This is a genomic window from Nitratireductor luteus, from assembly GCF_026162365.1.
Classification (GTDB): domain Bacteria; phylum Pseudomonadota; class Alphaproteobacteria; order Rhizobiales; family Rhizobiaceae; genus Chelativorans; species Chelativorans luteus.
In genome coordinates, this window is record NZ_JAOANW010000008.1 from 1 (window position 1) to 115,343 (window position 115,343).

A 115,343-nucleotide genomic window follows, 5' to 3' on the forward strand; every position below is an offset into this window, starting at 1 on the left:
GGAGACATTGCCACCGATCACCACCGCCGCTCTCCCGCGGCGCAGGCCGCGCGCGGCTCCAAACGCACGCCCGTCTGATCGGCCGCCGAACGCGTCAGAATAAACGGGCGGTGAGAGAAGTGGGCTAATCCTTCGCGGCATCCGAAATGCGGAACTGCACCGAGCGGGTGCCGTTCCAGTAGTTGGCCGAAAGCGAACCGGCCAAGTGGATGGAAGCGCCGCGATTGTCGAACAGGAACTTGCCGAGATCGCTTTCGGCCGCGCGAAAGGCGATGGCCTGGAGCCTGCCGCCCGACTGCGAGCGGAGCTCGGCCCGCACGTGTCCGTTACCGACCACCCTGGCATCGGCCAGCCGGTGCCTGGGCAGCGCCAGCATGGGAGCCGGATGACCGGCGCCGAAGGGCCCCGCCGCCTCCAGCCGGTCGAGCAGGTCGAAATTCGCGCCCTCGGCCGATAGCGCCGCATCGATCTGCAGGCTTTCCGCGTCCCTCAGACCGGCGATGGCCGTCGCGGCCTTTTCCTCGAAGAAGGCCCGCAACCGGCCGAGTTTTTCCCGCTCGACGGTGATGCCGGCCGCCATGGCGTGCCCGCCGCCCTTCACGAGCAGCCCCTCGTCCACCGCAGCGCGCACCAGCTTGCCGAGGTCGAAACCGGGTATCGACCGGCCGGAGCCTGCGCCCTTTCCGTTCAGATCGAAGGCGATGGCGAACGTCGGCCTACGCGCATGATCCTTCAGCCGCGACGCGATCAGGCCGACGATCCCCGGATGCCAGTTGTCGGACGCCGTCACCAGTATGGCGGGGCCTCCACCGGCAAGTTCGGCATCGGCTTCCGCGCGAGCCTCGGCCAGCATGGCGGTCTCCATTTCCTGACGCTCCCGGTTGAGCCGGTCGAGTGTCTCGGCGATCGCTTCTGCCTCACTCGTCTCCGTGCAGGCGAGAAGATTGCTGCCGAGCGCCGCATTGCCGATGCGCCCGCCGGCATTGATACGCGGGCCGATCAGGAAGCCGAGGTGATAAGGGTTGAGCGGCTCACCGATGCGCGAGATGCGCGCCAGCGCCGAAAGGCCGGGCGAGTTCATCTGCCGCGCCGCCAGCATGCCCTTGACCACGAAGGCGCGGTTGACGCCGATGAGCGGCACGACATCGCATACCGTGGCCAGCGCGACGAGGTCGAGCATGCCGAGAAGATCGAAAGGCGCGGTGGCCGGCATCTTCTCGCGCAGCAGCCGGCTCGCGCGCACCAGCGTCAGGAACACGACGCCGGCGGCGCACAGATGCCCCTGCCCGGAAAGGTCGTCCTCGCGGTTGGGATTGACCACGGCCACGCCTTCCGGCAGCGCGCCGCCCACCTGGTGATGGTCGAGAACGACCACGTCCGCGCCCGCCGCGCGGCCCGCCGCGATCGCTTCCGCGCTGTTCGTCCCGCAATCGACGGTGACGATCAGCGAGGCCCTGCCCGCCAGCTCCCGCATCGCATCCGGATTGGGTCCGTAGCCTTCGAAAATGCGGTCGGGAATATAGATTTCGCTGGCAACGCCGTAGTGGGTGAGGAAGCGCTTCATCATCGCCGAGGAGACCGCGCCGTCGACGTCGTAATCGCCGAAAATGGCGACGCGCTCGCCGCTCGCCGCCGCCGCGGCGATCCGTTCCGATGCCGGTCCCATGTCGGTCAGGGTCATCGGGTCGGGCAGGAGATCGCGAATGGCGGGCAGCAGGAAGCGCTGCGCATCGTCGGGCGCGACGCCGCGCCCGGCCAGAACGCGGCAGACGATGTCCGGCAGGCCGTGGCTCTGTGCCATGGCAAGGGCCATGTTCTCGCCGCGCGCATCCAGCCGGTGCACCCAGCCAATGCCGCGTGCGGACTGCCGCACGTCGAGGAAGTACCGCTTGTCGCCCGTCACATCATGCATGAAGGCGGGTTTGGTCGTTATTTGCAGTCAACGCAAGCCCGATGGTCAGAACTTGTCGAGATCCTGGTGCTCCGCCTTTATCTCACGCACGGTGCGCGAGGAGGAGCGCATGACGATCGTATGAGTCTGGATCGAATCCCGTCCGAACTTCACGCCTGCGAGCAGGTTTCCATCCGTCACGCCGGTGGCGGCGAACAGCACGTCGCCCTTGGCCATCTCGTCCATGCGATAGACCTTGGCGGGATCGGAAATGCCCATTTTGGCCGCGCGCGCTATTTTTTCCTCGGTATTGAGCTGCAGGCGGCCCTGCATCTGGCCGCCGATGCACCGCAGCGCCGCCGCCGCCAGAACACCCTCGGGCGCGCCGCCAATGCCGAGATAGATGTCAATGCCGGTCTCGTCCGGATCGGTCGTGTGGATCACGCCCGCCACGTCGCCGTCGCCGATCAGCCGGATGGCGGCTCCCGTCGCACGCACCTCCTCGATCAGGCGCGCATGGCGCGGCCGGTCGAGGATGCAGGCGGTGATTTCGGAAACCGGAACGCCCTTGGCCTTGGCCAGGTTCTCGATATTCTCCACCGCCGGTGCGTCCAGGTCGACGATGCCTTCGGGATAGCCCGGCCCCACGGCGATCTTCTCCATGTAGACGTCCGGCGCGTAAAGCAGGCTGCCACGCTCGGCAATCGCGATGACCGCCAGCGAATTGGGCAGGTTCTTGGCGCAGATCGTCGTGCCTTCCAGCGGGTCGAGCGCGATGTCCACCTCCGGCCCCTCACCCGCGCCCACTTCCTCGCCGATATAGAGCATCGGCGCCTCGTCGCGCTCGCCCTCGCCGATCACCACCGTGCCCTTGATGGGCAGCCGGTTGAGCTCGGAGCGCATGGCGTCCACGGCAACCTGGTCCGCCGCCTTCTCGTCGCCGCGGCCCCGGAGCCGCGCGGCCGCCACGGCGGCCCTCTCGGTCACGCGCACAAGCTCCAGCGTCAGAATGCGGTCGAGACCGGCTTGCGGATTTTTCGGCATGAAGGTCATCCCTGTTCTCCAGATTGGGCCGGTTTTCCAGACGGGCCCGCGTCCGCGGCGCGGACGGAATTGAGCTCGGCCCTTGTGGCAAACGGAGGTTCGCGCCGCAAGAGCCCTGCGTGTTCACCTAGCAACATGAATCGATTGAATAAATATGACAGCGCGAGAGGAATGCCAGCTCTCGTGTCGTATCGTGGGGGGTTCAACCCCTCATCGCCTTCTCGAGCACCTCGAATATGCGTTGATCGCCGGACTGGGCGACGTTGAAGCGCAGGTAGCTGTTGGCTGTCCGGGAAAGGCTAAACGCATTGCCGGGTGCCAGCACGATATTGGCCGCAAGGGCATGGCGGGCGATTTCGGCCGCATCGATGCCGTCGGGCAGCCTGCACCAGAGGAACATGCCGGCTTGCGGCTCGATCCACGGCGTGATCCCGATTGCCGCCAATCGGCCGGTCACGTCGATCATGGCGCGCGAAAGGCGCAGCCGCAGCGCTTCCATGTGCTTGCGATAACTCCCGTCCCTGAGAAGCGTCAGCACCAGCTCCGCGGCAAACCGTCCACCGCCGAAAGAGGTGGCGATCTTGAGATCGGTGAGGCCCTCGATCCAGTCCGGGGGCGCGGCGATGAAGCCGCAACGCACCGATGCCGAAAGCGTCTTCGAGAAGCTGCCGATATGGACGACCCGGTCCAGACCGTCGAACGCGGCCAGGCGCGGTGCGGGCGTATGTTCGAAATCGGCAAAGATGTCGTCCTCGATGATCGTCAGCCCCGACTGGTCGGCGAGCTTCAGCAGGCGATGCGCGACAACGGGGGAAAGGGTCGCGCCGGTGGGATTATGTAGCGCCGAGTTGGTGATGTAGAGGCGCGGCCGGTGTTCGCTCAGCGCCCGCGCGAACAGATCGATGTCAGGCCCCGAGGGCGTATAGGGGACCCCCACGATGTTCGCCCGGTGCGCGCGCAGCAGCGCATGGAAATTGAAATAGCAGGGGTCGTCGACCAGAACCGTGTCTCCGGGCTCGAGCAGGAAGCGGCAGAGAAGGTCGATGGCCTGCGTACCCGATTCGGTCAGGACGATCTGGTCGGGCGAGGCCTCGATGCCATGCTCGCCCATACGCCGCGCCAGAAGCTGGCGCAGCGGGGCGAGCCCCAGTGGCGTGCCGTAGTCGGTCAGCGCCGCATCGTCGGCGCGCGCCAGCGTCCGCAGCGCGCGGCGCAGACCGCCCTCCGGCATCCACGAGGCCGGCAGCCAGCCGCAGCCGGGTTTCAGCACCTGCCCGCCCGCATCCAGAGACTGGCGCGACACCCAAAGCGGATCGATCTCCCGGTCGAGCCTGGGGCCGACATCGGCCAGCGACAACGGCGCCAGCGGGCTGGAAACATAAAAGCCGGAGCCCGGCCGCGACCGGATCGTGCCCTCCGCCACCAGTCTTTCATAGGCTTCGACGACGGTGGATGTGGAAACCTGCATGGTTCTAGCAAAGGAGCGGATGGACGGCAGCTTCGCGCCCGGCGTCAGGCTGCGCGCAGCAATGCGCTGGCGGATTCTCGCCATGACCGCGCCGACCAGCGTTGCCTCATTCCCGTCGATGCCGGTGCGATCGTCCATCTGTAATGCTTCAGTACCCATAACAGTTTTGACGAACTGTACTGGATTGTATCTGGCAACGCCATCCGCAGCCGCCGATAACAGCCGAAAACGACACGGGATTCATGAATTGGACAAGACGGCGAGCGGCTGGATCAACGGGTTCCTGGGCATACTGATATTCAGCGGGTCGCTGCCGGCGACGCGAGTGGCGGTGATGGAGTTCGATCCCGTCTTCCTGACGGCCGCGCGCGCGGCCATCGCCGGACTGCTGGGTCTCGCGCTCCTGACGGCGTTTCGCGAGAAGCGCCCGGAGCGCGGCGACCTGCTGTCACTGGCCATCGTGGCGCTCGGCGTCGTGGTGGGCTTTCCGCTGCTCACGGCGCTGGCGCTCGAATATATCACGTCCGCTCATTCCATCGTCTTCATCGGCCTGCTGCCGTTGGCGACGGCGATTTTCGGCGTGCTGCGCGGTGGCGAGCGTCCTCAGCCGGCCTTCTGGTTGTTCTCTTGCCTCGGCAGCGCGCTCGTTGCCGGCTTCGCGGCGACGCAGGGCCTTTCCGTCTCGCCCATCGGAGACCTCCTGATGCTGGCAGCGATCGTCGTATGCGGGCTGGGCTATGCGGAAGGTGGGAAACTGTCGCGCAAGCTCGGCGGCTGGCAGGTAATTTCCTGGGCGCTCGTCCTGTCGCTGCCGATCATGCTGGCGCTGACCTTCGTCACCATGCCGCTATCGCTGAGGGGCATAGGCGACGCCGCCTGGGTGGGGTTCACCTATGTCTCGCTGTTCAGCATGCTCATCGGCTTTGTGTTCTGGTATCGCGGGCTGGCGCAGGGCGGCATCGCCGCCGTCGGGCAGCTGCAGCTCCTTCAGCCCTTCTTCGGCCTCGCGCTGGCCGCTGGCCTGCTGCGCGAGCAGGTGAGCGCGAGCATGCTCGTGGTGACGATTGCCGTCGTGCTGTGCGTGGCGGGGGCCAAGAAGTTCGCGAGATAGCGGGGCACGCGGCCCCGCCCCTTACGCCGCCCGCTCGATGCGGATCACCTGTGCCTTGTCCACCAGATGCCCGTCCTTGACGATGCCGTCGACGGCCTTGCGAACGGCGGCCTCTGTCGTCTCGTGAGTGACGAGGATCACGGTCTTGTGGGCGTCTTCGGTAGCGTCGCCGTGTTGGACGATGGACTCCAGCGAAATGTCGTTGTCGGCCATGCGCTTGGCGATTGCGGCGAAAACGCCGGCGCGGTCGTGCACCGTCAACCGGATGAAATAGCCGCCCTCGTGGGAGCGCATGCGCGCGCGCTTGTAGGGCACGAGCTCTCTGGCCGGCCGGCCGAAGACCGGTCCGTGCTGGAAGCCAGGGCGGCTCTTGGCGATGTCGGCCACGTCGCCGATGACCGCCGATGCGGTCGCATCGCCGCCCGCGCCGGGACCTGTCAGAAGCAGCTCGCCCAGATAATCCGTCTCGACGGCCACGGCATTGGTGACACCGTGCACCTGCGCGATGACCGAGCTTACCGGAACCATGGTCGGATGCACCCGCTGCTCGATGCCGCTCTCCGTCTTCTGCGCCACGCCCAGGAGCTTGATGCGGTAGCCGAGCTCGGCGGCAGCACGAATATCGGCCTGGGTGATATTGGAGATACCTTCGAGATAGATGTCGTCCGCTGAAATCCTGCAGCCGAAAGCGAGGCTGGTGAGGATCGACAGCTTGTGCGCGGTATCCTGGCCTTCGATGTCGAAGGTCGGGTCTGCCTCCGCATAACCAAGACGCTGCGCATCCGCGAGGCAATCCTCGAAGCTGATGCCCTCGGCCTCCATGCGGGTGAGGATGTAGTTGCAGGTGCCATTCATGATGCCGAAGACGCGGGTGACGCTGTTGCCTGCCATGGCCTCGCGCATCGTCTTGATGATCGGGATGCCACCGGCCACCGCCGCCTCGTAATTGAGGAGCACGCCCTTTTTCTCGGCGATCGTCGCCAGTTGGACGCCATGCCTTGAAAGCAGCGCCTTGTTGGCCGTCACCACGTGACGGCCGGCCTCGAGCGCCGCCTTGACGGAGGAAAGTGCCGGGCCGTCCTCGCCGCCGATCAACTCGACGAAGACGTCGATGTCGCCGGCCCTGGCCAGGGCCACCGGATCGTCGAACCATTGCGCATTGCCCAGATCGATGCCGCGGTCGCGGTTGCGGTCGCGCGCCGAAACGCCGACGACCGTGATCTCGCGCCCGCATTGCCGCGTGAGCTCGGCAGCCTTGTCCTGCAACATCCGCACCATGCTGGCGCCCACTGTGCCCAATCCGGCAATTCCTATGCGCAAGGCTTCGGCCATAACGGGATAACCCCTCCGATCATTCCTGGAAGTGACTGTTGAAATTCTAGCTTCGTCCTGATGCACGATGTCCGAAAAGTCCGCAACTTTCCGGCATCGCGCTATCTGCGCGCGCTCAGCGGCACGACGTTGTCGGCGTTCTGCGCGGCGGATGCAAGGAAGCGCTTGATGCTGCGGGCAGCCTGGCGGATGCGATGCTCGTTTTCCACAAGCGCGATGCGCACATAATCATCGCCGTGCTCGCCGAAGCCGATGCCGGGCGCCACCGCCACGTCCGCCTGCTCGACCAGGAGCTTGGAGAATTCGAGCGACCCCATGGCCTTGAACGGCTCGGGGATCGGCGCCCAGGCGAACATGGTGGCCGGCGGCGGCGGGACGTGCCAGCCGGCCCTGCCGAAGGAATCCACCAGCACGTCGCGGCGGCGGCGATAGACCGAGCGCACCTCGTCGATCTCCGCCCCGTCCGAGTTGAGCCCCGCGGTCGCGGCAACCTGGATGGGCGTGAACGCGCCGTAGTCGAGATAGGACTTCACCCGCGAAAGCGCGGAGATCAGCCTTTCATTGCCGACAGCGAAGCCCATGCGCCAGCCGGGCATGGAAAAGGTCTTCGACATGGAGGTGAACTCGACCGTCACGTCCATCGCGCCCGGAACCTGGAGCACGGAAGGCGGCGGCGCGCCCTCGAAATAGATCTCCGCATAGGCAAGGTCGGAAAGGATGATGATGTCGTTCTTGCGGGCGAAGGCCACCACATCCTTGTAGAAATCGAGCGTCGCCACACAGGCCGTCGGGTTCGACGGGTAGTTGAGGATCAGCGCCAGCGGCTTGGGAATGGAATGGCGTACGGCCCGCTCCAGCGCCGGGATGAAGCCTTCATCGGGCTCGGCCTGCATGGAGCGGATAACGCCGCCCGACATGATGAAGCCGAAGGCGTGGATCGGATAGGTCGGGTTGGGGCAAAGCACCACGTCGCCCGGCGCCGTGATCGCCTGCGCCATGTTGGCGAAACCTTCCTTCGAGCCCAGCGTGGCCACGATCTGGCTCTCGGGATCGAGCTTCACGCCAAAGCGCCGCGCGTAGTAGGCGGCCTGGGCGCGGCGCAGGCCGGGAATGCCCCTCGACGAGGAGTAGCGGTGCGTGCGCGGGTCGCGCACGACCTCGCAAAGCTTGTCGACGATGGATTTCGGCGTCGGAAGGTCGGGATTGCCCATGCCGAGGTCGATGATGTCGGCGCCGCGCGAGCGAGCGCTGGCCTTGAGCCGGTTCACCTGCTCGAAGACATAGGGCGGCAGCCTGCGGACCTTGTGAAACTCTTCCATAGCCCTGTTCCATATAGCATTTTGCAGTCAGGTGGACCCACCTGACGTCCGCATAAATGCGGAAAACAAAGAGATAGAGCGTCCTTTATGCGTCCGAATGGACGCATGGCGCTCTAGTGAGAGATCGCCGCTCTATATACCCGTTCGCGATACCGGTCGATAGAAGAAGGCGGCGAACGATCTGCCCTATTCCGTCGCCTCGATCTCGCGCTGCGCTTCATCGCCATGCTGTAGGGCGAGCCGCCGCAGCCGCTCGCGCTCGGAGGCCGCCTGTCCGGCAGAAGCAGCGCTGCCCTGGCGAGCCCGCGCCGCCGCTAGATCGTCGGTGAGCGCGGCGCGGTCTTCGTCGCTGAGTTGCTCGAAAGCCGGCTCGGCACGTATATTGAGATTGGGGTAGCCGTCGGGCTGTGTCGGTTGGGCGGCGGCGGGCGGTGGCAGGACTGCCGCGGTAGGTTGCGGGGCGATCTCATCGAGCGCCATGGTCGAGCAGGAACCGGACGCGGCCAGAAAACCGGCGCCGAATGCGGCGCGGATTGCGATTATGCAATAATTCCGGCGCGGTCTCGCGATTTTCATATTGTTTTCCTGGTCAACGCTTTAGGTTTTCATAGGAAGGAAAGACTCTTTCCGCCGCAGTATGTCAATATAGCGCAACTGGGAGGCAGCGCGATCTATGGTCGACACGAAGAGCGAAAATCGCCGCACGGACGGTCCGCCGGATGTCGAGTCCTACATGGTGAAGAACCCGGAGCAATTCGCGCGCAACATGGCAAGGGCACTGGAAGAAGCCGGCAAGGCCGCCGCCCAGTGGACCCGCGCCCGCGAAAGCGGCGAGGCGGAGGATCCCGCCGCCGAACCGGCGACCGACATGGTGCGCACCTTCTCCAAGCTCACCGAATATTGGCTCTCGGACCCCTCCCGCGCGCTGGAAGCCCAGACCCGCCTTTTCGGCGCCTATATGGGCATCTGGGCCAATGCCATCCGCAAGCTGAGCGGCGAAGATGCCGTTTCGAGCGGCATCGAGCCTGAGCAGGGCGACAAGCGCTTTGAGGACCCGGATTGGGCGCGCCACGCCTTTTTCGATTTCCTGAAACAGACCTATCTGGTGACGACCCGCTGGGCCGCCGATCTGGTGGACGATGCGGAAGGGCTCGACGAGCAGTCGCGGCACAAGGCCCGCTTCTATGTGCGGCAGATCAGCGACGCCCTGTCGCCCAGCAACTTTATCATGACCAATCCGCAGCTCCTGCGCGAGACCATGGAAACCGACGGCGAGAACCTGGTGCGCGGCATGCGTATGCTGGCCGAGGACATCGCCGCCGGCAAAGGCGAATTGCGCCTGCGGCAGGCCGACTATTCGAAATTCGAGGTGGGCAGGAACCTCGCCACCACTCCCGGCAAGGTAGTCGCCAGAAACGAGCTCGCCGAGATCATCCAATATGCGCCCGCCACGAAAGAGGTGCTGCGCCGCCCGCTGCTGATCGTGCCGCCCTGGATCAACAAGTTCTATATCCTCGACCTCAACGAGAAGCGCTCCTTCATCCGCTGGGCGGTCGAACAGGGGCACACGGTCTTCGTCATCTCCTGGGTCAACCCGGACGTAAGGCATGGCACCAAGGACTGGGACGACTATATCAATGAAGGCATCGGCTTTGCCCTCGACACGATCGCCGAGCGCACCGACGAGCACCAGGCCAATGCTATCGGCTATTGCGTCGGCGGCACGCTGCTGGCAGCCGCCCTTGCCCTGATGGCACGGGAGGACGACGACCGCATCGCCACCGCCACCTTCTTCACGACGCAGGTGGATTTCACCCACGCCGGCGATCTCAAGGTTTTCGTCGACGAGGAGCAGGTCAAGGCGGTCGACGAGGCCATGAAGCAGAAGGGTTATCTCGAAGGCAGCCGCATGGCGACCGCCTTCAACATGCTCCGCGCCCGCGATCTCATCTGGCCCTATGTCGTCAACAACTACCTGCGCGGCCGCGACCCCCTGCCCTTCGACCTGCTCTACTGGAACGCCGATTCGACCCGCATGGCCGCCGCCAACCATTCCTACTATCTGCGCAACTGCTATCTGGAGAACAATCTGGCGCGGGGCCGGGCCAAGCTGCGCGGAAAGCGCATCAGCCTCCAGGACATAAAGATACCCGTCTACAACCTTGCCACCATCGAGGACCATATCGCGCCGGCCAAGTCCGTCTTCACCGGCTCCAGCCTGTTCGGCGGACCGGTCGAATTCACGCTCGCCGGCTCCGGTCATATTGCCGGAGTGGTTAACCCGCCGGAACTGAACAAGTATCAGTATTGGACCGGGGATCTGAAAGCAGCATCGCTGGAGGAATGGCTGGAAAAGGCGGTCCCGACGCCCGGCTCCTGGTGGGTTCACTGGCAGGTGTGGATCGAAAAGCAGAACGACGAGCGCGTGTCTGCCCGCAGATTCGAGCGCGGGAAAAACTTTCTGGGCGAGGCCCCCGGCGACTATGTGCGCGTGCGAATCTAGCCCTTGATCGAGGCGGATATTTTTCGAGGGTAACCGTTTTTCCCCATTGCGTGTTGCAGCCGGCGCACATTTTCGTTACCAGTCATACCAGTGTTCGCGTTGCTTCGGGGACTGCCAGCCGCTTTGCGACCTGTGGATATTGCGCAGGAACGCCGCAGGCAAATCGAGCAAGCGGGCATTGCCGAGGGGCGGACAGCCGCACCGCGGCGTAATCGCATTGCGACGATTGCGGAATTTTTCCCGCAGAACCGGCTGCCGAGAAGGGCTGCTTTTTGGCTTTTGACACCGTTGTTGGAACCCGAAAATCCGGGGCTGAAAGTGTGGTGAGGGGGCGCTCCTTGGGGGCGGTTCTGGCCATGATCATGCTCGCGTCCTGCTCGGCGTCTTCCGACCCGGTGGCGCAACTCGGCCTTGCGCCCGCCGAACAACAGACGGCGGCAGCGGACGGCGAAGCAGATGGCGGCGTATCGCTCTTCCAATCGGCCTCTGGCGACCAGGAAATCGCTGCACTGCCTACGCCGCGTCCGGGATCACAGACTGAACCCGAGGACGAGAACGAATCGCAGTCCGCCGAAGCTGCAGAAGAGCCCGCGCAGGTAGAGATCGCGCAGGCCGCAGCCGATCCCCGGCAGGCGGTCGCCGAAAAGCCGGCCCAGCCGGAAACCGCGCAGCCGGTGGAGCAAGCGGCAGCCGAAGACGCCCTCCCCCCGCAGGAAGCGACCGAGACAACCGCAGCCGATGCCGCGCTCGAAAAGAAGCGCGGCTTCCTCTCCGCCTTCTTCTCCCCGCGTCAGCCTGCCGAATCAGAGCAGCCGACGCCGGTGAGCGAAGACAAGCCGATCGCGTCCGAGAAGAAGGAAGAAGCTGAGGAAACGAAGCCGCTCATCACGCTCGCATCGGCAAGCGCAACGTCTTCGCCCTTCCTCGCCAGCGCCGATCCCCTGCCGGGCGTGCGCCAGGGCGATAACCTTTTCGAGATCAAGCGCAAGTCCGACATAGACGACGACAGCGACCTGGACCTTTACGAGGAAGAAGGCTCTTACCAGGTCGCCTCCGCCGCCGGCCTCGCGCGGCTGGCGCCGAACGGCCTGCTGACCCAGCGCGAAAGCGTCGATGTTTCCTGCCTCAAGCCGGCACTGCTTCGCACGGTGCAGACAATCGAGCGGCATTACGGCAAGAAGGTCGTCGTCACCTCCGGCTACCGCAGCCCCAGCCACAACAGACGCGTGCGCGGTGCCCGCAATTCGCTGCACATGTACTGCGCGGCGGTCGATATCCAGATACCGGGCGTTTCCAAATGGGAACTGGCGAAATTCGCCCGCTCCATGCCCGGCCGCGGCGGCGTGGGCACCTATTGCCACACCAAATCCGTGCATGTCGACATCGGCCCCGAGCGCGACTGGAACTGGCGCTGCCGCCGCAAACGCTGATCCACGAAGGCCCCGGAAAAAACTGTCATGCGGCAAAGAAGACGGGTTGCCGGAATGATCGAAGCTCTCTATAACCCGCCTCGTCTTGAGCGCGCCCATCGTCTAGCGGTCTAGGACGCCGCCCTTTCACGGCGGAAACACGGGTTCGAGTCCCGTTGGGCGTACCATTTCGCTTATCTGCACAAATGTTTTCAATACATTATCGGTACTTTTGCCTAACCGCTTATCTGGGTTAGGCAATTTGAGATCGAATGCACCGGCCATTTTTGCCATTGCGGTCTGTGACAAACGCTTTTGCTCCGCAGCCTTAGTATAGGTCAATATCTCCTCTATCTTCGTATGGCCGGTGACGGCCATGATCTCATGCGCGCTGGCGCCCGCGTCTGCAAGCCTGCGGCAGGCGGCCTTGCGCAGGCCGTGGGGTGAGGCCTGTGCTTCGATCCCGGCATCACGCGCCGCCTCGCTTATAAAGCCGGTGAATGCCTTCTCGGAACGCGGCTGGCCATAGGCAGTAATGATAAAGGTCGGGTCGGTAAGCGGCCTCTCCTTTAGGAAGCGCCATAGCTCATCATGGATCGGAATGCTCAAGTCCACGCCGGTCTTGCCGGCCACGATCTCGATTCGGTCATCGGCAATATGCCGCCAGCCGATCCGGACGGCATCCGATCGCCGCAGCCCCGTGTAAAGCAGGATTTCCATGGCCAGTCGCTGCGGTGTCCCGTCACCCCAGTGGGCACGGAAGGAGGCAATGTCAGCCTCGCTCCACGTGCGATAGCCGACCGTCTTTTTGCGGATGCGCATTGCCTCCTTAACTGGATTGCCGGTGACGAGGCCGACCGCTCTCGCGAACTCAAACAATTGGTGCAGACGTTTGCGGAGATGAACTGCCGATCCAGGCGACATGCTGGCAAGAACGCGATTGACGTCTTGCGTCCGCATCCCGGCCAGCGGCAGGTGACCGTAGTCATTCCGGAACCGCTCCAGCGTATTCCGGTACGTCGATTGTGTAATAGATGCCAGTGACTTGAATTCTGCACTTACATAGTAGGCAGCGATGGCCGCCGAAACCGATCGAGTCGGCGCCCCTGAAACCTTGGCAACCGCCTCGCCCTCCATCGCCTTGTGGTAGGCAATCCAGAACGGCTCAGAGTACAGCGGGCCAGGCAGGGGCACCTGCGGCCGACCAGGGCGGCGTAAATAAATTCGCAGCTTGCCGTGTCGATCTTCGTAGGCATTCACGTATTTTGGTTTGCGGTGCCCGACCAATGCGCGTCCCATGCATTTAGCTCATTATCGTTACCGGCTTCGATCAACTTACCGTCAAAAATCGCGTCCAGGTCGTGCCGATCGTAAATTTGCACTCCAAACAAGTCCTTTGGCGCTGGAATCCGTCCCGCCGCCCGCTCCTTATCGAACTGCGAAGGCGAAATGCCGAGATAGGCTGCAGCGGAAGCCCGCCTCAACCCACGCGGCCAGCGCTCACACGTTTGCATCACGCATTCTCCCTTCCAACTCCTGGTGCGCAGTGCAAGGCATCAACGTCATCAGGGCCGGCCGCCTCGTCCATAACTTCGATCGCCCGTCCAGCTCCCGATCCCCTTGCCTATCCGGCGAGGCTTCGAGCCGGGTGAAGCCCCAAGCCAGAAGCGGTAGTCCGCGCGACCTCAGGATCATGCTGGATCCAATCCTCGCGTGCCGCATGTTCCTCGCAAAGCCGGAACTGGTCCTCGATGGAAGCTTCCCGCTGGTTGTCCGATGAATAGCGGGCGTAGAACGCGGCGCGGTGCATTGGAGCTTTCTCCCTATCCTTCTTCCCTGCCCTTCGGACCGTGGCCCTCTGCCTCCTCCGCCGGGCACCTATTATCGTTTGCCGCCTGCAAGGCCTCGAAGTGCTCGCGGGCGATCTGACGGCCGATCAGCCGGGCGATGCTTAGAACCACCCGGTCCGCCCGCTGCCAGGGTGCAATATCGGCGTCCTCGACATTGGCCTGTTTCGGCCCGCAATTGTCGTTGGCCGGCTGGCCAATGTCTTCCCGTTCGAACTTGGCTTCGTCTTCCATGCCGTTCTCCAACACGATGTGTGTTTAGGCAGGAAACACCGGCAACCGGCGGCTTCAAAGCAGAATCTTCATCGTGTCGTTCTGGCGGGTACATAAAGGTGCATAGGGCGTTGAATGTTCTGGGAAGCTCTCATCGCCAATGCCGCTTCCTCTCCTCTTAGCGGGCGAATCGGCCACCGCTCGCCCTCACGCGTGGAGCGCCAGCGCGCCCACCAATCCCTTGTCCGCTTCCCAAGCCCTTGCCGGGCCGGAACCAGCCGGTCCAGGCTGGTGCGATGTGCGCCACCGCGAAACGGCTGCGGCCTTGACGGGGCCGGTTCCCGTTCCGGCTTGCTCCTTGCAGGAAGACAAGGCCGTTTTCCCGAAACCCAGTGGGAACGAGGATGCATTGCGACTACGAGATCCGTCCATGACCGGCAGACAGCTTGACGAACACTTCAAACCAGAAACGGAAGTCTGCCTCCCGTCCGGCATAGCGGGCGGTGAAGGCGGCCGATGCGGCAGCAGTGGCTGCGGCGGGACCATAAAGATCACGCGCCGCCGCGGCCGCCTCCTCAGGATCGGCAATATCCCAGAGCGTCAGTGCGGCATCGAGGGCGTCAGGCTTTTGGCGGGCCATGGCCTTCAACTCCCGTCCGGAGCCTTCCAGACCCGGAAGCAGCAGCCGTCCCTATGGCGACGCTGATACGGTCCCTTGCGGTCACCGCCCGGCATGAAAGTTCCCGGCTGCAGCGCCTGCCCGATGCGCACGACATCAACCAATGCCGAGCGCACCTGCGGCCAGGGGAAGTCCGAGCAGTCCTCCCAGCTCTCGCCCTCACGCAGGATGGCATCGAGCTTGCCAGCCACGCCAGAAAGCGAGGTGGCCGGCGTGTGGGTCAGAGCATCGAACGTGTTCTGCTCGCGGTCGGATGCTTCCTGCTCTTCCCGCTTGGCGGCGGAATAGCCGATCTGAGCATCGGCTTCGTCCCAGCGCGCCTGATGGGCGGCAAGATCGGCCTCGGCCTTGGAACGGATATCGGCCAGCGCGGGGTCGTCGCCAAACAGCTCCTCGATGTCCCCGAGCCAGGAGACGGTGACGGTCACGTCTTCGTCCGGCAGATGGACCTGCGCTTGAGGGAAGCCGACGCGGCCGACCAACTTTGTTTCCAAACGCTGTTGCTTGCGGCACAGGGCGGCCGTGTGGAGATAGGTGGTCTTCCATTCACGCCAGAGCGAAAGCGCCGGGTCGAAAGAAGGGTTGCCGGCCAGTGTGCCGGCAATCGCCGCCCCACCCTGCAACGGCCACACGGCCATTGTCGCTATCGTCCCCGTCAGCAAACGCCTGCGGGTGACGGAAGACAAAGTCGTGGTATCGTCCGAATCATCCATGATCCGAGCTCCTTACAGCTTGGGATGTGGTCAGGTCGCACTGGGTGTTGTGAGCACCTTGTGCGGCCGCGCGTTTAAAGCATGAATGATTATGTCACTTTTTGTGACGTTAGCAAGAAGAAATGTCATGAAAAAGGACATTTACCCAGAGCAGATACGAGCCGCTCGTGCATTGATTAATTGGTCACGAGAGGACTTGGCTAACGCATCCGGGGTGACGGTTCGAACACTCGCGAGAATTGAAGGCGCCCAAACTGTACCGCGGCAGACAACCCTTGGGGCGTTGTCTGCCGCGCTGGAAGCCGCTGGTGTCGAGTTTACACCGGAAAATGGCGGCGGCCCAGGTGTGAGACTTGCCAAAAGGCCCGATCGTGCGTGAGCAGTCGCCCCACCTGTCCCTACGCCGACTCCTCACCAAACGAGGCGGCGAAGAATCTTGATAGCCACGAGGCGCTGGATCGTTTGATCTTGCAGCTCACGTGCAGCCGGGGGCTAGAAATCCTCCTGCAAGTCCCTGGTGCCGGATGTCTCGTGTGACGCTTCACCGGTCATCTACCATACGCGCGGGACTGTAGATGGAGAGCGTACCCGTCCGACGGGAGATCGTGGTCGCTTTTTTCGAGGCGATGCGCCTATAACTATCTTAACGGTCCCCGTCGTTCAGGATGGGGCTCACTGTTCCCAGAACCTGCCTTTAATTCATACGGCGGACCAGCGGACAAGAACGACTGGCTTGCGGAACTCGGATTAGCCGCCAGCGCTTGCTTTCTGCTCCTTGGTTGGCTTGGCGTCACGCTCGAAATTGACGATCTCGACCGGGATGAAGCGGAGCACGACCGCTCCGAACTTGCAGTGGTTGCGCAAATGCTCCTGCATCAGCTTCAGCTCGTATTGCGCCATGAACGGCAGGCTCGCGCGGGTCGGTTGGGGCTTCTTGTTGTCGAACAGTAGCCAGACGCAGACCTGATAATCGCTGCCGACCACTTCGCGGATGTCGGCTTTGATATGCGCTAGATAGTCGGCCTTAGTCGGGGTCGGTGCGCTCGCGACATAGTTCAGGATTTCCGACAGGAACACCGGATCGTGGAGGAAGCTGTCGCAGTAAAAGCGGGTCTGAGCGAACAGATAGCTGATCGATGACGACCCTTTGTACGGCTTGCAATTGATGATCCGCATCGTGCCATCGTCGGTCAGATCGAGAATGTCACAAAATTCCTTATTCTGCCGGCTCGACCCGATCCGCAGCTTAGCCTGGTCGAAACGGATGCTCTGCGGGCGCAACACGCATGCTTGAGTATTGAACACCGCTTCGCGATTCTTGCGCGCGGTCTGGTCGGCAATCGAGATGCCGGCATAAAGCGGCTCGCACACTTCCTCGCGCACTTGGTTGGTGACGAAGTCGGTCACGGATTGATAGAAATTTCCCTCAACCTGGCGCCAGGTCCCGCCGCTCAGGATGAAATGGCTGTCGTCGAGCTTATGCTCGAAGAGCATGCAGTCGTAGAGCGACCACCATTTGTACGAGAGGACGCGGTCTTCCTGATGTGAATAAGCGTAGATGCGCCGGGTGCGGAGCGTCTTGATAGTGACCTTGTCAAGATTCAGTGCGCGCGCCAGCTGCCCGACATCAAGAAAGGCGTAGATGCGATTGTCGCGCTTAGGATTGTCGGAATAGCTGAAGCTATAATCGTCGTCGGCGATAAGCTCGGGGATCCACAGCTGGACAGGCTCGAGCTCTTTTGAACGTAAAGTGTCGATCAGTGCCTGATCGAGCAACTTGATCTGATCGTCATCGGCGGGCTTGAAGTTGCGGTAATTGGGGAAGAGGCTGGCAAAATCCTCGCTGTCATAAGCCGCAGCGAAACCGCGACACTGCTCGATCAGCCGGTCCCAGCTAAGCTTTTCGGTGCCGATAATCTTGATCGTGAGATGATCGCGGCCCTGCAGCGTGACCAGCGGATTGCCTTTGAGGTGCGCGGCAATGGACTTGAGATCCTCGGATTCGCTGAGGCCGAACACGAAGCTTTGCGACGGGCGCGCGACCTGTCGATCGATATGCGTAGGGGTTAGCGAGTGGCTCTGCGTCCGCGTTTGGCGAATTTCCTCGTTGCCACATAGATTCATCGCTGTCCGGATGCCGAAATCGGTCTGGATCTCCTTCCGCTGGATTAGAGACCCAGCGCTGCGGCCAAAGGTAGCGATGAATAGCTGACCATCGAGCGCTATAGCGAGAATGCCATTGGCGCTGTGACTCCAGGCGGCGAAGCTTTTCTGGTCCGTCGCGGCAATCTGGACATTGATGAAGTCGAGCCAAGGCGGATTGGCTTTTTTGGCGGAGGTCTCGAAATAGATGAACCGGCAGACCGCATCGTTAACTTCGAATTGATGCTCGCTGCTCTGGTGCCGCTTCACCAGCGTGTCGAAATCGATCACACTTTCAAAGGGCTTCCCTTCCTTCGCCAGATAAAGCGAGATCTGGCCCAACTCCTTTTCGCCGTCCTCATCCGCCATCTTGCCACCCCCCAGAAGAGGTTAGCCCCGATATACTCAAAGGCAAGCATGAATTAATTGAACTTCGTCGGCACAACTATTGCCTACACGCGCCCAGGCGAGACGACTCATTTGGCAGCTGTTCAGGAAGGTCAGCTATTTTTGCCTCGTTCGACTGAAAGCAGATGCCAGTCCGCTAACGGCCCCTCCTGAGACGGCATCGGTATAGCTACAGCCGAGTTGCGCGCCTGGGTGGATAAGTTTTGTGGAATGGGGTTTGGCCGCGTTGACGGCTGCGACCAGGAATGTTGCCATTGCATACGAGGCGCAACGGCAGTCGGCGATAGATGATTGGCATCGAAGAACAGTTGCGCGAGAAGCTGCGCAAGGTGGAAGCGCTCTATCTCGGCGCAGGAACAACCGGTGAGCGGGAGGCGGCCGGGGCCGCGAGCGAACGGCTGAAGGCCAGGCTGGCGGAGATCCACCGTCAGGATCCGCCGGTGGAGATGCAATTCTCGATGCCCGATCCATGGGCGATTCGGCTCTTTGTGGCCTTGTGCCGGCGCTATGGCATCCGGCCCTATCGCTATCCACGGCAGCGGCACACAACGATCATGGTGCGCGCGCCGCGGCGATTTTTCGACACGGTGATCTGGCGGCAGTTTTCCGAACTGCACTCGGACCTGTGGCTTCACTTCGAGGCGACGACCGAGCGGCTGATCCGCGAGGCGGTACATACGGATACGAGCGACGCCGAGACGATGGTGACGCCGACCGGCAGCGGCTGAGGCTTAGGCGGCCTTCCCGAGGCTGTAGCCACAACCTTCCAGTTCGAGGCCAGTGGTTCCCCGATCCGGCGGCTATGATAAATGCGACGCCGCTACATTCCGATGCCGATTCCACGCTGCCGCCCAAAGGTCCATTCGATGCCGCCGGTGGTTCGAACGCGGGCGCTGATGGTCTGGCCGATGCGCTTTTCCAGCATCGGCTCCCAAGGCACGAGATGGAGCTGGTGCCCGTTGTCGAGCATGGCGTAGCGGCCACTGGCGAGATTGGCGGCACCGACGAGCTTGCCGCGTGCTTCGTCGCCGATTTCCATGGCTGTGAAGATGCGGTCCCTGGCGTTGGCCATTTCGCGGCCCACGCGCGCCACTTCCTGTCGTTCCAGCGTGCGGTGCATGCCGCGCGGGAAGGTGATGACGCCGCTTGTCGCATCCCGTGTGGCGATGTCTATCTCGACCAGTCTGAAGGCGCGTTTGTCGAGCGCTTGGGTAACCTCCCGGCCAAAGCCCCTGGGCGCAAGCGTGGTCCGGTCGGGTGAGACAAGCTCGCGGTCGAGCCAAGTGGCGCCGTCACTGCCGATCTGCGCTTCGAGGTCGACAGCCGAAAGCGTGCGCAGGGTGAAGTCCTTGCCCCTGTTGCGGGTGTCATAGGCAATGCCACGTTCGGGCAGGTCGGACGGCACCTTCCAATGATCGGCATCGATGCGTTCGACGTGCCCTGCCCGGCGCAGCGCTTCAAGGCGACGGACATGGGACCGGATGAAGGCGTCGGGATCGCCGCCGATGCGCTCGATCTTTGCGCGCGCCAGTTCCAGGTGACGGCCTGGCCGGTAGACGCCGGTGCCGTCTGTGGCATCGCGGATGTTGATGTCGGCGGGTCTGGGCTCGGTCTTGGCCTGGACCGGCTCCAGGGCGACGATGTGACCTATGCCGATGTCATTGAGCCTTGCCGCATCAGCCATCTCCACATAATGGACGCGGCCATCGACCCCGTCGATGACGACATGCAGCCGGTCGCTCATCTCGTCACCGGCCAGCCCCTTGGCCAGCACGCGGCCGATGATCGGCTCCCGGATGCCTTTCCCGTGCATTTCAAAGCAGCCGGGCGAGCGCTCTTCGGCGAGGTCGTGTGCTGTCAGTGCCCGGTGCATGGTCTTGATGATGTCGTTGCGCATGCCGAGGTCCTTCAACGTCTCCTCGGCGTTGTCGGACAGCGACCATTGTCCGGTGTCGATTTCTTCGGCCAGTCCCATGCGCTCCAGCTTGCGCACCCGGTCGATCAGCAGATAGCGGTTGGCGCGGATGGTGAAGCTGTCGCTGGCATTGGGATTGAGATCGATCAGGTCGTGGTCCCGTTGCTCGGCGATCAGCATCCGGTCGAGCCGGGTCAGCCGGTCGGCGTCGACTTCCCTGGCCAGCTTTTGGGCAACCTCCAACTCGCTCTGCGGTCCGAGTTCCAGCGTCAGCCGTTCCGATGCCCGGTGGCGAATGCCATGGGCGATGTAGTCGCCGGCGATGTTGAGGATCTTGCCGTCATCGGTGACGCCGCGCACCAGGATATGGGTGTGCGGGTGGCCGGTGTTGTGGTGGTCGATCGCTACCCAGTCGAGCCGGGTGTCGAGGTCGTCTTCCATTTGCCGCATCAGGTCACGGGTAAAGCCGCGCAGGTCATTGAGCTCGGCGGCGTCTTCCGGTGCGACGATGAAGCGGAACTGATGTCGGTCCGCGCGCCCGCGTTCGATGAAGGCCTTGCCGTCGGCCTCGTCTAGATAGGCGGAATAGACGCGGCCCTTCTCGCCGTCCCGGGTTACGCCGTCGCGTTCGAGATAGCGCAGATGCGCATCGACCGCCTTGGCGCTGGTGACGAAGCTGCGGCCGCCACGCCCAACATTGAGCTTCACCACACGGGCCTTCACAACTACCCTGCGCGAGCGAAAGCGCATCCCGCCTTCATAGCGCTTCCAGCCGGCGTTCTCCCTGGGAAACGATGCTGCCAATTTGGCGCCGCGGCCGCGGGCGTTGAAGCGGCCGCTCCCCCTTCCGGCGGACCTGCCGATGCGACGCGGATCGCCGCCGGCCTTGCGCACCGCCATTTCCACCTGGCGGCGGAAGGAGTTTCCGCCCGACGTGCCGCCGCCGCCCCGGCTGCGCGGTGGTCCCGGCCGGACGCGGAAGATGTCATCGAACTCGTCTGCCATGAGAGCTGACATGGACCGATGATTCCGGGCGTTCAAGGGCGAAAACCGCGCGATCGCATAGGGGCGGACATAAACGTAAGGAGGGCGTAGCTGCCTGATTGAACCTCTCAACGGCACCATGCCAGGCCATTGAAGCCACGATAAAATCCGACCCGCTGGCACCAGCCTGCTTCATGATGGTGCCGCAATGGCACCATGTCAAAGTTAAAAAAACAATGTGCAGACAATGACTTAACGACCAACGGGAGGGCAAACGCGAGTTCGCTTTATCTTGCCCTCCGCCTTTTCCGTCCTTTCCGCACCTCCTGCCGGTAATCCAGCCAGGCGCGAACCTGCCTGACTGCACACCGAAACGGTCACCGCCGCGCGCGGGAACGCCGTCCTCATGGCGTTCCTCCGTCGTTCGCGCGGGCCACGAAAATACTGCCGCCCTGCGCCTCCATATCGGCGGAATCGCGCACCGGAACTGCAACACGGGCGTCGCCGGATTGCGCCTCGAACCGCAGCGCGGCGGCAGCCCGCATGGCGGTCGAGCGCATGACGGACAGCGGTGCCTCGCGCCGGTCGGGCGGCGGTGGCGGTGCCGATGATGGCGGTCTGGATGCAGCCACGCCGCCGAGAATCGGCGCGAGCGCGGCGACATAGACGCGCGTCTCGGCGTCGGATTTCTTCGCAGGGATTAGCACCACTTCGGCGTCGACGACGAGCGTGCGGATGCGGCCGGAATATCCGGTCTTGGTCTTCTGGAATGCGCCGATACTAGCCATGAGAATCTCCCTCGGTTGCGGGGTGGTGAAAAGTGTCAGTGCGTCGGCGCGGGCCTGCCCGGCCAGGGAGGGAGGGCGGAGCCCGCACGGCCCCTGCTCCAATTTGCTTGTTGACAGCAAATAGCACTATTTGCTATTTAAAAGCATAATCAAGCCAGGAGACACCCATGTCCAGAACCATCGCCATCTCGACCGACGTTTTTGCCGCCATTTGGGCGCAACGCCAGGAAGGAGAGGAAGCAGAAGATACGATCCTGCGTCGCGTGCTGGGATGTGGCACAGCAGAGAAGCACGGTGCAGCCGAGTCGACCCCTGCGGACGGGGGTGTTCACGACACGCGAAACGGCGTGCATTTCCCGGAAGGTTTTCGCGCCATTCGCACCTACAAGCGCAAGGAATATGCGGCGGTGGCGACCGCTGGCGTCTGGGTGCGCGAGGATACGGGGGCGCGCTATCCGACGCTCAATCAACTGAACGATACGATTGCCGCCGGGCCGGAAAATATCTGGAACGGCAACTGGAAGTATCGCGGTAGTGACGGAAGCTTGTGCTCCATCAATGATTTGCGGCGCTAGGGCCGTGCCGAAATCAGTGGGCGGCTCCGCTTTGGTAACGGAGCCGTTATAGCACGATGCTTACTCAGGGTTCGAGATCTTCAGCGGCGGCAAGCCATCCTGCGCGGCCTGCGCTGAACTGAAATGCCTGGGACTCGGTAAACACAAGGGATGCAGCCGGGTTCTGAATGACGCGGATTATGGGCCGATATGTGGCGGCATCTTCGACAACGACGAGCAGGAAATTGCCCCCGTGATGGTTCGCCGCCTCGAATTCTAGCGCCGTGAGGGTAACACTGGCCCCCCGGCCGGCGAAGCTCTTGACCTCAACCACAAACGCCTGTCCGTCCTTCCGCACCCATAGGTCGAACCCGTAACCGCGCCTCTGATTGTAGTAAACGACTTCCCAGCCCGCCGCCGCGAAGACCTTGCCGATAAGCAGCTCGGAATCGGCTCCGCTATTGGCCTGCGGTGCAGCCGGAGGGGAAAGAAGTTCTTCGGGTGCTTCGGCGTCGGGGATTCGCAGAACAGTCGGTGCGCGCTGCGCTGGCGCCGGTCTGGTCCGTGCGGGCCGTTGCCGTGGACGACCGGTGACGTCTTCTTCCGCCTCGGCTTCCTCGGTCACAGTGCTGGCCAAAGCGCGGGTCAGGAGAAGTTCGTTTTCAACCCGAACAGCGCGCTCGCCTAGGGAGAACAGGGAGAAGGTGTGGCGGGCCACGTCCCGCCAATTGTTGTAAGGCTTACGCGGATTGTTGCCTGCGCCGTCCGGTATCCTGTCTTCTACCAGCTGCCGCAAGGCCTGCTTCTGCGGCCCGGCAAGAAGCCTGAACGCAGCAATGCGCGCAACGGCGGGATCAACCTCGACTTCCGTTCGGATGCGTGAGACGAACAGATCGAACTCGTCAACATCTACATACCGGCGGAGCGGGCCAATACGTCGAGGATGGCCTGATAGGGTCTTATGTTGAAGGCGGCATACTCATCCGCCCGTCCCCGCGAATACCAGGGAACACGGCAGAACCGGATGCCAGCAAGTTGATTCTCCAGAACCTCGACTGTGTCCGTCGCGGTCGCGAGCGCTATTCCTGCCGGTGTCAGGCGGATGTCCTGCCAGCGGCGGGCATCGATCCGCTCGATCAGCCGCAGCGGTGTATCCATCGCCAGAAAGTAGTGCCTGTTGATAACGACGGCGGGGACCGGCGTGTCGATTTCAAGGTTGCGGGCAAGGTTTCGATAGTGGCCCGGCGTGAGCGTGAGGGCATGAGCGGCACCGGCATCATGCAGGTAGGAGGCGATCTGCTGTAGCCGGACGGCGCTCAGATGGACGCGGGTCAGGAGCCACCATCCCCTGTCGCCACGATCTCCCTCATCCAGCCGTGCCGTCAGCGCGTCTCTTAACTCTCCAAACGTCATAATCCCCCAAAGGGCCGAAAAGGACCCTACCCGATTCTTTTTCTTGAATTTTCCAGCCGAGTCTGCCCCCTTGGAGGGGGAAATGAAGAGGTATTATGGCCCGTCGGCAAAGCTATACTAGAGTCGTTCGCTCGAATTTTCAGAGTCCTGACCATGTCAAGGGCATGGGAGATAGGGTTTTTCGGGGATTCCAGTGTCTAAATAAGGATTGTATAAACTTTATATTCGTGCGCGAAGACAGCCTGGACGCTGACTTCTCCGTCAATTGCGAAGCGTGCGGCTTCGTACATGCCGCTGGCGAAACGGTCAGCCTTTATGACTATGAACTGCTGCGTGACGATGAAAAAATTGAAGATGGCGCGTTTCAAATATTGCACGACGATCACCTCAAAGACGCGCAACGCTACAAATATTGTATCGTCTGCGGCACTCTAAAGCCCCTCGAACAATTCGATCGCCACAGCGCCCGCGCCAGCGGGCGTCAGGGGGAGTGCACGCTGTGCAAACAGGTTTACAACAGCATCAAAAACCAGACGCGCCTGGTCGAACAACACCGGGAAGCCAGCCAAAAGCGCCGTCTCTATACCCAGTTCGAGCAACCGTCGAAGCTGGATATCAGAGCGATCTATGACCGTTTTGGTTGCCGATGCTTCAAGTGCGGCGTCGATCTCGCTAGCGATCTGGAGGCCGGAGCGTTGCAGAAGCTAGGCAATCTCGACCACACGCTCCCAGTGTTTTATCTCTGGCCGCTGACCACCAATAACGCCACCCTGCTCTGCCGCAATCACAACGGTGAGAAAGCCGAGAAGTGGCCAGGAGCTTATTATGAGGATGCGGAACTAAGACGCCTGTCGGCGCTCACCGGCATCGAGTACCGGCTGATGGCAGGCACGCCGAATTTCAACCCGGAGGCTCTGGAATGGCTGGGGAAGCCGGAATTTGTGGAAAGCCTGTTCGAGAAGTTTGCGCGCTACCCGCATGAACTGCTTCGGTTGCGTAACCGCATCCTGGCCGCAACAGGTTTCGATTTTCTCGACAGCTCCGCCCGGATTTCCCCCGATTGGCGCAAGAACGCCGATGCCCTGAGAGGCGCTACCGCCGCCGGAACAGAAGATACTGATGGTGCGTAACGGTGCCCTTATCGCGTATACCGTGACTTTCACAGTGCTCAACGCTCTCGGCGAATGAATCGACAAGGTCAAGATGCCTGCCGCCAACTGCGGCAAGGGCGCCTGCCATATCGCATTTCGCACTCTTTCCCAGATGGACTGCAAAGTATCCACGCGGCTTCAATCGCTCTGCACCTTGGGAAAATATGGCATCGTAGATGGCGAAGCTCCGCTTCTGTCTCTCATCGACGAACGTTGCTGGCTTTTCAGAAAAATCATCGGCCTCCCAACCGGCAAACCATAGACGCATCCAATTGGCGGTATGAAACCGGGTGCTGTCAAAGAAGGGTGGCGACGTAATGATGGCGTCAAGGTCGGCGACTTCGTCCGGCCATGTGCCCGTGGCGTCCTGAAAGTATGACTTGCCCTTCGGCAGGTTTTCTCCCGCTGCTTCGCGGAGTGCGCGATCCACCTTGTTCTGTACCCGATCGATGACGCCGCGATACTCAAATTCCCCCGTCGGTGCGAAGGGCGTGATCGGGTGAGAGCGGCGGCTCAGGGCATAAGGGCGATTGCCATGAAGCACATGCAGGAGGGCAGAGAAAACAAGCGCCTCCGAGCCGGTCAAGGGCGGGTTCTTGATGAAGAACTCCCGCGCTGCGACGATCTCCTTAAGTGTTTCGGGATGAAAATAGGCCGGCAAAGGACCGTTGAAGCGAATACGGTTCAGGGAATCGAGATCAACAGACTTGGTCCGCCGCTTGCCGATATAGAGCTGGAGCGCCTCTATGACATTCTCGACAGCGCTGCAATTAACAGGTTCGAGTTTCGCACGGGATATAGCGATGGCAGCCGGGCTAATGTCAAAGCCGAAAGCGGTGTGTCCTTGCAGACGAGCCTCGAACGGGATCGATCCCACACCTGAGAACGGGTCGAGGGTGCGCCCACCTTCATTGGGCAACAGCGCGCGCGTCAATGTGTGCGCTATCGATGCTTTCAGTTTGCCTTGGTAGGAACATAGAGAATGCCAGGGATGCCCCCAATTCCTTTTCGCCATGACGCCGCGTTGATGGGGAAGCGTCTCTCGAAACAGGTTCCACCTTTCGATACGGTGATCGGCTCGCATGCTGCTGGCTGCGCTGGCTCCGCCGACCGTCTTAACTGTCTTGGTCGTCCCGACCTGTAGCGGGCGAAACACTTGAAGGGTCTGCGAAAGCTTGCTGCCGCCCCGCGACTGACGTTCCCGCAACACGACCAGTTCGGAACGGTTGAATCCGTTTTCAGCCATAAGATCGCAGATAATGTCGTGCGTAGGCACCCCGATATCACCGTAGCATGAGTCACCCAGATCGATGGCAACCACTGTGTCCTTGTGTGATACCGCTTTGAAGTTCTGGAGGACGACGGCCATTTCCCGGAAATAGGCTTCGACCATCATGGGGATACGCTGATCGTAGGCATCTTCCTCCAGCGCTTCGATCGTTTCGATCAGCGAAGAGGGCAACGCTCCCATTCCGTTGCCGCGTGACTTTCCAACCGTTACGTCGTTGATTCCAGATGTAATTGCGGCGTCGCGGTAGGTTCGCAGCTGATTTTTGACGCTGAGCTGTCGCAAGAACCATAGCTCCAGCTTTGTATTCCGAAAGTAGTTCGTGCCGTTCAGATAGGGCGGACTCGTGATGATAGCGTCCACGGGAGCCGATAGATTTGCCGAAAGCTGACGCGCATCGGCCCCGATAAATTGAACCGTCCCGCTAGCGGCCTCAGCATCGATAAGATCACTGGCGATAATGCGCAAACTCTCCTGGAGCGCGGATACGAAGCATGGCCTCTCTCGGGAGAGCTCCCGCGTTGTCCTGAACCGGAGGTCACCTCTTCGAATCATCAACGAGCCGGGCACGAGGCTGCGCAGAACCGCGACCGTGAACAGTACGCCGAGCGCCGGATTGTCGACAGAGAGCTTGTCGGCTACCGTACGCGCGCGGAGGATTTGATTGAAGGATGTGTCGTCGAACGACGGTCGACCTGAGAAGGCGGCTTCGTAGGCGTTCCGTAACGTGACATCTGGAAGCTCGCTCTTGAGCGTGCGCAGTAGATCGTCGTGAATCTCAAGCAGCCGTTTGGACAGGTCTTGGCGTTTGCGTGAGGACATTGCCAGGGCTGACGCTTTCGCGCTGATAACAAACTGGCAAACCGGATTGACCTCCGCGTAGAGCCCCTTACGGCCACGCAAGGCCGACACGAGGGCGGTCGTCCCTGATCCACAGAAAGGATCGAGGATTGTCTTTGCGGTCACGGCAAACTCTGAGATGATCGATCCGACAAAGTCAGGAGAGTATCCTTCGAGATAGGGGAACCAGTCATGCAGCGGACTGCCCTTGCCGCCGCGAAAAGTCGCCTGCAAGGCTGTCCGCCTGTCAGCACCTTTTTCGTGAACGTAGCCGTTGGCGCTCTTGGCGATCAAAGCACGGACATAGGTCGCCACCGGACTTTGCGCGTGCGTGGCCGCCTGTTCGAGCTCGGCGAAAAGCTCATAACCGATGATTCGTCGGACAGTGTAGCTGCTCAAGCGCTCGACATACCCGTAGAGAGCCGCGTCGCTTTCTGGAAATGAGATAGTTAGACCCGACTTCCGCTCTCCGGACGAAGGATAATCTCTAAAATATACAGTCTTTGTAAGCTGCATTCTTCACCTATACTTGAAGAGTGTAACTACCATATTTGGAGAGTCGCGGCAATCGGGATTGTTCTGGCAGGCGAAAAATTTCTGCCGCCGGCTGCAAGGCAGCTATCCGGGAGGGGTTATCTCTTGGCGGCGGCTAGCTTCACCCCATAGTCGCGCTCGATCATGTCTACGATTTTCACGAGCGCCCGGAAAATGCTCAACTCGTTGCTGCCAAACTGATACCAGCCGGTGACCAGCACTTCCGAGGCGAGGTCGGCAGGAACCATCTTGTACTTACGGGTATCTTCCCCGTCGAGGAACTTGACCGGGTATCGAAAGGCGCGCCCTTCGCCCTCCCATGTCCCGCCCGGCCCGTAATTCTGGATATTGCCGTTGTAGCATTCCCCGCCGATAATCCGCTCCATCTTGATCAGAAGATCGCTGACCGGACCGATCTTCGCGCGCATCTCCTGAACGTAGAGATACCCTTTCACCCCGTTGACGACATGGTCGCGCTGACTGCCATAATCGCCCTCGTGTTTCTGCGCCGCCTCGTCCTTCAGCATCAGGATCAGGGCATCCGGCACGCTCTCAAACTGACCCGCGCGCAATTCACCGAACGCGGCCACCTCATCCTCAACCATCGACAACCGTTCTTCCCAGCTATCCGCCAGCTCTGCGGCGCTATCCATGATCTCCTGCCTGACAGCGGCGGCAGCGCCGAAATCCAGCGCCTGCAATTTTCTGTAAGCCTCGATCTCGGAATCGACGGCTTCCTTGACCATATCCTTGTCATCATCCCAATATTCTTTGGCAGCCGCGCGAATAGCGGCCATGATCTCTTTGGGAATGTCTAATTTCTTCATGCTTGGCCCCTCATCTATGACGCTACCTCACCACGCTCGCGGCCTGCTGGCCATAGGTCATCGCGCGATGGATCGTCACCCGCATGGGGCGAAGCGCCCGGCGGTTCGGCGCGCTGCGTAGAGCCTGGCCTAAAGGAGCGCACCGAGGCGGCGAAAAAGGGATGATTGTTTGCACAACTCGCCCCTGTCTGCAGTGCCCGTGCAGGGGTGACCAACAGATGAATTGAGATACGGCTTGCGTGGTGCGCGCCTCAGGGGCACCAAGATGCGATCAAACGCTCCACATCCGCCGGTGAAAGTGGAAGGCGGTATTATGGTGAAGGCCTGCACCTCTGGCTATTTTGGAGGCTGTTGAGGGCTATAGCGTAGACGTAGTTCTCATTTTCATCGTCTGCGGCCGCCGGAACCTAGTATCCCTCGCCGCGGGCCGTGCGGGAAGGCCATGGAAAGGGAAGCCTAGGCCGTGTGGACTCTTGGGGATTCCCAAGGGTGAGCAAATCAGATTCAAGGCTGTCTTTTGGAGGCAGCCATGGGGCTTCTGGATCGCCTGATCCTTCGCGACGAGCAGTGGGAGCGGATGTCGGCTCATATCATCGGCGATGAGCGCACGCGCGGGTCGTCGGGCCGCGACAACCGCATGTTCGTGGAAGCGGTGTTGTGGATCGTGCGTACGGGTTCGCCCTGGCGCGATCTTCCCGATGCGTTCGGCGAATGGAACAGCGTCTTTCGCCGCTTCAGCCGCTGGAGCCATAAGGGCATCTGGTGGCGCCTCTTCGAGGCGTTGTCGGACGATCCCGACTTCGAGTATCTGATCGTGGATTCCACGATCATCCGCGCCCACCAACACGCCGCCGGCGCAAAAAAGGGGCTCAAGATCAGGCCCTTGGCCGTTCCCGCGGGGGCCTGAGCACCAAGATCCACATGGCCGTGCGCGGGCTGGGTTGTCCTGTTCGCTTCGCCCTCACGGCAGGCCAAAAAGGCGATGCGCCGCAAGCCGACACCCTGATCGCGGGCCAGCCCGCCGACTTCGTCATGGCCGATACCGCCTATGACAGTGATCGCCTGCGCAACGCCATTGCCGACAAAGGCGCCGTCGCCGTAATCCCCAACAACCCGTCCCGCGCCAAAAAGCACCCCTTGGACAAACACCTCTACGCACAACGGCATCTGATCGAATGCTGCTTCTCCAAGCTCAAGCAGTTCCGGCGCGTCGCTACACGCTTCGAGAAAACGGCCCGAAACTATCTCGCCGTTGTCACAATCGCCGCTACAATCTTATGGATCAGATAACTGTCCACACGTCCTAGCAGACGACGCCATATAACGAACCATGAGGGCACACGATATGAAGTTCTCGCATGTCAGTATGGTCGCGCGCGATGCTGATGGGCTTGCCGAGTTCTATAAGAGGATATTCGGTTGTGAAGACCGTAGACCGCGCAAGACCATGTCGGGCGAGAAAGCCTCACGGGGCAACGGTTTGCCGAACGCCGAAATTTACTCAGCTTGGCTAACACTACCAGGCGTAGATGGCCCCTTCCTGGAGATCCTTGAGTATAACAATACCCATGATCGCCCAACTCCGTTAGTCAATGAACCAGGTTACGGGCACATATCTTTCGAGGTGGAGAACATTCAAACCACGTTCGCTGCAGTGGTTCGGGCGGGAGGAAAGCCGCTGGGCGAGATCACTGATTTTGGAACCGCCGACACCCCAAGCCTTGTGGTCTATATGCGCGATCCTGAAGGTAACGTGGTGGAACTCGAGCAGCGCTCGGGCGAGATCTAGTCAAATAGATTGCGGTCGCCTGCCCCGGAGTATGGCAAACCGCCTGCTCGGACGGAATGCGGTCCCGTCATTGATGCCAATTTTCGGTAGGGTGCCAATTAAAGCCCTGGCGGCAGGAACTACGAATGATACTCTTTTATACACGGAACTCCCCCTATGCACGGACCGCCCGGATTGCGCTCCGCGAGTGGGGCCTTTTGGAGGCTGTAGAGGAGCGCGCCGCCGCCAACCGTGAACCCGATAATCCGGTACTGCAATTCAGCCCGGTTGGTCGGGTTCCAACCTTGGTTCATGCCGACCTCGTCATTACCGAAGCACGAAGCGTGTTCGCTTACATCAAAGCGTTCGCCGGAGCAGGATACGCCGAGCGCCCTACCCCGTTCGACTGGGCAACCGTTGCAGAGGAAGGGCAAATTGTCGGCTTTCTCGAAGGAATCGCGTCTTGGGTACGTGAAAACCGTCGCGCAATGGAGGGGCAGTCCGACTTCCTTCTGAACGTTGAACGGGATCGCATGCTCCGCTGCCTTAATTACCTCGACGCCCTCGCGACCAACCGGCCGTCAGTGAATTCAGGGGTGCAGCACTGGCGTCCGCCCTGGATCTGATGGACGAGCATCACTTCTGCCCCGGCTGGAAGTCGAAGAACAAGGCGCCGGCCGCTTGGTTTGGACACCAACTCGACAGCCACTCTATGCGAGAGACGGCACCTGGCGTGTGGAGGGCCGCGAAACCCAGCGAGTAAGCGCTCGGCATCCACCCGCAAGCTTCCGCTCACCAGCCTGACCTAAGGGAAAACTAAAGAACGACCCTGAACGGCCGTAAGCAATGAGCGTGACAAAAGGCTTGATTGAGCCCGATCCGGTCATTGCCGCCGCTCCTGCCTCGGCGGGTCGAGTTCCTCATGCAATCTATCGACGTCGCTCGACAATTCGTCGCGCTCGTTGCGCAGATCGAGAAGTTCCTCGAGCAACTCGTCGCGCGACCATCCGTCATACTCCTGCCGCAACTCATCGAGTTGCTCCGCACGATGAGCCTCGCGCGGCTTCAAGGGATTCCTTATCATCTCGTCGATCCGATCTGCGGTCGTATCCGCCGAAGCCGGCACAACGGCGATGTAGCCGACGACACACAGCGGTGCCACGATCAGGCCAGCAAACCAGCTTTTCATTAGGGGATTGTCCCGATCCGAGATTTTGACGGTCTATAGAAGAGTCCGCGCGATCTAGCAAAGGACTCCACGGAGTCGAGTTTTGCGAACACTGGCGGGATGGCATGGTTGATCGTCCATTCTACCAGTTTTTCATCGGACATGGACAGGTCGAACCATTCCTTCTCTTCGGGCTTCCACACGACGTTTCTTGGCAAGAGTCCTTTCAGCCGCGGCGCTTCTTCAGCGATGGTGCACCAAATCTTCGCGCCAGTGCCAGTGATTGCCGGATTGTTGCGCGCCAACTTTTCGAGGCGTCCCAGCAAAGACGCGAAGAGGAACCAGGCCCAGCGACGGGAACCAATTTCGTCGCCGTGAGCGGCGTCCAAACGCTCGGCGACGAGCGGTATGAACTGTTCAACGGCTACTTCCTCGCCCCGACTTTTGCCTGCCGACCACATCGCAGAGAGAAGCGGAACAAGATTCTCATAGGCTACCAAGACGTGTGCCCGAGTGGCTGGGTCCATTGTCTCGAACAGTTCGGCAACGACTCGAGCATATGTCGAATCATCGAATGCGAGCATTGCCACGAACTGATTTTCCGGTTTCTTCTTTTTGAACAGTCCGAACATTTCTTGCCCCTCAACGATTCAGCCAAGCAGACCTTACCACGGACGGTGTTTTTCTGAGTATGGCCGCGCTGGCGACTTCTTCCTCCCGTTCCGGAATTTCGGATACGATTGAACTATGGGGCGGCTAGGTTCCATTGTCGATTTTCCCTCCCAAAACCTGACAGTTCGCAGGCCAGGAAATTGAAGGAAGGTCAGGGCCATTGAGCTAGCCTGCCAGATCAAGATCAATGCTGATCGGGCAATGGTCGCTCAGACCGCGACCATTCTGGGCGGCATCAATATCGTCTCGAGTGTATCGGCGTTCCCAGTAGGAGCCTTCGGCAAAGCCGCCCGCGAGCGCGGTATCAAGGACGATCCAGTCGATTGGCTGGGTACCCCGGCCCTTCCTGGTGGGACATAGCCGCGTCACCGTTTGGGGATGTGGGACGACCCAAGGCTCATCAATCGGGTCATCTGGGCCGACGCCGTTCATGACCTCCCACAAAGTCCCTTCGAAATTCAACTGGCGAAAGCGACGGTTGAAATCGCCTGCAATGATGAACGGGATACCGCTGTCACGTTTGACGTTGATCCAGTCCGCGAGGAGCGGAGCCTGTTTCCAAAGAGTTTGGCAATCATCATCAGAAGACGTGTGGATGTCTTTGTTCGTCGGGCAGGACGATTTCAGATGGACGGACAGGAACCAAAACTGCTGACCATCCACTTCCAGCAATGCGCCGGTGCCTGCCCGTGCAGGACGGCCGTCGCTGTGTAGTGTAGTACCGAAAGCTCCGGAAACGGGTCGTGCTGCACAATGGTAACGCCACTGTCTTTGCGAATCGCGATCGCGGTGTAGACGTCTCCATCCCCTTCCGGGGCATCATCGTTCTGCCAGCGGGCGGACATAACGACATCATAAGTGTCCGCCGGAAAAAGCCGCTCAAGCGCTGCCCAAGTGCCGATTTCCTGCAGCGCGATAACGTCGGCCGGGGTTCCGTCGCGGCTGAACTGGTCACGATACTTTTCGAGCAAGGCGAAGTCCTGTGAGGTGCGCTTCGCGCTTGGAATACCGTCGAAGCTTCGCAGGTTGAAGCCTTCCTGATGGTGCAGGTCTTGAATGTTCCAGGAGCCGATCCTGAGCGTATCTGCAGCCGCGGAAGCGGACATGCTGATCGCCGCAGAGAGTGCAAGAAGCGTTATGAGGCGCATCGACTTACCCCCCAAGCGATGGTCGCGGTGTAGAAAAAGCCCGTTTCTCCCAGGTCTTGGCTAAGAATACCCAGATGGACGAATTCTCCGCAAGACGCAGGAAATAGTAGCTCTAGCACCTTCGAAAGGTCCGCTACTACCGCACCCTGCTCGTTCCGTTGAGCGAGACGAATGACTTTCTTCCACCCTCTGCGGTCGTACGACATGCATTGTCCGCACCTCTGCATCATAGTTCTTCGGGACCCGGCCACCCATATCGTCACGTGGTGCCGGGTGATCCGGCCGTCTTCGACGGTGAGGCGCAATGCGAACGGACCCTCGAAGGTTTTTCCTGTCGCGCGCACGGTCCCCGACACGCGCCCCATCAGGATGGCGTCGGTGCCGTCGACGAGGAAGGTGTCAACGGAGGCGCGCGCATCCTCGGGCACGGTGTGCTCCATCAATTCCGTGAACTGGCCAGCGCATTCGGCGGCGGTGGACCGCGGACGGATCCAGGCGGCGGCGGGGTTCTCAACAAGCAACCAATCGACCTCGTCGGCGAAGAGCGCGACGAGCCGCCCTGTGTCCCCGTCTAGTCGAGCGGCAAGGAATTCCTGCACGACAGCCCGGGTGGCCTCGGCGACAGAACTCACATTGGTGGCGGTGGACTTGTGGCTGCGATGTGTTTGATCTTGCCAGAGAAGGGGAAAGCGATCGATTACTTCAGGGGTAATGAGTGACCAGCGATGACAGGTCACCCCCCTTCTTCGGCGGAGGTCCCGGTGGAACGACGAAGGATTGACGTGTAACACGCACCGACTTGACGGCAACGCTGGTGACTGGTTTCCACCAGGGCCGGCCTTTCGCCGAACCATTATGCGCATCCACGTACCGACGTTTCCAGAGCGGGTATATTTTCGGCCTGACCGGGGCCGGAAGCTGACCGTCCGGTCGGCACATCACCACCCGGAGAGCTGCGGGCTTCTGGACGAACGCTAGTGGATTGATTCCAACGTTTGGAACCCTCGGTTTCGTGCAGCGATGATGTCATCGGGATCGGCCTTCCAGATGAATGGTTGCGGGTTCTCGGCATTGTATTCACGGACGAAGCGGTTGATGGCGGCCTGAAGATCGACAACGGAATGGAAGACGCCGTGCTTGAGCCTGCGTCGGGTAAGTTTGGCGAAGAAGCCCTCGACGGCATTGAGCCACGAGCACGAGGTCGGCGTGAAGTGGAAGGTCCAGCGCGGGTGACGGGCGAGCCAGGCGCGGACTTTGTCCTTCTTGTGTGCCGCGTAGTTGTCGAGGATGACGTGGATGGCCTTGTCCGCCGGCACTTCGCGCTCGATGCGGTTGAGGAAGCGGATGAACTCCTGATGGCGGTGGCGCTGCATGTTCTGTCCGATGACCGTACCGTCGAGCACGTTGAGGGCGGCAAACAGCGTTGTCGTGCCGTGCCGTTTGTAATCGTGCGTCATCGTGCCGGCGCGGCCCTTCTTCATCGGCAGGCCGGGCTGGGTGCGGTCGAGTGCCTGGATCTGCGACTTCTCATCGACCGACAGCACCACTGCATGAGCCGGCGGATCAACATACAAGCCGACGATATCTATGAGCTTGTCGGCGAAGGCCGGGTCGTTCGAGAGCTTGAACTGACGCCAGCGATGCGGGCTGAGGCCGTGGGCCTTCCAGATACCCTGCACCGTCGACGCCGCGACGCCGGCAACCTTGGCCATCGCGCGCAGCGTCCAGTGGGTCGCCTCATGCGGCGGCGGAGCCTGCGTCAGGCGGAGGATCTCGGCGACGCGCGCTGGCGGGACCGGCGCTTTGCCGGGCGGACGGGACCTGTCGCGAAGCAGGCCATCGACGCCTTCGTGCATGAACCGCTCCTGCCAGCGCCAGACACAGGTCTTGGACTTGCCGGTCTCGGCCATGATTGTCGAGGTGCCCAGACCGCCGCCGCTCAGAAGGACAATGCGAGCCCGCCAGACGTGTTTTTGCGGACTCCCAGGGGCCGCGACGATCGCTTGCAAGCGCCGACGGTCGCTGGCCGAAATGGTAAAGGAGATGCCATTGCGCATCCATCAGTCTCGCACGCCACACCACAAAACGGAATCCCAAAACGGACTCTTTTGATCCGATCAATCCACTAGATTCCACACGTGACGGGCCGCAGACTCGAAGCAGCGTTCGATTTGTGATTCGTTCTTCGACCCATCCTCGACGTAGGAGTCAGCGGATTAACCCCGCCACACTGGAGGTGCTTTTCCGATCACGATGATGGTATAGGTGGGCGGGGGGATCTTCTAGGCCAGATGCTATCCAGGATTAGGTTGTTACAGATCGGCGACGTGCATTTGCCGACCGCCGCGACCGCTAAGCGCAATATCGATCAGAAGGACAGCACCTTCTCGGTCGAGCTGCGCAACGTCATCTCTTCGATGCCAACCAAAGTGGTCTTCAAGCAGATACACAAGCTTCTCGAAGAAGGCGGGGTGGACGCACTGCTGTTTATGGGCGACTTCACCGATCGCGGCGGCCTCGACAACTATGATCGGACGGTGGCCTTCCTGGCGAACTCGCTCCAGATAGGCGGGGGGCGAAATCATGCCGACGTCCAAGTTGGCATTGTCCCCGGCAACCACGACATCAATCGCGATCTTGCCAAACAGCCAGGCGTCGTAACGAAGTTCGCTCCGCTGAACGAATATCTGCTCAAATATCGCATGCCGGTATTGCCGGTCGAGCGGACCATCTCGATGACCGTCGGGGGCAGCCACGGTCGTCTCGACATCAATCTCATGAACAGCTGCTGGGGTTGCGGCTCGTCTGAATACATTCCGAGCGAGTTTCGCGACAATATCAGAAAGGCAATTGAGGCGTCGATCTCGAAGGGTGGCACGGCGGCGCTACAAGCCTATTATAATCGCCAGTTCGATACACCCGCCTTCTCGAACGAAAGCATCGAGGATATCGTTCAGCGAACGGTGAGGGTTGATCGTAACGCGCTAATGCTGATCGCCGCCCACCACAATCTGTTACCCCAGCGGCTTACACGCCTTGCGCCTTATACCGAGCTAGTTAATTCGGGTGCGCTTCGGGCATCGTTGCTCCAGGCGCGACGGCCGATCGTCTACTTGCATGGCCATATCCATGAGGATCCGATTGAAATCGTGTCAGCACCTGCCGGTGAGCTAGTAATCTGCATTTCGGCGCCTGCTATCCACGATGGCTTTAACCTTCTTGAGTTCAACTTCACTCGCGGTGGTTTGCCGCTTTCGTGCCATGTCAACCCGTGGCGCTTCAATGGCGCTGGCATCCTTCATCGTAGCTCGGCAAGCTCGATCCCGCTGCTGGGAAGGCGCCGCCGCTCGCATGACGCGAGCCTCGCGAAACTTTACGCCCATCTTCTTGCCACTGGTGAAAGCTATTGGAGCGATCTGGTCAGCTTCGCCAAGAGTTTCTTTCCAACCGAGGTCGACGACAACCTGCGCGAGGCGCTCGAGCTTCTTGTCGCTGACGATTCCGTTGTCGTCGAAAATTACGAGCTGAATCCAACGAACTGGATTGTCCGAGCGAAAATATGACGAATTCTGATCTTAACCCCTTTCGCCCGACAAGATGGGAGCATCATCGTGTGGGGCGCCCGCTCATCTGGTTCACGACAACGCACGACGATCTGACCGGCGACAAGTCGGTATATGTTTATGGCGGCCGCGGTGTCGGCAAGACCTCGTTGCTCCGCGGGATCTGCTGGGAAGATCTGTGTCACAATGAGTCGCTGCGAATTCAGCGCAAGCTGTCCGACTTCCAGCATATTGGGGTCTACATCCGGTTCCCGGATCATATTTCCGCGTCGATGTCCCATAGAGCATGGGAGGCGATGTTCCCGCAGTCGCCCGACCCCATCCTGCTTTTTCACCGTTTCTTCTCGCTGGCCATCGAACTCACCTGTATCGAGCGCACGCTTGATGCCTGCCACGCTCTCCGAATGGCGGGCGCGGTCACATATCAGCCGAGCCAGGAACTGCGCATAGTCGAGGATCTGGTCCGCGAGTATCCAGAACACGCGACCTTTGCCGGGGAAGCTCCGCGGACCTTTGCCGAACTGGCCAGAACGGCACGGACAATCGTGCGGCGCATGAATGCCGCATGCGGTGAAGGTGCGGTAGCGGGTTTCCTGAGCCAGCTCCCGTCGCGCGAGCCATACCAACTGCTGTCTTTCCTGGTCGAACGGCTGGGAGAGACAGTCCAGATGGTGACACAGTTCGAGCCGCGCCAAGTTAGCTTCAAATTTTGTCTCGACGATTGCGAGGCGCTGAGCCCCGTTCAGCGTAAGAGCCTCAATACGCTGGTACGCTTGAGCCGGGCGCCGGTGTCCTGGGTGATAAGTTCGGTTGGCGCGGTGCTCGACGATAGCGATACGTTTATCGAAGCGCAGCCGCTCACAGATGCGGATCGCAAGGTCCTGCTTCTGGACAATCGCGACACGGCTGACTTCCGCTCGCTTTGCCAGTCGGTAGTGAGCCTGCGCCTGCTATTTTCGCTTCCCGACGATCTGCGCCAAGTGCACACGCCCGATGATGTTTCGGGCTTCTTCGATCTGAACCAGCGCCTGGGCACGCGTGACGTGAACGATATGATGTGGCAGCTCGTGCGCCGGTCGCATCGTCCCCTTGCGGGACAAGTGCGATTGGCGGCCGAGCGGCTGTATCACGCGATCCGCAAGACCGACCCCAAGTCGGCGCGAAAATTCGACGTCAAGGCCGGTCGGCTGCCATACTACGAAGCATACTTGCTGCTTCACTGGCGCGGGCGGGAGGACGCCTTTACGCCGACGTTCAACGAAAGCGACATCGGGCGCCTCGATGGCTACGGCACGATCTATGCCGATCAAGCGTTTAATGCATGGCTGCGGCGCAAGCAGCAGAATGCGCTGCTCCACCTCGCAGCTAGCTTACGCAGTCGCCGGATTCCGCTTGGGGGGTCGAACGTGATCGTCGCGCTCGCTGACAGCTCGATCCGCGACTTCCTCGAGATCATGGGGGAAATCTACGAGCAGTATGTCACCAATCATAAGTTCAATCGCTCTGATCCGGTGAGTCTAGTTCGATTTGCGACCTCGCGCACGCCCATTTCCTGGCAGATCCAGAATGACGGTATCTATGCGGCAAGCGAAAGTTACTATTTAGGAATGGCTGCACGCCCTGACATCGATTCCGACGTCGTCGCGCGATTGGTAAGCGGGCTCGGCAGCTTTACCGCATTTCTACAGAGCAACCCCGGCGACCCGCGTGTTTTTGGCGCCGCGGAACGGGGCATATTCCTCATCGACTATCCGTCGGCAACCTCGCCACAGGTCAATGAAGAAGGCATGTATGTCAGCGCCGCGATTCGCCAAGCGGTCCTTGCCGGCTATCTGCGGATGGTCGAGACGCCAAGGGCGCTTCGCGCGGTGCAAGCGGACCAGGTCTCGAAGCCCATCGCTTTTCGGCTACATCGGCGTTTTGCCCCCCACTTCCGCTTCTCGTATCGCGGCGCCTATGAGGCGGTTCGCGTCTCGCCAAGAGATTTGTATAGCCTCTGCCTCCGATCCGAGGACATGAGTCCGTTCAGTTGGGCCAAGACGATGGCAGGGATCAGTGGGCGGTTCGGCGATCAGATCTCCCTCCCCTTTGCGGAGGCAGCCGATGACGATAACTGAGGCCGCGATCGGGGGTTTAACGCTCCGACAGCAGGAACTGACAGATGGATGGAAGGCGCCACGCAAATATGATCTTCGGATCGCGGCGCTTAGCTGGGAGAGCCGGGCGACAGCGACATCGACGCGGTTGGCTGGAGACTTGCCCGCCTTCGATCTAATCAAGTTCAAGTCGGCTTCGACCGAAATCGAAACAATGAAAGCTGAATCTCGCGCAACATTCGAGATGCTAGCGCCTATTCGGTCAGTTCTGGATCTCGATCAATCGACAATGATTCAGGAGAACTTCGTAGCTCTCGAAGCCTGGTTTCGCGAGAGATATATGGATTTGGGCAGGCCGCTCAAGATCTTGATCGACATAAGCTGCATTCCGAAAAGCTATCTGCTGTTTCTTGTCGGGCTCGGCTTCACGCGAGATTATTTCGCCTGCCTGGACTGTGTTTACGCGGCTGGCCAGTATGATCTTATAAGGGATCATGTCGTGAACGGTGCTCCTGCCATCGTTGGACCGCGTGCGCTAGTGTCGCTTGGCGACTGGCGCTCGACGCTCATTCCTTATCTGACGGCCGCCGAATACCTCCCGGGCAGTTCCGACCTGATCGTCGCAATGGGCGGGGAGTTCGGGCTATCGCTGCCGTTCATTGAGAGGGTCGAGCCGGGCCGGCTCGATCTCATATTCATCGAGGAGACGGCGCCAAGCGACGATCGGCCGATGTTGGAGAGCGAGCGCTTGGCGCTCAAGGGCCTAACTTCTGCGCCAAACGCAACGCGCGGCGACTATAGCCTTTTGGATGTGATCAGCGTGGCGAATCGCGCAGTAAACTTTTCACGCGCTGGCCCGAGCGCGGGCACGACCGCCATGGCGCTTGGCTCGAAGCCGCACGCACTGGCACTCGCGGTCGCATCGCTGTCCGAAGCAAAGATGAACGTCATCACGCGCGTGCCGGGCTCCTACACTGCGATCGACGTTAAGCCGACCGGCCGCATGCTGTTCGCTCAGATCGAGGATCGATTCGATCCGTGCAATTATATCGATCTCCCATAAAAGCGGCTAACTCTCACTACGCTCTGTCCGACCTTTGACACTCTGACTGTGGGTCGCGTGTGATCCATGTCGTTTCAAGGCTGAGAAAGGGGAACAGCGGGCCGCACGCACCAACATGTCTTTGTTCCCTTCGGGGATCGTGTCATGGCTTAGGGCCATCTGAAAGGGTACGAGGTTCGTTGTCCCAATTCGACGCCCCAGCACGCTAAACCGCTGTGCAGCCAAGGCGGCACAGTGAAGATGCACGACAGTCCTACCTAATCGGATGGCCGCTTTTGGGATCCCCGCGATTGCCGCTCAATGGCAGGGATAGGCGGATTGTGTTGAAAAACGCGCTTGAAACAGGTGTTTGGCGCTGATTCAGTTTTCCTGGTGATTTGGGAGATTGATGCCGATGATGGGACCACGCCAGGAAGCGCAAGCGGCACTGTTTTGCGCGTTCTCGCTTGAGGAGCACGTGCCCGCCGATCATCTGCTGCGGGTGATCGATCGCTTTGTCGATCTGTCCGGCATTCGTGCCCACCTTCGCCCATTCTACAGCTCCACGGGGCGGCCTTCGATCGACCCGGAACTGATGATCCGCATGCTGATTGTCGGCTACTGCATGGGCATCCGTTCGGAGCGGCGTTTGTGCGAAGAGGTGCATCTGAACCTGGCCTATCGCTGGTTCTGCCGCCTTGATTTGACGGATGCGGTTCCAGACCATTCGAGCTTCTCGAAGAACCGGCACGGCCGGTTCCGCGAGAGCGATCTGTTCCGACAGCTGTTCGAGAGCGTCGTCGAGCGCTGCATCGCCGAAGGTCTGGTCGGGGGTGAACGCTTTGCCGTCGATGCCAGTCTGATCCGCGCCGACGCCAACAAACAACCCGGACCGGCATCTGCAAGGACGGCTTCATCCGCTACTACGCCAGCAAGAAGGACTGCTCGCGTTGCGCCTTGAAGGCCCAATGCACGCCCAACCAGCCGGCGCGGAAGATCGCCCGCCACATCCACGAAGGCGCCCGTAATCTCGCCCGTGAGATCACGAGCAGCGATGCCTATGTCGCCTCAAGCCGAGCAAGAAAGAAGGTCGAGATGATCTTCGCGCATCTCAAGCGCATCTTGAAGCTCGATCGGCTCCGATTACAGGGACCCAACGGCGCCCGCGACGAATTCCACTTGGCAGCTACCGCTCAAAACCTCCGCAAGCTGGCCAAACTGGTCCCAACTCCGGCCTAAAGGGACACGGCAAGAAATATCGAGCCGATGCCACGCCGATTGACAAGGCAGCCGACTTTTTCAACAAAATCGGCGCGAAGCAGCCATTCTATAACGAGGACGGGAGGTGTTAGGGGCTCGGCGCGTGTGAAGCCAGCGCGACCCTCCGCTGGCGTGCGGCCGATGCTTCGCGATGGGCGGAAAGCTGGCCTAAGTTTTCATCATATCTGGATATGTAGTGAGTTATGATGAAAGTGGTTCAGGGGGCGTGATTTGATCCTGGCACGGTTGCTCGACATAAAGACCTGTATCAGCAAAACGAACTCGGTTGTGGCACCGTATCGGCGGAAGACCTTCCGCTTACTTGGAACGGTTAGGCGATTCCCTAATTTTGCTATGTGAATCAATGGCATGTTGGTTAGACGACTTTTCGCCTAAGCCATTGTTTTTCTTTGCTCCACCTGCTTCCGTTGGGCGTACCACCTTGTTTGTCTCACCAATATCTTCATTAGTCGGTCGGCATTTTTGCCCAACCGCTCACCTGGCTGTCACCTTCCTGCCGATCAGCGGGAGTTGCCGCAGCAAGGCTGGCGCGACGAGGACAATGCCCACAAGCGTGGCATAAAGGTCGGGCGCCACAAGCAGGATCGCCGCAATCACCATGAGCACACGCTCATAGGCGCGAAGCGGGGCGAAAAGCCAATTGGCAAACGCCGCGGAAAGCATCCATATGCCCGCCATCGCACCGAGCGAGGCCAGAAAGAACTCACTCCAGCTGAAGCCGTCCACCACCAGTAGCAGCGACGGCGAGAAAGCGAAGACGAAGGGAACCAGCGCCTTGCCCATGCCCAGCCGGAAAGCCGTATTGCCGGCCTTGAACGCGTTGGCGCCGGCAATGCCTGCGGCGGCGTAAGCCGCGAGGGCGACGGGGGGCGTGATATCGGCCAGCACCCCATAATAGAAGACGAAGAAGTGGGCGACCAGCGGCTGCACGCCGAGCAGCCCGAGGATCGGCGCGGCCACGGCGATCATGATCAGATAGTTGGCCGTCGTGGGAATGCCGCACCCCATCAGGACGCAAACGACGGCCGTCATGATCAATGTGAACAGCAGCGTCAGCGCGCTGACGCTCATGAATTCGAAGGGCAGGAACGAAAGAGCGGCCGACACGTCCTGCGCCCACCCGGCAGCGATGGACGTTACCATATAGGCGATCTTGAAGCCGACGCCGGTGAGCGTCACTATGCCGATGATGACCCCCACGAGCGCGGCGGCCGCCGTGACGGAGAGCGAGTATTTCGCGCCCACCACGAAGCCGTCCCATGTCTCGCGCACACACTCGCGGACAGCCGTGCGTACGTCATGGCGGATGAAGTTCTGGATGACCAGAACGAGAAGACAGCTGGTAATGCCCCAGAAGGCGGCGAGATAGGGCGTCTTGCCCGACAGGAGCACTGCCACAAGCACAAACAGCGGTAGCGTCGTCAGCCAGCCCGCTTTGAAGACGGTCCAGGCGACGGGGAGCTCCTCTTTCGTCAAGCCGCGCAGGCCACGCCGTTTCGCCTCGAGGTGCACCTGAACCAGAACGCCGAAGAAGTGCATGAAGGCCGGCACCAGCGCGGCGGTGAGGATCGTGGTAAGCGGCACGCCGAGATATTCGATCATCAGAAAGGCGACCGCCCCCATGACCGGCGGCGTGATCTGCCCGCCGGTGGAACTCGCCGCCTCCACCGCTGCCGCGAAGTGGCGCGGATAGCCGATGCGGATCATCGCAGGGATGGTGAGCGAGCCGGTGGTGACGGTATTGGCGATCGACGAGCCCGAGATTGAACCCAGCATCGCCGAGGACAGCACCGACACCTTGGCGGGGCCGCCGGCATAACGTCCGGCAAGCGATGAGGCGAGGTCGATGAAAAGCTGCCCGAGCCCGATACGCGTGGCGAGCACGCCGAACAGGACGAAGTGGAAGACATAGGTGGATATGACGCCGAGCGCCGTGCCGTAGACGCCCTGACTGGTCAGATAGAGGTGATTGACGATGTTGTCCCAGCTTGCGCCGGGATGCGTCAGGACCCCCGGCATGGACTGGCCGAAATAGGCGTACGCGATGAAGAGCACCGCGATGACCGGTAGCGGCCAGCCCATCGCCCTCCGGGTCGCCTCGATAAGCACGACGATCAGCACCGTGCCCATGAAGACATCGATGGGCATTGGGGCGCCGACGCGGAAGGCCAGATCGTTGAATATCCAGGGAACGTAAAGCGCCGCCACAGCGCCGGCGATGGCGAAGGCCCAGTCGTAGAGCGGCATCCCGAACGGCCTCAACAGGCCGGATCGCGGCGTGCGGGAATGTCCCCAGGGAGCGAAGAAGACGAAGGCGAGCGCCAGCGTGAAGGCCAGGTGCAGGCCGCGATGGGTCGTGGCCTGCGGAATACCGAAACCGGCCGTGTAGTAGTGATAGCACGAAAGGACGAACAGCGCACCGGCGGCGGCCCAGCCGAGGAACGGCGGCAGGGGGCGGAACCGCACTTCCGGATCGAAGTGCTGCTCCAGTTCCTTCATCTGCTGCTCGGTAAGCGCCTCGGTGCGCTCGGTTTCGGATGAATCCACCATCTTCAGAGCCTTTCAGGAGCCAGCATGCTCCGCCCCTGATACGAGACACGACCCGGCTCCTGTGGAACCGGGTCGCGAAAATACGTCAGCCAGCCAATCGATCAGTTGTTCAGAACGCCGGCTTCCCGATAGAATTTCTCCGCCCCAGGATGCAACGGGATGCCGATGCCGTCCAGAGCGGTGTCGAGCGTGATTTGGCGACCCTTCTGATGGCCGGAATCGAGGAGCTTGCGCGTGTTGTCGTTCCATAGCGCCTTGGTGATCTCATATATGAGGTCTTCGGGCTGGTCGGCGCTGGTGATCCACTGCGCGCCAACGGAGAGCGTCGTGACATCCTCATCCACGCCCTCATAAGTGCCGCCCGGAACGACATTCTCGGCAAAGAAGGTATAATCGCCCTTCACAGCATCGGCCTCTTCACCCGAGATCGGCACCAGTGTGATGTCATGCTGACTGGCGAGTTCGGCAATCGCGCCGGCCGGGAACCCGCCGACGAAGAAAAAGGCATCCATCGCGCCGTCGCGCATGCGCTCGGCCGCCTGATCGGGCTTGAGATAATGAGCTTCGATATCTTCCTCGCTCAGACCGTAGGCGCCCAGAATGATGCGCGCATCCACCAGCGTTCCCGAACCGGGCTCGTCGAGCGAAACCTGTTTGCCGGCAAGGTCGTCGACGCTGTCGATGCCGCTTTCGGCACTGGCGACCAGGTGGATTGTCTCAGGATAGAGATTGGCGATGGCACGCAGCTTCTCGACCGGATCCCGATCCTCCCAGATGCCGGTGCCCGAATGGGCCCAGGTTGCGACATCGGACTGCGAAAAGCCCGATTCCAACGAGCCGCCGGCAATGGCGTTGACATTGGCGACCGAGCCGTTGGCCGAAACAGCGGTGGCGATCAGGCCCGGCACGCCGCAGGAGCCGCCTTCCTCGCAGGGACGTGAGCCGGGCGGATTGGATATGGCGTTGGCGATCAGCCCGCCGATCGGATAATAGGTGCCAGCGGTGCCGCCGGTGCCGATGCGGAAAAACTGCGGCTGCTGCGCCAGCGTCAAGCCGGTGGCCGTAACGCTGAACAGCACCGCTCCCAGAATCGTGAAAAGGCGCCTGTTCATTGGGTTCCTCATGAAATGTTTAAGCAGGAACCTGGTAGCATTCACTGCAATGGCCATCAACGCAACCATTTCATGTTCATCCAGCTGTTTCACCAGAACACTTATGGACGTCTATTGCGCTTCGCGAAGCGGACGCTTGTAATCCTTTGATCGCACCTCATGGCGAAGTCCGGACTGCGGGGTTCCGGTCCATGTCTCTGACCAGGGTCTTGCCCTCCCCGGCACGCAGGCGTGCATCGATCCGCAAATTCTCGGCGTCCCCGACAAGCCATGTTTCGGCGATCGACTCGATGTGCGCAGGGCCCTCATGGTGGCGGGTTTCAACCGATCGTTGAACCGGCGCACAGCCGTCTGAAAAGGAAGGTGGGCCCGCCGGGCCATTCGAGGTTGCCGGACCCTGCCGGGGAACCATCGGGCCGGCTCAGCGTTCCACCCGTGGATGGATGCTTGCGAAAGGTCGATAATGGAGGCGTTCGACCCAGGAGTCCTGCGCACGCTCGCGGCCAGCCGTGTTGCGATCGAGGCTGTCGAGCCCACCGTTGGAGGGGGAAGATTTGCTGCAAAATGCGTCGTCGGCATGCCCTTCGAGGTCGAGGCCGACATTTTCTGTGATGGGCATGATGTGATCTCCGCAGCGGTGCTTTTCCGCCGCCGCGGTGTCGGTGAGTGGAACAATGCACCGATGTATCACACAGTGAACGACCGCTGGCGCGCATCGGTAACCGTTACGGAAGCGGGGCACCATGAATTCAAGATTGCCGCCTGGCGCGATCTCTTCGCAAGTTGGCTTGTGGAAGTGGGGAAGAAGCGTACGGCGGGGCAGAAAATCTCGCTCGAGCTGGAGGAAGGCAGGCGCCTCGTCGAGCAGACACTGGCAACGCGCGGAAGCGACGACGCCGACCGTCGAGCGCTCGCGGCGCTTCTTTCCGAAGCCGGACCGCAGGTGCCGGAGGGCGACGTTCTCGCCGTTCTGACGAGCGACGAAATGGCGGTGCTGATGCGGCGCTGCGCCGTGAAGGTGAACCTGACCGAGACCGAAGCTGCCTTCCCCATCTTCGCAGACCGCGAGAAGGCTGCTTTCAGCGCCTGGTATGAGCTCATGCCGCGTTCGCAATCCGGCGATCCAAATCGGCACGGTACGTTCAACGATGTCATCGACCGCCTTCCCTATGTGCGCGGCCTCGGCTTCGATGTACTTTACTTTCCGCCGATCCATCCGATCGGCAGGACCAATCGCAAAGGGCCCAACAACAGTCTTGTCGCCGGACCAGAAGATCCCGGCAGCCCCTACGCCATCGGTTCGGAAGAAGGCGGACATGATGCCATCCACCCCCAGCTCGGCACGTTCAAGGATTTCTCGCGGCTCGTGAAGGCCGCGCGTAAGCACGGGCTGGAAATCGCGCTCGACTTCGCCATCCAATGCTCCCCCGACCATCCGTGGGTCAGTGAGCATCCGGAGTGGTTCGATTGGCGGCCGGACGGAACGATCAGATTCGCTGAAAATCCGCCGAAGAAATACGAAGACATTGTCAACGTCCATTTCTATCGCGACGCCATTCCCGGCCTCTGGTACGCCCTGCGCGATGTCGTACTGTTCTGGCTCGACAAAGGCGTACGCATCTTCCGTGTCGACAATCCCCACACCAAACCGCTGCCCTTCTGGGAGTGGATGATCGAGGAGGTGCGCCAGGCGGACCCGGGCGTCATTTTCCTGGCGGAAGCCTTTACGCGGCCGAAGATGATGAAAAGGCTCGCCAAGGTCGGTTTCAACCAATCCTATTCCTACTTTACCTGGCGCAACACCAAGCAGGAACTTACCGAGTATCTGGCTGAACTGACACGCGAGGAATGCCGGCATTACATGCGGCCGAACTTCTTCGTGAACACGCCCGACATCAATCCCCGCTACTTGCAGATGAGCGGCCGGCCGGGCTTCCAGGTGCGGCTCGTTCTGGCGGCGACGCTCGGCGGCAATTACGGCGTCTATAACGGATTCGAGATATGCGAGGCAGCCGCCCTGCCGGGCAAGGAAGAATATCTCAATTCCGAAAAGTATGAGATCCGGGCCTGGGACTTCGACCAGCAGGGCAACATCAAGGCCGACATCATCTTCGTCAACCATCTGCGCCGAGAACATCCTGCGCTGCGCCACTTCACGAATCTGAAGTTCTACAATGCGTGGAACGACGCCATTCTCTACTACTCCAAGTTCACGGACGACCTATCGAACTTCCTGCTCTTTGCGGTCAATCTCGACCCGCACAACGTGCAGTCGGCAGATTTCGAAGTCCCGTTGTGGGAGTTCGGACTGCCCGACGAAGCGACCATCCAGGCAGAAGATCTGGTCACGGGACAGCCCTTCGCCTGGACGGGCAAAATTCAGCACATGTCGCTTGATCCGGCTACGCGCCCCTACATGGCGTGGAGACTTAAAGCACCTGGGAGGAATTGATGGACTTGACGGCAACGCGCGAAAGACCGCGCGCAACGGCGCCTGTTGATACCTACCGGGACGAACAGTTCTTGCGCCAGCCCGACTGGTACAAGGACGCCATCATTTATCAATTGCATATCAAGGCATTCCAGGACTCGAACGGCGACGGCATCGGTGATTTCATCGGTCTTCTAAAAAGGTTGGACTACATAAAGCGACTTGGCGTCAACGCCATCTGGGTCCTGCCGTTCTATCCTTCGCCGCTGCGCGATGACGGCTATGACATTTCCGATTATCGCGCGATCAATCCTTCCTACGGCACGATGCGCGACTTCCGCCGTTTCGTGACCGAGGCGCACAAGTGCGGCATCCGCGTCATCACCGAGCTCGTCATCAACCATACCTCCGACCAGCACCCCTGGTTCCAGAAGGCTCGAAAGGCCAAGAAGGGTTCTGCGGCGCGCAATTTCTATGTCTGGAACGACGACGACGAGCGTTATCCGGAGACCCGCATAATCTTCCTCGATACGGAGAAATCCAATTGGACCTGGGATCCGGAAGCCGGCCAGTTCTTTTGGCATCGCTTCTATTCGCACCAGCCCGATCTCAACTTCGACAATCCAAGGGTGCTCGACGAGGTCGTGAAGGTAATGCACCACTGGCTGGAGACCGGGGTCGACGGCTTGAGACTCGATGCGATTCCCTACCTGGTGGAACGCGACGGAACCAACAACGAAAACCTGCCGGAAACGCATGAAGTCCTGAAGAAGATCAGGACAGCGCTCGATGAGCGCTACCCCGACAGGATGCTGTTGGCCGAAGCCAACCAATGGCCGGAGGACACGCGACCCTATTTCGGCGAAGGCGATGAGTGTCACATGGCCTTCCACTTCCCGTTGATGCCGCGCATCTACATGGCTCTGGCACAGGAAGACCGGCATCCCATCAGCGATATCATGCGGCAAACGCCGGAGATTCCCGAGCCTTGCCAATGGGCGATCTTCCTGCGCAATCACGACGAACTGACGCTGGAAATGGTGACGGACAGCGAGCGTGATTATCTCTGGCGCACCTACGCCGAAGACGCCCGAGCGCGCATCAATCTCGGCATCCGCCGTCGGCTAGCGCCGCTCATGCAAAACGACCGGCGCAAGATCGAGTTGATGAACGCGCTCCTGCTTTCCATGCCAGGCACGCCCGTCATCTATTACGGCGACGAGCTCGGCATGGGCGACAATATCTATCTCGGCGACCGCGATGGGGTGCGCACCCCGATGCAGTGGTCGCCGGACCGCAACGGCGGTTTCTCACGAGCCAACCCCCAGGCCCTCTATCTGCCGCCCATCATGGATCCGGTGTACGGCTACCAGACGATCAATGTTGAGGCGCAGGAGGCCGACACCTCGTCCCTGCTCAACTGGGTCAGGCGCATGGTAACGGTGCGCAGGCAGCACAAGGCTTTCGGGCGTGGCGACTTCGCCATGCTCTATCCGCGCAATCGCCGTATTCTGGCATATACGCGCAGCCACGATGAGGAGACCATCCTGTGCGTGGCAAACTTGTCGCGCTCCGCTCAGGCTGTGGAACTCAACCTGTCGCAGTTTAGTGGCCGCGTGCCCGTGGAAATCATCAGTCAATCACCATTCCCGCCGATCGGCGACCTGCCCTACATGCTCACCCTGTCGGGCTATGGTGCGTTCTGGTTCGTGCTCGCCGACGAGGCGCAGGCGCCCCACTGGCATATCGATGTCCCAGACCCCCTGCCCGAATTCATCACGCTGACCCTGAGAAGCGGCAGGATCGAAAAGGTGCTGGAAGGGCGCGAGCGGCAGCAACTGGAGCGGGATGTTCTGCCGCAATTTCTGCCGCTCCAGCGCTGGTTCGGCGGCAAGGGCGAAGAAATCCACTCCGTGCAAACCCATGAATTGGCAGGTCTCGACGAAGGGCTTCTCTCTATTGTCGATGTCGAGTTCGCACATGGACCCGCACAGAGCTATTTTCTGCCGCTCAGCGTGTTGTGGGGCGAGGAAAATGTGCAGTTCGGCGCCCCGACCCTCTCCGCCACGTTGGCACGAACACGAAAAGGGCCGCAGCTTGGCGCCCTGATCGACGCGTCCCATGATGCGCGATTCGCGGCGGGTCTGATGCGCATGATGCAAAGCGGCGAGACGTTGCCGGCCATCGACGGAACTCTTCGCTTCTACGGCAACGACCAACTGGCGGCCATGACGTTCGATGAACCTCCGGCCACGCTCAAGGGCGAACAAAGCAACGTTTCCGTAGCTTTTGGAAAACAGGCATTCGTGAAAATATTTCGCCGTCTGCGTTCGGGCGAACAGCCGGAAGTGGAAATGGCGCGCTTCCTGACAGAGGAAGCTGGCTTCAAGAATACACCGGCGTTCCTCGGCATGGTTGAATACGAAACCGGCGCCGGCGACCGGTGCATCCTGGCCAGCGTTTCCGCCTTTGTCGAAAACCAGGGGGATGCCTGGAGCGCCTTTGTCCACGCGCTCGAGAGACAGATCGAAGACGAGGTTATAGGGCAACAAGCCTCGGGTCCATTGCCCGGCGCCGCGGGAGACGGCGAAAGTGCCTTCACCTATCCGCTCAACCTCTTGCGCAAGCTCGGTGAACGAACGGGCGAAATGCATGCAGCCCTCGCCATCGACACTGGTAATGAGGCGTTCCGATGTGCGCCAGTCGCAAAGGAGGATATTGCCGCCTGGATCGAGGACACGCACAGGCAGCTGGGTGCTGCACGAGAAGGTCTTCGCAACGCCCGGACGCGGCTTTCGCCCGCTGCACAACACGCTGCCGAGCAATTCGAGGCCTGTGCGCGTGATATCAAGAAGCGGCTGGACAGGCTGGGCAAAATGACACCGTCGGGCCGGAAGTCGCGCATTCACGGCGACTATCACCTGGGCCAGGTGCTGGTCTGCGAGCAGGATCTCTTCATCATCGATTTCGAAGGCGAGCCGGGGCGCGGCCTTTCCGAACGCCGTGAAAAGACTTCGCCGCTTCGCGACGTAGCCGGCATGCTGCGATCCTTCGACTATGCTGCCTGGACGGCCGTCCGGCAATTGGGTGCCCGGCTCCCCGACCAATCGCACGCTGGCGCGCCGCTGGCGCATGCATGGCGCGCGCGCATGACGAACGAGTTTCTTGACGGCTACTTCGCCACAGAAAAGGGCGCAGCGAACCAGTTCCAAGACAAAAGGGCACGGGAGAGGTGCCTGGAATTGTTCTTGCTGCAGAAGGCGCTTTACGAAATCAACTACGAGCTCTCCAATCGCCCCGACTGGGTGGCCGTCCCGCTCCAGGGCGTTCTCGCACTGATCCAAGGGGACCAGTCATGAATCCTGACACAGACACGATGGAACCGTGGCGGCTTGACGATCCGCATGCCATTGCCGCCCTCGTTGCTGGTCGGCACGGCAACCCGTTCGCTGTTTTGGGCCCGCACATGCAGGCCGGCGGCATCACTCTGCGCGTGCTGCGTCCGGAGGCTGAGACGGCTGAGGCGTTCGATCCCAAGAACGGAAAGGTGCTGGTCAGGCTGCTCAGGCGCCATGCGCGCGGCTTCTTCGAAGGATTTATCGCCCGCCGCAAGAAGGTCCCGCGCTACCGGCTGCGCTTCACACGCGGTGACGATACGTGGGAGGAGGAAGATCCCTATCGTTTTCCCAGCACGTTTGGCGAACTTGATCTTCACCTGCTTGGCGAAGGACGCCACCTTCGCCTCTATGAAGTGCTCGGCGCCCATCCCATGGCCTGCGACGGTGTGGCGGGCACACGTTTTGCCGTGTGGGCGCCGAATGCCAGCCGCGTCAGCGTAATCGGCAGTTTCAATGGCTGGGACGGGCGGCGACACCAGATGCGCCTGCACCCGGGCAATGGCGTTTGGGAAATATTCGTTCCCGAAATCGGCCCCGGCGAGCTCTACAAATTCGAGATCGTCGGCTCGCACGGCGAGTTGCTGCCCGGCAAAGCCGATCCATTGGCATTTCAATGCGAGGTTCCGCCGGCCACAGGGTCAATCATACACGGTTGCGCACCCCGCCAATGGGCAGACGAGGCGTGGATGGAGAAACGCGCCGCCCGCAACAGCCGGGACGCTCCGATCTCGATCTACGAGGTGCATTTGGGCTCGTGGCGGCGCCATGAGGACGGCAGCTATCTGACGTATGAGGAGCTTTCCGACGAGCTCATTCCCCATGTGAAGGATCTCGGCTTCACCCACATCGAGTGCCTCCCCGTCAGCGAACATCCCTTCTCCGGATCGTGGGGCTACCAGCCGATCGGGCTTTACGCGCCTACCAGCCGCTACGGCCGGCCCGAAGACTTCGCCCGCTTTGTCGAGCGCTGCCACAGCGAGGGCCTGGGGGTCATCGTCGACTGGGTACCGGCACATTTTCCCTCCGATGCCCACGGTCTGGCCAGCTTCGACGGCGAAGCCCTCTACGAGTATGCAGACCCGCGCAAAGGATTTCATCGCGACTGGAAAACCCTGATCTACAATTTCGGCCGCCGCGAGGTGGCCAATTTCCTCACCGCCAACGCCCTCTTCTGGCTTGATCGCTATCACATCGATGCACTGCGCGTGGATGCGGTGGCCTCGATGCTCTATCTCGACTACAGCCGCCAGCCCGGCGAGTGGGAACCGAACGTCCACGGTGGAAACGAGAACCTGGAGGCCATTACCTTCCTGCGCGATACAAATGTGGCGCTTTTCGGCAATCATCCCGGCGCCACCTCGGTCGCAGAGGAGTCAACGGCCTTTTCCGGTGTATCGCGACCCGTTCACACCGGCGGACTGGGCTTCGGCTACAAATGGAACATGGGCTGGATGCACGACACGCTGGATTATATGGGACGAGATCCCATCCACCGACGGCATCATCACAACCAAATGACCTTCGGCCTGCACTATGCCTTCTCCGAGAACTTCATCCTGCCGCTGAGCCACGACGAAGTGGTTCACGGCAAGGGCTCGCTGCTGGGGCGCATGCCGGGCGACCGCTGGCAGAAATTCGCCAATCTGCGCGCCTACTTCACCTTCATGTGGACCCACCCCGGCAAGAAGCTCCTGTTCATGGGCGGCGAGTTCGCACAGGAGCGGGAGTGGAACCACGATTGGCAGCTGGACTGGTATCACCTGGACGATCCGATGCATCGCGGCGTGCGCGATCTCATCCGCGACCTCAACACGGTCTACCGCAACCAGAAGGCCCTTCATCAGCTCGACTGCGAACCGGAGGGATTCGAGTGGATCGACGCTTCCGATCCGAGCTTGAGCGCCTTCTTCTACCTGCGCAAGGGCAGCGAAGGATCGAATCCGGTCGTTGTTGCCTGCAACTTCACGCCGGTAGTGCGAGAGGTGCATCGTATCGGGCTGCCCTGCCCCGGCAAATGGCATGAGATCCTTAACAGCGACGATGTCCGCTATGGGGGTTCAGGCGTGACAAACGGAACCGTGGAAGCCACGGAGGAGCCTTGGCACGGACGATTTGCTTCGGCAGCCTTGCGGCTCCCTCCCCTTGGGGCGATCATCCTTACCAGCGAGTCATAAGCAAGGAAACGCGCCGTGCGTGTGAATGTCGGCATTCCTTATCCTCTTGGCGCGACATGGGACGGATCCGGCGTCAACATCGCCGTTTTTTCGGCGCATGCGGAAAGAATCGAGGTTTGCCTGTTCGACAAGAGAGGCAGACGCGAGATCAGCCGCGTCGCCCTGCCGGAATACACGCACGAGGTCTGGCACGGCTACTTTCCTGACATGCGACCCGGCCAGGTCTACGGCCTTCGCGCCTATGGCCCGTACGACCCGCCGAACGGGCATCGCTTCAATCCCAACAAGCTTCTGATTGATCCCTATGCGAAACTGTTGGTGGGCGATCTGCGCTGGCACGACGCCTGCTTCGGCTATCGGGTGGGTTCGCCCCGCCAGGACCTTTCCTTCGACCGGCGCGACTCCGCCTTTGTCATGCCCAAATGCGTGGTGACGGACACCGCCGTCACTTGGGGCAATGATGTGCGACCGCAGCATTCCTGGTCGGATACGATCATCTACGAAGCGCATGTGAAGGGTATCACCGCGCTTCATCCAAGGGTCCCCGAGGAACTGCGCGGCACTTTCGGCGGCCTAGCCGACACGCGCGTGGTCGATTACCTCGTCAAGCTCGGCATCACCGCCATCGAGCTCATGCCGGTGCAAGCCTTCTTCGATGACCGCTATCTGATGGAGAAAAGGCTGACGAACTACTGGGGCTATAACACGATTGGCTTCTTCGCGGCAGCACCGCGCTATATTTCGCCCTCGGGGGGCGTGCACGAGTTCAAGCGCATGGTGCGCAAGCTGCACGAAGCGGGAATCGAGATCATTCTCGACGTGGTCTACAACCACACGGCGGAAGGCAACGAGCTCGGCCCGACGCTCTCCTTCCGTGGGCTCGACAACGCCAGCTACTACATCCTCGGCGATGAGCCGCGCTATTATTTCGACACAACAGGCTGCGGCAATACACTCAACCTCAAGCACCCCCGTGTGCTGCAGATGGTGATGGATTCGCTGCGGTATTGGATCGAGGAATGCCACGTCGACGGGTTCCGCTTCGACCTTGCCACCGCACTTGGCCGAGAAAGAGAAACTTTCGAGCCTTCCTCCGTCTTCTTCGACACCCTGCGCCAAGATCCGGTGATTTCACGCGTCAAGCTGATCGCCGAGCCGTGGGATGTGGGCCCTGACGGATACCAACTCGGCAATTTTCCACCGGGCTGGGCGGAATGGAACGGCGCTCATCGCGACTGGGTGCGTTCCTTCTGGCGCGGCGACGAGAATGTGACGCCTGACCTGGCCGGTGGCTTGCTCGGCACGGCCTCCGTATTCGAGCGGCGCGGGCGCAAGCCCTGGGCCAGCATCAATTTCATTACGGCCCATGACGGCTTCACCCTCAAGGATCTCTATTCCTACGACGAACGGCATAACGAGGCTAACAGGGAAGAAAACCAGGACGGCCACAGCGACAACAGAAGCTGGAACTGCGGCGTGGAAGGTCCGACCGACGATCCCGGCATCCGCCGTCTAAGGGCGCGTATGCGGCGGAGCGCGCTTGCCACAATCATGCTTTCGCAGGGCACGCCCATGCTCCTGATGGGCGACGAGGTCGGCCGCACCCAGCATGGAAACAACAACGCCTATTGCCAGGACCATCCAATGAATTGGCTTCCGTGGGAAGGAATCGATGACGATGACGAAGCCTTCCTGAAATTTGTACGCCGGCTTCTGGATTTCAGACAAACACGGCCGATCCTGCGCCAGAAGCGCTTTCTGCACGGCGAGCCGGTCAAAGGGGCGATGCACGACGTCACCTGGCTGCGGCCATCGGGCGAGCCCATGACGGAGGAGGACTGGTCCAACAACCGATTGAGGACCTTTGGGCTCATGCTCTGCGACGAGCAGGGCTCGGGCCTTCTGATCCTCTTCAACGGCGCGCCTGAAGCTGTGTCATTTACCCTTTCCCGTGAGATGGGCGCCGCCGGATGGAAGCTGGTCATGCGCACCGACACCGGCGAATGGCCTCTCTGGGACCTCATGCGCACGCCCCATACGCTGGAAGTGCCCGACCGCACGATCTTCGTGCTCGAAGGGCGGATAAAATGAACGAAAACGGCCTCGAGACGCGATGGGGAGCCCATCTGTGCGGTGACGGTTCCGCCGTCTTCGGGCTATGGGCGCCGGCGGTTGAGGACCTACGGCTTCGCTGGGGAGAGCGGAGCGAATCCGGGATGAACCGCCGCGACGATGGCTGGTTCGAGATAAAAACCGACAAGCTTGCTGCCGGAATGCCCTACCAGTTCGTTCTGCCCGATGGCATGGCGGTACCCGATCCCGCCTCTCGCGCCCAGCTCGGCGACGTACACGGGCCAAGTCTGCTCACGGATTCGGCCTTTGAATGGAAGACACCCCTTTGGAAGGGACGGCCGTGGGAGGGAGCCGTGATCTACGAGCTCCACCCCGGGACCTTCTCCCCGGAAGGCGATTTCGACGGGGTTCGCCGCAGGCTCGACCACCTGGCCGATTGCGGCTTTACGGCAATCGAGTTGATGCCGGTAGCGCAATTTTCGGGCGATCGGGGCTGGGGCTATGACGGCGTCCTGCCCTATTGCCCCCACCGGACCTATGGAGGAGCTGCCGCGCTCAAGCGGCTGGTCGATGCGGCGCACGAACGCGGGCTCATGATGATGCTCGATGTCGTCTATAATCACTTCGGTCCGGACGGGAATTATCTTCATCTTTATGCGCCGCGGTTCTTCGACGAGCAGCGACGGACACCGTGGGGGCCGGCGATACGGTTCGACGAGCCCGCCGTGCGCGCTTTCTTTCTCGACAACGCGATCTATTGGCTGGAGGAATTCCGCTTCGACGGACTGCGGCTCGACGCCATCGACCGGATCGAAGACGGCGACGGCGTGTCGATCCTCGAAGAGATGGCGGAACGCGTGCGCGCCTATTTTCTCGACCGCCACATCCACCTGACGACCGAGGACGAGCGCAACATCGTGGCGTTGCACCGGCGAGACGGAGAAGGACGACCGTCGCTTTTCACCGCCGAGTGGAACGACGACATCCATCATGCGGCCCACTGCATCGCCACCGCCGAGGATACCGGCTATTACGAGGCGTTCGCGGACGACCCCGTCGGCCATCTGGCAAGGGGGCTGGCGGAGGGCTTCTGCTTCCAGGGCGAGTCCTATGCGCCCTGGGACGGCAAGCCGCGCGGTGTGCCGAGCGCCGGCCAGCCACCGAGCGCCTTCATCGACTTCCTGCAGAATCACGACCAGATCGGCAACCGCGCTTTCGGCGAACGCCTGACCGTGCTGGCCGATGCGCGGTCGGTGGAACTGCTGACGGCGGTACTCGCCCTCAACCCGCAGGTCCCGCTCTTCTTTATGGGAGAGGAGTTCGGCGAGACACGCCCGTTCCTCTTCTTCACCGACTTTCACGGAGTTCTGGCGAAGGCGGTGGCGGAGGGAAGGCGCTGCGAGTTCGGGGCGTTCAGCCAGTTCGCCGGTGAGGCGGCCGGGCGCATACCCGATCCCAACGCATTGTCGACCTTCGAGAATTCCTGCCTCGACTGGGAGAGGATGGAAACCGAGGCCGGGCATCGTCGGCTACGCCTTTTCCGCCGGCTTCTCGCCATCCGCCGCGAACAAATCGCGCCGCACCTGGCCGGCATGCCCTCGATGCGGGGAAAAGCCGCCCGTGCCGGCGAGAGTGCCTTCGCCGTCGCCTGGGAGATGACCGGCGCGCGGCTGCTGATGGCCGCGAATTTCGGCAGCCACGAGGCGGAAACCGCAGAGCGCCCCGATGGCGACGAGGCCATATACGAGAGTGGCGCGGGAGTTGCCGACGCTGTCGAAGCGGGACGCATACCGGCGCAAAGCGTTGCCGTGTTCCTCGCGGAAGGAAGCGGAAAGCAAGATGATGAACGATCTTGACCGGATTGCCGCCCATCGCGACATCGTGCGTTCCCACCGTACGCTGGACGGCACGATCACGCGCGCGTCCGACGGGGCAGTACTGGCGCTGCTAAAGGTGCTGGGCGCCGACACGGAAAGCGGGGGTGATCTGCCCGAGCCGCCCGAGCGCTGGCCGCCAGCCCCCGAGGCACCGGATGGCGTTGCCTGCTTCCTTCCCGATTTTCTTGAGCGCGGGCGCGCCTGGGGCGTCACATGCCAGCTTTACGGCCTGCGCTCGCACCGCAACTGGGGCGTCGGCGATTTCGACGATCTGGCCAGGCTTGGCGAAACGCTGGCGCGGTTCGGTGCCGATTTTGTCGGCGTGAATCCGCTCCACGCGTTGTTTCTTGCCGAGCCGCACAAGGCAAGCCCCTTCTCCCCCAGCGACCGGAATTTCGTCAATCCGCTTTATATCGCGGTGGATCGGGTGGAAGGCTTCGACCCCGGGGAGGATGCGGACGAGGCGATCCTTTCCGCGCTGCGGCAGGCGCAACTTGTCGATTACGCGGCAGTCGCGCGACAGAAGCTGGCGGCACTGCGCAACATCCATCGCCGAACGCGCGATGCGCTTCCCGATGCGTTTCGCGGCTTCGTCGAGCGGGGTGGAGAACATTTGCAACACTATGCGCTGTTCGAGGCGCTCAGCCTGCACATGGTGAATAGTGGTTTTCACGCCGGATGGATGTCCTGGCCCAGTCAGTACCGGGATCCGGCCAACAGCGCCGTTGCCGCCTTTGCGCATGACCACGCCGAGAAGATTCACTTTCAGCTCTGGTTGCAATGGCTGGCCGACACGCAATTGCGCTCGGCATCCGACAGGCTGAAGGCGGCGGGCATGCGCATCGGACTGTATCTCGATCTGGCGGTGGGCACGGCACCGGACGGAGCGGCCACCTGGAGCGACCGCACGCTCACCAGGGTCGGCGCGCAGATCGGGGCGCCGCCCGACATGTTCAACCCCGAAGGCCAGAGCTGGGGGCTGGCGCCGGTCTCTCCCTCGGAGATGGCCGCACGCGACTTCCGGCCGGTTCGCCGCGCCTATGAAAGCATCCTGCGTCACGCCGGCGCGCTACGCATCGACCACGCGATGAGCCTTTACCGTCTGTTCTGGATTCCGGAGGGTTTCCGCGCCGCCGACGGCGCCTATGTGCTCTATTCCATGCCTGAGATATTGCGTGTCCTGGCCGATGTCTCACAGAAAGCCCGCGCACTGATCATCGGCGAGGACCTCGGTGTTGTGCCGGAAGGCTTCCGGGCGCAGATGGAGCGCGCCGATCTGCTCGGCTACCGCATCTTCTACTTCGAGCGCGACGAGACGGGGTTCGTTCCGCCCGCGCAATGGCCTTGCTCGGTCCTTGCCTGCGTCGGCAGCCATGACACGCCTACGCTGGCAGGCTGGTGGAGCGGAAAGGAAATCGATGTGCGCCTTGAGATCGGCCTTTACGATGAAGCGGCCGCCCGGAGCGAGCGCGACAGGCGACGCCGGGAAAGGCACGAGGCGATTGAATTGCTCCACTCCCATGGGCACCGCCAGGTGGGCGAAGCCTTCGACGAAGAGGTCGCTGCCGGCATCCATCGCCTCGTGGCAAGCGCGCCATCGCGCCTCATGGCTGCGCAGATGGAGGACCTTCTGGGGCTTGTCGAGCAGCCTAACATCCCCGGCACCATGGACGAACACCCCAATTGGCGACGCAAGCTGCCGGTGCCGCTGGAGGAATTGGAGGCGGTGCCGATGCTGCGCCGGGTGCTGGACGTGATCGCCCGGCAGAGGCCGCGCCGCGCATGAACAGCCCGCGCGCCACATATCGCCTGCAGTTTCGCGAAGGCATGACGTTCATGCGCGCCTCCCAGATCGTGCCCTATCTGGCCGATCTCGGCATCAGCCATCTCTACGCCTCGCCGATCTTCGCCGCTGCGCCCGGTTCCACCCACGGCTATGACGTCACCGACCATCAGGCACTCGATCCCTCGCTTGGCGGCGAGGCGGGTTTCGCAGCGCTCACCGAGTCCCTCAGAAAGCACGGGCTCGGACTGATCCTCGACATTGTGCCCAATCACATGGCCGCCTCCACGGCTAACCCGTGGTGGCGCGACGTGCTGAAATACGGGCGCGAGAGCCGCTACGCGCGCCATTTCGACATCAACTGGCGGGCGCTCAAGCTGCTGCTGCCGGTGCTAGGCGAACCCTATGGCCAGGCCCTGGCCGGGGGCCGGCTTCAACTCGGCCTCGACGATGAATCCGGCGAGCCGGTCCTGCGCTATTACGAACTCGCCCTGCCGCTCTGCCCCGCTTCCGTCGACATTCTGTTGAACGGAAGCAGCGGGGAAGCCCTCGGCGCCGATACGCTGAAGCAAGCGGTTGAAAAAGCGAATGCGGACAGCAACATTCTGCACAGGATCCACGAGGCGCAGGTCTGGCGCCTTGCCTACTGGCGGCTGGCCAGGGAGGCACTGACCTATCGCCGCTTCTTCGAGATCGCCGATCTCGTCGGCGTGCGGGTGGAGGACCGTGCGGTATTCGCCGACGTGCATAAGCTGCCGCTGCGGCTGGTGCGGGAGGGCCTTGTCGACGGCTTGCGCATCGATCATGTGGACGGGCTCGCCGACCCGGCCGCCTATCTGGACGCGCTGAAGCGCGCCTCCGGACTCGACTATGTGCTGGTCGAAAAGATCCTCGACGCACAGGAAGAGCTTCGTGCCGATTGGCGCTGCGCTGGCACCACGGGATATGAGGTCGCGCGGCTGATCACCGCGCTGCAGGTCGACCCGGCAGAGCGCCAAGCCATGACGGAGGCATGGATCGGTTTCACCGGCGGCGAAGCCGATTTCAGTCGGCAGGTGCGCGCCGCCAAGCGCCGCATCCTCACCGTCAATCTGGCGGGCGAGCTCGCCGCGCTGGTGAGGCTGGCCCATGCGATAGCGCAGGGTGATACCGCCACGCGCGATTTCGGCCCGGAGGCGCTGCGCCAGGCGATCGTCGAACTGGCCGTGGCCCTGCCCGTCTATCGCACCTATATCGGCCGCAACGGCCCTACCGCGGAGGACCGGGATTTGATCGCGCGGGCAACCGATCAGGTCGTGCGCGACCGTGTGGTCGAGGATGATCTGGTGATCGGCTTCGTCGCCTCGCTGCTGCGCGAACCGTCGAAGGGCTTACGCGGGCGCGCCGCCTTTGTCACCCGCTTCCAGCAGACCACCGGACCGCTTATGGCAAAGGCGGTGGAGGATACTGTCTTCTACCGCTACAACCGGCTGATCGCGCTCAACGAGGTGGGCGCAGAGCCAGACGAATACGGCCTCGAACCCGACGCCTTCCATGCCGCAGTCAGCCTGCGCGCTGCCGCCTGGCCGCACGCGCTTTCGGCGACCGTAACGCATGACACCAAGCGCGGCGAGGATGGCCGGGCACGCCTCGCCGTCCTGAGCGAGATGCCGGAAACATGGAAGGCGGCTGTCTCGAGATGGCACGAGGCGGCGGCGGAGCTGCGCGAGGAATTGCCCCTCGGTCCGGCGCCGAGTGCCGGCGCCGAATGGCTCTTCTACCAGGCGCTGGCCGGCGCCTGGCCCTCTGATCTCGTGCTGGAGGACGAGACGGGCCTGCAGGACCTTTGCGAGCGCCTCGTCTCCTTCATGACGAAGGCGCTACGCGAGGCCAAGCGCCGGACGAGCTGGACAGACCAGAACGAACGCTACGAAACGGCTGTCGAAAACTATGTCCGCACGTTGTTTTCGCCCGAGCACCGGCCGCTGCTCGCCAACATCCACGCGACGATTGAAGCGATCCAACCCGCCGGCACCGTCAACAGCCTCGCCCAGTTGACTTTGAAGCTCACACTGCCGGGCGTGCCCGATGTCTATCAGGGTTGCGAGCTCATGGATTTCAGCATGGTCGATCCCGACAATCGCAGACCGGTCGATTTCGCGCTGCGGCAGAAGCTGTTGCGGGACGTGCGCGGAATGTTTGCTGCCGAGGCCATGGGACACTGGCGCGAGGGACTTCCCAAGTTCTGGCTGCTGGAGCGGCTGCTACGGCTGAGACGGGAACATGCACCGCTGTTCGAAAACGGCAGCTACAGCCCGGTTGCCGTGACGGGAGACAGGGCTGGTCACGTTCTGGCCTTTTCCAGGACGCTCGGCACGCACAGTGTCGTCGTCGCGGTGCCGCGCCTCGTCCTGGGCATCGTCCGACAAGATGCCTCGATGAGCGATGTCTTCTCCTCAACCCGCCTGCGGCTGCCCGAAAGCAAGGAATGGAAGGATATCTTTTCAGGTCTCTTGCTGCTGAAGGACGAGCCACTTCTCTCGGAGTGTTGGAGCACTGTCCCGGTCGCTGTTCTTGACGGCAGGTGAAGCATGCAGCGATCCAGGCAATTCCGAAGAAAAGTCCGTTTCCACTTTTCCTGGAATTGCTCTTGGCGCACCATGTTTCTCCACGTCAGTTTCCTTGACTGATCGACGTCGCAACGTGGTCTGCAGGTTCGCTTACCTGTCGCCGCTTCCATCGGCCAGGATCATGTCCGCCGCCTTTTCCGCGATCATGATGACCGGGGAATTCGTGTTGCCGGAGACGATGGTGGGCATGATGGAGGCGTCGGCCACACGCAGGCCGGTGAGGCCGTGGACGCGCAGGCGGGCATCCACCACGGCCTCCGGCCCCTGCCCCATCCTGGCCGTTCCGACCGGGTGGAAGATGGTCGTGGCGATGTCGCCAGTCTTTCGCAACAGATCCTCATCGCTGTCGAATTCGGGACCCGGCAGGAGTTCCTTCGGCTGGAACCGTTCCAGCGCCTGCGCGGCCATCAGCTTGCGCGTCAGGCGCAGGGAATTCACCGCGATGTGCTGGTCGGCCGGAGCGGAAAGATAGTTGGGTCTGATCGCCGGATGGACATCGGGCTTCGGAGAATTGAGGTGAACGCTGCCCCGGCTCTCGGGACGCAGATTGCAGACGGAGGCGGTGACCGCCGGATAAGGATGCAGCGGCTCGCCCAGCCGGTCGGTGCTGAGCGGCTGGACGTGATATTCGAGATCAGGCGTCGCAAGACGCGGATCGCTGCGCGCGAATATGCCAAGCTGGCTCGGCGCCATCGACAGCGGCCCCGACCGTTTCAGCGCATATTCGAGCCCCAGCATCGCCTTGCCGAACAGGTTGCCGGCGCGCTGGTTGAGAGTCATCGCATTGGAAACGCCATAGACGGTGCGGATTTGCAGGTGATCCTGGAGGTTTTCGCCGACGCCCGGCAGTTCGTGCAAGACATCGATACCATGCTCGGCCAGTACGTCGCCGCGCCCGATGCCTGACAGCTCCATCAGCTTGGGCGTGTTGATCGCGCCGGCCGCCAAGATGATTTCGCCCCGCGCCTCCGCGCGGCGCGGCACCCCGCCTTCCCTGTAAAGAATGGCGCGCGCCCGTCCTTCGGCGATCTCGATGCGTTCAGCCACCGCGCCGATGACGATCCGCAGATTGGGCCGGCCGCGCACCGGGTCGAGAAACGCCTTAGCCGTGTGCCAGCGCACGCCGCGCTTCTGGTTCACTTCGAAATAGCCGGAGCCCTCATTGGTTCCGGTGTTGAAATCCTCGGTGCGCGGCACGCCCATTTCCTCTGCCGCATCGCGAAAGGCGTCGAGGATCGGCCAGGAAATGCGCTGCTTTTCCACCCGCCATTCGCCGCCCGCTCCGTGCATGGGGCCAGAGCCGCCATGGTAATCCTCCGATTTCAGGAAATAGGGCAGAACGTCGTCCCACCCCCAGTCGGTGTTTCCCTGCTGGCGCCAGCCGTCATAATCGGCAGCCTGGCCGCGCATATAGATCATGCCGTTGATGGACGAGCATCCGCCCAGCACCCTGCCTCGTGGATAATTGAGCGCGCGGCCATTCAGCCCCGCATCAGGCTCCGTCTTCATCATCCAGTCGGTGCGGGGGTTTCCCATGCAGAACAGGTAACCGATGGGGATGTCGATCCAGTGGTACCGCGCGCTGCCACCGGCTTCCAGCAGCAGAACGCTATTTGTCGGGTCCCGCGAGAGCCGGTTTGCCAGAACGCACCCGGCCGACCCCGCCCCCACGACGATATAATCGTAGCACCCTTCCTCGCGGCGCTCATCCTGCCCCATACGACCTCCTCCCCTCGATTCCGGCAACAATAGAGCACGGCCTAGCGCTATGGGAAGCTGCTTGAGCCGCGCGTTTGTGCAAGATCGATTAGGCCGATGCTCCACCGGCACGGCGAGTCCGGGCAGTGCCCGTTTGACGCCCAAGGCGCGGGGGCGGTAAGAACCGGGTCCAACTTGTTCGGGGAATATTCATGGCCGGCCTGGCGGCAGCACCCATTTCCATGCTTGGCCGCGCGGCGCGGCACGCTCCGTGGCTGCTGATCGGCGGGCTGGTCCTCGGGATCGCCTCGCCGGAGCTCGCCCGGCTGCTCAAGCCGTGGATCGCCGAGATGATCGCGGCGATGCTGTTTCTGGCGGCGTTCCGCGTCGGGCCCCGCCAATTGGTGGGCGCGGCGCGCGACCTGCGGCATTCGCTGAGCGCCGTGTTGACGCTTCAACTGGCCCTGCCCGTCATCGTCGCGGTCGCTCTCAACGCGATGGGCATCGACGGGGGGCTCGCCATGGCGTTGCTGCTGATGACGGCGGCGGCACCCATTTCCGGCAGCCCCAATCTCGCGATCATCATGGGCGGCGACCCGGCGCCATCGCTCAGGCTTTTGAGCGTGGCGACGGCGATCCTGCCGCTGACGGTCATTCCCGTCTTCTGGCTGAGCCCGGCGCTGGGTTCGCCCAACGAGATATTCGCCGCCGCGGGAAAGCTGCTCGCCGTCATAGCCGCATCCGTCGCCGCCGCGATTGTCCTGCGCCGCTTCACAATGCCCAATCCGCGCATTGAACACATCAAGGCGATCGACGGACTGTCCGCAATCGTCATGGCGGCGGTAGTCATCGGGCTCATGTCGGCGGTGGGCGATGCCCTCTTCGAAAGGCCGGCGCTGCTGGTGTTCAACCTGGCGGTGGCCTTTGCCGCCAATCTGGCGCTGCAGGTCGCCACGCTGCTGACAAGCGGGCGCTTCCTGAGCGCCGAGGACAGCGTTTCCGTGGCGATTGCCGCCGGCAACCGGAATATCGCACTTTTCCTCACGGCGCTGCCGGCCGCGATAACGGATCCGCTGCTCCTGTTCATCGGCTGCTATCAGATTCCGATGTATCTGACGCCGATGATGCTGGGACGGCTCTACCGCCGGCGCATCGCCCACGGCCGGCAGACCGCCGAAGCGGGAGCGGCCGATTGAAGTTTCCCTCTCCCCTGATCGAGGCCCGGCTCATCCGGCGCTACAAGCGGTTCCTTGCCGACGTGGAGATGGCGGACGGGTCGATGATCACCGCCGCCGTTCCCAATACCGGCTCCATGCTCGGCCTCACCGCGCCGGGCTCGCGCGTGTTCTTGTCGCAATCGGCCAATCCGAAGCGCAAATATGCCCACACCCTGGAGGTGGTGGAGGCCGACGGCACGCTGGTCGGCGTCAACACAGGACTGCCCAACCGGCTGGCCGCCGAAGCCATCCGCGCCGGCATCGTCGACGATCTTGGAGAGTACCCCACCCTGCGCCCCGAGCAGCGTTATGGCGAACGCTCCCGCATCGACTTCCTGCTCGAGCACCCCGCCCGCCCGCCGGCCTATGTGGAGGTCAAGAACGTCCACTTCATGCGCGAGTACGGCTTGGCCGAATTCCCCGACACGGTGACAGCGCGCGGCGCGCGGCATCTCGACGAGCTGGCGTCGATGCGCCGAAGCGGGGCGCGTGCGATCATGATCTATGTCGTGCAGCGCGGCGACTGCGACCGCTTCCGCCTGTGCAGCGACCTTGACCCGCAATATTGCACCGCATATGCGCGGGCGCACGCTGCCGGGGTTGAAGCTTTCGTGCTACGATGCCAAATCAGTGAGCTTGAGATCGCGCCCGAGCGCCTGATTGAAATGGACATGTTACGCTGATGGTCACCTATCTTGACGCCGACACCGCGCCTTTGCGCAACACAGGCCAGATCAGGCTTTATGGGGAAGATGGGTTCGCCGGGATGCGTAAGGCATCGCAGCTCACCGCACGCTGCCTGGACGAGCTCGTCTCCATCGTGCAGCCCGGCGTGACCACAGCGGCGATCGACCGTTTCGTTTTCGAATTCGGCATGGACCATGGCGCGATGCCGGCGACGTTGAACTATCGCGGCTACACCAAATCCTCCTGCACGTCGATAAACCACGTCGTGTGCCACGGTATACCGGACCAGAAGCCGCTCAAGGAAGGCGACATCGTCAATATCGACGTCACCTACATCCTCGACGGCTGGCACGGCGATTCCAGCCGCATGTATCCCGTCGGCAAGATCAAGCGCGCTGCCGAGCGCCTTCTGGAAGTCACCCATGAATGCCTGATGCGCGGCATCGACGCGGTGAAGCCCGGCGCGCGCACCGGCGCCATCGGCGCGGCGATCCAGGCCTATGCCGAGTCGGAGCGCTGCTCGGTCGTGCGCGATTTCTGCGGCCATGGGCTGGGGCTTCTCTTCCACGACGCACCCAATATCCTGCACTATGGCAGCCCCAATGAGGGGGTGGAGATGAAGCCGGGCATGATCTTCACCATCGAGCCGATGATCAATCTCGGCCGGCCCCATGTGAAGGTTCTTTCCGACGGCTGGACCGCGGTCACCCGCGACCGTTCCCTGTCGGCGCAATACGAGCACAGCATCGGCGTCACCCAAAACGGCTGCGAAGTTTTCACTCTCTCCCCCGCCGGGCTGGACCGTCCAGGGCTCGCCGCCTAAGATGCCGGCGTGACCCAGGGGCGGGAGCGGCAATGAGCGGCGACGACGAGCGATCGTTTTTCAGCGAAGGCGCGCCTTCCGGACCGGAGATCGACCTTGCGAAGGTCGAGGCCGCTCCTTCCTTCCGCAGGAAGCATTTCGAAGGCCACCGCGACCGGCTGCGGCAGCGCTTCGAGGAAGCCGGCGCGGACGCGCTCGCCGACTACGAGCTTCTGGAAATGCTGCTGTTCCGCTCCATCCCCCGCGCCGACACCAAGGCGCCGGCGAAAGCCCTGCTCGAACGCTTCGGCACCATCGGCGAGGTGCTGGGCGCGCCCGCCAGCCGCTTGCGCGAGGTCAAGGGCATCGGCCAGGCCGCCGCGCTTGATATCAAGCTCACCGCCGCCCTCACCCAGCGCATGCTGAAGAACGAGCCCCGCGGCAAGCAGGTGCTTTCGTCCTGGGCGCAGGTCCTCGAATATTGCCGCGCGACCATGGCCTTCGAGGACCGGGAACAGCTTCGCATTCTCTTTCTGGACAAGAAGAACGCGCTCATCCGCGACGAGCGCCAGCAGACCGGCACGGTCGACCACACGCCCGTCTATCCGCGCGAAGTGGTCAAGCGCGCACTCGAACTCTCGGCGACCGCCATCATCCTGGTCCACAACCACCCGTCCGGCGATCCCACGCCCTCGCGGGCGGATATCGAGATGACCAAGACGCTCATCGAGACGGCAAAGCCGCTGGGTATCGCCATCCACGACCACATCGTCATCGGCAAGGACGGCCACGCCTCCCTGAAGGGGATGCAGCTTATCTAGGGCCTGCCCCTAGGCATGTGCAACGGCCGGCCGCTCCACGCTGGAAGCAGCCGCCAATGCGCCGAATACCGCCCCGACTCCGATCAGAACCGGCTCGTCATACCCTATTTCGGCCATTCCCTCGCCGATTTCCGCGACCGTCCCCGTCCATCGCCGCGACTTCGGGCGGGAGACGGAACTGCAGACCACGGCTGGCGTTTTGCCGGGCAGTCCATGCTCCTGGAGCGTGGCCGATATGGATGCGGCGGTACGTCCGCCCATATAGAAGACGGTCGTCGTGCGGCGGCTGGCCACCGCCCGCCAGTCCATGTCCTCCGGCAATCTGCCGTGCCGGCTGTGACCGGTCACGAAGCGCACGGACTGGGCGTGGTCGCGGTGGGTCAGGGAGATGCCGAGGGCAGCCGCCATGGCCGAAGCCGAGGTGATGCCAGGCACTACAGTGACGGGAATGCCCTCCGCCTGAAGTCGGGCGATTTCCTCGCCGGCGCGGCCGAAGATCATGGGATCACCGGATTTGAGCCGCACGACATTCTTGCCGGCGCGGGCCAGTTTCACCATCATGTCGTTGATATCTTCCTGGCGGCAGCTTTCGCGCCCGCCGCGCTTGCCCACCAGCATGCGGCGCGCCTCGCGACGGGCGAGCTCCAGCACACCGTCCGAAACGAGATCGTCGAACAGGATGACGTCGGCGGCCTGCAGCGCCCGCACGGCCTTGAGCGTGAGCAGTTCCGCCTCCCCCGGCCCCGCGCCCACCAAGGTGACACGGCCTGTTTTCCTGGCCTGCGCGATCCGTGCGCAATCGTCGATGATGTTACGCCCGGCATCACGGCCAGGCGGTGCGCCGAATGCGCGGTCTACATAGCGTTCCCAGAACAGGCGGCGCGGCGGCCCCTCCTTCAGTCGCTCCGTCACCTCCTGCCGAAGCCGTCCGGCAAGCGCCGCCCAGGCCGCGAGCGCGGGCGGCAGCAACGTCTCGATGCGGCGGCGGATCGCTTGCCCGAGAATGGGGGCCGCACCCGCCGTCGAGATGCCGACCACTACCGGCGAACGATTGACGATGGAGCCGAACTGGAACTGGCAGAACCGCGGCTTGTCGATGACATTGACCGGCACGCCGGCAGCGCAGGCGGCCGAATGAAACCGGGCTGCTTCCGTCATGTCGGCAGCATCGCAGACAGCAAGGCCCGCTCCCTCCAGATCCGAAGGCTCCCACTCCCTCTTATGCCAATGGAACCAACCACTTGCCGCGCCCTCCTGAATCAATTCCTCAAAGACGCACCCCAGTTCATTTGCGAAGACGTGCACATGCGCCCCGGACGCCGCCAGCAGCTCGCCCTTCCACGCGGCAGCATCCGAGCCACCGGTGAGCACCACCCGTTTTCCCTGCAAATCGAAGAAGACTGGCAGGACGGCAAGCGCCTCCATGCGCCTCCTGCCCCTGCGCGGCGCGGTCTCACTCGGCTGCGATGATCTGGGCGGCATCGATGATCCCCTTGATCTCGGCGCGGCAAGAGCCGCAATTCGTTCCCGCGGAAGTGGCCTTCCCGACAGCTTCGACGGAACCGCAGCCGGTGCGGATGGCGGCGGCGATGTCGTTGACCCCAACGCCGAAGCAGGAGCACACGATCGCGCCGGGGTCGGGCCGGTCCGCCCCCGCCCTGCCCGCGATCACGCGGAAGCGGCTGCGCGGATCGTCATGGGAGGCGGCGAGCTGTTCCACAGCAAATCCGCGCGAGACGGCGACCGGGTCGCGCGAAAGATGGAGCGCGCCCACCAGCCGCGCCCCGTCGAAGGCGGCCAGCCGGTGATCGCCCTTGCGGGCATCGTGATAGGCGATCGTTTCGACGGTGCTGTCTTCGGATAGCCCCAGAGCACGGCGGAAGAAGGCGTCCGGCGCTTCGATCTTCGCGGCGAACGCCATCTCCGTGCGCCAGCCCTCCTTTGCCCGCGCCATCGCCCAATAATCGGCGTCCCGCATGTCGGGTCTGCGCGCGCTAACGGCAAATCCGTAGAGGGCGGCGGCGAAACGGCTGATCCTGACGGCGACATTCTTCAGTGCCGGCTGGCCGGAAAACGGATCAGCGACCGGTGCCATGACGGCGCCGACGCGGCCGGTGCCGGCAAACTGGTCGGTCCAGTGCATCGGCACAAAGACGGAACCGCGCCGCTGCCGGTCGGTCAGCAGCGCGCGGACGACGACCGATCCGTGAGGACTTTCAATCCGGACAAGCTCCGCCTCGGCGATGCCCAGGCGGGCGGCGTCCGCGGAGTGAAGCTCGCCATAGGGTTCGGCCATGTGGGCGGAAAGGCGGGCGCTTTTTCCCGTGCGGGTGAGCGTGTGCCAGTGATCGCGGACGCGGCCGGTGTTGAGCGTCCAGGGATAATCCTTGCCTGTGACGTTTCGCGGCTGTGGATGCACCGGGACGAAGCGCGCCTTCCGGTCGGCGTGGAAAAAGCCGCCTTCGCCGAAGAACCTTGTTCGGCGGCGGTCTTCGCCGGCCCGCTGCGGCCACTGGAAAGGCGCCAACCGGTCATATTCGCTCTGCGATATGCCGGAATAGGCGCCGATATCGAAATCGCGCGCGCCCGCATTCTCCAAAGCCGAAAGAGCGGCATGCTCGCGGAAGATCTCGGCCGCATTCCGAAAGTCGAACGCCCCGGCAAAACCCATGCGCTTGCCGACTTCCGCCAATTGCCACCAATCGGGCCTGGCCTCGCCGGGCAGCGGCAGGAAGGCGCGCTGGCGCGAAATACGGCGCTCCGAATTGGTCACCGTGCCGTCCTTCTCGCCCCAGGCCGCCGAAGGCAGCTTCACATGGGCATGGGCCAGCGTATCGGTATCGGCCACGATATCGGAAACCACCACCAGCGGGCAGGCCTTCAGCGCCGCCGCCACGGCATCGGCATCGGGCATGCTGTCGACGGGATTGGTCGCCATGATCCAGATCGCCTTGATGCGCCCCTCCGCCACGGCCTGGAACATCTCCACTGCCTTGAGGCCCGGCTTGTCGGCGATGCGCGGCGCGTTCCAGAAGCGCTGGACAAGATCGCGGTGCGAAGCGTTCTCGATGTCCATATGGGCGGCGAGCATGTTGGCAAGCCCGCCCACTTCGCGGCCGCCCATGGCGTTGGGCTGTCCGGTGACCGAGAACGGGCCCATGCCCGGCCGTCCGATCCGGCCCGTCGCCAAATGGCAATTGATGATGGCGTTGACCTTATCGGTGCCGGAGACGGACTGGTTGACCCCCTGGCTGTAAACCGTCACCACACGCTCGGTAGCCGCAAAGAGCTGGTAGAACGCCTCGACCTCGCCGACGGCGAGCCCGGATTCGCTTGCGACGCGGTCGGGGCTGAATTCGGACGCCGCTTCCAGAGCGGTGTTGAATCCCTGCGTGTACTTTTCGACATAGGCTTTCGAAACGGCGCCGTTTTCGCAGATGTGCCGGAGCAGCCCGGCGAACAAAGCGGTATCGCCGTCCGGTGCGATCGCGAGATGCTGGTCGGCGATATCGGCCGTCATCGTGCGGCGCGGATCGATTAGCACGACGTTCATCGAAGGCCGCTTCTCCTTGGCGGCCGCAAGGCGCTGGTAGATAACCGGGTGGCACCAGGCGAGATTGGAGCCGGTGATGACGACGAGGTCGGCCTGCTCCAGGTCCTCATAGGTTCCCGGCACCGTATCCGAACCGAAGGCGCGGCGGTGACCGGCGACGGAAGACGCCATGCACAGCCGCGAATTGGTGTCGATATTGGCCGCACCGACGAAACCCTTCATCAGCTTGTTTGCGACATAGTAGTCTTCGGTGAGGATTTGCCCGGAGACGTAGAAGGCGACCGAACCGGGACCGTACGCGGCGATGGTCTCACGAAAGCCCCGCACCACACGGTCCAGCGCCGCGTCCCAGCTTGCCCGTTTGCCGCCGATCTCGGGATAGAGCAGCCGGTCCTCGAGGCTCATCGTCTCGCCCAGCGCCGACCCCTTGGAGCATAGCTTGCCGAAATTGGCCGGATGCTCTGGATCGCCGGCGACTTTCAGCGAGCCGTCGGGCTGGGGATTGGCGAGCACGCCGCAGCCGACGCCGCAATAGGGGCACGTTGTGTGAACCGGCTCAGGCATGGGAGATACCCTTCCCCGCATGCACCACCGTCATCCCGGCCGACCGCAGGGAGAGCCGGGACCTATTGAGAGGCGCGGCCGGGTTCCGCAGGAAGCGCGGGAGGTGCCAATATGCGCTGGGATGAGGACCGGGCCGTACTCTACGATGCTCTTCCAATAGGTTCCGGATAGCCCTTCGGGCTTCCGGGATGACGGTGCTGGTTGCATGTTCTCGCAAAGCCTTCACGCCGCCTTTTCCGCCGCGGGGGTCAGGGCGAGCAGAATCTGGCTGCCATCGATCCGCACCGGGAATGCGGCAGTCGCCCCCTCGTCGGCGCCTTGTGCCTGGCCGGTTTCGAGCGAAATCACCCAATTGTGCAGCGGGCAGGTCACGCAGCCGTCGTGGACGATGCCCTGGCTCAGCGGGCCGTTGCGATGGGGGCATTTGTCTTCCAGCGCGAAGATGCGGTCGTCAGCGGTGCGGAAGATGGCGATGGTCATGTCGCCGTTCTTCACGCAGCGCGCGCCCCGGCGCGGAATGTCGTCCACGGTGCCCACGGCCACCCAGTTTCCTGCTATCGCGCTCATTCAGCCGCCTCCAGCGAAAGCGTCGCCATCGGCTTGAACTCGTGCTTGTCCTTGCCGGAGACGCGCTCCGACCACGGGTCCACCTGGGCGAATTTCTGCGAGAAGACGAAGCGGTCGTAGTAGCTCTTGCGCTTTTCGGCGTCGTCCATGATCTGCCGGCGCACCTCGTCATAGCCGATGCGCTTGGCCCATTTGTAGATGCGCTCCAGATAGCGCCCCTGCTCGCGGTACATCTGCACCAGCGCCACGACATGCTCCAGCGCCTCGTCCTCGGTCTTCACATGGCCCAGCACCTCGGTGCCCTTGATGTCGAGGCCGGCCGCGCCCGCGAAGTGGATCTCGAAGCCTGAGTCCACGCAGATGATGCCGACGTCCTTGCAGGTGGCCTCCGCGCAATTGCGCGGGCAGCCCGACACCGCCATCTTGACCTTGGCCGGCGTCCACGAGCCCCACATGAACTTCTCGATGCGGATGCCCAGCCCCGTGGAATCCTGCGTGCCGAAGCGGCACCAGTCGGAGCCGACGCAGGTCTTCACCGTTCTGAGGCCCTTGGCATAGGCATGGCCCGAGACGAAACCGGCCTCGCCAAGATCGGCCCAGACGGCAGGCAGGTCCTCCTTCCGGATGCCCAGCATGTCGATGCGCTGGCCGCCGGTGACCTTCACCGTCGGGATGGCGAACTTGTCGACCACATCGGCGATGGCCCGCAGTTCCTTCGAACTCGTCACGCCGCCCCACATGCGCGGCACGACGGAATAGGTCCCGTCCTTCTGGATATTGGCGTGGACGCGCTCATTGATGAAGCGCGACTGATAATCGTCGGCATATTCGTCCGGCCAGTCGGCCACCAGATAGTAATTGAGCGCCGGGCGGCACTTGGCGCAGCCGCAGGAGGTCTTCCACTCCAGCTCCTGCATGACGGCGGGGATGGTCTTGAGACCCTTCGCCTTGATGAGCCGGCGCACATCGTCATGGCCGAGATCCGTGCAGCCGCACATGGGCGTGACGGCGGCGGGATTGTAGGCATCGCCCAGCGTCAGCGACAGCAACTGCTCGACGAGCCCGGTGCAGGTGCCGCAGGAGGCGGACGCCTTGGTGTGGGCGCGCACGCCATCAAGCGAGGTGAGGCCGTTGGCCGTGATTGCGTTGGTGATCTTTCCCTTGCATACGCCGTTGCAGCCGCAGATTTCCGCATCATCCGGCAAGGCTGCAACGGCCGCCATAGGGTCCAGTTGCCCCCCTCCCTGGTAGGCCTGGCCGAAGATGAGCGTCTCGCGCATCTCCGAAATGTCCGTCTGTTTCCTTTTCAGGTCGTTGAACCAGGCACCGTCCGCCGTTTCGCCGTAGAGCACGGTGCCGACGATGCGGTTGTCCTTCAGCACGACACGCTTGTAGACGCCCGCGGCCGCGTCGCGCAGCACGATCTCCTCGCGGTCGTCGCCCTCGGCGAAATCGCCCAGCGAATAGAGATCGATACCGGTGACCTTCAGCTTGGTCGGCGTATCCATGTGCTCGAAACGGGCGGTCTCGTCGCCGCTGAGGCGGCTCGCCGCCACCTCGGCCATCTTGTAGAGCGGCGCCACGAGCCCGTAGACCTGACCGTCGACCTCGGCGCACTCGCCCAGCGAGAAGATGTCGGCATCGCTGGTGCGCATGCCGGCATCGACCACGATGCCGCGGTTGACCGTCAGCCCCGCATCGCTGGCAAGCTGCGCGTTGGGGCGGATGCCCACGGCCATGACGACAAGCGAGGCCGGGATCACCGTGCCGTCAGCCAGCTCGACGCCCTCCACTTTGCCGTCCCCGAGGATCGCCTTCGTGTTGGCCTTGCACATCACGTTGATGCCGCGCTCTTCCAGCGCGCGCTGGAGGAGGTAACCGGCCGCCGGGTCGAGCTGGCGTTCCATCAGCGTCGGCATGATGTGGAGCACGGTGACTTCCATGCCGCGCTCGCTCAGCCCCGCCGCGGCCTCCAGCCCCAGGAGACCGCCGCCGATGACCACCGCCTTGTCGCGCGACTGGGCGGCCAGCAGCATGGCGTTGACGTCGTCGAGATCGCGATAGGTCAGAACGCCGGGCATGTCGTGGCCGGGAACGGGAATGATGAACGGGTTGGAGCCCGTCGCGATCACCAGCTTGTCGTAGGACGCGATCTCGCCCTTGTCGGAGGTGACGGTCTTCGCCGCCCTGTCGATGCCGGTGATCTTGTGGCCCTTGTAGAGCGTGATGCCGTTGTCGATGTACCAGCCGTCGCCATGGATGACGATCTCCTCGAACGATTTCTCGCCCGAAAGAACCGGCGACAGCATGATCCGGTCGTAGTTCACGCGCGGTTCGGCGTTGAAGATGGTGACGTCGTAGCGGCCCGGCGCGGCCTCGAACAGGCGTTCGAGCATGCGGCCGGGCGCCATCCCGTTTCCGATGATAACGAGTTTTTCCTTCATGGGTCTCACTCCGCTGCCGCCAGGCGGGCGTCTTTTTGCCGCGCGATGCGGTGGACCCGCTTGGTCTTGATGGATTCGAGCTGTTCGGCGCTCGGATCGGCGCCGCCCTCATAGGCTTCCAGGAACTCCAGCAGCTCTTCGCGATAGGCGTAATAGTCGGGATGGGCGAGCAGCGCGGCCCGCGAGCGCGGACGCGGCAGGTCGACCTCCATGATGTTGCCGATCCTGGCATTGGGCCCGTTCGACATCATCACCACCCGGTCGGCCAGAAGGATCGCCTCGTCCACGTCGTGGGTCACGCAGACGGCGGTGACCTGGGTACGCTTCCACACCTCCATGAGCACATCCTGCAACTCCCAGCGCGTAAGGCTGTCGAGCATGCCGAATGGCTCGTCGAGCAGCAGCAGCTTGGGCGACAGCGCGAAGGCGCGCGCGATGCCCACGCGCTGCTTCATGCCATTGGAAAGATCCTGCGCGAGTTGGTGCATGGAAGCGCCCAGACCGACACGCGTCAGGTAATACTCGATCACGTCGCGCTTTTCGGCCTTGCTGGCGTCGGGGTACACCTTGTCGACGCCGAGCTCGACATTCTGGTACGCCGTGAGCCAAGGCATGAGCGAAGGCGACTGGAATACCACCGCCCGCTCCGGCCCCGCGCCCGCCACTTCGGTGCCGTCGAGGATGATGCCGCCCTCGGAGATCTTGTTGAGCCCGGCAGCCATCGTCAGGACCGTGGACTTGCCACAACCCGAATGGCCGATGAGGGTGATGAACTCCCCTTTCCTCACCTTGAGATCGAAACCGTCAACGACCGTCAGCGGACCCTTGGGGGTCGGATAGACCTTCTTCAACTGGCTGAACTCTAGATAGCGCTCCGTCACCGGGCTTTGCGCGGCACGCCGGTAGGCGGTAGGCAGCCGCTCGCGCTGGGTGATAGGAACGATATCCGGCAGAACGATATCGCGCTCCGCATCCGCGCCACGCTCCGCGCCGATATCCATCAGATACTGCGTGACCTCGGCCCGCAGCTTGATGAAGGCGGGATCCGAATTCATCTCGGCCCGGTCGCGCGGGCGCGCCAGGTCGACCTTGAATTCGGGCCCGAAATGCGCGTCCGGACCGGGCGTCAGCGGCACGATGCGATCAGCCAGGAGGATAGCCTCGTCCACGTCGTTGGTGACGAGGATGATGGTCTTCTTCTCCTTCTGCGAGATCGCCGCGAACTCGTCCTGAAGTTTCGCGCGCGTCAGGGCATCAAGAGCGGAGAGCGGCTCGTCCATCAGGAGCACTTCCGGCCGCATGGCGAGCGCCCTGGCGACCGCCACGCGCTGGCGCATGCCGCCCGAAAGCTCCGCCGGCTTGCGGTCGCGGGCATGCGACAGCCCCACCATCTCGATATAGGTGTCGACGATGGCGCGGCGCTCCGCCCGCTTCTTCTTCTTGAACACGGTGTCGACGGCCAGCGCCACATTGCCCTCGACGGAGAGCCACGGCATCAGCGAATAGGACTGGAACACGACGCCGCGCTCCGATCCCGGCCCGTCGACCTCCTTGCCCTTGAAGATGACGCCGCCGGCATCCGGCCGGATGAGCCCTGCCAGCGCGGAAATCAGCGTCGTCTTCCCCGAGCCCGAGAAGCCGACGATGGCGATGAACTCGCCCTCTTCCACTTTCAGATTGATGTCGGTGAGGACGCGGTTGCGTTTCGCGCCCTCGCCGAAATGTTTGGTCAGTCCGGATATTTCAAGAAATGCCACATCCGCCTCCTATCGGTTGGCCGAGAAGGTGAAGGCGCGCTGCAGCGCATACATCAGCCGGTCGAGCATGAAGCCGATGATGCCGATGGTCAGCACGGCAACCATGATCTTGGCGAGCGACTGCGAGGATCCGTTTTGGAACTCGTCCCACACGAACTTTCCGAGCCCAGGGTTCTGCGCCAGCATTTCCGCCGCGATCAGCACCATCCAGCCGACGCCGAGCGACAGGCGCAGGCCGGTGAAGATGAGCGGCAGCGCCGACGGCAGCACCAGCTTGGTGATGGTCTTGGCGGTCGGGAGCTGCAGCACGCGGCCGACATTCATCAGGTCCTTGTCGACCGAGGCCACGCCCAGCGCCGTGTTGATCAATGTCGGCCACAAAGAGCACAGCGTGACCGTGACGGCCGAGATCAGCAGCGACTTCGGCAGCCAATCGACCGTATCCACGTAAAGCGCCGAAATGATCATCGTCACGATGGGCAGCCAGGCGAGCGGCGACACCGGCTTGAAGATCTGGATCAGCGGATTGATGGCCCCGTTCACCGTCTTTGAAAGGCCCGACGCAATGCCCAGCGGAACGGCGACGAGCGTGGCGATCAGGAAACCGAAGCCGACGGTGACCAGCGATGTGGCGATCTGGTCGAGATAGGTCGGTCGGCCGGTGTAATCGCGCCATTTGACCCGGTCCTCCCGACCGTCCGTGATGAGCTTGTCGTTGCGGGCTTTCTGGCGCTCGTGGAACTCCACCGCCTTCTGGCGCTCGGCCTTGTGGTCCTCCCACAGATTGACCGCCTGGTCCCACACCGCGACGGGGCCGGGTATGGCGCCCAGCGAAGTCTGCACCTGCGGCGCCAAAACGGCCCAGGCGGCGATGAAAAGGCCGATGCCGATCAGCGGGATGACCAGCACGCGCTTGAGCTCTCCGGCCTGTTCACGCGGGTTGTCGCCGGCCGCGATCTTGAGGATCGGCGTCAGCCAGGAGAGCCCCAGCGCGTCGAGCCAGCCAGCCGCCTTGTTGATCCGTGTGAACAGGCGCTCCTTCCTGGCTTCGCGCTCGGCGCTCCTCGTGTCGATTGCGTGGCTGGTGTCGGTCATGTCACGTCCTTGTGCGTTGGTTGGTCGGGCGGGAGGCTAGCCCCCCACGACCTCGGTGCCCTCCACCGTCTGGCCGGACTTCAGGCCGATCGGCAGGGAATCGATGTAGGCGTTGGGTTTGCGGCCGTCATAGGCGACGCCGTCGATGATATCGGCGGCCGGCGTCGGCGCGCGGTAGCCGTCGGAATCCCAGGGGAAATCGGCCTCGTCCACGTGGCCTTCCTCGACCAGCATGCGCGCCGCTTCCAGATAGAGATCCGGGCGGTAGACCGACTTGGCCACCTCGTCGTACCAGCTATCCGGCCTGGTTTCGGAAATCTGGCCCCAGCGGCGCATCTGTGTGAGGTACCAGACGGCGTCCGAGTAGAAGGGGTAGGTCGCGAAATAGCGGTAGAACACGTTGAAATCGGGCACCGCGCGCTTGTCACCCTTCTCGTATTCGAAGGTTCCTGTCATCGAATTGGCGATCACCTCCGCGTCGGCACCGACATATTCGGGCTTCGACAGGATCTCGACCGCCTCCATCCGGTTGGCGTTGTCGTTCTCGTCAAGCCACTTGGCCGCGCGGATCAGCGCCTTAGTGATGGCGAGCGTGGTGTTGGGGTTTTCCTCGACGAACTCCGCGGTCAGACCGAACACTTTTTCGGGATTGTTTTTCCAGATCTCGTAGTCGGTGATGACGGGAACGCCTATGCCCTTGAAGACGGCCTGCTGGTTCCATGGTTCGCCCACGCAATAGCCATGGATCGTGCCGGCCTCCAGCGTCGCCGGCATCTGCGGCGGCGGCGTCACCGAAAGCAGCGCCTCGGCCTTGATCTGGCCCGATGCGTCGGTCGGCGAATAGAAGCCCGGATGAATGCCGCCGGAGGCCAGCCAGTAACGCAGCTCGTAATTGTGGGTGGAGACGGGGAAGACCATTCCCATGTTGAAGGGCCTGCCTTCCGACCTGAACCGGTCGACCACCGGCTTCAGCGCATCCGCCTTGATGGGATGCACCGGTTTGCCGTCCTCGACCGGGACGTGCTCCTTCATCATCTCCCAGACCTCGGTCGACACGGTGATGCCGTTGCCGTTGAGGTCCATGGAAAATGGCGTCACGATATGCGCTTCGGTACCGAAGCCAATCGTCGCGGCCAGCGGCTGACCCGCCAGCATATGCGCGCCGTCGAGTTCGCCGGTGATCACGCGATCGAGCAGCACTTTCCAGTTGGCCTGGGGTTCGAGCGTGACATAGAGACCTTCATCCTCGAAATAATGAAGCTCCTTGGCGACCGCCAGCGGCGCCATGTCGGTCAGCTTGATGAAACCGAAGGTCAGTTCGTCCTTCTCGACGTCGAGCATGTCCGCCTGGGCGGCCGATACGGCCATCCCCAGCAAGGCGGTGGCGCCGATCATCTTTCGCATCCCGGCCGAAGCCTTGAAAATTCCTGTCATCGCGGTCTCCCTGGAGGCTGCGCCGCTTGGGATCGGCGGTCCTCTTGGTTGATGTTGAGCCATGAAAAAAGGCTGCCGAAGATTTGCCGCGCCCCACATGGAAGCGCACAAACCCGTCCGGCAGCCTTGCCTGTGCGCCCTTCATTGGACGCATCTTGTTGGTGTCCCCTCTGGACCCACAGAATACTATGCAGAAACCGTGCCAGTTTTTGGCAAGGACAAATTTCGTTTAATTATCAATGTGTTGATTTTTCCGGCCGGAAAGCGGGAGCTGGCGGCGGCGATGAGCGCCTGACCAAACCGGCATCGCAATGCACAAATATTGTGCGACGCACTATGAAGAGCAAAACTTGTGCAAAGCCGATCGGTCCGGCGCGTCACGCTTCTTGCGCGGCGGCTCCCGCCTGGGCGGCGATATAGGCGTCGAGGGTGGCGGGGTCGAAAATGGCCCCATCGAAAAAGCCGTCCGGCCCCAGCACGAGCTTGCCCGCAGTCGCCCCCACCGGTGTCGGCACGGTCAACGCGCCTTCCACCTTCATGCTGGCCGATGGCATGGCACGGTCCAGCGGGGCCAGCGCCCGCCTGTAGATGTCCGGCCGATAGGAGGTTCTGGCCTTTTCAGCATTCTCGGCGCTATGGGGCACCTGCCCCCAACGCACCATCTGGGAATAGAACCACAAGGCGTGGCTCTGCCAGGGGAAGGTCGCCGCCTTTCCCGCAGGCACGAAGAAGTCGGCTATTTCCGCGATCCCGCCACCCGTCTCGACCCGTCCTTCCAGAGCCCGCAGGAGGAGACCGACGGGCTTGTTCAGATAAGCCTCGCCAGCGAGAATTCCGGCGAGGTCTTCCCGATTCTCCGGCACAGCGCACCATTCGCCGGCGCAATAGAGAGCGCGGATGAGTGCCGCCAGCCTGTCCTCATGCGCCTCCGCCCAGTCGCGGCGCACGCCGAGCACCTTCTCGGGGCTGTTCTTCCAGATGGCCGCCTTCACGGTGACGATATGGCCGTGCCCGCCCGCGACGGCCACGCTGTTCCACGGCTCGCCGACGCAAAACCCGTCGATCCGCCCGGCAGCCAGGGCATCGGACATCAGGGGCGGCGGCACGACGGTGATTTCGACATCGCGTTCGGGATCTATCCCGCATGCGGCCAGCCAGTAACGGAGCTCGAAATTGTGCCCGGAGTGCGGATGGACGACGGCGAAGCACAACCGCTCCCCACCCCGCCCAGCGCGCCATGCGATTATTTCCCGCAAGGCCGCGCCCGCAGAGGCCGGATCGTCAATGCCGCGCGCGCCCGCTTCCGCCATCCCCGCCCACAGCGCGTTGCCGACCGTCACCGCATTGCCGCCCAACCCCAGCGACATGGGTGCGACGAGCGACAGCCGCATGGGGGTCAGGCCGAGATTGGCGGCAACGGGCATCGGCGCAAGCATATGCGCCACATCGAAATGCCCGACCGCGACGCGGTCGCGGACATTCGCCCAGGAGGTCTCGCGCATCAGCGCAAGCTCTATGCCCTCCTCGGCGGCAAAGCCCCTCTCCCGCGCCGCAACCAGGATGGCGCTGTCGAGCAGGGGCAGGAAACCCGCGGTGATGTGATGGGTGGCGCTCATGGCAGACCTCCTCCGTCGAGCAGGCCCGAAGCCACCACAAGGCTTTGGGCGATTTCGGAAATCTTGCGGTTCTGGTTCATCGCCGTGCGGCGCAAAAGCGCATAAGCCTCTTCCTCCGAAAGGCCCCGCGAACGCATGAGGATGCCCTTGGCCTTATCGATGATCTTGCGCGATTCGAGCGCGCTACGGGCCTCGTCCAACTCGCGGGACATGCGCGAGAAAGCGTTGAACCGGCTGATCGCCATGTCGAGGATGGGTTTCACCCGCTCCTGCCGCAACCCGTCGACCACATACGCGGAGACGCCGGCGTCCACGGCGGCCTCAATCGCCGCCTGGTCGGAGCGGTCGACGAACATGGCAATCGGCCGTTTGACCGCCCGCGACAGGTTGAACATGTTCTCCAGCATGTCGCGATTGGGATTTTCAAGATCGATGACGATGACGTCCGGTTCGATATCGGCGATGCGCCGGGCAATGGCGTTGACATCATGGACAATCGTGACGCGCTCATGCCCCGCCTCACGCAGGCCGGCCTCTATGATGGAGGCGCGCGGGCGGTTTTCGTCGATGACCAGTATGGAGAGAGAGCGCGAAGACATGCTCTTATTTTGCGCATGCACAATGATTGTGCAATGCGCAAATACAAACTTTCCCGGGAACCCGGATCAGGAAGCCCGCCGGTCAGCTCTGTTGAACGCGCTGTCGCTGCCGGGACTTGCCTCGGCACGTTCGACGGCCGAGTGGCTCGAGGCTTCGCCCAGTTCCTGCAGCAGGCGCAGGCGGGCGCGGTTCAGCCGGCTCTTGATAGTGCCCATGGCGCAGCCGCATATTTCGGAGGCTTCCTCGTAACTTGCACCCAGCACACCGATCAGCATCATGACCTCACGCTGGTTTTCCGGCAGACGCTGGATGGCGTTGTGAATCTCCAGCCCGCGCGCCGACCACTCCTGGGTGGCACCGACGAACGGATCGCCCGAAACGCAGTCTGCCGAGCCCGGCGCTTCCCGCTTGGCGACTTTGACTCTCGTGTAGAACGTGTTGCGCAGGATGGTGAAGAGCCACGATTTCATACTGGTGCCGGGCCGGAATTGATGAAGATTTGCCAGTGCCTTGGTCAGCGTTTCCTGCACGAGGTCGTCGGCGTCGGTCACATCACGGCAGAATGTGCGGGCGAAAGCGCGCAGTGCGGGGATGAGTTCGACAATCTCCGACTTTACCGTGCCTGGCACGCTGTGATCTGAATGGCGGGGCAATGCCATTGCGAAGCCTCCTGCCTATGACGCGACGATTGCGGGATCGATCACTTAATGCGCAATGGCTTCGCCCGGTTCCACACATGCGGCCACCTCCCTCGCCCGCAAACGGAAAACCTCTCACATATGAGTATTGGGGAAGTTGCCTCGCGCAGGTCGGCGTCCGAATGGACGCAGGATCAGCGTGAGGCTTCTTCGAAGCGTCACGCTGATCCGTGTCGTCGTGGAGCGCGATCTGGACTAAAGCGACACGCGCCGCAGCCTGAGCGCGTTGGCGATCACGCTTACCGAGGACAGGCTCATGGCCGCCGCCGCGATCATCGGAGAAAGCAGCATGCCGAAGACGGGATAGAGAATGCCGGCCGCGATCGGCACGCCAACGCCGTTGTAGATAAAGGCGAAGAACAGGTTCTGTTTGATGTTGCGGATGGTGGCCAGCGCCAGCTTGCGCGCCCGCACGATGCCGTTCAGATCGCCCTTTACCAGGGTGAGGCCGGCGCTTTCCATCGCAACGTCGGCGCCTGTGCCCATGGCGATGCCGACCTCGGCGGCGGCCAGCGCCGGCGCATCGTTGACCCCGTCGCCGGCCATGGCGACGCGCGCTCCCTGCGCCCGCAGATCGTCAACAATCTTCTTCTTGTCCTCGGGCAGGACGTCGGCCCGCACCTCGTCGATGCCCATCTTGGCCGCCACCGCCTGTGCCGTGCGCGCATTGTCGCCGGTGGCCATGATAATCCTCAGCCCCAGATCGTGCAGCGCGCGGATGGCCTCTGCAGCCGTTTCCTTGATCGGGTCCGCCACGGCGACAAGCCCGCCCGCCTTGCCGTCGATCGCGACATACATGGCGGTCTTGCCTTCGGCCTGTAGCGCTTCGACGCGATCCTGGAGCCCGGAAATGTCGATACCCAGACCCTCCATCATCCCGCGATTGCCGAGCACCACCCGCTTGCCCGAAATCCGGCCCGAGACGCCCTTGCCGGTAACCGCTTCGAAGTCCTCGCTCGGGGACGTCTTCAGCCCCTCGGCTTCCGCGCCGGCGACGATGGCCTCGGCCAGCGGATGCTCGGAGCCGCGTTCGAGGCTCGCCGCCAATTGCAGGAGTTCCTGCCGATCCACGCCTTCCACCGTCACCACGTCCGACAGTTTCGGCCTGCCCTCGGTCAAGGTTCCGGTCTTGTCCACGATCAGCGTGTCGACGCGCGAGAAGCGCTCCAGCGCCTCGGCGTCGCGGATGAGAACGCCGGCCTGCGCTCCCCTGCCCGTCGCCGTCATGACCGACATAGGTGTCGCCAGGCCGAGCGCGCACGGGCAGGCGATGATGAGCACCGAGACTGCCGCCACAATGGCATGGATCATGGCCGGCTGCGGCCCCACCAGCGCCCATATGACGAACGCAATGACAGCCACCAGGACGACCGCCGGAACGAAATAGGCGGCGACCCGGTCGGCCATGCCCTGGATCGGAGCGCGCGATCGCTGGGCCGAAGCCACCATCTCCACGATGCGCGCCAGCATCGTATCCGCACCGACCTTCTCGGCGCGCACGATGAGCGAGCCGTTCTTGTTGAGCGTGCCGCCGGTGACGTCGTCTCCGGCCTGCTTTTCGACCGGAATGGGTTCTCCGCTGATCATGGACTCGTCGACTGAAGATCGTCCCTCCTCGACCACACCGTCGACCGGCACGCTTTCGCCCGGCCGCACGCGGATGAGATCGCCGACGACAACCTCCTCCAGCGGCACGTCCTGTTCGCTACCGTCGTCGGATATGCGCCGCGCGGTCTTGGGCGACAGATCGAGCAGCGCGCGGATGGCCGAACCCGTGCGTTCACGCGCCTTGAGCTCCAGAACCTGGCCAAGGAACACCAGCGTGACAATGACGGAGGCCGCCTCGAAGTAGACCGGGACCGTGCCGCCATGCGTGCGGAAGGAAGGCGGAAATGCGTGCGGAAAGAGTGTCGCCACGACGCTGTAGCCATAGGCCGCCCCGACACCGATCGCGATCAGCGTCCACATGTTGGGGCTGCGGTTGACGATGGACTGCCAGCCGCGCTTGAAGAATGGCTTGGCCGCCCACAGCACCACCGGCGTGGCAAGCACAAGCTCGGCCCACGCCGCAACCTGATCTCCCAGCCACTGGCGGACAGGCAGGCCCACCATCGACCCCATGGCGATGACGAGCAGTGGCAGGGAAAGCGCAGCGCTGACCCAGAAGCGGCGGGTGAAGTCGACCAATTCCGGGTTCGGCCCCTCCTCACCCGTGGGCACGCCCATCGGTTCCAGCGCCATGCCGCATTTGGGGCAGTCGCCCGGCTTATCGCTGACCACTTCAGGATGCATGGGACAGGTGTATTTCGTGCCTTCCGGCATCGGTTCGCGCGCTGGTCTTTCGGCCAGATAGCCTGCCGGATCGGCCTTGAACTTTTCCAGGCAACGCGCCGAGCAGAAGTAAAAGCCCTCGCCTTCATGGCGGAAAAAATGCCTGGCGGTGGCCCGGTCGACGCTCATGCCGCAGACCGGGTCCCTCGCCTCGATATAGGCCTCCGGCTCCTTGGCAAACTTGTCACGGCAGGACTGGCTGCAGAAATGGAACAGATGCCCGCCGTGCTCATGCGACGGTTTTCCGCTATCCGGATCGACCGTCATACCGCAGACGGGATCGCGTATGACGGTGTCCTTCAACAGGCCGCTCTCATTCTCATGTGTTCCGCAACAATGCGCGTCTTGTGACATTCCCGCTGCTCCATTCACATAGGCGATTCAGGTCGCCGACTTGCATGGAGATAGGCCTTCCAGTTACTGGAAGGTCAAGGGATTAGTTGATATCCGCTTTTTTGTCGGACCGGGCCTCGGCGAGGAGCCTCGAAAAACTCGTCGTCAGATGGGCGCGCCGCACATGGCCGACGGCGGAAAGATCGGCGCTTTCGATCGCCAGCATCACATCGCGCATTTCGCGCTGGAAGGATTCGACCTCAAGACGCAGCATGTCGCGATAGTGGTCGAAGCGCGATGCCGTCTTCAGCCAGATGCGTGTCGTCTGGAAGTAGAGCCGCTCAGAGATGTCGCGCAGCGGTTCGTTTGCCGTAAGCCGAAGGATGAGCTGGAAGAAATCCATGTTCAGGCGGGCAAATTCGCGCGCGTCGAGCCTCGAGGCCAGCTCGGCGCATCTGGCCTCCATTTCGAACAGTTCGTTGAGCATCGCTTGGTCAGGCGGGACCGGCATGAGCTTGCCGATCAGTTCGGCCAGTTCGATGCGCAGGCGGTAGACCTGGGAGAGTTCCTCAATGTCGATGTCGGTGACAATGGTTCCGACCCCGTGCACCGACCACAGCAGGCCCTCATCCTCAAGCCGCGCCAGGACGCGGCGGATAGGTGTGCGGCTGGTGTGAAACTCCTCCGCCAGATCCTCCTCGCGCAGCCGCCTTCCGGGCGGATAGTCGAGGAGGCAGATACGTTTGCGCAGCGTTGCGTAGATGCGCTCGTAGCGGGCGCGTGCATCGCTGGCGGGGATATCGGTCATCGGACCAGTTGAGCCGACAGCCGCTCGAGCATGCCGAGGCATGCGTCGAGCTGCTCGAGGGAAATGAACTCGTCCGGCTTGTGCGCCTGCTCTATGGAGCCCGGACCGCAGATCACGGCCGATATGCCTGCGGTCTGGAACAAACCCGCCTCCGTGCCGAACGCGACGACTTCCGCCTCACTGAGGCCGGTAAGCTCCGACACAATACGCCGCGCTTCCGACTGAGCGGCGGGCTCCAGCCCCTCCACCTCGCCGATCACCTGCGTGACGATATCGGCCTCGGCATGGACGGCCTGCATCGCCGGACGCAGAACCTCGTCCACATAAGCCTGGATATTGTTCTTGACGAAAGCGGCGTCGGCATCGGCCACCGGCCGCATTTCCCATTCGACGCTGGCATGGCTGGCAATCACGTTGCGGGCCGACCCGCCATCGAAGCGGCCGACCTGCAGCGTCGTCCAGGGCGGGCTGAAGCGGTTGGACTTCGCCGCCCGCTCCTTCAGCTCCTCGGACAGCGCCATCAGCCGCGAGATGTAGCGCACGGCATATTCGATTGCGTTGACCCCGCGGTCGGGATCGGAGGCGTGTCCCGCGCGGCCGCGAAATTCCGTCGTGTATTCGTAGCAACCCTTGTGCCCTTCGATGATGCGCATCAGGGTCGGCTCGCCGATAATGGCGGCGGACGGGCGCAGATCCATCCGCTCCAGTTCGCTCACCAGCGTACGCGCGCCCAGGCACCCGACCTCCTCGTCATAGGTGAAGGCAAAATGCAGCGGGCGCTTCAGCTCGAGCGCAGCGAAATCCGGCGCCTTGGCCAGGCAGCAGGCGATGAAGCCCTTCATGTCGCATGTTCCGCGCCCATAGAGCCGGCCATCGGCCTCGCGCAGCACGAAGGGATCACTGGACCAGTTCTGGCCCACCACCGGCACCACATCCGAATGTCCCGAAAGGACGATGCCGCCGTCGCCCTCGGGTCCCAGCGTGGCGAAAAGATTGGCCTTGGTGCCGCTCTCGTCGCGCATGATGGAGATGCGCGCGCCCACTTCCGACATCAGTTCGGTGGCGTAGGCGATCAGTTCGAGATTGCTGTCGGCCGATATGGTCGGAAACGCGACCAGCTCGGCCAGGATGTCGCGGGCGCGCGCAAGCGTGGCCATGTCAGTCCTTCACGATCAGTTCGCGAGGCCGGCGGCAGAGCGCCTCGGCCGGCCCTTCGTCCTTAATGAGAATGCTTTCGGTGATTTCCAGGCCCCAATCGGCCATCCACAGGCCCGGCATGAAGTGAAAGGTCATGCCCGCCTCAAGGACGGTTTCGTCCTCGCGGCGCAGCGAGATCGTGCGCTCGCCCCAATCGGGCGGATAGGAAATGCCGATCGCATAGCCGCAGCGCCCGTCGCGCTTGATGCCGGCCCGTTCCAGCGCGCCGTAAAGCGCATCGGCCACCTGCCCCGCACGGTTGCCCGCTTTGGCGATCTCAAGTCCGGATTCGATGCCCTCCACCAGCGCCTTCTCCGCATCCAGCATGTATTGCGGCGGCTTGCCGAGGAACACGGTGCGGCAGAGCGGCGCGTGATAGCGTCGGTAGCAGCCGGCGATCTCGAAGAACGTTGCCGAACCCTGCTCGAAACGGCGGCTATCCCAGGTCAGGTGCGGTGCGGCGGCATCCGAGCCCGTCGGCAGCAGCGGCACGATGGCCGGATACTCGCCCCAGTCGTCGTCGACGCCGCGAATGGCGTCGCCGTAGATTTCGGCCACCAGATCATTCTTCTTCAGCCCCGGTTCGATGCGTTCGACGATGCCGTCTATCATCTTTTCGGAAATGCGCGCGGCGCGGCGCATGAAGATGATTTCCTCCTCGGATTTGACCGCCCGCTGCCAGTTCACGAGCGCGGTGGCATCCACGAACTTGGCGTCCGGGAGTTCCTCCTTCAGAACCAGATAGGCCTTGGCGGAGAAGTAGTAGTTTTCCAATTCCACGCCGACGCGCTGATTGGCATAGCCATAGGCGCGAATGATCTCGGCCAGGTGCTGCATGGGATGCAGCGTGGTGGCCTGTATGTAGTGATCCGGATAACGCAGCACGCGCTCGTCATCCATGTAGACGGTGCGCACGGCGCCATTGCCGTCCATCGCCCGTCCCCACCAGATTGGATCCTGATCCTTGAAGACGAGCACGCCCTGGTGGACGTAGAAGGACCAGCCGTCATAGCCCGTCAGCCAGGCCATGTTGGACGGATCCTCGACGAACAGAATATCGATTCCTTTCGCCTCCATGGCCCTGCGGGTTTTATCCAAGCGCTGGGCGTATTCCAGAGCGGTAAAGGGCAATGCGACTGCTGGCATATAAGACCTCCAAAGGCCGGCGCGACGTGATTCCGCCGGGTACTTTCGCAGTTGTATACAAATTGGTGAGCGTCACCCATAATGAATGCGTCATTCCCTGTCGTAATAGCGATTGCGCAGGCATCGTGATCGCTTCTATCCTGAGATGTGTACAAATCGCTCTTTCCGGAAACCGTTATGCAGATGGAGGATCTTCCCGCGTGACGCTTGCCCTTGCCGACATCATCGCTGCGCGGCGCGCTATTGCCGGCATCGCCAGCCTCGACACGCCGCTGGTCCCCTCACCTTATCTGAGTGCCAGGATGGGCACCGACATCCACCTGAAGCTGGAGATCGGCCAGGCCACGGGCGCGTTTAAGCTGCGCGGCGCCGCCAATGCTGCGGAGAACCTGCCGGAGGACGTGCCGGGCGTCACCTGCTGCTCGACCGGCAATCACGGGCGGGCCGTCGCCTATGCCGCTCGCATCCGCGGACTGCGCGCCGTCATCTGCATGTCGAAGCTCGTGCCGAAGGCCAAAATCCAGGGGATCGAGGCGCTGGGCGCGGAGGCGCGCATTGTCGGCCGCAGCCAGGACGAAGCGCAAATCGAGGCGACACGCCTCGTCGAAGAAGAAGGGTTTGCCGAAATCTCGCCTTTCGACGGGCCGGCGGTGATTGCCGGCCAAGGCACCATCGGCCTTGAGCTGATCGAGCAATGCCCAGAACTGACGACCGTTCTCATACCGCTGTCGGGCGGCGGGTTGGCCGGCGGCGTCGCATTCGCGCTGAAAAGCATGAAACCTTCCATCCGCGTCATCGGCGTGACCATGGAAAACGGCGCGGCCATGCATGCGGCCCTCGCAGCAGGCAAGCCTGTGCCGGTCGAGGAAGTACCGAGCCTTGCCGATTCGCTCGGCGGCGGCATCGGCAGCGCCAACACGCACACTTTCGCGCTCTGCCGGGATTATCTGGACGAGATCGTGCTGGTTTCCGAAAGCGACATCTATCGCGCGATGCAGACGCATTATTTCGAGGACCGCATCGTCTGCGAAGGGGCAAGCGCCGTCGGCGCGGCAGCGCTCCTTAGCGGCCGCGTGCGCGATCCCAGGGGCCCGGCGGCGACCATCATCACCGGACGCAATGTCGACATGTCCGTTTTCACCGACATCGTCAACGGCCGCGACGTGAGGCTCGGCGACACGACACTTGAAGGACAAGCCTATGCCGCGTGACATCTTCATCCTCACCGAGGCAGAGCTTCGCAAGACCGTCGAGCTCGACGCCAGAGCGGTCGATGTGGTGGAAAAGGCCTTCGCGGCCCTCGGCACCGGCAAGGTCGTCATGCCGCCGATCCTGTCCATGGCCATCCCCGAGGCCAATGGCGAGGTGGACGTGAAGACGGCCTATATTCCCGGCTTCGACGGCTTCGCGATCAAGGTCAGCCCCGGTTTCTTCGACAATCCAAAGCTCGGCCTGCCAAGCCTCAACGGGCTGATGATCCTGTTTTCCGCCAGGACCGGGCTGGTGGAAGCGCTGCTGCTCGACAATGGCTACCTCACCGACATACGTACCGCCGCCGCCGGCGCCGTCGCCGCCAGGCATCTGGCTCCGCAAAAGGTGGAAACCGCCGGCGTTTTCGGCACCGGCGTACAGGCGCGCCTGCAGATGGAGGCGGCGCATCTCGCGCGGCCCTTCCGCAAGGCGCTGGTCTGGGGCCGCGATCAGGCGAAGGCGGAAGCCTGCGCCCGCGATATTGCGGAAAGGCTGGGAATAGAGGTCGTCGCCGAAGAGGATCCGGAAAAAGTGGTCGCCGAAAGCCAGCTCGTCGTCACCACCACCCCGGCCGAGGAGCCGATCTTCAAGGCCGACTGGCTGCATCCGGGCCTTCACATCACCGCCATGGGCTCCGACCAGGAAGGCAAGAACGAGATCGATCCGGCCGCGCTTGCCAAGGCCGACATCTTCGCCTGCGACCGCGTCAGCCAGTGCGAAAAGCTTGGTGAGCTGCGCTCCGCGATCGCCGCCGGCCTTTGGAACAGGGAAGCCCCGCCGGAACTGGGTGAAATCGTGGGCGGTGCAAAGAAGGGACGGGAAAGCGACCACCAGGTGACGATCTGCGACCTGACGGGCACCGGCGCGCAGGATACTGCCATCGCAACCTATGCGCTGGAGATGGCGCGCAAGGCGGGCGCGGGCAGCGTTATCCGGAGCTGACGGTACGGCGTCGACCACGGCGGCCGATTGTGCCAGTTTGGCGCTCATCCCTGAATATACGGACCCGCGAATGCTGAAGCTCGACGACCGCGACCTCAAGATCCTAGCCATCCTGCAGAAGGAAGGCCGCATATCCAAGGCCGCGCTCGCCGAACGGGTGAACCTGACGCCGGCCCCCTGCTGGGAACGCCTCCAACGGTTGGAAAAGGCGGGCGTGATCACCGGATACCGGGCGGAAGTGGCCATCAACAAGCTGGCCCCGCATATCCTGGTTTTCATGGCGGCGGAACTGGAAGGCCATCGCGCTGAAAATTTCCAGCTTTTCGAGCGAGCCGTCCAGAACATCGACGAGATCGTGGGGTGCTGGGCGGTCGGCGGCGGCTTCGATTACATCCTCCAGATAGTGGCCCGCGACATCGACACCTATCAGCGCCTCGTCGACCATCTCCTGGAGGCGCATCTGGGGCTGGTCCGCTATTTCACCTATATCGTCACCAAGCCCGTAAAGCGCCCCGGCGCGATTCCGCTCGACATGCTCATGTCCGAGCCCGAGTAAGCGCCCAAAAAAACATCTGCGCACGCCCGCGCCTTGGAACGTTTCTTTGGCGACGTACCCCTATTTCTGCTGAAAATTTGCCGCTGCCTGCCCCATCCTTCACCGCAGTAAGCCCTCACACTGCGATGGAGAATGCGCCATGTCAGCTTTTGCAGCACTTCAGAAAACCTCCCTTGCAGCGCTCAACGATCCGCGGCTTTTCCGCGAATACGCCTATGTCAACGGCCATTGGGTCGCCGGCGATGGCGACATGCAGATCGACGTGACCAATCCGGCCGATGGCGCGCGGCTTGGCTCCGTTCCGATGCTCAGCGCCGCGCAGGCCGAAGCCGCGATCGAGGCCGCGCGCGGGGCCTTTCCGGCATGGGCCGCCCTTGCCCCGCAGAAGCGGACCGAAATCCTCAAACGCTGGCACGGCCTGATCATGGCCGCGCGCGAGGACCTCGCCCATCTGATGGTGCTGGAGCAGGGCAAACCGCTTTCGGAAGCGCGCGGCGAGATCGATTATGCCGCTTCCTTCGTCGAGTTCTACGCCGAGGAAGCCAAGCGCGTGAACGTGGAGGGCATCACCTCCCACCTGCCCGATGCCGACATGCAGGTGAGCCGCGAGCCCGCCGGCGTCGCCGGCCTCGTCACGCCGTGGAACTTCCCCTCCGCCATGCTCACCCGCAAGGCGGCGGCAGCGCTTGCCGCCGGCTGCACGGTGGTCGCCCATCCCTCGTCGGAGACGCCGTTCTCGGCGCTGGCGCTGGCCGAACTGGCCGAGCGTGCCGGCTTCCCCGCCGGCGTCTTCAACATCCTGACGGGCAAAGCCACTGAAGTGGTCGGCGCCATGACTGCCTCCCGCCATGTCCGCGTCCTGTCCTTCACCGGATCCACCGAAATCGGCCGGCTGCTCTATGGACAGTCGGCGCCGACGGTGAAGAAGCTCGTGATGGAACTGGGCGGTCACGCGCCCTTCATCGTCTTCGCCGATTGCGACCTGGAGCGTGCAGTGGAAAGCGCGATGACGGCGAAATTCGCGACTTCCGGCCAGGATTGCCTCGCCGCCAACCGGCTCTATGTCGAGCGGCCGGTCTATGACGCCTTCGTGGCGGCGTTCGCCCGCAAGGTGCGCGCCTTGAAGGTCGGCAACGGGCTGACCGATCCCGATATCGGCGCGCTCATCCATGGCCGCGCCGTGGCCAAGCAGGAAGAGCATGTAGCCGACGCGCTGGAAAAGGGTGCCCACCTCGTCACCGGCGGCAAGCGCCACAAGGCGGGCGAGAACTTCTTCGAGCCGACCGTGCTGGCCGACGTGCCGGCGGATGCGCTGATCTTCCACGAGGAAACCTTCGGTCCCGTCGCCGCCATCGCCGCCTTCGACAGCGAGGACGAGGTCGTCGCTCGCGCCAACGACACCGAAACGGGGCTGGTGGCCTACCTGCACACCCAGGACCCCTCGCGCATCGCCCGCGTCTCGCGGGCGCTCGAATTCGGCATGGTGGCCATCAACCGCACCAAGATCACCGGCGCCCCGATCCCCTTCGGCGGGGTGAAGCAGGCCGGGCTCGGGCGCGAAGGCTCGCGCCACGGGCTGGAGGCCTACACCAATATCAAATATGTCTGCCGCGACATCGCGCGGGACTGAAATCGACCGGAGCATGGCGGGATGGCCAAACGCCATCCCGATCTGGCCGCTGATACAAGGAGAAGAAAAATGCTTTTGAAGAACGACCAGCTGGATCAGTGGGACCGGGATAATTTCTTCCACCCCTCGACCCACCTCGCCCAGCACGCGCGTGGTGAAAGCCCAAGCCGCATCGTCACCGGCGGTTCCGGCGTCTATATCGAGGACCGCGACGGCAACCGCCTGCTCGACGCCTTTGCCGGCCTTTACTGCGTCAATGTCGGCTACGGCCGCAGCGAGATCGCCGATGCCATCGCAAGCCAGGCCAAGGAGCTGGCCTATTACCATGCCTATGTGGGCCATGGCACGGAAGCCTCGATCACCCTTGCCAAGATGATCCTCGACCGGGCGCCGAAGAACATGTCGAAAGTCTATTTCGGCCTTGGCGGATCGGATGCCAACGAGACCAATGTCAAGCTGATCTGGTACTACAACAACATCCTGGGCCGGCCGGAGAAGAAGAAGATCATCTCGCGCTGGCGCGGGTATCACGGGTCGGGTCTTGTGACCGGATCGCTGACGGGGCTCGAACTCTTCCACAAGAAGTTCGACCTGCCGCTGGCGCAGATCCTGCACACGGAAGCCCCCTACTACTACCGCCGTCCCAAGGACGACATGAGCGAGGAAGAGTTCTCCGCCCATTGCGCGGCCGAGCTCGAGGCGCTGATCGAGCGCGAGGGCGCCGACACCATCGCCGCCTTCATCGGCGAGCCGGTGCTTGGCACCGGCGGCATCGTGCCGCCGCCCGCGGGCTACTGGGCAGCGATCCAGAAGGTGCTGAGAAAGCACGACATCCTGCTGGTCGCCGACGAGGTCGTCACCGGCTTCGGCCGCCTCGGCTCCATGTTCGGCTCGCTGCACTACGACATCGAGCCCGACCTGATCACAATCGCCAAGGGCCTGACTTCGGCCTACGCCCCGCTGTCTGGCTCCATCGTCGGCAAGAAGATGTGGGAGATTCTGGAAAAAGGCACCGACGAGAACGGCCCCATCGGCCATGGCTGGACCTATTCGGCCCATCCTATCGGCGCCGCCGCCGGCATCGCCAATCTGAAGCTGGTGGACAGCATGGGCCTCGTCGAGAATGCCGGCAAGACCGGCAGCTATTTCGTCAACGCCATGCGTGACGCCATCGGCGGCCATGCCCATGTCGGCGATGTGCGCGGCGAAGGCATGCTGTGCGCCATTGAGTTCGTCGAGAACAAGGAAAAGCGCAAGTTCTTCGACGCTTCGCGGAAGATCGGCCCCCAGATGGCGGCCGCCACGCTAGAGAACGGCGTCATCGGCCGGGCCATGCCGCAGGGCGACATCCTCGGCTTTGCCCCGCCGCTCTGCCTGACGCGCGAGGAAGCCGACAAGGTGGTGGACGCGACGGCCAAGGCCGTGAAGAAAGTCCTGGCATAAAGGACAGCGCCGGGGAAGGCTTGTCCTTCCCCGGCAAGCGGGGGTAGGACAAAGGCATGAACAAACCCGTCCTGCACAATTATTTCCGCTCCTCGACATCGTACCGCGTGCGCATCGCGCTGGAGATGAAGGGCATCGACTACGACTACGAGGCGCTTCACCTGCGCCATGGCGAGCATCGCGGACAGGCCTATCTGTCGGTCAATCCGCAGGGCCTCGTTCCGGTGCTCGTCTGGACCGACGGAACGATGGTGTCGCAATCGCTCGCGATCATGGAATTTCTGGAAGACGTGGCGCCCGAACCCGCACTGCTGCCGTCCGATCCGGCCGGCCGCGCACGCGTGCGCATGCTGTCCCAGATGATCGGCTGCGACATCCATCCACTCAACAATCTGCGTGTGCTGGGAGCGTTGCGCGAGCGTTTCGGCGCCGACGACGCGGCGGTCGGCGACTGGTTCCGCCATTGGGTGGCCGAGACGTTCCGGCCGATGGAGACGATGCTGGCGAAAGATCCCCGCACCGGCACCTTCTGCCACGGCGAAACGCCGGGCATGGCCGATATCTGCCTCGTCGCGCAGGTCACCAACAACAAGCGCTTCGACGTCGACATGACGCCCTACCCGGCGCTTCGCAGAATCCACGAAGCCTGCATGGCGCTGGAGCCTTTCGGCAAAGCGGCCCCGGCCAACCAGCCGGACGCCGAATAGTCAGGCCGCCGGCTTCATCCCGCGGCGGCTGTTGGAAGGACTGGCGCTGCAACGTCGACGAAGGGCACGTCGTCCAGAACGATATGGCCTACGGTTTCGCCTTCCTCGAAGGAAAGATGCGCCTTGAATTTGCTTGCCAGCCGCCGCATCGCATCGTTCTGCGGGTGTGTGGTGACGCGCAGCTGCGTGTATCCCAGCGCGCGGGCATGGGCGATCAGCCGCTCGAAAAGGAGGCTGCCGATACCACGATGTTGCAATTCCTTTTCCACGCTGAATGCGATCTCGCCGGTCGGCGGGTCGCGTTCGGGGCGCTCATGAAGCTCGGCTGCGCCCAGGATACGCATTCCCTCGACATAGCCGACGACCGTCGCGCCTTCGCGGAAACACCGTTCGGCATAGCGCTCCAGAAACGCGTCGCTGGTCGCCCCGTTGAAGCGGTCGCGCCGGCTTTGACGATCGAGCCGCATCAAATGATCGCGGAAGAGCGGCAGTTCGGAAGGCCGCAGCCGACGGACGACGCCGGAGGGCTGAATATCGGGTGATGCTTTCACGATCATAAGTCGCACTCCACACGGGTTTCCTCCCCGAGCCGTTCGACTCGCCGCATATATTGTGCAACGCAGCATAAACTTCAATAAGCCCGCCGATCACGTTTTGCCGCATGAAACCGAACTTCGACACCCAGTGGCTCACCTGCCGGGCAGGATCATGATAAGTTGATCGGACAGATCATATTTAAGCCATTCGGAACTGGAATTATTCTAAACTATACGCCATATTGAAGGCGTACTGCATTGAAAGGGATTCCATGCGCCTCACCCGTCAAACCAATTACGCCATCCGCATATTGATGTATTGCGGTGCCAATGAAGGACGCCTGAGTCGCATCCCCGATATTGCGCAGGCCTATTCCCTGTCGGACCTTTTCCTGTTCAAGATCCTGCAGCCGCTCGTGGAGCATGGCCTTGTCCAGACGGTGCGCGGCCGCAACGGGGGCGTCCGCCTGGCAAAGCCGGCCGACGAGATCACCTTGTTCGACGTGGTGCGGGTGACGGAAGAGAATTTCGCCATGGCCGAATGCTTCGAGAACGACAGCGCCGAATGCCCGTTGATCGACGGTTGCGGGCTCAACGAGGCACTGCGCAAGGCGCTGAACGCGTTTTTCGAGGTGCTGGCATCCTATACGATCCAGGATCTGGTCGATGCCCGCCCGAATATGCGCGGCCTGCTCGGCATCGACCTGCCGGAAGCCTCCGCGGCCGCCAACTGAGCTAGCTCGACGCGGCCGCTTGCGGCAGCACGAAGGGGATCGTGGCGGGCGGCAGTGCCCCCACGTCTAGCGGGCACTCGAATACATCAGACAAGAGCCGGCTTTCCATGATCTGCCCTGGCGAGCCAGCGGCGGCGATCCTTCCCTTGCGCATGACGATCATCCTGTCGGCATAGGCGGCGGAAAGATTGAGGTCGTGCAGCACCGCGACCACCCCGCCCCCGCGCGCGGTGAATTCCCGGGCGATCTTCATGACGATGAGTTGGTGCTTGATGTCGAGGCTGGAGACGGGTTCGTCGAGCAGCAGATAGCGCGGCCTGCCCTCCAGCACCGGCGCCCATACCTGGCAAAGAACCCGCGCAAGCTGCACCCGTTGCTGCTCGCCACCCGACAACTCCTGGTAAAGCCGGCCGGAAAAGCCGCTCAGGTCCACCTTGTCGAGCGCGCGGGCCGGCAAGTCGTCCTGCGCTCCCAGGAGTGCTCCCGACCGCCCGCCGGTCATGCCAAGCCGCACCACCTCGCCCACCGTGAACGGGAACGACATGGTGGTGGACTGCGGCAGGACCGCGCGCCAGAGCGCGGCCTGCGCGGGTCTCATCGCGGCAAGATCGCCACCATTGATGGTGATCTGCCCGTCATAGGCGAGATCACCCGAAAGGGCCTTCACCAGCGTCGACTTGCCCGATCCGTTCGGTCCGACAATCGCGGTCAGCTGTCCCGGCGGGGCCTGGATATCCAAATCCCGGAGGATGGGCTTGCGGTTGATGGCCACGCTGACCTGTCTTGCTTCGATCATATCCGATGCCTCAAAGGTCCAGCAGCCCGCGCCGCCGCAGCAGCACCCACAGGAAGAAGGGCGCGCCGAAGAACGCGGTGACGATGCCGATCGGCAGTTCCGCCGGCGCCACGATGGTCCGACTCACCGCATCGGCAAGAAGCAGAAGACTGGCGCCTAGCAGCGCCGACGCCGGCAGCAGATAGCGATGGTCCGGCCCGATGATGAGGCGCAGCAGATGCGGCACGACGATGCCGACAAAGCCGATGCCCCCGGAGACGGCGACGGCAGCGCCAGTGGCGGCGGCAACCGCGACGATGGCCACGTTCTTGACCGCCTGGACGGAGATGCCGAGATGCCTTGCCGAGGCCTCGCCGAGCGCCAGCGCGTTAAGCCCGCGCGACAGGAACGGCGTGGCGGCAAGCGCGACGACTATGATCGGTCCGGCGGCGGCGACCTTGGCCCATGTCGACCCGCCGAGCGATCCCAGGCTCCAGAATGTCAGATCCCGCAACTGCCGGTCGTCGGCGTGATAGATGAGGACGCCGGACATGGCATTGGCCAACGCCCCAAGCGCGATGCCGGCCAGGAGCATCGTGGCTACGGAAGTCTGCCCTCGCCGCGTAGCGATACGGTAGAGCGCAAGCGTGCTGACCAGTCCGCCCAGGAACGCCGCCATCGGCAGCGCATAAATGCCAAACAGCGCCGTGACCGGAGCCAGAACGGTGCCGCCGAGCACGATGAAGGTGATGGCGCCGAGCCCTGCCCCGGCGGAGACGCCGACAATGCCGGGGTCGGCCAGCGGATTGCGGAAGAGCCCCTGCATCAAGGCACCCGAAACCGCGAGCGCCGCGCCTACCAGCGCTCCCAGCACGATGCGAGGCGCCCTGATTTCCAAGACGATGAGACGGTCCCTTACCGAAAGGGCATTTGGTTCCGACAGGCCCGCAAGCGCCTTCAGGACGCCCAGGACAGAAGCATCGGATGCCCCGGTAGCCACGCTTACGGCAGCGACCGCCAGGAGCAGGGCCGAAAGAGCCAGGATCGCCAGCCGCCCCCGCGCCGAACGGTCGCCCTCACGCGCGGCGGCAGAGTCCGCCAGGATCATCGCCAGCGCCGACATCGGTCAGTTGGCCGCCAGCGAACCATAGAGCGCGGTGGCCAGTTCACGAACGGCGCCCGCGGTGCGCGGGCCGAAACCGATGAGATACGACCCGTCCATGCGCACGATCGCCTTGTCGCGGGCAGCTTTCGTCGGCGCGATCGCCGGATGCGCGAACAGTTCCCGATCGGCTATGCCGTGATCGCCACCGCGGTCCATCATCAGGATGACCTCGGGATCGGCTTCCGCGACGGCCTCTTCCGACAATTGCTTGTAGCCGGAGAAGGAGGTGATCGCGTTCTGCCCGCCGGCCATTTTTATGATGCCGTCGGCGGCCGTATCGCGGCCGGATCCCATGATGCGCCCACCCTGCATACTGAGAATGAAGAGCACGCGTTTGCGATCCTCGATGGAGGCCGTCAGTGCCTGCGCCGCCGCAAGTTCCCGCTCCACCTCGGCGGAAAGGCCCGCTGCCTTTTCGGGAACATTCAGCGCAGCGCCAACGATTGCGATCTTTTCCATTATGCCGTTCGCATCGAAACGCTCCGGCACCAGCACGATCGGCACGCTGCTTTTTTCCAGGACGTCGACCGCTTCGGCCGGTCCGCTGCCTTCAAGCGCCAGGATGGCATCCGGATTGACCGACAGGACACCCTCCGGCGAGAGCGCGCGCATGTAGCCGACATCCGGCAGCGCCTGCGCCTCCGGCGGATAGACGCCCGTGGAATCGCGGGCCACCAACCGGTCCTCCTCGCCGAGCGCATAGACGATCTCGGTTATCGACCCGCCGATGGCCACCACCCGTGCCGTCCCATCGAAAGGCTTCGTTCCGCTTCCGGCCGCTGCCTGGCCGGACAGGCCGGCGACCAGCCCTGCCAGCAGGACGCCCGCGAACCGATTGAGATGGGTGTGAAACATTCGCATATCCCTCACGCCGCCGTTGCGCGCGGCACGCGCGGCAGATGCTCGATCAGGAACCGCCAGTCCTCGCGCTCGCCCTCGCCCTCATGGCGCTTGCCGAAGAACTGGATGATGAGACTGCCCTTGGCGTCATAGGCTTCGAGCGAGGTGACATGCCCGTCCTTCGTCGGCTTGCGCACCGCCCAGAGCTCCGCCACGTGATCGGTGCGAAGATGCAGATGGAAGGTCGGGTCCATTACGTTGAGCCATGGGCCCATCGGCTTGACATTCATCACCGGCCCCGAGTGGATCTGTATGCAGCCCCGGCTTCCCACGAAGCACATGATCGGTATTTCCTGCGCCACCGCATGGCTCATCATCGCGCCGAGCGCGCTGCCGTCGAGCCGCCAGGCGAAGTCGTCGCCGATCATGTGGACCGCCTGATAGCGCGAAAGCTTGAGCGTGCGCAGAATGGACACGAACTGATGCACATCCTTCATGTCCGCCCAGCGCTGGCGCAGAGTGTCGAACAGCTCGGCATCGCCCTCGGCCGCCGTCTCCACCGGTTTTGGCGCGGGTGTGCTGGTGACGACCTGCTGGCTCTGGTCGCCCATCGCCAGCGTCTCTACGAGTTGCTGATAGGCATAAAGGTTTGAATCGCCCCGCAGATGCACCTTGTGCACGGCATCGCCCGCCGCGTCGAAGAACTGGAGGCTGTAGCGCTTGTCCGCGCCACTTCCCTTTTCGACGGCGAAACCGTGCGCCCAATGGCTGGGGAATATGCGCAGGTCAATATCGCTCCCCAGCACGATCGCATGCTGCCGTGATGCCGTCACCTTTTCATAGACGCCGATCTTTTCATGGACCGCGCTTTCATTGCGCGTGAGCGCCATCACGGGGCCGAGCGCTTCGAGCCCCTTGAGCAGGCGTTCGACGTCGGGCGCAATGCGCGTGACGCCATGACCGCAATGGGCCGCGACAAACTCGGCTTCCGAGACCGAAAGCTTCTGCGCCAGATCGCGCTCCCGCATTTTCGGAAACTCGGCGCGGGCGCGCCGGATCGCCTCCGGTTCAACAGTCTGCTGGCTCATGAATATCCCCGAGCATGCGTTACTTGTTCAAAATGAGCTTGCCCTGACGGGTGATCTTGAGCCGATAGAACGCGCCGCCATGCTCGATCGCGATCTCGCGCCGCCCGCAGAACAGATCCACGCTCGAAAGCGTCCGGTCGCTGAACGGGTAGCTGTGGCCGTTGCCCTCCGTCGCGGGCAGAACCCTGCGGTTGTCGGTCATCATGTCGCCGCGCAAAATCTGGTTCATCGCTCAATCTCCTTCTTTCGAATGCGCCATCCTCATTGAAGGATGACCTCTCCACCGAAGCCTCGAAAAGCGTCAACACGGTTTGTTGACATAAACAATCATGTTTTATAGACACTGCAATACCGGAGTAATCGAGTCAAGATTAATTGCTTCGGGAAAGGCGCCTTCCCCCGCCCACTGAGGATGAGGGGCGGGGCAGAAGAAACCAGGCGAAGAGGGGCATGCGGAAAGCCGCCTGCTCCTGCTTGGCCGTGCGGCCAGCAATTCCCATCCCGGGGAAAGCCAGCGACCGACAACATAAGGGATGTGTCAGATGACGGGGCTGCTGGCTCGTAACAGGTTGATTGCGCTCGGTGGGGCGGGCGCGCTTTCATTTCTTCTTCTGCCGACGGCATCGGCGCAACAGGCGGCCGACAATACCGTCGGCGTCACCGCGCTGCAGCGGCTGATCGTCGGCGCGGGCGTCGAAAAAGTGGCGATCGATACGCCGCAATCGGTGACCGTGATAGAGCAGGAGGATATCGACGAGGCACAGGCTACCAATCTGGGCGACGTCCTCAAGCGCATTCCGGGCGTCAACACGTCCGGCTCCGACCGCGCATTCGGCCAGACCTTCAATATCCGCGGCATCGGCGCACCCGAATCGGCGGGCGAGGAAGGCCGCATCATCGTCACCGTCGACGGCGCGACCAAATTCTACGAACAGTACCGAATGGGCGGCTTCTTCTCCGACCCCGAGCTTTATAAAAGGGTGGAGGTGTTGCGCGGCCCCGCCTCTTCCACGCTCTATGGGTCGGGCGCGCTCGGCGGCGTCATCCGCTTCGAAACCAAGGACGCTTCCGATTTCATCGCCGACGGCCAGACGGGCGCGCTGCGCCTGAAAAGCGGCTACAACTCCAACAAGGACGGCTGGCTCGGCTCTGCCATCCTCGCCCAGCGCTTCGGAAACGCCGATTTCCTCATTGCCGGCAATTACCGCAAAGCGGACGCCTACGAGACGGGCGACGGTACGATCATCTCCAGCTCCGACTTCAAGGCATGGTCCGGCCTTGCCAAGGGCACATTCAAGATCGGCGAGGAAGGCACGCTGCGCGTCTCATATCAGCAATGGGATTCGGACGCGCCCGACCAGGACTACGCGCAGGTCGGCGGCCCGGTCATGGGCGGAACGGTATCCGGCTTCGGCACAGTCGACCGTCATGTCATCGACCGCACCGGCGTCGTCTCCTACGAGAACCCTTTCTCGGACAACGACCTTCTGGACCTGAAGCTCTCCGCTTCCTATTCGGATACGAGCGTAGAGCAGCGCAACGCTTCCGGAACCATTGTGATGGGCGGCCCTTTCACCTGCGCAGAGACAAACCTTTTTTGCGATACGGACTATGGCTATCAGACCTGGCAGTTCAACGCCGAGAACACCAGCGAATGGCAAGGCGAAAGCTGGAAGAACTATCTGACCTATGGTTGGCAAACATCGTATCAGCGCAGGACCGCTGAAGCAGTACAGTTAAGCGGCGGCACAGATGGAATCACGTTTCATCCCGAAGGGACGGATTTCAAAACCGGCCTCTTCGTGCAGGATGAATTCGTGTGGAACGAGCGCCTGACGCTCATACCCGGCATGCGCATCGACTGGCACCGCCTCTCACCCGGCGACAGCACCGGCATTTCGGAGGACAGCGAAGCATTCGCCTTCTCTCCAAAGATTGCGGCGCAGTATAAGTTCAACGACACGTTTTCCGTCTTCGGTTCGTTCGCCCACACCGAGCGTTTCCCAACGATCGACGAAGTCTATTCGACAAGCGCTTTCATGAACGTATATCTGCCTAGCCTAGACCTGAAGAAGGAGCGTGCGAACAATTTTGAAGCCGGATTTGCTATCTCCGGGTACGACGTCGTCCAGGCCGGCGACGGTGTTCAACTAAAGGCCACCGGCTTCTATAATCGCATTACCGATTTGATCGACAACAATCCCGCCGTGAGCGGCTTCGGCTTCACCAACGCGCCGGGCTACATGAACATCGCTAATGCCGAAATCTACGGCGCGGAAGTCGAGCTGGCCTACGATTCCGACTATGTGTTCGCCCAGGCCGGCTATGCCTATACAGTCGGCAAGGACAAGGATACCGGCGACCATCTGACCTCGGTCGCCCCGCACGAGCTGTCGCTGACGCTCGGCGGCAAGCTGCCGCAGCACGATCTCCGCTTCGGCTGGCGCGCGCGCTTCGCGGCCGCTCCGCAGGATTCATGCCGGCGGTCGGAAAGCATCGTCGTCTGCGCGGGCGACAGTTCGCAAGGATCGACGCGCTTTGCCGAGGCGTTCAACGTGCATGACCTGTTCCTGACCTGGAAGCCCGGCGAAGGCCAGTTCGCCGGCTGGGTGGCCCAGTTCGGCGTCGATAACGTCTTCAACCAGCAGTACAAGGAATTCCTGCACAACGAGCCCGCCAAGGGCCGCACGTTCAAGGTTTCCCTTTCCAAGCAGTTTGGGTGGTAGCGATGCTCGTTTCGAAAACAACCCGCATTCTCTGTCTGGCCCGCATCCTCTGTCTGGCAGGAGGCGCGCTCTGCGCGTCTCCACTTCTTGCCGCGGCTCAGGACGCCGCGTCCGAGCCGGCAATCGTGCTGGAGCTGAACGGTCTCGAACCGTCCCAAAAGGGGTGCCGGTTCACTTTCGTCGCCGTGAGCGGTTTGAAGACCGACATCGAACGGGCCGCCTACGAGGTGGCCCTTTTCGGCAAGGACGGGCTCGTGCAGCGGCTGACGGTCCTCGACTTCAAGGACCTGCCGGCCGGCAAGACCAAGGTCCGCCAATTCGACCTTGCCGACGTGGATTGCGGCCAGGTCGGCCGCGTCCTCATCAATGCGGCTTCTGCCTGCGAGGGCGAAGACCTCGGCGAAAACGCCTGCATCACCGAACTCAAGACCGAAACGCGCGGCGACGTGGGCTTCGGCCTCTAAAAATTGAGCGCAGAATTGCCAGCCCTAGTAAAAATGCCAGCTTTAGGAATTCTCGAATGACTGTTGAACTCGTCGATGCGATCGCCTCCTTCGTGAAACTGGGCGGGCCGGTGGTGGCCATCCTGATCGTGCTGTCGGTTTTCGCCCTGGCACTGATCCTGTTGAAGTTCGCCCAGTTCTGGCGCGAGAGAGTCGGTCGGCACCGGAGGGCGGAGCGTGCGCTGCACGCCTGGTTCCATGACGGCTATGGTAATGCACGGGCCATCGCGGAGACGGACCGTTCGCCGGTGGGAACGGCGCTTGCCACCGCCATGCGCCTGGCGGCCATGCGCCAGGCCTCCCGGCAAGCCGTCGAGGACGACGTTTCGCGGCTTTCGTTGACGAGGCTGCATGATCTGCAGCGCGGCTTTCGCGCCCTCGACGCCATCGCGCAGATTGCCCCGCTGCTGGGCCTGTTCGGCACCGTGATCGGCATGATCGACGCATTCCGGCAGTTGCAGACAGCCGGTAACGCCGTCGACCCGTCGCTGCTGGCCGGCGGCATCTGGGTGGCGCTGCTGACGACGGCGACAGGGCTTGCGGTAGCCATGCCGGTGCAGCTGATTCTCACCTGGTTCGAGACGCAGCTGGAGAACGAACGCGTCGCCATCGAGACGATGACGGGCGCCGTGCTCTCGCACCGGCCACCTGAAGCGGCGGTGGAGCAGCCAGACACGGCAGGGGCGGTCCATGCGCATTGAACTTGCCAGCGCCAGGAGACGCCCGCTGTCGCTGACCCCGCTCATCGACATCATCTTCCTGCTGCTTCTGTTCTTCATGCTGTCCTCGACCTTTACCCGTTTTTCCGAGGTCGAGATTTCCGGCGGTCGGGCGGGCGCCCAGGCATCGGCCCAGAGGCCGGATGTCCTGATCCGCATCGATGGTGAAGCCTGGCGCGTGAACGGTCTTTCCCTCGACGCCGACGCCGCCATCGAGGAACTGACCCGGCTGTCGGAAAACGGTGCCGCCAAAGCCGTTCTTCTGGTGCGCGACGGCATGAACTCCCAGACGCTGGTCGGCGCCGTGGAGCGCATCGGCCGCGAAACCCGGCTCGACCTGACCGTTGCAAGGTGACTGCCATGATGCGTCTTTCCCGCCCCCTGCCCGCCCGACGCCGCGAAACCACCATCGCGCTGATCAATGTCGTCTTCCTGATGCTGATCTTCTTCCTGATCGCCGGGACGCTCACGCCGCCGCTCGACAAGGACATAGACCTGATCAAGACGGCGACTGCCGACCCTTCAGATCCGCCCAACGCCCTCTTCGTGACGCAGGACGGCGAATTGCGTTCGCAGGGTCAGGCCACCGATGTCGCGGCGTTCGTCTCGACGCTGAGCGCGGAAACCGGCGAAGAGGAACCGCTCAGTGTCAAGCTGGCCGCCGACCGGGAACTGCCGGCAACCCGGCTGATCGAGATCGTTGGTGAATTGCGGCAGGCCGGCGTTGCCAAGGTCAGCATCGTCACTGAACGGGCCACGCAATGAGGCGCGGCGCCTCCTGGAAATGGGCGGCGGCGCTGGTGCTCTCGGGGGTGCTGCATGCCGGCGCGGTCGCCTATGTGCTGCCGTCGGCCGATGAAGTGAAGATTGCCGGCGGCTCGACTTCCGAGATTGCCATCGAAGGCTCCGCCTTTGCCGATATGATAACGGCCGGCGCGCCGGCGGAGATCGTTGAGGCCGAAGCGCAGCCGGACACGACGGTGACGCCTGTCGAACCGGACGCGACCGCCATCGACCCGGTCGAGCAGAGCGTGACGCAGACAACCGAGGTCACGCCCGAACCAGTGCAGCCGCCCGAAGCCGATATGGCCGAACTCGTTACCCCGGAGGTGCAGCCTGTCGAGCAGATCCCGAAGACCGCCGATACCGTGCCGGTTGAAGCTGTCGAGCCGAAGCAGGCCGAAGAGACCGTCGCCGCGCTTGCCAATGTGCCGAGGCCAACGCCCCGCCCCGCCTATACGCCGCCCAAGCCCGTAAAGCAGGCCGCCGCGCCGGCAAGGCGGAAGGCCGCAACTCCCCCTCCCGCGAAGAAGTCCGCGGGCGCTGGCGGCAATGACGAGAGGAGCGCCAAGAAAGGTTCTGCCGGACAGGCCCGCAGCGGCGCCAGCGGCGGCGAGCAGACAGCCCGCGCCACCCGGCAGGGCAATGCCGCCGTCTCCAACTATCCGGGCAAGGTGGTAAGCAAGCTGCGCCGTGCCTTGCGTTATCCTCGACAGGCCAAGCGCGATGGCTTGCGCGGAGAAGCCCGGGTCGCCTTCACCATCAGCCGCAACGGCAGCGTCAGCGGCATCCGGATCGTGCGCAGTTCCGGCTCGCCTGTCCTGGACCAGGCCGCCGTTGAAACCGTGCGCCGCGCAGCGCCATTCCCTGCCATACCCGGCAATGCTGGCCGCGCCAGCTGGCCCTTCACGGTGCCACTGGCCTTCGCGCGCTGATCGCTGTCTACGAGGCAGCTAACAGGCTGGCGTTGCCGCCGGCGGCCGTGGTGTCGACGCACACCGCGCGCTCGTGAACATAGGCCGCCGGATAGACGATCTCGGTGACGAGCGGCACGATGGGACCGTGGCGGGCGGCCAGCGATGCTCGCAGCGCTGACAGCCAACCGGTCTCGCCGCTCGCGGCCACCAGGTCGACGGATAGAACCTTCAAGACAGCTTCGGGGCATATCCCATCGAGCGCGGCCAGCGGGAACTCCGGCTTCAAAAGCGGCTTCAACAGTTCCGGCGCATCCGGATGGACGGCAAGGACGGTATTGCCCGCGGCCAGGGCCTGGATGACCTGGGCGACGAGCGCTTCCTCCCCCGCGCCTAGGCACAGCGCACGGCCACGCGGCACGAGTTGCAGGGCGTTGGCCTCGCCGGTCGGTCCAGGCAGGTCGACCGGCCCGTGATCGAGCGCGGCTGCCGTCCCCAGAATATCGGCATGCCGCCCCCGCAGGGCACGCCGCAGCATGGCGACGCGGTCGGCCCGGCGTGGCCAATCGCCCCTGGCCGGGTCGGGCACGGCGCGGCGCAGGGTGCCGGCGTCCAGCTCTTCGCCGGTGGGCTTCGAGCCGGAAGCGGCAGCATTCTTGCGGAAGCGGCGCAGATAAAGCGGCCCGCCGGCTTTCGGACCGGTTCCCGAAAGCCCTTCCCCGCCGAAGGGCTGCGAGCCGACGACCGCGCCGATCTGGTTGCGGTTCACGTAGATGTTGCCGGCATGCACCTGATCGACGATCTCCTGCACCCGCACATCGATGCGTGTGTGAAGACCGAAGGTCAGGCCGTAACCTCTTGCGTTTATGGTCGAAATGACTTTCTGGAGATTCTCCGCCTCGAAAGTCGCCACATGCAGGATGGGCCCGAAGATCTCACGCTCGACCTCCTCGATGCCGCCCACCTTGAACGCTGCCGGCGCCACGAAGCGCCCGTTTTCCGGCGCGTCGAGCTTGGCGATGAGCCGTCCCTCGTCGGCCATCTTATGGCTGTAGGCATCGATGGTCTGCCGCGCCTCGTCGTCGATCACCGGGCCCACGTCGGTTGCAACGTCCCACGGATCACCGATGTGGAGCGCCTTCATGGCGCCCTCCAGCATGGTCACCAGCCGCTTTTCCACGTCCTTCTGCACATAGAGCACCCGCAGCGCCGAGCAGCGCTGGCCAGCGCTCTGGAATGCGGAGGCGACGATGTCGCGCACGGCCTGCTCGGGTAGAGCGGTTGAATCGACGATCATCGCGTTGAGCCCGCCGGTCTCGGCGATCAGCATGGCATCGGGCGAAGCGGTCTCGGCGAGCTGCCGCTCGATCAGGCGTGCGACATCAATGGAGCCGGTAAAGCAGACACCGGCAATGCGGCTGTCGGCCGTCATCGGAGCGCCCACCGAAGGACCGTCGCCCGGCAGGAACTGCAGCACGTCGCGCGGGATGTCCGCTTCATGCATCAGCGCCACCGCGCGCGCCGCGATGAGCGGCGTCTGCTCGGCCGGCTTGGCGGCGACGGCATTGCCGGTGGCGAGCGCGGCCGCGATCTGGCCGGTGAAGATGGCGAGCGGAAAATTCCACGGCGAAATGCACACGATCACGCCGCGCGCGCTGGTTTCTCGCTCCGCGGCCACCGCCTCATTGGCGTAATAGCGCAGGAAATCCACCGCCTCGCGCACTTCGGCGACGCCGTCGGCGAGCGATTTGCCCGCCTCGCGCGTGGCGAGCGCGAAGAATTCGGCCGCGTTCTCCTCGTAGAGATCGGCAATCCGGCGCAAAATGTCGGCACGCTCGCCAACCGGGCGCGCAGCCCAGGCGGGCTGGGCCTCCGCGGCGATGCCGATGGCCTCGCTCACCTGTTCCGGCGTCGCCTCCACGACGCTGCCCACCACCTCGTCCAGTCTTGCGGGATTGAGCAGTCGGCGCGGCACCGCGCCGCCCGTGGCGCGCGTCGACGGTCCTGCCGCCCATTGATGCGGAGGCGCGAAGACGGCGCGCCCGGCATCGATGCCGTCCAGTGTCGTCGGGTCGGTGAGATCCCAGCCGCTGGAGTTGCGGCGGCCGGGGCCGAAAATAGCCGCCGGCATGGGGATCGCGGGGTTGGAGGCCCGATTGTTGGCCACCACGGCCGCAAACGGATCGCGCGCGATCTCCTCGGCGCTCACCTCCTCATCGACGATCTGGTGGACGAAGGAGGAATTGGCCCCGTTTTCCAGAAGCCTGCGCACCAGATAGGCCAGCAGATCGCGATGCGCCCCCACCGGCGCATAGATGCGGCAGCGCGTGCCCTGGCGCTTGCGCACCACCTCGTGCAGTGCTTCGCCCATGCCGTGGAGCCGCTGGAACTCGAATGCCTGCTTGTCTTCGGCCATGGAAAGAATGGCGGCGACCGTATGGGCGTTGTGCGTGGCGAATTGGGGGTAGATGCGGTCCGTCATCGACAGGAGCTTGCGCGCGCAGGCGATGTAGGAGACGTCCGTGTTCACCTTGCGCGTGAAGACGGGATAGCCGTCAAGGCCCATGACTTGGGCGCGTTTGATCTCGGTGTCCCAATAGGCGCCCTTGACCAACCGCACCATGATCCGGCGGTCGAGCTTCCCGGCCAGTGCGTGCAGCCAGTCTATGACCAAGGGCGCGCGCGGACCGTAGGCCTGGACAACGACGCCGAACCCGTCCCAGCCCTGCAGCGACGGATCGGACAGAACCTCTTCGATCACGTCGAGCGAAACGTCCAGCCGGTCGGCTTCCTCGGCATCGATGTTGAGGCCCATCCTGGCCGCCCTGGCCGCTTGCGCGAGTTCCAGCAGCCGCGCCGTCATCAGCGGCATCATCTGCGCCTCGTGCGTCGCCTCGTAGCGCGGATGCAGCGCGGAAAGCTTGACCGATATGCCTGGATTGACACGGATGTCGCCGCTTTTAGCTTCGGCCTTGAGCGCTACGATGGCGTCCGCATACGCCTTATGATAACGCTGCGCATCCGCCTCGGTGCGCGCGGCTTCGCCCAGCATATCATAGGAATAGGTGTAGCCTTTCGCGGTCATCGAGCGGCCGCGCTTGACCGCCTCGGCAATGGTGCGTCCGAGCACGAACTGCTCGCCCATCTCGCGCATTGCAGCGGCGACCGCGGTACGGATCACCGGCTCGCCCAACCGCCGCACCATGCCGCGCAGCAGCGATTCCACGCCGTCGCCGCTTTCGTCCAGCACCCGCCCCGTGAGCATCAGCGCCCAGGTGGAGGCATTGACGAAAATGGAGGCCGATTCGCCGGAATGGGCAGACCAGTCATGCGGGGCGATCTTGTCGCGGATCAGATCGTCGACCGTCTCGGCATCCGGCACGCGCAGCAGCGCCTCGGCAAGGCACATCAGCGCCACGCCCTCGCTGGTCGAAAGGCCGTATTCGGAAAGGAACGCCTCCATCAGATGGAGGTCGGAATCCGACCTTACCGCCCGCACCAGCTGCGCCGCCTCGGCCGATATCGCCGCCCGCCGCGCCTCCGAGAGACCGGCCATGGCCATCAGCGCGGACACGGCCTGTTCCTCATCGGCCAAATAGTGCTCACGGATCGTCCGGCGGATGGCATCCAGATCTGGCAACGGCATCGTGGCGCACTCCTCATGTCTACGACCAGCTTAGCATCGCAATTGCCGTTCCTGAAAAGGCCGGATGCAGCCGATGGAACCTTGACCTCGATGCCATCCGGCTTCTCTAGCATGCCGCAAAACGCGCACACGGACTGAATCATTGCTATATGCAGTGCATTCAGACTAAAATTGCTCTTCAAACAGATCAAATGAGATTGTCGTTCCATGTCTGCAGGACAACTGGACCGCATCGACAGGAATATCGTCGACGCCCTTTCCCGCAACGCGCGCCTTTCCCTCAGCGCGCTCGCCCAGGAGGTCGGCCTTTCAAAGACGCCGGTCCAGACCCGGCTCCGACGCCTGGAAGAGGAAGGATATATCCGCGGCTATGCGGCGCTCGTGGACCGTGAGCGCATGGGCGAAGGGCACATCGCCTTCGTCCAGGTGACGCTCTCCGATACGCGGTCGTCAGCGCTGGAAGCCTTCAACAAGGCAGCGCTGGCCGTGCCCGAAATCGAGCAGTGCCACATGATAGCGGCGAGCTTCGACTACCTCCTCAAGATCCGCACCCGCGACATCAAGGCCTATCGCCGGGTGCTGGGCGAGCGGATCTCCGCCCTGCCCCATGTCTCGCACACCTCGACCTTCGTTGCGATGGAGACGGTGAAGGATCGTTAGAATGCCGTGCATCCGTTCGAACGCACAAAGGGACGCTCCAACTTCTGGAATCCACGCATCGTGCTTTCCGAAAAAGCGATTCTGATTTTCGGGCCGATGCTGTAGCCGATTTGCCGGGCTGGCCGAACGTGCTATGCGCCCATGGTTTTATTATGGAGGGGAATGCGCATGGCGAACCACGGTGTGGCGTCGATCGGCGAATGCATGCTGGAGCTTTCCGGTGGCAGCCAAACCGGCGACTGGAAGCTGGGCTATGCCGGCGATACGTTCAACACGCTCTGGGCTCTGCGCGCGCTGACCCCGGACGAGACGCCCGCCGACTATGTCAGCGCCTTCGGCGACGATCCGTTCTCGCAGCAGCAGATCGCCTTCTTCCGCCAACATGACATCGGCACGGCGGCGAGCCCGGTCATTCCTGGCGCGCGGCCAGGGCTGTATGCCATCACCTTGGACGGCGCCGAACGCTCCTTCACCTATTGGCGCTCCGACGCCGCCGCCAGAAGGCTGGCGGACGATACCAACGCATTGGCAAAAAGCCTTGAAAACCGGCAGCTTATCTACTTTTCCGGAATCACCCTGGCAGTTCTGTCCGAAGCCGGGCGCAGCATCCTCGTGAACGCCCTGAAACAGGCGAGGGTCGGCGGCAGCCTGATCGCCTTCGATCCCAACTACCGCCCGCGCCTGTGGCCTTCTCCCGATGCCGCCCGCGGCGCGATCGCAAAGGCGCTTGAAGTGACGGACATCGCGCTGCCGACATTCCCGGACGAGGCCGAGCTTTTTGGCGATGCAACGCCCGCCGATACGGCCCGGCGCCTGGCCGAAGCCGGTATCGGCGAAATCGCCGTCAAAAACGGCGACAAGTCGACGCTGCTCCTGTTCGAGGGCAAGACCGCCGAAATTCCGGTCGAGCCGGTGTCGAACCCGGTCGATACGACCGGCGCGGGCGACTCCTTCAATGGCGGCTATCTGGCCGCCCGCCTTGCCGACGATACGCCGGACGGCGCCGCGGGCAGAGCTCACCGGGTGGCCGCCGCCTGCATCAAGGTGCACGGCGCACTGGCACCCTTCGAGGTGCTACGGAAAGCTTTTGGACGCTAGGGGCCGCAGCCCTACAGCCCTAGCCCGCCGATGCAGACATATTTGGTGTCGAGGTAATCCTCGATGCCCTGATGCCCGCCTTCCCTGCCGAGGCCTGATTCCTTCACGCCGCCGAAGGGTGCTTCCACGGCGGTGATGACACCTTCATTGACGCCGACCAGCCCGTATCTCAGCCCTTCCATCACGCGGAATGCGCGGCCCAGATCGGACGTGTAGAAATAGCAGGCCAGGCCGAAGACCGTATCGTTGGCCAACGCCACGCCGTCCTCCTCCTTCTCGAAACGGAAGATGGGCGCGACCGGGCCGAAGATTTCTTCCTGCATGAAGCGCATTTGCGGCGTCGCTTCGGTGATGATGGTCGGCTCGAAGAATGTGCCGCCGAGCGCATGCCGGCTGCCGCCCGTGGCCACCTTGCCGCCCTTGGAGGTGGCGTCGGAGATGAATTCCTCGACCTTTTCCACCGCCTTGTCGTCGATCAGCGGTCCCTGCTGGGTGCCATCGTCGAGGCCGGAGCCGACCTTCAGCCGCTTCGTCTCCTCCACCATCTTCTCGACGAAGCGGTCGTAGATGCCCGCCTGCACGAAAAGCCGGTTCGTGCACACGCAGGTCTGCCCGGAATTGCGGTATTTGGCCGCGATGGCGCCCTGCACAGCCCGGTCAAGATCGGCATCGTCGAAGACCAGGAAGGGCGCGTTGCCGCCAAGCTCCATCGACACCTTCTTCACCGTGTCAGCCGACTTCTTCAACAGCACCTTGCCGACTTCGGTGGACCCCGTGAACGTTATCTTGCGCACGAGAGGATTCGAGCAAAGCTCGTCGCCGATCTGCGAGGCCGAGCCCGTCACGATGTTGACGACACCTTTGGGTATGCCGGCCTCCTCGCACAGAACGCCCCAGGCAAGACCCGAATACGGTGTCTGCGAAGCCGGCTTGGCGACCGCCGTGCAGCCGGCCGCGATCGCCGGTCCAAGTTTGCGCGCCAACATGGAGGAAGGAAAGTTCCACGGCGTAATGGCGCCGACAACGCCGACCGGCTCCTTGGTTACCATGATGCGGCGGTCCGCCCAGGGCGAAGGTACCGTATCGCCATAGATGCGGCGGCCTTCTTCGGCATACCACAGCACATAGGACGCGGACATGCCGACCTCGCCCTTGGCCTCGGCGAACGGCTTGCCCTGCTCCATAACCAGGAGCTCCGCCAAGGCATCCTGATTGTCCATGATCACGTCATGCAGCTTGCGCAGCATCCGGGCGCGCTCGGCGGCGGATGTTTTCCTGAAACTCCCGAAAGCTTCCTGCGCGGCCTCGATGGCGCGCCGTGTCTCGGCCCCGCCGGCCTTCGGCACACCGCCAATGCGCTGGCCGTTGGCCGGATTGACGACGTCGATCATCTCGCCCGAATCGGCGCCGACCCAGGCCCCGCCGACATAATTGGCTTCCTTCAGAAAATGGCTTGTCTTCTGCAGCATAAATACCTCCTCGACGGTTCAGCGCACCGCTTCCATAGAATGAATACCGGTCAAGGTAACGTGGGGCATCACCGGGCCGGCAGCAAGCGTCCCCCTCATACCAACCCCGCCTGAAATCTAGTGCCAGCCCCTACCGGGACAAGGCCTGCCCGGCCTAGCCGAACACCCATTGCGCGATCGATAGCCAGAAGGCGGTGGTCAGCACCGCCAACGCCGTTCCGATGGTCGTGGTGTTGGAAGCTAGCGCCTGACCGGTGCCGAACTGGGAGGCAATCAGATAGGGGTTGACGCCAGTGGGTAGCGAGGCGGCGGCCACCACCACCTTGGCGCTCATCGGCGGAAGGCCGATGAGCTTGGCGAGCACCAGCGCGGCAGCCGGCATGAGAAACAGCTTGAGAAAAGCAACCGCCATGGCCGGCTTCACATTGCCGGAAATACCGTAGCGGCGAAGCCCGAGCCCCATGGCGAACAGCGCGACGGGGCCGGCAACATTGGCAAGCGAATCCACGAGCCGCGACATCAGCGATGGCATTTCCATGCCGATGAAGCGCCACAAGAGCCCGCAGACAATGCCGATGATGAGCGGATTGGAGAACATCTTGCGGGCGAAATCCGCCAGCAGCTCGCGCGGGGACGCCTTGGGACCGGCCACCGGCCCGACGAGCCCGAACAGGAGGATCGACATGCCAATCACGATTGGCAGGTGGATCGAGACGATCAGCGACAGCGTCTCGAACCCCCGCTGCCCATAGACGCCAAGCATGAAGGGAATGCCCAGCAGAACCAGATTGGAGAACCCTCCGGCAAGCCCGCCCACGACGCCGGCCTGCTTCTCGCGCTTGAACACATACACGACCATGAGCTGCGAGACCGTCCATGTGGCGGCAATGGCCGGGAAATATGCCGCCCATAGGCCCCATGGCAGGCCATCGCCGAAATCGGCATTGGCCATGGTGCGGAACAGAAGCAGCGGAACCGCCACCGACACGGCGAAGGCGGTAAGCGCCTCGCCAGTCGCCTCGTTCAGGAAACTGCGCCACCCACTGGCATAGCCAAGCGCGACAAGACCGAATACGAAGGCGATGGTTTCGACAAGGGATGACATCTCCCCCGCCATAAGCCGAGTCCGCATCCGGGTAAAGCTCAAGCAGGATGTGCGGGTTTCCCTCAAACACGTATCGATCATATATGTATGGTTGATACTCGATACAGGATTGCCGAATGTTACGCTGGTTGCCTCTCCTTCTCGCGCTCCTCATGGCCCCGGCCCAGGCCACCGAAGCGGGGTGGGCGCTGCTTCGCAACGGCGGCCAGGTGGTTCTGCTCAACCATGCCGATGCGCCCGGGACGGGCGATCCCGCAGGCTTCGAGATCGGCAATTGCGCCACACAGCGCAATCTTTCCGCACGTGGGCGACAGCAGGCCAAACGCATCGGTGCACTGTTTTTTGCGCGCGCAGCACCCGTCGGCCAGGTCCTGACCAGCCGCTATTGCCGGACGCGGGACACGGCCGAGTTCGCCTTCGGCGACAGCGTCCTGGAGGACTTCGAGCCGCTGGACCAGCTCTCGCCCGACCCTGAAGCCGCCGCGGCGCAAATCGACGCAACACTGGAGCGGATATTGGGCTATACCGGCTCCGGGAATCTCGTAATGGTGACGCACCCTTCCAACATCGAGGCGCTGACCGGCGTGCGGCCCCGCGACGGCGAAGCTGTAATCCTGGCACGCGGCGAGGACAGCGTCAGTGCAGCCGCGCGCATCGCCTTCAACTGAGCACAACGGCCGCTTGCCGCCCATCAGCCCTTTTCCTGCCGCAAAAAACCGATTACAGAGCCGCTCATCCGCAAGCTGAAACGAATCTCCCCACACCGAGGGACCTGCCGTGACCACGACATTCGACAAAGTAGCCGACATTATTTCCGAGACCAGCGAGATCGACCGCGAAAAGATCTCGCCGGAAAGTCATACGATTGACGATCTGGGCATCGATAGCCTCGATTTTCTCGACATCGTCTTCGCCATCGACAAGGAATTCGGGATCAAGGTGCCCTTGGAGAAATGGACCCAGGAGGTCAACGACGGAAAGGTTTCCACCGAGGAATATTTCGTCATGAAGAACCTCTGCTCCAAGATCGATGATCTGGTCGCCGCGAAAGCCGCCTGAGCCCAATCCATCGGGCCGCCCGCGGAACCGCCAGAAAATGAGGCCGATATGAACCCGAACGACGTCGTCATCACCGGCATCGGCATCGTGTCGTCGCTCGGCCTTGGCGTTGAGGAACACTGGAACGCGCTGGCCGACCCGAAACCGGTCCTCGATGGCGAACGCTTCGCGCCCTATGTCGTCCATCCCCTGCCCGAGATCGACTGGAGCACGCAGATCCCGAAGCGCGGCGATCAGCGGCAGATGGAAACGTGGCAACGGCTGGGCACCTACACGGCCGGCCTCGCACTGGCCGATGCGGGCATGAAGGAAGACGAAGCGCTCTGCGCCTCGATGGACATGGTGGTGGCCGCCGGCGGCGGCGAACGCGACATCGATGTCGATCAGGGCATCCTCGATGCCTCGCTGACCCGCAACGACCATGACGTGCTGCTCAACGAGAAGCTGACGACGGAACTGCGCCCTACCCTCTTCCTGGCGCAGCTTTCCAATCTGCTGGCCGGCAACATCTCCATCGTTCACAAGGTCACCGGCTCCTCGCGCACCTTCATGGGTGAGGAAGGAGCGGGCGTTTCCGCCGTGGAAACCGCCGCCGCCCGCATCCGCTCCGGTCAGTCGAGCCACCTTCTGGTGGGTGCGGCCTTCCAGACCGAGCATCCCGACATGCTGCTCGCCTACGAGTTGGCCGGCTTCCTCCAGCGCGGCGACTGGTCATCCGTCTGGGCACGGCACGAACAGGACGGCGGCGGCGTCATCACCGGTTCCGGCGCTGCCTTCCTGGTGCTCGAATCGCGCGAACACGCACAAAAGCGCGGCAGGGAGGCCTACGCCGCTATCGGGCCCGTCGTATCGGGCCGTGCGTCGCGCGAAGATGCAGCATTGGAGACCGGCCTTCGCACGATGGTCGAAACGCTGGGCGATGCGCCGACCCTAGCGCTCTCCGGCGCATCGGGCGCACACTCGGTCACGGCCCTAGAACGGCGCTTGCTCGAGGAGCGGGACAATCTGGCCGTGCGCGGCTTCTCTTCGCTGACCGGCCACCTGAAAGAGGCCCAGTTTCCCTTCGCGGTGGCACTGGCGGCCATGGCCATTCACAAACAGGCGGCCTATCCCGCCTTCGACCCCGACCGCGAAAAATCGACCGACGCCGCACCTTCCACCATATTGGCCACCGCCATCGGCTACAACTGCTTCGAAGGCATGGGCCTCGTGGTCAAGGCCTGACAGAAAGGGCGCGCCCATGAAGACGACCGACAAATTTGGAAGGCCCCTCGTCGCCGTGACAGGCATGGGCGTGGTCACATCGCTCGGCCAGGGCAAGAAGGACAATTGGGAGGCGCTGACCAGCGGCCGCTCCGGCATCCACGCCATCACCCGTTTTCCGGTCGACCACCTGGCGACGAAGATTTCCGGCATGGTCGATTTTCTCGAAGAGAGCGACAAGGGAGCAAGCCGCCTCACCTACGCGCTGGCCGACCTTGCCGCGAGCGAGGCGCTGGCCGAATCCGGACTGCCCGCCACCAATTTCGCCGGTCCGCTGTTTCTGGCCGCCCCGCCCGTGGAGATCGACTGGCACCATCGGCTGAGCCTTTACGCCCGTTCCGACAAGGGCGGAGACTGGCGTAGCCTGATCGAGGCCGCGCGCAAGCTGCGCGACAGCGAACTATTCGACGAAACGCAATTCGCCACGATCGCCGACCGGCTGGCCGATAAATACGGCACGCGCGGCCTGCCCATCACGCTTTCGACCGCATGCGCCTCCGGAGCCACAGCGATCCAGCTCGGCACGGAGGCCATCCGCCGCGGCGAATGCGACCGGGCGCTGGCTATAGGCGCGGACGGTTCGGCGACGGCGGAGGCGCTTATCCGCTTTTCGCTGCTTTCGGCGCTCACCACCCAGAACGATCCGCCGGAAAAGGCATCCAAGCCCTTCTCCAAGGACCGCAGCGGCTTCGTGCTGGCCGAAGGCTCTGGCGCGCTGGTGCTGGAATCCCTGGAAAGCGCGCTGGCGCGCGGAGCCGATGTGCTGGGCATCATGCGCGGCTGCGGCGAGAAGGCTGACGATTTCCACCGCACCCGCTCCAAGCCCGACGGCTCTCCCGCCATCGCCGCCGTGCGCGCCGCCCTCGACGATGCCGGCATGAGCACCGACGAGATCGAGTACATCAACGCCCACGGCACATCGACCCAGGAAAACGAGAAGATGGAGCATCTTTCGCTCTCGACCGTTTTCGGCGAGCGGATCAGCGCCATCCCGATTTCCTCCAACAAATCGATGATCGGCCATACGCTGTCGGCCGCCGGCGCGATCGAGGCGGTGTTCTCCTTCATGACCATGCGCGAAGGCGTGATCCCGCCCACCATCAATTACGAGGTTCCGGACCCGGCGATCGAGCTGGACGTGGTGCCCAATATCAAGCGCGCGGCCGATGTCGCGGCCGTCCTGTCGAACTCGTTCGGCTTCGGCGGCCAGAATGCCTGCCTTGTCATGGCGCGTGAAGCCGGATAAGT

The 115,343-nt window shown here is 62.8% G+C and carries 94 protein-coding genes, 1 tRNA gene and 1 pseudogene; 47 read left to right on the forward strand and 49 right to left on the reverse strand.

Annotated features, from left to right (window positions below; genetic code table 11):
• Positions 1 to 124: 124 nt before the first annotated feature.
• The 3 genes from recJ to N1058_RS12530 form a co-directional block, all read right to left on the reverse strand.
• A complete protein-coding gene (recJ, locus tag N1058_RS12520) occupies positions 125 to 1,912 on the reverse strand; it encodes a single-stranded-DNA-specific exonuclease RecJ (protein WP_274709259.1) in 1,788 nt (595 codons plus the stop codon).
• 45 nt (positions 1,913 to 1,957) lie between these two features.
• Positions 1,958 to 2,935, reverse strand: a complete 978-nt coding sequence (gene glpX, locus N1058_RS12525) for a class II fructose-bisphosphatase (RefSeq protein WP_265517900.1) — start codon at positions 2,933 to 2,935, stop codon at positions 1,958 to 1,960.
• 202 nt (positions 2,936 to 3,137) lie between these two features.
• Positions 3,138 to 4,541, reverse strand: a complete 1,404-nt coding sequence (locus tag N1058_RS12530; protein ID WP_265517901.1) for an aminotransferase-like domain-containing protein — start codon at positions 4,539 to 4,541, stop codon at positions 3,138 to 3,140.
• Positions 4,542 to 4,650: 109 nt separating this feature from the next.
• On the opposite strand from N1058_RS12530, the gene N1058_RS12535 reads away from it, so the two are divergent.
• The gene (locus tag N1058_RS12535) at positions 4,651 to 5,514 is read left to right on the forward strand and encodes a DMT family transporter (RefSeq protein WP_265517903.1); all 864 of its coding nucleotides are present in this window, start codon (positions 4,651 to 4,653) and stop codon (positions 5,512 to 5,514) included.
• Between the two features lie 21 nt (positions 5,515 to 5,535).
• Here the strand turns inward: N1058_RS12535 and N1058_RS12540 are convergent, their stop codons facing one another.
• The 3 genes from N1058_RS12540 to N1058_RS12550 form a co-directional block, all read right to left on the reverse strand.
• Complete coding sequence (locus N1058_RS12540) at positions 5,536 to 6,846, reverse strand: homoserine dehydrogenase (RefSeq protein ID WP_265517904.1); 1,311 nt, start codon at positions 6,844 to 6,846, stop codon at positions 5,536 to 5,538.
• A gap of 101 nt (positions 6,847 to 6,947) precedes the next feature.
• A complete protein-coding gene (locus N1058_RS12545; protein ID WP_265517905.1) occupies positions 6,948 to 8,165 on the reverse strand; it encodes an LL-diaminopimelate aminotransferase in 1,218 nt (405 codons plus the stop codon).
• Between the two features lie 186 nt (positions 8,166 to 8,351).
• A complete protein-coding gene (locus N1058_RS12550) occupies positions 8,352 to 8,741 on the reverse strand; it encodes a hypothetical protein (protein ID WP_265517907.1) in 390 nt (129 codons plus the stop codon).
• Positions 8,742 to 8,838: 97 nt separating this feature from the next.
• Between N1058_RS12550 and N1058_RS12555 the strand changes: the two genes are divergently transcribed.
• From N1058_RS12555 to N1058_RS12565, 3 genes are all read left to right on the forward strand, one after another.
• Positions 8,839 to 10,668, forward strand: a complete 1,830-nt coding sequence (locus tag N1058_RS12555; protein WP_265517908.1) for a PHA/PHB synthase family protein — start codon at positions 8,839 to 8,841, stop codon at positions 10,666 to 10,668.
• A 338-nt stretch (positions 10,669 to 11,006) separates the two neighbouring features.
• Positions 11,007 to 12,098, forward strand: coding sequence for a YcbK family protein (locus N1058_RS12560; protein WP_265517910.1), 1,092 nt, complete (start codon positions 11,007 to 11,009; stop codon positions 12,096 to 12,098).
• A 91-nt stretch (positions 12,099 to 12,189) separates the two neighbouring features.
• A tRNA-Glu gene (locus N1058_RS12565) sits at positions 12,190 to 12,265 on the forward strand.
• On the opposite strand, the gene N1058_RS24225 is transcribed toward N1058_RS12565, so the two are convergent.
• Positions 12,225 to 12,788, reverse strand: a complete 564-nt coding sequence (locus tag N1058_RS24225) for a tyrosine-type recombinase/integrase (protein ID WP_420847986.1) — start codon at positions 12,786 to 12,788, stop codon at positions 12,225 to 12,227. The genes N1058_RS12565 and N1058_RS24225 overlap by 41 nt on opposite strands.
• Here N1058_RS24225 and N1058_RS12570 point away from each other — a divergent pair.
• Complete coding sequence (locus N1058_RS12570; RefSeq protein ID WP_265517911.1) at positions 12,669 to 13,121, forward strand: hypothetical protein; 453 nt, start codon at positions 12,669 to 12,671, stop codon at positions 13,119 to 13,121. The genes N1058_RS24225 and N1058_RS12570 overlap by 120 nt on opposite strands.
• Positions 13,122 to 13,900: 779 nt before the next feature.
• Here the strand turns inward: N1058_RS12570 and N1058_RS12580 are convergent.
• The 3 genes from N1058_RS12580 to N1058_RS12590 form a co-directional block, all read right to left on the reverse strand.
• A complete protein-coding gene (locus N1058_RS12580) occupies positions 13,901 to 14,158 on the reverse strand; it encodes a hypothetical protein (RefSeq protein ID WP_265517912.1) in 258 nt (85 codons plus the stop codon).
• Between the two features lie 394 nt (positions 14,159 to 14,552).
• Positions 14,553 to 14,777 (reverse strand): hypothetical protein, encoded by a 225-nt coding sequence (locus N1058_RS12585; protein WP_265517913.1) that lies wholly within the window; start codon positions 14,775 to 14,777, stop codon positions 14,553 to 14,555.
• Between the two features lie 5 nt (positions 14,778 to 14,782).
• Positions 14,783 to 15,529: a hypothetical protein gene (locus tag N1058_RS12590; protein WP_265517914.1), complete on the reverse strand. Its 747-nt coding sequence runs from the start codon at positions 15,527 to 15,529 to the stop codon at positions 14,783 to 14,785.
• Between the two features lie 127 nt (positions 15,530 to 15,656).
• On the opposite strand from N1058_RS12590, the gene N1058_RS12595 reads away from it, so the two are divergent.
• Positions 15,657 to 15,908, forward strand: coding sequence for a helix-turn-helix domain-containing protein (locus N1058_RS12595; protein ID WP_265517915.1), 252 nt, complete (start codon positions 15,657 to 15,659; stop codon positions 15,906 to 15,908).
• Positions 15,909 to 16,276: 368 nt separating this feature from the next.
• Here the strand turns inward: N1058_RS12595 and N1058_RS12600 are convergent, their stop codons facing one another.
• Positions 16,277 to 18,040, reverse strand: a complete 1,764-nt coding sequence (locus tag N1058_RS12600; RefSeq protein WP_265517916.1) for a DUF6119 family protein — start codon at positions 18,038 to 18,040, stop codon at positions 16,277 to 16,279.
• A 326-nt stretch (positions 18,041 to 18,366) separates the two neighbouring features.
• Between N1058_RS12600 and N1058_RS12605 the strand changes: the two genes are divergently transcribed.
• On the forward strand, positions 18,367 to 18,807 hold the full coding sequence (locus N1058_RS12605; protein WP_265517917.1) for a hypothetical protein: 441 nt from the start codon (positions 18,367 to 18,369) through the stop codon (positions 18,805 to 18,807).
• A gap of 92 nt (positions 18,808 to 18,899) precedes the next feature.
• On the opposite strand, the gene N1058_RS12610 is transcribed toward N1058_RS12605, so the two are convergent.
• Both N1058_RS12610 and N1058_RS12615 read right to left on the reverse strand, forming a co-directional pair.
• Positions 18,900 to 21,011, reverse strand: a complete 2,112-nt coding sequence (locus tag N1058_RS12610; RefSeq protein WP_265517918.1) for a DUF3363 domain-containing protein — start codon at positions 21,009 to 21,011, stop codon at positions 18,900 to 18,902.
• A 371-nt stretch (positions 21,012 to 21,382) separates the two neighbouring features.
• Positions 21,383 to 21,766, reverse strand: a complete 384-nt coding sequence (locus N1058_RS12615) for a DUF736 family protein (protein ID WP_265517919.1) — start codon at positions 21,764 to 21,766, stop codon at positions 21,383 to 21,385.
• A gap of 167 nt (positions 21,767 to 21,933) precedes the next feature.
• Between N1058_RS12615 and N1058_RS12620 the strand changes: the two genes are divergently transcribed.
• Entirely contained in the window at positions 21,934 to 22,341 is a 408-nt protein-coding gene (locus tag N1058_RS12620) for a hypothetical protein (protein ID WP_265517920.1), read from the forward strand.
• Between the two features lie 64 nt (positions 22,342 to 22,405).
• Here the strand turns inward: N1058_RS12620 and N1058_RS12625 are convergent, their stop codons facing one another.
• Together N1058_RS12625 and N1058_RS12630 are read right to left on the reverse strand one after the other, a co-directional pair.
• Positions 22,406 to 23,038: a protein NO VEIN domain-containing protein gene (locus N1058_RS12625; protein WP_265517921.1), complete on the reverse strand. Its 633-nt coding sequence runs from the start codon at positions 23,036 to 23,038 to the stop codon at positions 22,406 to 22,408.
• 191 nt (positions 23,039 to 23,229) lie between these two features.
• Entirely contained in the window at positions 23,230 to 23,733 is a 504-nt protein-coding gene (locus tag N1058_RS12630; RefSeq protein ID WP_265517922.1) for a hypothetical protein, read from the reverse strand.
• A gap of 227 nt (positions 23,734 to 23,960) precedes the next feature.
• Here N1058_RS12630 and N1058_RS12635 point away from each other — a divergent pair, with 227 nt between their 5' ends.
• Complete coding sequence (locus N1058_RS12635; protein ID WP_265517923.1) at positions 23,961 to 24,863, forward strand: hypothetical protein; 903 nt, start codon at positions 23,961 to 23,963, stop codon at positions 24,861 to 24,863.
• Here the strand turns inward: N1058_RS12635 and N1058_RS12640 are convergent.
• Both N1058_RS12640 and N1058_RS12645 read right to left on the reverse strand, forming a co-directional pair.
• Entirely contained in the window at positions 24,826 to 27,411 is a 2,586-nt protein-coding gene (locus N1058_RS12640; RefSeq protein WP_265517924.1) for a TRM11 family methyltransferase, read from the reverse strand. The genes N1058_RS12635 and N1058_RS12640 overlap by 38 nt on opposite strands.
• A 233-nt stretch (positions 27,412 to 27,644) precedes the next feature.
• The gene (locus N1058_RS12645) at positions 27,645 to 28,373 is read right to left on the reverse strand and encodes a hypothetical protein (RefSeq protein ID WP_265517925.1); all 729 of its coding nucleotides are present in this window, start codon (positions 28,371 to 28,373) and stop codon (positions 27,645 to 27,647) included.
• Between the two features lie 529 nt (positions 28,374 to 28,902).
• Here N1058_RS12645 and N1058_RS12650 point away from each other — a divergent pair.
• From N1058_RS12650 to N1058_RS12660, 3 genes are all read left to right on the forward strand, one after another.
• Positions 28,903 to 29,663 (forward strand): IS5 family transposase gene (locus tag N1058_RS12650; RefSeq protein WP_265517926.1). Its coding sequence is split into 2 segments (ribosomal slippage): positions 28,903 to 29,230 and positions 29,230 to 29,663, totalling 762 coding nucleotides; the frame shifts between segments, so codons are not numbered across the junction.
• Between the two features lie 55 nt (positions 29,664 to 29,718).
• Positions 29,719 to 30,162 carry a VOC family protein gene (locus N1058_RS12655; RefSeq protein ID WP_265517927.1) on the forward strand — a complete coding sequence of 148 codons (444 nt, stop codon included), beginning with the start codon at positions 29,719 to 29,721 and terminating at the stop codon, positions 30,160 to 30,162.
• A gap of 125 nt (positions 30,163 to 30,287) precedes the next feature.
• Entirely contained in the window at positions 30,288 to 30,767 is a 480-nt protein-coding gene (locus N1058_RS12660) for a glutathione S-transferase family protein (protein WP_265517928.1), read from the forward strand.
• Between the two features lie 257 nt (positions 30,768 to 31,024).
• On the opposite strand, the gene N1058_RS12665 is transcribed toward N1058_RS12660, so the two are convergent.
• The 6 genes from N1058_RS12665 to N1058_RS12690 all read right to left on the reverse strand — a co-directional run bounded on the left by N1058_RS12665 (position 31,025) and on the right by N1058_RS12690 (position 35,186).
• Positions 31,025 to 31,330 carry a hypothetical protein gene (locus N1058_RS12665; RefSeq protein WP_265517929.1) on the reverse strand — a complete coding sequence of 102 codons (306 nt, stop codon included), beginning with the start codon at positions 31,328 to 31,330 and terminating at the stop codon, positions 31,025 to 31,027.
• Positions 31,330 to 31,941 carry a hypothetical protein gene (locus N1058_RS12670; RefSeq protein ID WP_265517930.1) on the reverse strand — a complete coding sequence of 204 codons (612 nt, stop codon included), beginning with the start codon at positions 31,939 to 31,941 and terminating at the stop codon, positions 31,330 to 31,332. Before N1058_RS12670 ends, N1058_RS12665 begins: the two co-directional genes overlap by 1 nt.
• A gap of 205 nt (positions 31,942 to 32,146) precedes the next feature.
• On the reverse strand, positions 32,147 to 32,653 hold the full coding sequence (locus N1058_RS12675; RefSeq protein ID WP_265517931.1) for an exonuclease/endonuclease/phosphatase family protein: 507 nt from the start codon (positions 32,651 to 32,653) through the stop codon (positions 32,147 to 32,149).
• Positions 32,605 to 33,129 (reverse strand): exonuclease/endonuclease/phosphatase family protein, encoded by a 525-nt coding sequence (locus N1058_RS12680; protein WP_265517932.1) that lies wholly within the window; start codon positions 33,127 to 33,129, stop codon positions 32,605 to 32,607. Before N1058_RS12680 ends, N1058_RS12675 begins: the two co-directional genes overlap by 49 nt.
• A complete protein-coding gene (locus N1058_RS12685) occupies positions 33,117 to 33,866 on the reverse strand; it encodes a nuclear transport factor 2 family protein (RefSeq protein ID WP_265517933.1) in 750 nt (249 codons plus the stop codon). The genes N1058_RS12680 and N1058_RS12685 overlap by 13 nt, the downstream gene beginning before the upstream one ends.
• 237 nt (positions 33,867 to 34,103) lie before the next feature.
• Entirely contained in the window at positions 34,104 to 35,186 is a 1,083-nt protein-coding gene (locus tag N1058_RS12690; RefSeq protein ID WP_265517934.1) for an IS630 family transposase, read from the reverse strand.
• A gap of 252 nt (positions 35,187 to 35,438) precedes the next feature.
• On the opposite strand from N1058_RS12690, the gene N1058_RS12695 reads away from it, so the two are divergent.
• From N1058_RS12695 to N1058_RS12710, 4 genes and pseudogenes are all read left to right on the forward strand, one after another.
• The gene (locus tag N1058_RS12695; protein WP_265517935.1) at positions 35,439 to 36,692 is read left to right on the forward strand and encodes a metallophosphoesterase family protein; all 1,254 of its coding nucleotides are present in this window, start codon (positions 35,439 to 35,441) and stop codon (positions 36,690 to 36,692) included.
• Complete coding sequence (locus N1058_RS12700; RefSeq protein WP_420847981.1) at positions 36,689 to 38,809, forward strand: ORC-CDC6 family AAA ATPase; 2,121 nt, start codon at positions 36,689 to 36,691, stop codon at positions 38,807 to 38,809. The genes N1058_RS12695 and N1058_RS12700 overlap by 4 nt, the downstream gene beginning before the upstream one ends.
• A 139-nt stretch (positions 38,810 to 38,948) precedes the next feature.
• A complete protein-coding gene (locus tag N1058_RS12705) occupies positions 38,949 to 39,851 on the forward strand; it encodes a hypothetical protein (protein WP_265517937.1) in 903 nt (300 codons plus the stop codon).
• Positions 39,852 to 40,245: 394 nt separating this feature from the next.
• Positions 40,246 to 41,069, forward strand: a pseudogene (locus N1058_RS12710) (transposase).
• 516 nt (positions 41,070 to 41,585) lie between these two features.
• On the opposite strand, the gene N1058_RS12715 reads toward N1058_RS12710, so the two are convergent.
• Positions 41,586 to 43,661, reverse strand: coding sequence for a TRAP transporter permease (locus N1058_RS12715; RefSeq protein WP_265517938.1), 2,076 nt, complete (start codon positions 43,659 to 43,661; stop codon positions 41,586 to 41,588).
• A 101-nt stretch (positions 43,662 to 43,762) separates the two neighbouring features.
• A complete protein-coding gene (locus N1058_RS12720; protein ID WP_338040676.1) occupies positions 43,763 to 44,773 on the reverse strand; it encodes a TAXI family TRAP transporter solute-binding subunit in 1,011 nt (336 codons plus the stop codon).
• Positions 44,774 to 45,236: 463 nt separating this feature from the next.
• Between N1058_RS12720 and N1058_RS12725 the strand changes: the two genes are divergently transcribed.
• The 7 genes from N1058_RS12725 to treY are packed head-to-tail and all read left to right on the forward strand — an operon-like array spanning position 45,237 to position 61,076.
• Complete coding sequence (locus N1058_RS12725; protein ID WP_265517939.1) at positions 45,237 to 47,225, forward strand: alpha-1,4-glucan--maltose-1-phosphate maltosyltransferase; 1,989 nt, start codon at positions 45,237 to 45,239, stop codon at positions 47,223 to 47,225.
• Positions 47,225 to 50,563, forward strand: coding sequence for a maltose alpha-D-glucosyltransferase (gene treS, locus N1058_RS12730; protein WP_265517940.1), 3,339 nt, complete (start codon positions 47,225 to 47,227; stop codon positions 50,561 to 50,563). Before N1058_RS12725 ends, treS begins: the two co-directional genes overlap by 1 nt.
• The gene (gene glgB / locus N1058_RS12735) at positions 50,560 to 52,776 is read left to right on the forward strand and encodes a 1,4-alpha-glucan branching protein GlgB (RefSeq protein ID WP_265517941.1); all 2,217 of its coding nucleotides are present in this window, start codon (positions 50,560 to 50,562) and stop codon (positions 52,774 to 52,776) included. The genes treS and glgB overlap by 4 nt, the downstream gene beginning before the upstream one ends.
• A 15-nt stretch (positions 52,777 to 52,791) precedes the next feature.
• Positions 52,792 to 54,867 carry a glycogen debranching protein GlgX gene (gene glgX / locus N1058_RS12740; protein ID WP_265517942.1) on the forward strand — a complete coding sequence of 692 codons (2,076 nt, stop codon included), beginning with the start codon at positions 52,792 to 52,794 and terminating at the stop codon, positions 54,865 to 54,867.
• Entirely contained in the window at positions 54,864 to 56,705 is a 1,842-nt protein-coding gene (gene treZ / locus N1058_RS12745; RefSeq protein ID WP_265517943.1) for a malto-oligosyltrehalose trehalohydrolase, read from the forward strand. The genes glgX and treZ overlap by 4 nt, the downstream gene beginning before the upstream one ends.
• Positions 56,689 to 58,512 carry a 4-alpha-glucanotransferase gene (gene malQ / locus N1058_RS12750; RefSeq protein ID WP_265517944.1) on the forward strand — a complete coding sequence of 608 codons (1,824 nt, stop codon included), beginning with the start codon at positions 56,689 to 56,691 and terminating at the stop codon, positions 58,510 to 58,512. Before treZ ends, malQ begins: the two co-directional genes overlap by 17 nt.
• Positions 58,509 to 61,076 (forward strand): malto-oligosyltrehalose synthase, encoded by a 2,568-nt coding sequence (gene treY / locus N1058_RS12755; protein ID WP_265517945.1) that lies wholly within the window; start codon positions 58,509 to 58,511, stop codon positions 61,074 to 61,076. The genes malQ and treY overlap by 4 nt, the downstream gene beginning before the upstream one ends.
• Positions 61,077 to 61,208: 132 nt before the next feature.
• On the opposite strand, the gene N1058_RS12760 is transcribed toward treY, so the two are convergent.
• Positions 61,209 to 62,837: a GMC family oxidoreductase gene (locus tag N1058_RS12760; protein WP_265517946.1), complete on the reverse strand. Its 1,629-nt coding sequence runs from the start codon at positions 62,835 to 62,837 to the stop codon at positions 61,209 to 61,211.
• Positions 62,838 to 63,028: 191 nt separating this feature from the next.
• On the opposite strand from N1058_RS12760, the gene N1058_RS12765 reads away from it, so the two are divergent.
• The 4 genes from N1058_RS12765 to radC are packed head-to-tail and all read left to right on the forward strand — an operon-like array spanning position 63,029 to position 66,343.
• Entirely contained in the window at positions 63,029 to 64,012 is a 984-nt protein-coding gene (locus N1058_RS12765; protein ID WP_265517947.1) for a hypothetical protein, read from the forward strand.
• Positions 64,009 to 64,716 carry a DNA/RNA nuclease SfsA gene (sfsA, locus tag N1058_RS12770; RefSeq protein ID WP_265517948.1) on the forward strand — a complete coding sequence of 236 codons (708 nt, stop codon included), beginning with the start codon at positions 64,009 to 64,011 and terminating at the stop codon, positions 64,714 to 64,716. The genes N1058_RS12765 and sfsA overlap by 4 nt, the downstream gene beginning before the upstream one ends.
• Positions 64,716 to 65,543 carry a type I methionyl aminopeptidase gene (gene map / locus N1058_RS12775; RefSeq protein WP_265517949.1) on the forward strand — a complete coding sequence of 276 codons (828 nt, stop codon included), beginning with the start codon at positions 64,716 to 64,718 and terminating at the stop codon, positions 65,541 to 65,543. Before sfsA ends, map begins: the two co-directional genes overlap by 1 nt.
• 32 nt (positions 65,544 to 65,575) lie before the next feature.
• The gene (radC, locus tag N1058_RS12780; protein WP_265517950.1) at positions 65,576 to 66,343 is read left to right on the forward strand and encodes a RadC family protein; all 768 of its coding nucleotides are present in this window, start codon (positions 65,576 to 65,578) and stop codon (positions 66,341 to 66,343) included.
• Between the two features lie 9 nt (positions 66,344 to 66,352).
• On the opposite strand, the gene cysG is transcribed toward radC, so the two are convergent.
• The 7 genes from cysG to N1058_RS12815 all read right to left on the reverse strand — a co-directional run bounded on the left by cysG (position 66,353) and on the right by N1058_RS12815 (position 77,718).
• Positions 66,353 to 67,825 (reverse strand): siroheme synthase CysG, encoded by a 1,473-nt coding sequence (cysG, locus tag N1058_RS12785; protein WP_265517951.1) that lies wholly within the window; start codon positions 67,823 to 67,825, stop codon positions 66,353 to 66,355.
• Positions 67,797 to 70,460 carry a nitrate reductase gene (locus tag N1058_RS12790; protein WP_265517952.1) on the reverse strand — a complete coding sequence of 888 codons (2,664 nt, stop codon included), beginning with the start codon at positions 70,458 to 70,460 and terminating at the stop codon, positions 67,797 to 67,799. The genes cysG and N1058_RS12790 overlap by 29 nt, the downstream gene beginning before the upstream one ends.
• A gap of 222 nt (positions 70,461 to 70,682) precedes the next feature.
• Positions 70,683 to 71,027, reverse strand: a complete 345-nt coding sequence (gene nirD / locus N1058_RS12795; protein ID WP_265517953.1) for a nitrite reductase small subunit NirD — start codon at positions 71,025 to 71,027, stop codon at positions 70,683 to 70,685.
• Positions 71,024 to 73,471 carry a nitrite reductase large subunit NirB gene (nirB, locus tag N1058_RS12800; RefSeq protein WP_265517954.1) on the reverse strand — a complete coding sequence of 816 codons (2,448 nt, stop codon included), beginning with the start codon at positions 73,469 to 73,471 and terminating at the stop codon, positions 71,024 to 71,026. The genes nirD and nirB overlap by 4 nt, the downstream gene beginning before the upstream one ends.
• Before the next feature lie 5 nt (positions 73,472 to 73,476).
• Entirely contained in the window at positions 73,477 to 75,228 is a 1,752-nt protein-coding gene (locus tag N1058_RS12805; protein ID WP_265517955.1) for an ABC transporter ATP-binding protein, read from the reverse strand.
• Between the two features lie 9 nt (positions 75,229 to 75,237).
• Entirely contained in the window at positions 75,238 to 76,323 is a 1,086-nt protein-coding gene (locus N1058_RS12810; RefSeq protein ID WP_265517956.1) for an ABC transporter permease, read from the reverse strand.
• 36 nt (positions 76,324 to 76,359) lie between these two features.
• A complete protein-coding gene (locus N1058_RS12815) occupies positions 76,360 to 77,718 on the reverse strand; it encodes a CmpA/NrtA family ABC transporter substrate-binding protein (protein WP_420847987.1) in 1,359 nt (452 codons plus the stop codon).
• Positions 77,719 to 77,818: 100 nt separating this feature from the next.
• Here N1058_RS12815 and N1058_RS12820 point away from each other — a divergent pair, with 100 nt between their 5' ends.
• On the forward strand, positions 77,819 to 78,052 hold the full coding sequence (locus N1058_RS12820) for a hypothetical protein (protein ID WP_265517957.1): 234 nt from the start codon (positions 77,819 to 77,821) through the stop codon (positions 78,050 to 78,052).
• Positions 78,053 to 78,134: 82 nt separating this feature from the next.
• Here N1058_RS12820 and N1058_RS12825 read toward each other — a convergent pair whose 3' ends face one another.
• The 7 genes from N1058_RS12825 to doeA all read right to left on the reverse strand — a co-directional run bounded on the left by N1058_RS12825 (position 78,135) and on the right by doeA (position 86,486).
• Complete coding sequence (locus N1058_RS12825) at positions 78,135 to 79,373, reverse strand: CmpA/NrtA family ABC transporter substrate-binding protein (protein WP_265517958.1); 1,239 nt, start codon at positions 79,371 to 79,373, stop codon at positions 78,135 to 78,137.
• Positions 79,370 to 79,972, reverse strand: coding sequence for an ANTAR domain-containing response regulator (locus tag N1058_RS12830; RefSeq protein ID WP_265517959.1), 603 nt, complete (start codon positions 79,970 to 79,972; stop codon positions 79,370 to 79,372). The genes N1058_RS12825 and N1058_RS12830 overlap by 4 nt, the downstream gene beginning before the upstream one ends.
• A gap of 66 nt (positions 79,973 to 80,038) precedes the next feature.
• Entirely contained in the window at positions 80,039 to 80,632 is a 594-nt protein-coding gene (locus N1058_RS12835; RefSeq protein WP_265517960.1) for a sigma-70 family RNA polymerase sigma factor, read from the reverse strand.
• A gap of 234 nt (positions 80,633 to 80,866) precedes the next feature.
• A complete protein-coding gene (locus tag N1058_RS12840; RefSeq protein ID WP_265517961.1) occupies positions 80,867 to 83,356 on the reverse strand; it encodes a heavy metal translocating P-type ATPase in 2,490 nt (829 codons plus the stop codon).
• Between the two features lie 82 nt (positions 83,357 to 83,438).
• On the reverse strand, positions 83,439 to 84,143 hold the full coding sequence (locus tag N1058_RS12845; protein WP_265517962.1) for a GntR family transcriptional regulator: 705 nt from the start codon (positions 84,141 to 84,143) through the stop codon (positions 83,439 to 83,441).
• Entirely contained in the window at positions 84,140 to 85,300 is a 1,161-nt protein-coding gene (gene argE / locus N1058_RS12850) for an acetylornithine deacetylase (protein ID WP_265517963.1), read from the reverse strand. Before argE ends, N1058_RS12845 begins: the two co-directional genes overlap by 4 nt.
• A 1-nt stretch (position 85,301) precedes the next feature.
• Positions 85,302 to 86,486, reverse strand: coding sequence for an ectoine hydrolase DoeA (gene doeA / locus N1058_RS12855; protein WP_265517964.1), 1,185 nt, complete (start codon positions 86,484 to 86,486; stop codon positions 85,302 to 85,304).
• A 200-nt stretch (positions 86,487 to 86,686) separates the two neighbouring features.
• Here doeA and eutB point away from each other — a divergent pair, with 200 nt between their 5' ends.
• From eutB to maiA, 6 genes are all read left to right on the forward strand, one after another.
• Complete coding sequence (gene eutB / locus N1058_RS12860; RefSeq protein WP_265517965.1) at positions 86,687 to 87,697, forward strand: hydroxyectoine utilization dehydratase EutB; 1,011 nt, start codon at positions 86,687 to 86,689, stop codon at positions 87,695 to 87,697.
• On the forward strand, positions 87,687 to 88,679 hold the full coding sequence (locus N1058_RS12865; protein WP_265517966.1) for a cyclodeaminase: 993 nt from the start codon (positions 87,687 to 87,689) through the stop codon (positions 88,677 to 88,679). The genes eutB and N1058_RS12865 overlap by 11 nt, the downstream gene beginning before the upstream one ends.
• 70 nt (positions 88,680 to 88,749) lie before the next feature.
• Positions 88,750 to 89,235 carry an Lrp/AsnC family transcriptional regulator gene (locus N1058_RS12870; protein WP_265517967.1) on the forward strand — a complete coding sequence of 162 codons (486 nt, stop codon included), beginning with the start codon at positions 88,750 to 88,752 and terminating at the stop codon, positions 89,233 to 89,235.
• Positions 89,236 to 89,374: 139 nt separating this feature from the next.
• Positions 89,375 to 90,865, forward strand: a complete 1,491-nt coding sequence (locus N1058_RS12875) for an NAD-dependent succinate-semialdehyde dehydrogenase (RefSeq protein ID WP_265517968.1) — start codon at positions 89,375 to 89,377, stop codon at positions 90,863 to 90,865.
• Between the two features lie 69 nt (positions 90,866 to 90,934).
• A complete protein-coding gene (locus N1058_RS12880) occupies positions 90,935 to 92,308 on the forward strand; it encodes an aspartate aminotransferase family protein (protein ID WP_265517969.1) in 1,374 nt (457 codons plus the stop codon).
• Between the two features lie 56 nt (positions 92,309 to 92,364).
• Positions 92,365 to 93,015 (forward strand): maleylacetoacetate isomerase, encoded by a 651-nt coding sequence (gene maiA, locus N1058_RS12885; RefSeq protein WP_265517970.1) that lies wholly within the window; start codon positions 92,365 to 92,367, stop codon positions 93,013 to 93,015.
• A gap of 14 nt (positions 93,016 to 93,029) precedes the next feature.
• Here the strand turns inward: maiA and N1058_RS12890 are convergent, their stop codons facing one another.
• On the reverse strand, positions 93,030 to 93,572 hold the full coding sequence (locus N1058_RS12890) for a GNAT family N-acetyltransferase (RefSeq protein WP_265517972.1): 543 nt from the start codon (positions 93,570 to 93,572) through the stop codon (positions 93,030 to 93,032).
• 251 nt (positions 93,573 to 93,823) lie between these two features.
• On the opposite strand from N1058_RS12890, the gene rirA reads away from it, so the two are divergent.
• Entirely contained in the window at positions 93,824 to 94,285 is a 462-nt protein-coding gene (gene rirA, locus N1058_RS12895; protein WP_265517973.1) for an iron-responsive transcriptional regulator RirA, read from the forward strand.
• Position 94,286: 1 nt separating this feature from the next.
• Here rirA and N1058_RS12900 read toward each other — a convergent pair whose 3' ends face one another.
• From N1058_RS12900 to hemP, 5 genes are read right to left on the reverse strand one after another with little or no spacing between them, the layout of a single operon-like run.
• On the reverse strand, positions 94,287 to 95,081 hold the full coding sequence (locus N1058_RS12900; protein WP_265517974.1) for a heme ABC transporter ATP-binding protein: 795 nt from the start codon (positions 95,079 to 95,081) through the stop codon (positions 94,287 to 94,289).
• 10 nt (positions 95,082 to 95,091) lie between these two features.
• Positions 95,092 to 96,183 carry a FecCD family ABC transporter permease gene (locus N1058_RS12905; RefSeq protein WP_265517975.1) on the reverse strand — a complete coding sequence of 364 codons (1,092 nt, stop codon included), beginning with the start codon at positions 96,181 to 96,183 and terminating at the stop codon, positions 95,092 to 95,094.
• Between the two features lie 3 nt (positions 96,184 to 96,186).
• Entirely contained in the window at positions 96,187 to 97,080 is an 894-nt protein-coding gene (locus tag N1058_RS12910; RefSeq protein WP_265517976.1) for a heme/hemin ABC transporter substrate-binding protein, read from the reverse strand.
• 11 nt (positions 97,081 to 97,091) lie between these two features.
• Entirely contained in the window at positions 97,092 to 98,153 is a 1,062-nt protein-coding gene (locus N1058_RS12915) for a hemin-degrading factor (RefSeq protein ID WP_265517977.1), read from the reverse strand.
• Between the two features lie 19 nt (positions 98,154 to 98,172).
• Positions 98,173 to 98,358 carry a hemin uptake protein HemP gene (gene hemP, locus N1058_RS12920; RefSeq protein WP_265518197.1) on the reverse strand — a complete coding sequence of 62 codons (186 nt, stop codon included), beginning with the start codon at positions 98,356 to 98,358 and terminating at the stop codon, positions 98,173 to 98,175.
• 337 nt (positions 98,359 to 98,695) lie between these two features.
• On the opposite strand from hemP, the gene N1058_RS12925 reads away from it, so the two are divergent.
• From N1058_RS12925 to N1058_RS12950, 6 genes are read left to right on the forward strand one after another with little or no spacing between them, the layout of a single operon-like run.
• Positions 98,696 to 100,879: a TonB-dependent hemoglobin/transferrin/lactoferrin family receptor gene (locus N1058_RS12925; RefSeq protein WP_265517978.1), complete on the forward strand. Its 2,184-nt coding sequence runs from the start codon at positions 98,696 to 98,698 to the stop codon at positions 100,877 to 100,879.
• Positions 100,880 to 100,881: 2 nt separating this feature from the next.
• Positions 100,882 to 101,343, forward strand: coding sequence for a hypothetical protein (locus N1058_RS12930; RefSeq protein ID WP_265517979.1), 462 nt, complete (start codon positions 100,882 to 100,884; stop codon positions 101,341 to 101,343).
• Positions 101,344 to 101,399: 56 nt separating this feature from the next.
• Positions 101,400 to 102,083, forward strand: a complete 684-nt coding sequence (locus tag N1058_RS12935) for a MotA/TolQ/ExbB proton channel family protein (protein WP_265517980.1) — start codon at positions 101,400 to 101,402, stop codon at positions 102,081 to 102,083.
• A complete protein-coding gene (locus N1058_RS12940; protein ID WP_265517981.1) occupies positions 102,073 to 102,456 on the forward strand; it encodes a biopolymer transporter ExbD in 384 nt (127 codons plus the stop codon). Before N1058_RS12935 ends, N1058_RS12940 begins: the two co-directional genes overlap by 11 nt.
• 5 nt (positions 102,457 to 102,461) lie before the next feature.
• Entirely contained in the window at positions 102,462 to 102,866 is a 405-nt protein-coding gene (locus N1058_RS12945) for an ExbD/TolR family protein (protein WP_265517982.1), read from the forward strand.
• Complete coding sequence (locus N1058_RS12950; protein ID WP_265517983.1) at positions 102,863 to 103,816, forward strand: energy transducer TonB family protein; 954 nt, start codon at positions 102,863 to 102,865, stop codon at positions 103,814 to 103,816. The genes N1058_RS12945 and N1058_RS12950 overlap by 4 nt, the downstream gene beginning before the upstream one ends.
• 7 nt (positions 103,817 to 103,823) lie before the next feature.
• On the opposite strand, the gene putA is transcribed toward N1058_RS12950, so the two are convergent.
• Positions 103,824 to 107,441: a bifunctional proline dehydrogenase/L-glutamate gamma-semialdehyde dehydrogenase PutA gene (putA, locus tag N1058_RS12955; RefSeq protein ID WP_265517984.1), complete on the reverse strand. Its 3,618-nt coding sequence runs from the start codon at positions 107,439 to 107,441 to the stop codon at positions 103,824 to 103,826.
• Positions 107,442 to 107,648: 207 nt separating this feature from the next.
• Here putA and N1058_RS12960 point away from each other — a divergent pair, with 207 nt between their 5' ends.
• Positions 107,649 to 108,101 (forward strand): Lrp/AsnC family transcriptional regulator, encoded by a 453-nt coding sequence (locus tag N1058_RS12960; protein WP_265517985.1) that lies wholly within the window; start codon positions 107,649 to 107,651, stop codon positions 108,099 to 108,101.
• A 168-nt stretch (positions 108,102 to 108,269) separates the two neighbouring features.
• Positions 108,270 to 109,199 (forward strand): sugar kinase, encoded by a 930-nt coding sequence (locus tag N1058_RS12965; protein WP_265517986.1) that lies wholly within the window; start codon positions 108,270 to 108,272, stop codon positions 109,197 to 109,199.
• Between the two features lie 11 nt (positions 109,200 to 109,210).
• On the opposite strand, the gene N1058_RS12970 is transcribed toward N1058_RS12965, so the two are convergent.
• Both N1058_RS12970 and N1058_RS12975 read right to left on the reverse strand, forming a co-directional pair.
• Positions 109,211 to 110,668 carry an NAD-dependent succinate-semialdehyde dehydrogenase gene (locus tag N1058_RS12970; protein ID WP_265517987.1) on the reverse strand — a complete coding sequence of 486 codons (1,458 nt, stop codon included), beginning with the start codon at positions 110,666 to 110,668 and terminating at the stop codon, positions 109,211 to 109,213.
• A 154-nt stretch (positions 110,669 to 110,822) separates the two neighbouring features.
• Positions 110,823 to 111,773: an AEC family transporter gene (locus tag N1058_RS12975; RefSeq protein WP_265517988.1), complete on the reverse strand. Its 951-nt coding sequence runs from the start codon at positions 111,771 to 111,773 to the stop codon at positions 110,823 to 110,825.
• A 116-nt stretch (positions 111,774 to 111,889) separates the two neighbouring features.
• On the opposite strand from N1058_RS12975, the gene N1058_RS12980 reads away from it, so the two are divergent.
• The 4 genes from N1058_RS12980 (at position 111,890) to N1058_RS12995 (ending at position 115,341) form a co-directional block, all read left to right on the forward strand.
• A complete protein-coding gene (locus tag N1058_RS12980; RefSeq protein WP_265517989.1) occupies positions 111,890 to 112,441 on the forward strand; it encodes a histidine phosphatase family protein in 552 nt (183 codons plus the stop codon).
• Between the two features lie 109 nt (positions 112,442 to 112,550).
• Positions 112,551 to 112,832: an acyl carrier protein gene (locus tag N1058_RS12985; RefSeq protein WP_265517990.1), complete on the forward strand. Its 282-nt coding sequence runs from the start codon at positions 112,551 to 112,553 to the stop codon at positions 112,830 to 112,832.
• 48 nt (positions 112,833 to 112,880) lie between these two features.
• Positions 112,881 to 114,056, forward strand: a complete 1,176-nt coding sequence (locus tag N1058_RS12990) for a beta-ketoacyl-ACP synthase (protein ID WP_265517991.1) — start codon at positions 112,881 to 112,883, stop codon at positions 114,054 to 114,056.
• 16 nt (positions 114,057 to 114,072) lie between these two features.
• Complete coding sequence (locus tag N1058_RS12995) at positions 114,073 to 115,341, forward strand: beta-ketoacyl-ACP synthase (RefSeq protein WP_265517992.1); 1,269 nt, start codon at positions 114,073 to 114,075, stop codon at positions 115,339 to 115,341.
• The last annotated feature ends 2 nt before the right edge of the window (positions 115,342 to 115,343 follow it).

Excerpts from the sequence above, each read along its gene's own strand:
- N1058_RS12835 (WP_265517960.1), bottom strand. The coding sequence starts at position 80,632 with ATGGCATTGCCCCGCCATTCAGATCACAGCGTGCCAGGCACGGTAAAG.
- N1058_RS12555 (WP_265517908.1), top strand. The coding sequence starts at position 8,839 with ATGGTCGACACGAAGAGCGAAAATCGCCGCACGGACGGTCCGCCGGAT.
- N1058_RS12655 (WP_265517927.1), top strand. The coding sequence starts at position 29,719 with ATGAAGTTCTCGCATGTCAGTATGGTCGCGCGCGATGCTGATGGGCTT.
- N1058_RS12940 (WP_265517981.1), top strand. The coding sequence starts at position 102,073 with ATGCGCATTGAACTTGCCAGCGCCAGGAGACGCCCGCTGTCGCTGACC.
- N1058_RS12550 (WP_265517907.1), bottom strand. The coding sequence starts at position 8,741 with ATGAAAATCGCGAGACCGCGCCGGAATTATTGCATAATCGCAATCCGC.
- N1058_RS12790 (WP_265517952.1), bottom strand. The coding sequence starts at position 70,460 with ATGCCTGAGCCGGTTCACACAACGTGCCCCTATTGCGGCGTCGGCTGC.
- treS (WP_265517940.1), top strand. The coding sequence starts at position 47,225 with ATGGACTTGACGGCAACGCGCGAAAGACCGCGCGCAACGGCGCCTGTT.
- N1058_RS12540 (WP_265517904.1), bottom strand. The coding sequence starts at position 6,846 with ATGGCCGAAGCCTTGCGCATAGGAATTGCCGGATTGGGCACAGTGGGC.
- doeA (WP_265517964.1), bottom strand. The coding sequence starts at position 86,486 with ATGCCAGCAGTCGCATTGCCCTTTACCGCTCTGGAATACGCCCAGCGC.
- N1058_RS12605 (WP_265517917.1), top strand. The coding sequence starts at position 18,367 with ATGATTGGCATCGAAGAACAGTTGCGCGAGAAGCTGCGCAAGGTGGAA.
- N1058_RS12595 (WP_265517915.1), top strand. The coding sequence starts at position 15,657 with ATGAAAAAGGACATTTACCCAGAGCAGATACGAGCCGCTCGTGCATTG.
- N1058_RS12935 (WP_265517980.1), top strand. The coding sequence starts at position 101,400 with ATGACTGTTGAACTCGTCGATGCGATCGCCTCCTTCGTGAAACTGGGC.
- N1058_RS12670 (WP_265517930.1), bottom strand. The coding sequence starts at position 31,941 with ATGTTCGGACTGTTCAAAAAGAAGAAACCGGAAAATCAGTTCGTGGCA.
- N1058_RS12880 (WP_265517969.1), top strand. The coding sequence starts at position 90,935 with ATGCTTTTGAAGAACGACCAGCTGGATCAGTGGGACCGGGATAATTTC.
- N1058_RS12950 (WP_265517983.1), top strand. The coding sequence starts at position 102,863 with ATGAGGCGCGGCGCCTCCTGGAAATGGGCGGCGGCGCTGGTGCTCTCG.
- nirB (WP_265517954.1), bottom strand. The coding sequence starts at position 73,471 with ATGAAGGAAAAACTCGTTATCATCGGAAACGGGATGGCGCCCGGCCGC.
- N1058_RS12905 (WP_265517975.1), bottom strand. The coding sequence starts at position 96,183 with ATGTCGGCGCTGGCGATGATCCTGGCGGACTCTGCCGCCGCGCGTGAG.
- N1058_RS12720 (WP_338040676.1), bottom strand. The coding sequence starts at position 44,773 with ATGAACAGGCGCCTTTTCACGATTCTGGGAGCGGTGCTGTTCAGCGTT.
- N1058_RS12615 (WP_265517919.1), bottom strand. The coding sequence starts at position 21,766 with ATGGCTAGTATCGGCGCATTCCAGAAGACCAAGACCGGATATTCCGGC.
- N1058_RS12630 (WP_265517922.1), bottom strand. The coding sequence starts at position 23,733 with ATGACGTTTGGAGAGTTAAGAGACGCGCTGACGGCACGGCTGGATGAG.
- N1058_RS12945 (WP_265517982.1), top strand. The coding sequence starts at position 102,462 with ATGATGCGTCTTTCCCGCCCCCTGCCCGCCCGACGCCGCGAAACCACC.
- argE (WP_265517963.1), bottom strand. The coding sequence starts at position 85,300 with ATGGCCACGCTTGCGCGCGCCCGCGACATCCTGGCCGAGCTGGTCGCG.
- putA (WP_265517984.1), bottom strand. The coding sequence starts at position 107,441 with ATGCCGTTGCCAGATCTGGATGCCATCCGCCGGACGATCCGTGAGCAC.
- cysG (WP_265517951.1), bottom strand. The coding sequence starts at position 67,825 with ATGCCGCCCAGATCATCGCAGCCGAGTGAGACCGCGCCGCGCAGGGGC.
- N1058_RS12815 (WP_420847987.1), bottom strand. The coding sequence starts at position 77,718 with ATGATCGGCGCCACCGCCTTGCTGGGGATGGCCGTATCGGCCGCCCAG.
- glpX (WP_265517900.1), bottom strand. The coding sequence starts at position 2,935 with ATGCCGAAAAATCCGCAAGCCGGTCTCGACCGCATTCTGACGCTGGAG.
- N1058_RS12830 (WP_265517959.1), bottom strand. The coding sequence starts at position 79,972 with ATGTCTTCGCGCTCTCTCTCCATACTGGTCATCGACGAAAACCGCCCG.
- N1058_RS12600 (WP_265517916.1), bottom strand. The coding sequence starts at position 18,040 with ATGGCGGATGAGGACGGCGAAAAGGAGTTGGGCCAGATCTCGCTTTAT.
- N1058_RS12990 (WP_265517991.1), top strand. The coding sequence starts at position 112,881 with ATGAACCCGAACGACGTCGTCATCACCGGCATCGGCATCGTGTCGTCG.
- N1058_RS12840 (WP_265517961.1), bottom strand. The coding sequence starts at position 83,356 with ATGTCACAAGACGCGCATTGTTGCGGAACACATGAGAATGAGAGCGGC.
- N1058_RS12725 (WP_265517939.1), top strand. The coding sequence starts at position 45,237 with ATGGAGGCGTTCGACCCAGGAGTCCTGCGCACGCTCGCGGCCAGCCGT.
- N1058_RS12845 (WP_265517962.1), bottom strand. The coding sequence starts at position 84,143 with ATGACCGATATCCCCGCCAGCGATGCACGCGCCCGCTACGAGCGCATC.
- N1058_RS12995 (WP_265517992.1), top strand. The coding sequence starts at position 114,073 with ATGAAGACGACCGACAAATTTGGAAGGCCCCTCGTCGCCGTGACAGGC.
- N1058_RS12915 (WP_265517977.1), bottom strand. The coding sequence starts at position 98,153 with ATGAGCCAGCAGACTGTTGAACCGGAGGCGATCCGGCGCGCCCGCGCC.
- N1058_RS12875 (WP_265517968.1), top strand. The coding sequence starts at position 89,375 with ATGTCAGCTTTTGCAGCACTTCAGAAAACCTCCCTTGCAGCGCTCAAC.
- N1058_RS12760 (WP_265517946.1), bottom strand. The coding sequence starts at position 62,837 with ATGGGGCAGGATGAGCGCCGCGAGGAAGGGTGCTACGATTATATCGTC.
- nirD (WP_265517953.1), bottom strand. The coding sequence starts at position 71,027 with ATGAGCGCGATAGCAGGAAACTGGGTGGCCGTGGGCACCGTGGACGAC.
- N1058_RS12665 (WP_265517929.1), bottom strand. The coding sequence starts at position 31,330 with ATGAAAAGCTGGTTTGCTGGCCTGATCGTGGCACCGCTGTGTGTCGTC.
- N1058_RS12975 (WP_265517988.1), bottom strand. The coding sequence starts at position 111,773 with ATGTCATCCCTTGTCGAAACCATCGCCTTCGTATTCGGTCTTGTCGCG.
- N1058_RS12865 (WP_265517966.1), top strand. The coding sequence starts at position 87,687 with ATGCCGCGTGACATCTTCATCCTCACCGAGGCAGAGCTTCGCAAGACC.
- radC (WP_265517950.1), top strand. The coding sequence starts at position 65,576 with ATGAGCGGCGACGACGAGCGATCGTTTTTCAGCGAAGGCGCGCCTTCC.
- map (WP_265517949.1), top strand. The coding sequence starts at position 64,716 with ATGGTCACCTATCTTGACGCCGACACCGCGCCTTTGCGCAACACAGGC.
- glgB (WP_265517941.1), top strand. The coding sequence starts at position 50,560 with ATGAATCCTGACACAGACACGATGGAACCGTGGCGGCTTGACGATCCG.
- N1058_RS12870 (WP_265517967.1), top strand. The coding sequence starts at position 88,750 with ATGCTGAAGCTCGACGACCGCGACCTCAAGATCCTAGCCATCCTGCAG.
- N1058_RS12690 (WP_265517934.1), bottom strand. The coding sequence starts at position 35,186 with ATGCGCAATGGCATCTCCTTTACCATTTCGGCCAGCGACCGTCGGCGC.
- N1058_RS12580 (WP_265517912.1), bottom strand. The coding sequence starts at position 14,158 with ATGGAAGACGAAGCCAAGTTCGAACGGGAAGACATTGGCCAGCCGGCC.
- N1058_RS12910 (WP_265517976.1), bottom strand. The coding sequence starts at position 97,080 with ATGTTTCACACCCATCTCAATCGGTTCGCGGGCGTCCTGCTGGCAGGG.
- N1058_RS12660 (WP_265517928.1), top strand. The coding sequence starts at position 30,288 with ATGATACTCTTTTATACACGGAACTCCCCCTATGCACGGACCGCCCGG.
- N1058_RS12585 (WP_265517913.1), bottom strand. The coding sequence starts at position 14,777 with ATGGCCCGCCAAAAGCCTGACGCCCTCGATGCCGCACTGACGCTCTGG.
- N1058_RS12930 (WP_265517979.1), top strand. The coding sequence starts at position 100,882 with ATGCTCGTTTCGAAAACAACCCGCATTCTCTGTCTGGCCCGCATCCTC.
- treY (WP_265517945.1), top strand. The coding sequence starts at position 58,509 with ATGAACAGCCCGCGCGCCACATATCGCCTGCAGTTTCGCGAAGGCATG.
- N1058_RS12620 (WP_265517920.1), top strand. The coding sequence starts at position 21,934 with ATGTCCAGAACCATCGCCATCTCGACCGACGTTTTTGCCGCCATTTGG.
- hemP (WP_265518197.1), bottom strand. The coding sequence starts at position 98,358 with ATGATGACCGACAACCGCAGGGTTCTGCCCGCGACGGAGGGCAACGGC.
- N1058_RS12700 (WP_420847981.1), top strand. The coding sequence starts at position 36,689 with ATGACGAATTCTGATCTTAACCCCTTTCGCCCGACAAGATGGGAGCAT.
- N1058_RS12980 (WP_265517989.1), top strand. The coding sequence starts at position 111,890 with ATGTTACGCTGGTTGCCTCTCCTTCTCGCGCTCCTCATGGCCCCGGCC.
- N1058_RS12590 (WP_265517914.1), bottom strand. The coding sequence starts at position 15,529 with ATGGATGATTCGGACGATACCACGACTTTGTCTTCCGTCACCCGCAGG.
- rirA (WP_265517973.1), top strand. The coding sequence starts at position 93,824 with ATGCGCCTCACCCGTCAAACCAATTACGCCATCCGCATATTGATGTAT.
- N1058_RS12765 (WP_265517947.1), top strand. The coding sequence starts at position 63,029 with ATGGCCGGCCTGGCGGCAGCACCCATTTCCATGCTTGGCCGCGCGGCG.
- N1058_RS12970 (WP_265517987.1), bottom strand. The coding sequence starts at position 110,668 with ATGCTGCAGAAGACAAGCCATTTTCTGAAGGAAGCCAATTATGTCGGC.
- maiA (WP_265517970.1), top strand. The coding sequence starts at position 92,365 with ATGAACAAACCCGTCCTGCACAATTATTTCCGCTCCTCGACATCGTAC.
- malQ (WP_265517944.1), top strand. The coding sequence starts at position 56,689 with ATGATGAACGATCTTGACCGGATTGCCGCCCATCGCGACATCGTGCGT.
- N1058_RS12960 (WP_265517985.1), top strand. The coding sequence starts at position 107,649 with ATGTCTGCAGGACAACTGGACCGCATCGACAGGAATATCGTCGACGCC.
- N1058_RS12925 (WP_265517978.1), top strand. The coding sequence starts at position 98,696 with ATGACGGGGCTGCTGGCTCGTAACAGGTTGATTGCGCTCGGTGGGGCG.
- N1058_RS12810 (WP_265517956.1), bottom strand. The coding sequence starts at position 76,323 with ATGACCGACACCAGCCACGCAATCGACACGAGGAGCGCCGAGCGCGAA.
- N1058_RS12530 (WP_265517901.1), bottom strand. The coding sequence starts at position 4,541 with ATGGACGATCGCACCGGCATCGACGGGAATGAGGCAACGCTGGTCGGC.
- recJ (WP_274709259.1), bottom strand. The coding sequence starts at position 1,912 with ATGCATGATGTGACGGGCGACAAGCGGTACTTCCTCGACGTGCGGCAG.
- N1058_RS12680 (WP_265517932.1), bottom strand. The coding sequence starts at position 33,129 with ATGCGCCTCATAACGCTTCTTGCACTCTCTGCGGCGATCAGCATGTCC.
- N1058_RS12715 (WP_265517938.1), bottom strand. The coding sequence starts at position 43,661 with ATGGTGGATTCATCCGAAACCGAGCGCACCGAGGCGCTTACCGAGCAG.
- N1058_RS12890 (WP_265517972.1), bottom strand. The coding sequence starts at position 93,572 with ATGATCGTGAAAGCATCACCCGATATTCAGCCCTCCGGCGTCGTCCGT.
- N1058_RS12545 (WP_265517905.1), bottom strand. The coding sequence starts at position 8,165 with ATGGAAGAGTTTCACAAGGTCCGCAGGCTGCCGCCCTATGTCTTCGAG.
- treZ (WP_265517943.1), top strand. The coding sequence starts at position 54,864 with ATGAACGAAAACGGCCTCGAGACGCGATGGGGAGCCCATCTGTGCGGT.
- N1058_RS12570 (WP_265517911.1), top strand. The coding sequence starts at position 12,669 with ATGGATCGGAATGCTCAAGTCCACGCCGGTCTTGCCGGCCACGATCTC.
- N1058_RS12645 (WP_265517925.1), bottom strand. The coding sequence starts at position 28,373 with ATGAAGAAATTAGACATTCCCAAAGAGATCATGGCCGCTATTCGCGCG.
- N1058_RS12610 (WP_265517918.1), bottom strand. The coding sequence starts at position 21,011 with ATGTCAGCTCTCATGGCAGACGAGTTCGATGACATCTTCCGCGTCCGG.
- N1058_RS12900 (WP_265517974.1), bottom strand. The coding sequence starts at position 95,081 with ATGATCGAAGCAAGACAGGTCAGCGTGGCCATCAACCGCAAGCCCATC.
- N1058_RS12825 (WP_265517958.1), bottom strand. The coding sequence starts at position 79,373 with ATGAGCGCCACCCATCACATCACCGCGGGTTTCCTGCCCCTGCTCGAC.
- N1058_RS12820 (WP_265517957.1), top strand. The coding sequence starts at position 77,819 with ATGAAAAAAGGCTGCCGAAGATTTGCCGCGCCCCACATGGAAGCGCAC.
- N1058_RS12965 (WP_265517986.1), top strand. The coding sequence starts at position 108,270 with ATGGCGAACCACGGTGTGGCGTCGATCGGCGAATGCATGCTGGAGCTT.